The organism is Cupriavidus taiwanensis LMG 19424, from assembly GCF_000069785.1.
Taxonomy (GTDB): domain Bacteria; phylum Pseudomonadota; class Gammaproteobacteria; order Burkholderiales; family Burkholderiaceae; genus Cupriavidus; species Cupriavidus taiwanensis.
Genome location: NC_010530.1, coordinates 1539412 through 1653968, shown reverse-complemented (window position 1 = coordinate 1653968; position 114557 = coordinate 1539412). Strand labels below are relative to the sequence as shown.

98 protein-coding genes and 1 pseudogene (2 of these 99 only partly in view) are annotated in these 114557 nt (G+C 68.2%); 52 read left to right on the top strand and 47 right to left on the bottom strand.

The genetic code is table 11. The annotated features are described in order from the left end of the window. Together RALTA_RS23020 and RALTA_RS23015 are read right to left on the bottom strand one after the other, a co-directional pair. On the bottom strand, positions 1-909 hold the 5' portion of the coding sequence (locus RALTA_RS23020) for a tripartite tricarboxylate transporter substrate binding protein (protein WP_041232584.1). The gene continues 102 nt to the left of window position 1, outside the view; only the first 909 of its 1011 coding nucleotides appear in the window; it begins with the start codon at positions 907-909; its stop codon lies beyond the left edge, outside the window. 23 nt (positions 910-932) lie between these two features. Continuing rightward, entirely contained in the window at positions 933-2114 is a 1182-nt protein-coding gene (locus RALTA_RS23015) for a M20 aminoacylase family protein (RefSeq protein WP_041232795.1), read from the bottom strand. A gap of 157 nt (positions 2115-2271) precedes the next feature. Here RALTA_RS23015 and RALTA_RS23010 point away from each other — a divergent pair, with 157 nt between their 5' ends. The 3 genes from RALTA_RS23010 (at position 2272) to RALTA_RS23000 (ending at position 4877) form a co-directional block, all read left to right on the top strand. Then, positions 2272-3180: a LysR family transcriptional regulator gene (locus tag RALTA_RS23010; protein WP_012356344.1), complete on the top strand. Its 909-nt coding sequence runs from the start codon at positions 2272-2274 to the stop codon at positions 3178-3180. A 146-nt stretch (positions 3181-3326) separates the two neighbouring features. Continuing rightward, entirely contained in the window at positions 3327-3899 is a 573-nt protein-coding gene (locus tag RALTA_RS23005) for an AraC family transcriptional regulator (protein ID WP_242405271.1), read from the top strand. A gap of 75 nt (positions 3900-3974) precedes the next feature. Next, positions 3975-4877, top strand: coding sequence for a LysR family transcriptional regulator (locus RALTA_RS23000; RefSeq protein WP_012356342.1), 903 nt, complete (start codon positions 3975-3977; stop codon positions 4875-4877). Positions 4878-4904: 27 nt separating this feature from the next. On the opposite strand, the pseudogene RALTA_RS22995 reads toward RALTA_RS23000, so the two are convergent. The 3 genes and pseudogenes from RALTA_RS22995 to RALTA_RS22985 all read right to left on the bottom strand — a co-directional run bounded on the left by RALTA_RS22995 (position 4905) and on the right by RALTA_RS22985 (position 9074). Continuing rightward, positions 4905-6438: pseudogene (locus tag RALTA_RS22995) on the bottom strand (class I adenylate-forming enzyme family protein). 82 nt (positions 6439-6520) lie between these two features. Beyond that, positions 6521-7729 (bottom strand): acetyl-CoA C-acetyltransferase, encoded by a 1209-nt coding sequence (locus tag RALTA_RS22990; RefSeq protein WP_012356341.1) that lies wholly within the window; start codon positions 7727-7729, stop codon positions 6521-6523. A 40-nt stretch (positions 7730-7769) separates the two neighbouring features. Beyond that, positions 7770-9074, bottom strand: a complete 1305-nt coding sequence (locus tag RALTA_RS22985; protein ID WP_012356340.1) for an acetyl-CoA hydrolase/transferase family protein — start codon at positions 9072-9074, stop codon at positions 7770-7772. 325 nt (positions 9075-9399) lie between these two features. Between RALTA_RS22985 and RALTA_RS22980 the strand changes: the two genes are divergently transcribed. Then, complete coding sequence (locus RALTA_RS22980) at positions 9400-10566, top strand: acyl-CoA dehydrogenase family protein (protein WP_085960217.1); 1167 nt, start codon at positions 9400-9402, stop codon at positions 10564-10566. Positions 10567-10694: 128 nt separating this feature from the next. Here the strand turns inward: RALTA_RS22980 and RALTA_RS22975 are convergent, their stop codons facing one another. Continuing rightward, positions 10695-11897: a chromate transporter gene (locus RALTA_RS22975; RefSeq protein ID WP_012356338.1), complete on the bottom strand. Its 1203-nt coding sequence runs from the start codon at positions 11895-11897 to the stop codon at positions 10695-10697. Positions 11898-11936: 39 nt separating this feature from the next. Continuing rightward, positions 11937-12899: a chromate resistance protein ChrB domain-containing protein gene (locus tag RALTA_RS22970; protein WP_025584888.1), complete on the bottom strand. Its 963-nt coding sequence runs from the start codon at positions 12897-12899 to the stop codon at positions 11937-11939. A gap of 151 nt (positions 12900-13050) precedes the next feature. On the opposite strand from RALTA_RS22970, the gene RALTA_RS22965 reads away from it, so the two are divergent. The 3 genes from RALTA_RS22965 (at position 13051) to yedA (ending at position 15415) form a co-directional block, all read left to right on the top strand. Then, on the top strand, positions 13051-13935 hold the full coding sequence (locus RALTA_RS22965) for an SDR family NAD(P)-dependent oxidoreductase (protein WP_012356336.1): 885 nt from the start codon (positions 13051-13053) through the stop codon (positions 13933-13935). A 191-nt stretch (positions 13936-14126) separates the two neighbouring features. Further along, a complete protein-coding gene (locus RALTA_RS22960; RefSeq protein WP_012356335.1) occupies positions 14127-14312 on the top strand; it encodes a hypothetical protein in 186 nt (61 codons plus the stop codon). Positions 14313-14539: 227 nt separating this feature from the next. Next, positions 14540-15415 (top strand): drug/metabolite exporter YedA, encoded by an 876-nt coding sequence (gene yedA, locus RALTA_RS22955; protein WP_012356334.1) that lies wholly within the window; start codon positions 14540-14542, stop codon positions 15413-15415. 37 nt (positions 15416-15452) lie between these two features. On the opposite strand, the gene RALTA_RS22950 is transcribed toward yedA, so the two are convergent. From RALTA_RS22950 to RALTA_RS22940, 3 genes are all read right to left on the bottom strand, one after another. Beyond that, a complete protein-coding gene (locus RALTA_RS22950) occupies positions 15453-16145 on the bottom strand; it encodes a GntR family transcriptional regulator (protein WP_012356333.1) in 693 nt (230 codons plus the stop codon). A 128-nt stretch (positions 16146-16273) separates the two neighbouring features. Next, positions 16274-17887 carry a glucan biosynthesis protein gene (locus RALTA_RS22945; protein WP_025584892.1) on the bottom strand — a complete coding sequence of 538 codons (1614 nt, stop codon included), beginning with the start codon at positions 17885-17887 and terminating at the stop codon, positions 16274-16276. Between the two features lie 107 nt (positions 17888-17994). Then, on the bottom strand, positions 17995-18768 hold the full coding sequence (locus tag RALTA_RS22940) for a TerC family protein (protein WP_012356331.1): 774 nt from the start codon (positions 18766-18768) through the stop codon (positions 17995-17997). A gap of 187 nt (positions 18769-18955) precedes the next feature. Between RALTA_RS22940 and RALTA_RS22935 the strand changes: the two genes are divergently transcribed. The 12 genes from RALTA_RS22935 to RALTA_RS22880 all read left to right on the top strand — a co-directional run bounded on the left by RALTA_RS22935 (position 18956) and on the right by RALTA_RS22880 (position 34019). Next, on the top strand, positions 18956-19933 hold the full coding sequence (locus tag RALTA_RS22935; protein ID WP_012356330.1) for a 2-dehydropantoate 2-reductase: 978 nt from the start codon (positions 18956-18958) through the stop codon (positions 19931-19933). A 263-nt stretch (positions 19934-20196) separates the two neighbouring features. After that, positions 20197-20916 (top strand): GntR family transcriptional regulator, encoded by a 720-nt coding sequence (locus tag RALTA_RS22930; RefSeq protein WP_012356329.1) that lies wholly within the window; start codon positions 20197-20199, stop codon positions 20914-20916. Between the two features lie 314 nt (positions 20917-21230). Then, a complete protein-coding gene (gene frc, locus RALTA_RS22925; protein ID WP_012356328.1) occupies positions 21231-22463 on the top strand; it encodes a formyl-CoA transferase in 1233 nt (410 codons plus the stop codon). A gap of 149 nt (positions 22464-22612) precedes the next feature. After that, a complete protein-coding gene (locus RALTA_RS22920; protein ID WP_012356327.1) occupies positions 22613-23395 on the top strand; it encodes a fumarylacetoacetate hydrolase family protein in 783 nt (260 codons plus the stop codon). Between the two features lie 37 nt (positions 23396-23432). After that, positions 23433-24992, top strand: coding sequence for a Re/Si-specific NAD(P)(+) transhydrogenase subunit alpha (locus tag RALTA_RS22915; RefSeq protein ID WP_012356326.1), 1560 nt, complete (start codon positions 23433-23435; stop codon positions 24990-24992). A 16-nt stretch (positions 24993-25008) separates the two neighbouring features. Beyond that, positions 25009-26406 (top strand): Re/Si-specific NAD(P)(+) transhydrogenase subunit beta, encoded by a 1398-nt coding sequence (gene pntB, locus RALTA_RS22910; protein WP_012356325.1) that lies wholly within the window; start codon positions 25009-25011, stop codon positions 26404-26406. A 313-nt stretch (positions 26407-26719) separates the two neighbouring features. Beyond that, positions 26720-28060, top strand: a complete 1341-nt coding sequence (gene oxlT / locus RALTA_RS22905; protein WP_012356324.1) for an oxalate/formate MFS antiporter — start codon at positions 26720-26722, stop codon at positions 28058-28060. A gap of 524 nt (positions 28061-28584) precedes the next feature. After that, a complete protein-coding gene (gene oxc / locus RALTA_RS22900; protein WP_012356323.1) occupies positions 28585-30324 on the top strand; it encodes an oxalyl-CoA decarboxylase in 1740 nt (579 codons plus the stop codon). 40 nt (positions 30325-30364) lie between these two features. Then, complete coding sequence (frc, locus tag RALTA_RS22895; protein WP_012356322.1) at positions 30365-31615, top strand: formyl-CoA transferase; 1251 nt, start codon at positions 30365-30367, stop codon at positions 31613-31615. A gap of 157 nt (positions 31616-31772) precedes the next feature. Further along, the gene (locus tag RALTA_RS22890) at positions 31773-32210 is read left to right on the top strand and encodes a PAS domain-containing protein (protein WP_012356321.1); all 438 of its coding nucleotides are present in this window, start codon (positions 31773-31775) and stop codon (positions 32208-32210) included. Between the two features lie 269 nt (positions 32211-32479). Next, the gene (locus RALTA_RS22885; protein WP_147310681.1) at positions 32480-32692 is read left to right on the top strand and encodes a hypothetical protein; all 213 of its coding nucleotides are present in this window, start codon (positions 32480-32482) and stop codon (positions 32690-32692) included. 46 nt (positions 32693-32738) lie between these two features. Then, positions 32739-34019 (top strand): Nramp family divalent metal transporter, encoded by a 1281-nt coding sequence (locus tag RALTA_RS22880; protein ID WP_012356319.1) that lies wholly within the window; start codon positions 32739-32741, stop codon positions 34017-34019. A gap of 75 nt (positions 34020-34094) precedes the next feature. Here RALTA_RS22880 and RALTA_RS22875 read toward each other — a convergent pair whose 3' ends face one another. Both RALTA_RS22875 and RALTA_RS22870 read right to left on the bottom strand, forming a co-directional pair. Beyond that, positions 34095-34994, bottom strand: coding sequence for a manganese catalase family protein (locus RALTA_RS22875; protein ID WP_012356318.1), 900 nt, complete (start codon positions 34992-34994; stop codon positions 34095-34097). 289 nt (positions 34995-35283) lie between these two features. Further along, positions 35284-35898 carry a hypothetical protein gene (locus tag RALTA_RS22870; RefSeq protein ID WP_407637506.1) on the bottom strand — a complete coding sequence of 205 codons (615 nt, stop codon included), beginning with the start codon at positions 35896-35898 and terminating at the stop codon, positions 35284-35286. Here RALTA_RS22870 and RALTA_RS22865 point away from each other — a divergent pair. Both RALTA_RS22865 and RALTA_RS22860 read left to right on the top strand, forming a co-directional pair. Continuing rightward, entirely contained in the window at positions 35815-37095 is a 1281-nt protein-coding gene (locus RALTA_RS22865) for an SDR family oxidoreductase (RefSeq protein ID WP_407637505.1), read from the top strand. The genes RALTA_RS22870 and RALTA_RS22865 overlap by 84 nt on opposite strands. Then, complete coding sequence (locus RALTA_RS22860; protein ID WP_012356315.1) at positions 37077-37535, top strand: DUF2269 family protein; 459 nt, start codon at positions 37077-37079, stop codon at positions 37533-37535. The genes RALTA_RS22865 and RALTA_RS22860 overlap by 19 nt, the downstream gene beginning before the upstream one ends. Before the next feature lie 56 nt (positions 37536-37591). On the opposite strand, the gene RALTA_RS22855 is transcribed toward RALTA_RS22860, so the two are convergent. Together RALTA_RS22855 and RALTA_RS22850 are read right to left on the bottom strand one after the other, a co-directional pair. Further along, entirely contained in the window at positions 37592-37897 is a 306-nt protein-coding gene (locus tag RALTA_RS22855; protein ID WP_012356314.1) for an HAD family hydrolase, read from the bottom strand. A 104-nt stretch (positions 37898-38001) separates the two neighbouring features. Then, positions 38002-38955, bottom strand: a complete 954-nt coding sequence (locus RALTA_RS22850) for a LysR family transcriptional regulator (RefSeq protein WP_012356313.1) — start codon at positions 38953-38955, stop codon at positions 38002-38004. A 304-nt stretch (positions 38956-39259) separates the two neighbouring features. On the opposite strand from RALTA_RS22850, the gene RALTA_RS22845 reads away from it, so the two are divergent. The 5 genes from RALTA_RS22845 to fdhF all read left to right on the top strand — a co-directional run bounded on the left by RALTA_RS22845 (position 39260) and on the right by fdhF (position 47237). Next, a complete protein-coding gene (locus RALTA_RS22845; RefSeq protein WP_012356312.1) occupies positions 39260-40183 on the top strand; it encodes a LysR family transcriptional regulator in 924 nt (307 codons plus the stop codon). A 146-nt stretch (positions 40184-40329) separates the two neighbouring features. After that, on the top strand, positions 40330-40548 hold the full coding sequence (locus RALTA_RS22840; protein ID WP_012356311.1) for a hypothetical protein: 219 nt from the start codon (positions 40330-40332) through the stop codon (positions 40546-40548). A 628-nt stretch (positions 40549-41176) separates the two neighbouring features. Next, entirely contained in the window at positions 41177-42496 is a 1320-nt protein-coding gene (oxlT, locus tag RALTA_RS22835) for an oxalate/formate MFS antiporter (RefSeq protein WP_012356310.1), read from the top strand. 182 nt (positions 42497-42678) lie between these two features. Next, positions 42679-44388 (top strand): NADH-ubiquinone oxidoreductase-F iron-sulfur binding region domain-containing protein, encoded by a 1710-nt coding sequence (locus RALTA_RS22830; protein WP_012356309.1) that lies wholly within the window; start codon positions 42679-42681, stop codon positions 44386-44388. A 26-nt stretch (positions 44389-44414) separates the two neighbouring features. Beyond that, positions 44415-47237: a formate dehydrogenase subunit alpha gene (gene fdhF / locus RALTA_RS22825; RefSeq protein ID WP_012356308.1), complete on the top strand. Its 2823-nt coding sequence runs from the start codon at positions 44415-44417 to the stop codon at positions 47235-47237. Between the two features lie 50 nt (positions 47238-47287). Here fdhF and RALTA_RS22820 read toward each other — a convergent pair whose 3' ends face one another. The 5 genes from RALTA_RS22820 to RALTA_RS22800 form a co-directional block, all read right to left on the bottom strand. After that, on the bottom strand, positions 47288-49387 hold the full coding sequence (locus tag RALTA_RS22820; RefSeq protein ID WP_012356307.1) for a TonB-dependent siderophore receptor: 2100 nt from the start codon (positions 49385-49387) through the stop codon (positions 47288-47290). Positions 49388-49551: 164 nt separating this feature from the next. Then, the gene (locus RALTA_RS22815) at positions 49552-50598 is read right to left on the bottom strand and encodes an AI-2E family transporter (RefSeq protein ID WP_012356306.1); all 1047 of its coding nucleotides are present in this window, start codon (positions 50596-50598) and stop codon (positions 49552-49554) included. A 69-nt stretch (positions 50599-50667) separates the two neighbouring features. Then, positions 50668-50892 carry a DUF2188 domain-containing protein gene (locus tag RALTA_RS22810; protein WP_012356305.1) on the bottom strand — a complete coding sequence of 75 codons (225 nt, stop codon included), beginning with the start codon at positions 50890-50892 and terminating at the stop codon, positions 50668-50670. 177 nt (positions 50893-51069) lie between these two features. After that, entirely contained in the window at positions 51070-51363 is a 294-nt protein-coding gene (locus tag RALTA_RS22805) for a GYD domain-containing protein (RefSeq protein ID WP_012356304.1), read from the bottom strand. A 242-nt stretch (positions 51364-51605) separates the two neighbouring features. Continuing rightward, entirely contained in the window at positions 51606-52127 is a 522-nt protein-coding gene (locus RALTA_RS22800) for a MarR family winged helix-turn-helix transcriptional regulator (protein WP_012356303.1), read from the bottom strand. Between the two features lie 139 nt (positions 52128-52266). On the opposite strand from RALTA_RS22800, the gene badH reads away from it, so the two are divergent. The 4 genes from badH to aliA are packed head-to-tail and all read left to right on the top strand — an operon-like array spanning position 52267 to position 56724. After that, positions 52267-53034, top strand: a complete 768-nt coding sequence (badH, locus tag RALTA_RS22795; protein WP_041232580.1) for a 2-hydroxycyclohexanecarboxyl-CoA dehydrogenase — start codon at positions 52267-52269, stop codon at positions 53032-53034. 33 nt (positions 53035-53067) lie between these two features. Then, entirely contained in the window at positions 53068-53850 is a 783-nt protein-coding gene (badI, locus tag RALTA_RS22790) for a 2-ketocyclohexanecarboxyl-CoA hydrolase (RefSeq protein ID WP_012356301.1), read from the top strand. Positions 53851-53871: 21 nt separating this feature from the next. Further along, positions 53872-55023, top strand: coding sequence for a cyclohexanecarboxyl-CoA dehydrogenase (aliB, locus tag RALTA_RS22785; protein WP_012356300.1), 1152 nt, complete (start codon positions 53872-53874; stop codon positions 55021-55023). A gap of 51 nt (positions 55024-55074) precedes the next feature. Continuing rightward, on the top strand, positions 55075-56724 hold the full coding sequence (gene aliA, locus RALTA_RS22780; RefSeq protein WP_012356299.1) for a cyclohexanecarboxylate-CoA ligase: 1650 nt from the start codon (positions 55075-55077) through the stop codon (positions 56722-56724). 99 nt (positions 56725-56823) lie between these two features. Here the strand turns inward: aliA and RALTA_RS22775 are convergent, their stop codons facing one another. The 3 genes from RALTA_RS22775 to RALTA_RS22765 all read right to left on the bottom strand — a co-directional run bounded on the left by RALTA_RS22775 (position 56824) and on the right by RALTA_RS22765 (position 58967). Beyond that, positions 56824-57156 carry a DUF2917 domain-containing protein gene (locus RALTA_RS22775; RefSeq protein WP_012356298.1) on the bottom strand — a complete coding sequence of 111 codons (333 nt, stop codon included), beginning with the start codon at positions 57154-57156 and terminating at the stop codon, positions 56824-56826. A gap of 14 nt (positions 57157-57170) precedes the next feature. After that, entirely contained in the window at positions 57171-58187 is a 1017-nt protein-coding gene (locus tag RALTA_RS22770) for an alpha/beta fold hydrolase (protein WP_012356297.1), read from the bottom strand. A gap of 165 nt (positions 58188-58352) precedes the next feature. Then, complete coding sequence (locus RALTA_RS22765; RefSeq protein WP_041232579.1) at positions 58353-58967, bottom strand: TetR/AcrR family transcriptional regulator; 615 nt, start codon at positions 58965-58967, stop codon at positions 58353-58355. 338 nt (positions 58968-59305) lie between these two features. Here RALTA_RS22765 and RALTA_RS29205 point away from each other — a divergent pair, with 338 nt between their 5' ends. From RALTA_RS29205 to fahA, 3 genes are all read left to right on the top strand, one after another. Continuing rightward, the gene (locus tag RALTA_RS29205; RefSeq protein ID WP_025584926.1) at positions 59306-59689 is read left to right on the top strand and encodes a helix-turn-helix domain-containing protein; all 384 of its coding nucleotides are present in this window, start codon (positions 59306-59308) and stop codon (positions 59687-59689) included. Positions 59690-60118: 429 nt separating this feature from the next. After that, positions 60119-61438, top strand: a complete 1320-nt coding sequence (hmgA, locus tag RALTA_RS22750; RefSeq protein WP_025584928.1) for a homogentisate 1,2-dioxygenase — start codon at positions 60119-60121, stop codon at positions 61436-61438. A gap of 133 nt (positions 61439-61571) precedes the next feature. Further along, positions 61572-62834 carry a fumarylacetoacetase gene (gene fahA, locus RALTA_RS22745; protein WP_012356293.1) on the top strand — a complete coding sequence of 421 codons (1263 nt, stop codon included), beginning with the start codon at positions 61572-61574 and terminating at the stop codon, positions 62832-62834. 24 nt (positions 62835-62858) lie between these two features. On the opposite strand, the gene RALTA_RS22740 is transcribed toward fahA, so the two are convergent. The 9 genes from RALTA_RS22740 to RALTA_RS22700 form a co-directional block, all read right to left on the bottom strand. Beyond that, positions 62859-63338 carry a beta-hydroxyacyl-ACP dehydratase gene (locus tag RALTA_RS22740; RefSeq protein ID WP_012356292.1) on the bottom strand — a complete coding sequence of 160 codons (480 nt, stop codon included), beginning with the start codon at positions 63336-63338 and terminating at the stop codon, positions 62859-62861. Beyond that, entirely contained in the window at positions 63331-64143 is an 813-nt protein-coding gene (locus tag RALTA_RS22735) for a beta-ketoacyl synthase chain length factor (RefSeq protein WP_012356291.1), read from the bottom strand. Before RALTA_RS22735 ends, RALTA_RS22740 begins: the two co-directional genes overlap by 8 nt. A gap of 9 nt (positions 64144-64152) precedes the next feature. Then, on the bottom strand, positions 64153-65355 hold the full coding sequence (locus RALTA_RS22730; protein WP_012356290.1) for a beta-ketoacyl-[acyl-carrier-protein] synthase family protein: 1203 nt from the start codon (positions 65353-65355) through the stop codon (positions 64153-64155). Positions 65356-65420: 65 nt separating this feature from the next. Then, the gene (locus tag RALTA_RS22725; protein WP_041232578.1) at positions 65421-66269 is read right to left on the bottom strand and encodes a polysaccharide deacetylase family protein; all 849 of its coding nucleotides are present in this window, start codon (positions 66267-66269) and stop codon (positions 65421-65423) included. Then, positions 66266-68680 (bottom strand): MMPL family transporter, encoded by a 2415-nt coding sequence (locus RALTA_RS22720; protein WP_012356288.1) that lies wholly within the window; start codon positions 68678-68680, stop codon positions 66266-66268. Before RALTA_RS22720 ends, RALTA_RS22725 begins: the two co-directional genes overlap by 4 nt. Further along, entirely contained in the window at positions 68677-69303 is a 627-nt protein-coding gene (locus tag RALTA_RS22715) for a LolA-related protein (RefSeq protein WP_012356287.1), read from the bottom strand. Before RALTA_RS22715 ends, RALTA_RS22720 begins: the two co-directional genes overlap by 4 nt. Positions 69304-69320: 17 nt before the next feature. Continuing rightward, positions 69321-70295: an LpxL/LpxP family acyltransferase gene (locus RALTA_RS22710; RefSeq protein WP_012356286.1), complete on the bottom strand. Its 975-nt coding sequence runs from the start codon at positions 70293-70295 to the stop codon at positions 69321-69323. Next, a complete protein-coding gene (locus RALTA_RS22705; protein WP_012356285.1) occupies positions 70289-72010 on the bottom strand; it encodes an AMP-binding protein in 1722 nt (573 codons plus the stop codon). Before RALTA_RS22705 ends, RALTA_RS22710 begins: the two co-directional genes overlap by 7 nt. 50 nt (positions 72011-72060) lie before the next feature. Further along, positions 72061-72795, bottom strand: a complete 735-nt coding sequence (locus tag RALTA_RS22700) for a COG4648 family protein (protein WP_050976517.1) — start codon at positions 72793-72795, stop codon at positions 72061-72063. A gap of 265 nt (positions 72796-73060) precedes the next feature. On the opposite strand from RALTA_RS22700, the gene RALTA_RS22695 reads away from it, so the two are divergent. Together RALTA_RS22695 and RALTA_RS22690 are read left to right on the top strand one after the other, a co-directional pair. Further along, complete coding sequence (locus tag RALTA_RS22695; protein ID WP_012356283.1) at positions 73061-73321, top strand: phosphopantetheine-binding protein; 261 nt, start codon at positions 73061-73063, stop codon at positions 73319-73321. Between the two features lie 39 nt (positions 73322-73360). Further along, positions 73361-74194 carry a glycosyltransferase family 2 protein gene (locus RALTA_RS22690; protein ID WP_012356282.1) on the top strand — a complete coding sequence of 278 codons (834 nt, stop codon included), beginning with the start codon at positions 73361-73363 and terminating at the stop codon, positions 74192-74194. 65 nt (positions 74195-74259) lie between these two features. Here RALTA_RS22690 and RALTA_RS22685 read toward each other — a convergent pair whose 3' ends face one another. From RALTA_RS22685 to RALTA_RS22670, 4 genes are all read right to left on the bottom strand, one after another. Then, on the bottom strand, positions 74260-74436 hold the full coding sequence (locus RALTA_RS22685) for a glycine zipper 2TM domain-containing protein (protein WP_018008619.1): 177 nt from the start codon (positions 74434-74436) through the stop codon (positions 74260-74262). Between the two features lie 149 nt (positions 74437-74585). Further along, positions 74586-75557, bottom strand: coding sequence for an NAD(P)-dependent oxidoreductase (locus RALTA_RS22680; RefSeq protein ID WP_407637541.1), 972 nt, complete (start codon positions 75555-75557; stop codon positions 74586-74588). Positions 75558-75819: 262 nt separating this feature from the next. Then, the gene (locus RALTA_RS22675) at positions 75820-78057 is read right to left on the bottom strand and encodes a cation:proton antiporter (protein ID WP_012356278.1); all 2238 of its coding nucleotides are present in this window, start codon (positions 78055-78057) and stop codon (positions 75820-75822) included. Further along, complete coding sequence (locus RALTA_RS22670) at positions 78054-78992, bottom strand: LysR family transcriptional regulator (protein ID WP_012356277.1); 939 nt, start codon at positions 78990-78992, stop codon at positions 78054-78056. Before RALTA_RS22670 ends, RALTA_RS22675 begins: the two co-directional genes overlap by 4 nt. 130 nt (positions 78993-79122) lie before the next feature. On the opposite strand from RALTA_RS22670, the gene RALTA_RS22665 reads away from it, so the two are divergent. Next, positions 79123-80106, top strand: a complete 984-nt coding sequence (locus tag RALTA_RS22665) for a 3-hydroxyacyl-CoA dehydrogenase family protein (RefSeq protein WP_012356276.1) — start codon at positions 79123-79125, stop codon at positions 80104-80106. Then, positions 80103-80987 carry a BKACE family enzyme gene (locus tag RALTA_RS22660; protein ID WP_012356275.1) on the top strand — a complete coding sequence of 295 codons (885 nt, stop codon included), beginning with the start codon at positions 80103-80105 and terminating at the stop codon, positions 80985-80987. Before RALTA_RS22665 ends, RALTA_RS22660 begins: the two co-directional genes overlap by 4 nt. Before the next feature lie 24 nt (positions 80988-81011). On the opposite strand, the gene RALTA_RS22655 is transcribed toward RALTA_RS22660, so the two are convergent. Then, on the bottom strand, positions 81012-81287 hold the full coding sequence (locus tag RALTA_RS22655; RefSeq protein WP_012356274.1) for a hypothetical protein: 276 nt from the start codon (positions 81285-81287) through the stop codon (positions 81012-81014). Between the two features lie 251 nt (positions 81288-81538). Between RALTA_RS22655 and RALTA_RS22650 the strand changes: the two genes are divergently transcribed. After that, the gene (locus RALTA_RS22650; protein WP_025584949.1) at positions 81539-81841 is read left to right on the top strand and encodes an H-NS family nucleoid-associated regulatory protein; all 303 of its coding nucleotides are present in this window, start codon (positions 81539-81541) and stop codon (positions 81839-81841) included. A 21-nt stretch (positions 81842-81862) separates the two neighbouring features. On the opposite strand, the gene RALTA_RS22645 is transcribed toward RALTA_RS22650, so the two are convergent. After that, on the bottom strand, positions 81863-82282 hold the full coding sequence (locus RALTA_RS22645; RefSeq protein ID WP_012356272.1) for a hypothetical protein: 420 nt from the start codon (positions 82280-82282) through the stop codon (positions 81863-81865). A gap of 226 nt (positions 82283-82508) precedes the next feature. On the opposite strand from RALTA_RS22645, the gene RALTA_RS22640 reads away from it, so the two are divergent. From RALTA_RS22640 to RALTA_RS22625, 4 genes are all read left to right on the top strand, one after another. Beyond that, on the top strand, positions 82509-83198 hold the full coding sequence (locus RALTA_RS22640; RefSeq protein WP_012356271.1) for a heavy metal response regulator transcription factor: 690 nt from the start codon (positions 82509-82511) through the stop codon (positions 83196-83198). Further along, positions 83195-84652 (top strand): heavy metal sensor histidine kinase, encoded by a 1458-nt coding sequence (locus RALTA_RS22635; protein ID WP_012356270.1) that lies wholly within the window; start codon positions 83195-83197, stop codon positions 84650-84652. Before RALTA_RS22640 ends, RALTA_RS22635 begins: the two co-directional genes overlap by 4 nt. A gap of 118 nt (positions 84653-84770) precedes the next feature. Then, complete coding sequence (locus RALTA_RS22630; protein ID WP_025584954.1) at positions 84771-85181, top strand: VOC family protein; 411 nt, start codon at positions 84771-84773, stop codon at positions 85179-85181. Positions 85182-85530: 349 nt separating this feature from the next. Then, on the top strand, positions 85531-87636 hold the full coding sequence (locus tag RALTA_RS22625; RefSeq protein ID WP_242405270.1) for a heavy metal translocating P-type ATPase: 2106 nt from the start codon (positions 85531-85533) through the stop codon (positions 87634-87636). A 71-nt stretch (positions 87637-87707) separates the two neighbouring features. Here the strand turns inward: RALTA_RS22625 and RALTA_RS22620 are convergent, their stop codons facing one another. The 7 genes from RALTA_RS22620 to RALTA_RS22590 are packed head-to-tail and all read right to left on the bottom strand — an operon-like array spanning position 87708 to position 94909. Beyond that, on the bottom strand, positions 87708-88607 hold the full coding sequence (locus RALTA_RS22620; RefSeq protein WP_012356267.1) for a polysaccharide deacetylase family protein: 900 nt from the start codon (positions 88605-88607) through the stop codon (positions 87708-87710). A 13-nt stretch (positions 88608-88620) separates the two neighbouring features. Continuing rightward, positions 88621-89673: a bifunctional UDP-4-keto-pentose/UDP-xylose synthase gene (locus tag RALTA_RS22615; protein ID WP_012356266.1), complete on the bottom strand. Its 1053-nt coding sequence runs from the start codon at positions 89671-89673 to the stop codon at positions 88621-88623. Then, the gene (locus RALTA_RS22610; protein WP_012356265.1) at positions 89670-90608 is read right to left on the bottom strand and encodes a formyltransferase; all 939 of its coding nucleotides are present in this window, start codon (positions 90606-90608) and stop codon (positions 89670-89672) included. Before RALTA_RS22610 ends, RALTA_RS22615 begins: the two co-directional genes overlap by 4 nt. Then, on the bottom strand, positions 90608-91585 hold the full coding sequence (locus RALTA_RS22605) for a glycosyltransferase (protein ID WP_025586747.1): 978 nt from the start codon (positions 91583-91585) through the stop codon (positions 90608-90610). Before RALTA_RS22605 ends, RALTA_RS22610 begins: the two co-directional genes overlap by 1 nt. Continuing rightward, complete coding sequence (locus RALTA_RS22600) at positions 91564-92736, bottom strand: DegT/DnrJ/EryC1/StrS family aminotransferase (protein WP_041232576.1); 1173 nt, start codon at positions 92734-92736, stop codon at positions 91564-91566. The genes RALTA_RS22605 and RALTA_RS22600 overlap by 22 nt, the downstream gene beginning before the upstream one ends. Before the next feature lie 52 nt (positions 92737-92788). Then, the gene (locus tag RALTA_RS22595; protein WP_012356262.1) at positions 92789-93160 is read right to left on the bottom strand and encodes a DMT family transporter; all 372 of its coding nucleotides are present in this window, start codon (positions 93158-93160) and stop codon (positions 92789-92791) included. Positions 93161-93178: 18 nt separating this feature from the next. Continuing rightward, positions 93179-94909, bottom strand: a complete 1731-nt coding sequence (locus tag RALTA_RS22590) for a glycosyltransferase family 39 protein (RefSeq protein WP_041232575.1) — start codon at positions 94907-94909, stop codon at positions 93179-93181. A gap of 452 nt (positions 94910-95361) precedes the next feature. Between RALTA_RS22590 and RALTA_RS22585 the strand changes: the two genes are divergently transcribed. After that, positions 95362-96285, top strand: a complete 924-nt coding sequence (locus RALTA_RS22585) for a hypothetical protein (RefSeq protein WP_041232574.1) — start codon at positions 95362-95364, stop codon at positions 96283-96285. Between the two features lie 92 nt (positions 96286-96377). Here the strand turns inward: RALTA_RS22585 and RALTA_RS22580 are convergent, their stop codons facing one another. Both RALTA_RS22580 and RALTA_RS22575 read right to left on the bottom strand, forming a co-directional pair. Further along, complete coding sequence (locus tag RALTA_RS22580; protein ID WP_012356258.1) at positions 96378-96701, bottom strand: hypothetical protein; 324 nt, start codon at positions 96699-96701, stop codon at positions 96378-96380. A 185-nt stretch (positions 96702-96886) separates the two neighbouring features. Next, positions 96887-97825, bottom strand: coding sequence for an amino acid ABC transporter substrate-binding protein (locus RALTA_RS22575; RefSeq protein WP_041232573.1), 939 nt, complete (start codon positions 97823-97825; stop codon positions 96887-96889). Between the two features lie 362 nt (positions 97826-98187). Here RALTA_RS22575 and RALTA_RS22570 point away from each other — a divergent pair, with 362 nt between their 5' ends. The 5 genes from RALTA_RS22570 to RALTA_RS22550 all read left to right on the top strand — a co-directional run bounded on the left by RALTA_RS22570 (position 98188) and on the right by RALTA_RS22550 (position 108699). Next, positions 98188-100380, top strand: a complete 2193-nt coding sequence (locus RALTA_RS22570; protein WP_012356256.1) for a type I secretion system permease/ATPase — start codon at positions 98188-98190, stop codon at positions 100378-100380. Further along, positions 100364-101746: an HlyD family type I secretion periplasmic adaptor subunit gene (locus RALTA_RS22565; RefSeq protein ID WP_012356255.1), complete on the top strand. Its 1383-nt coding sequence runs from the start codon at positions 100364-100366 to the stop codon at positions 101744-101746. Before RALTA_RS22570 ends, RALTA_RS22565 begins: the two co-directional genes overlap by 17 nt. 90 nt (positions 101747-101836) lie before the next feature. Continuing rightward, entirely contained in the window at positions 101837-106783 is a 4947-nt protein-coding gene (locus RALTA_RS22560; RefSeq protein ID WP_012356254.1) for a beta strand repeat-containing protein, read from the top strand. 176 nt (positions 106784-106959) lie between these two features. Continuing rightward, complete coding sequence (locus RALTA_RS22555; RefSeq protein ID WP_012356253.1) at positions 106960-108306, top strand: TolC family outer membrane protein; 1347 nt, start codon at positions 106960-106962, stop codon at positions 108304-108306. Between the two features lie 105 nt (positions 108307-108411). Beyond that, the gene (locus tag RALTA_RS22550) at positions 108412-108699 is read left to right on the top strand and encodes a DUF2917 domain-containing protein (RefSeq protein WP_012356252.1); all 288 of its coding nucleotides are present in this window, start codon (positions 108412-108414) and stop codon (positions 108697-108699) included. Here RALTA_RS22550 and RALTA_RS22545 read toward each other — a convergent pair. Then, positions 108668-109600, bottom strand: a complete 933-nt coding sequence (locus RALTA_RS22545) for a LysR substrate-binding domain-containing protein (RefSeq protein ID WP_012356251.1) — start codon at positions 109598-109600, stop codon at positions 108668-108670. The two genes, RALTA_RS22550 and RALTA_RS22545, sit on opposite strands and share 32 nt — an antisense overlap. A gap of 171 nt (positions 109601-109771) precedes the next feature. Between RALTA_RS22545 and RALTA_RS22540 the strand changes: the two genes are divergently transcribed. From RALTA_RS22540 to RALTA_RS22525, 4 genes are all read left to right on the top strand, one after another. Further along, positions 109772-111055 carry an MFS transporter gene (locus RALTA_RS22540; protein ID WP_012356250.1) on the top strand — a complete coding sequence of 428 codons (1284 nt, stop codon included), beginning with the start codon at positions 109772-109774 and terminating at the stop codon, positions 111053-111055. Positions 111056-111364: 309 nt separating this feature from the next. Continuing rightward, on the top strand, positions 111365-112489 hold the full coding sequence (locus RALTA_RS22535; protein ID WP_012356249.1) for an acyltransferase family protein: 1125 nt from the start codon (positions 111365-111367) through the stop codon (positions 112487-112489). A 268-nt stretch (positions 112490-112757) separates the two neighbouring features. Next, positions 112758-113996, top strand: a complete 1239-nt coding sequence (locus tag RALTA_RS22530) for a GTP cyclohydrolase II (RefSeq protein WP_012356248.1) — start codon at positions 112758-112760, stop codon at positions 113994-113996. Then, on the top strand, positions 113993-114557 hold the start of the coding sequence (locus tag RALTA_RS22525; protein ID WP_025585127.1) for a URC4/urg3 family protein. Its footprint extends 734 nt past the window's final position; 565 of the gene's 1299 nt are visible here — the first part of the coding sequence; its start codon is at positions 113993-113995; the stop codon falls past the right edge of the window. The genes RALTA_RS22530 and RALTA_RS22525 overlap by 4 nt, the downstream gene beginning before the upstream one ends.

The following is a 114557-nucleotide window of genomic DNA, read 5'->3' as shown; positions in this document are numbered from 1 at the left end:
TTGCAGCACGGTGCGGCCCTCCGCCTCGAGCTTGGCTCGGATTTCCGGCTTGGCCAGCGCTTCGCCGATGGCCTTGCGCAGCACCGCCACGCGGTCCGCCGGCGTGCCCTGCCTGACAAAATAGCCGCCGCCGATGGTGTATTCGAAGTCCGGCACCAGCCGGCTTTGCGAAATCAGCGGGATCGACTTGAGCGCGGGCGGCAGGGTCCGCGAGAAGCTGGTCAGTATCTTCAGCCGGCCTTGCTGCTGCATGCTCTCGAAGCTGGACTGGTAGGGCAGGATGGCAAAGTCGACCTCGCCGCCGGCCAGGCCCTGCAGCGCGGGGGCGCCGCCCTTGTAGGGCACGTGCAGGAACGGCACGCCGAGGCGCGAGGCCAGCGCATCGCCCATCAGGTGATAGATCGAGTCGATGCCGACGGTGGCGTAGGTCAGCGACTTGCCCTTGCCCTGGCGCGCGAACTCGATGAACTTGTCCAGGCTGTCCACTGCGATGCCGTTGCGCACCATCAGCACGATATTGGCGTCGCTGATCGGCGCGGCCAGCAGGAAGTCCTGCGGCTTGTAGCGTGCCGCGGGATTCAGCAGCGGCGCCAGGAAGACCTCGTTGATCGAACCATGGAAGAAGGTGTAGCCGTCGGCTGGCGCGGCCAGCACCTTGTTGGCGCCGATCAGGCCGGTGCCGCCGCCGTAGTTCTCCACCACCACCTGCTGGCGCACGCTCTTGCTGATCGATTCGCCGAAGATGCGCGCCGACGCATCGCTGGCGCCGCCGGCGGGATAAGGTACCACCAGCGACAGCGCCTTGGCGGGAAAGGCATCCGCCGCGAACGCCGGCAGGCCGGACAGTACGGAAGCGCCGGCGGCAAGGCCGGCGTGTTGCAAGAAACGGCGGCGGTTCAGTGTAGCCATGGGGTTGTCTCCTCGGTTTTCTTTCAGGCCAGATAGCTTTGCGCCAGGTGCGCCCAGAATGCGGCGCCGACCGGCAGAGCCTTGTCGTTGAAGTCGTACAGCGGGTTGTGCACCATGCAGCCGCCGTCTTCGCCCAGGCCGTTGCCCAGGCGAATGTAGGCGCCGGGCCGGCGCTCGAGCATGTAGGCGAAGTCCTCGCTGCCCATCACCGGCGGGCGCTCCACCACGTTGTCCGCGCCCACCAGCCGGATCGCGGCCTGGCGCGCGAATTCGGTCTGTGCGGCGTGGTTGACCAGCACCGGGTACTTGCGCTCGTAGACCACCTCGGCTTGCAGGCGGAAGCTCTGCGCCTGCGCCGAGACAAAGGCCTGGATGCGCTCTTCCACCAGTGTGCGCACGCGCGGGTCCAGCGTGCGCACGCCGATCTTGATGGTGGCGGTGTCGGGCACCACGTTGTAGGTGCTGCCGGCCTGCAGCGCGCCCACGGTGATGACCGCCGACTTGAGCGCATCGATCTCGCGGCTGACGATGGATTGCAGCCCCAGCACCATGCTGGCCGCGCCCTGCATCACGTCGATGCCGTGATGCGGCATGGCGCCGTGGGCACCGCGCCCGCGCAGCGTGACCGTGGCGCGGTCGAACGAGGCCATGGCGGGGCCGGCGATGACGCCGATCTGCCCCACCGGCATTCCCGGCGAGTTGTGCAGGGCGTATACCTCGTCGCACGGGAAGCGCTCGAACAGCCCGTCTTCCAGCATGCGCAGCGCGCCGCCTTCGTTTTCCTCGGCCGGCTGGAAGATCAGGTTCAGCGTGCCGTTGAAGTCGCCCGACTCGGCCAGGTAGCGCGCGGCACAGAGCAGGATCGCGGTGTGGCCGTCATGGCCGCACGCGTGCATCTTGCCCGCGATGGTGCTGGCATAGTCCAGCCCGGTCTGTTCCTGGATCGGCAGTGCGTCCATGTCGGCGCGGATGCCCAGCGCCTTGCTGCCGTGGCCCTTGCGCAGCGTGCCGACCACGCCCGTGGTGCCCAGGCCGCGATGCACCGTGTAGCCCCATGCCGCCAGCTGCTCGGCGACGAGGTTGCTGGTCTGGCGTTCTTCGAAGGCCAGTTCCGGATGCGCGTGGATCCTGCGCCGGATCGCAACGAATTCCGGCGCGAGGGTCTGGATCGATGACTGCAGGTCGGCGGGCAGGGCGAGCGTCATGGTGGTATCGGGATCGTGGTGGTTCACCACATTCTCACCGCAGGGGCCCGTCGAAACCATGACAACGGTTGCGACAAATCGTTGTATAGAATGCAACGAAAGAAATCGCGTCGCAAAGGGACGACACCGTTGCACCGCCGCAGGAGGAGATCAGGATATGGAAGACGTACTGGACCGCAAGCGGGCGCTGTGCCTGCTGCAGATCATCGAAACCGGTTCGGTGCGCGGCGCCGCCGAAGTGCTGGAGCTGGACCCCTCGGTGGTCAGCCGCGCCGTGGCCAAGCTGGAGCAGGACACCGGCCTGACGCTGCTGGAGCGGCGCGGGCGCGGCGTGGTCGCCACCGACGCGGGACGGCTGCTGGCACTGTTCGCGCGGCGCCAGCAGGACCTGAACGACACCTTCCTGGCCGAGGTGAACAACCTGAAGAACGCCCAGCGCGGGCATGTCGAACTGTCCTTCGGCGAAGGCTTTGTCGACCTGGTGCTCGAGCCGGTGCTGCAGGGCTTCTTGCGCAAGCACCCCGACGTCACCTGCAGCATCCAGGTGGCGGGCACCGACGAGACCGTGCGCCTGCTGCTGGAAGACCTGGCCCATATCGGCTTCGTGTTCCAGCCGCCCGACGATGCGCGGCTGCACTCGCACTATTCGCGCTTGTCGCCGATCCGCGCGCACGTGCACAAGGACCATCCGCTGGCGCGGCGCCGCCGCGCGCTGACGCTGGCAGACCTGTCGCAGCACCAGGGCGCGTTCCTGGCCGGCTCGTTCGGCGTGCGCAAGCATGTGCAGGCAGCGGAGCTGGACGAGCACATCACGCTCAAGCCGATGCTGGTGACCAACTCCTTCAAGGTGCTTTGGGAGTACGCCGCGATGGGGCTGGGCTATATCCTGACGGCGCGCTCGGTGCCGCTGAAGGAGCCGCAGCTGCGGCAGCTGGTATCGCTGCCGCTGGCCAACCCGATCCTGAACAACAGCCGCATCCACATCCTGACGCGCACCGGCCGGCATCTGTCGCCGGTGGCGGACGGCCTGCTGCGGCACCTGGTCAAGGCGTTTCCGGCAGCCTGAGGCGGCAGCGCCGTGCGGCGCAAGCATGCGGCGGCGGCGAACGTAGCGTTCGGGAATGGCAGAGGCGGCCAGGCCGGATTGCGGCGATGATGCCGTCTGATCCTGTCGTCTTGCACGCCGCCATGCACGTCCATCTGCAGTCTTCCATGCACGCCAGCCTGCAGCAGCTGTTGCTGGCCTTTCCGCTGTCGGTCGGCGCCGGACGCGGCCGGGTGGTGGTCAGGCGGCGCGGCTACGAGCGGGTGCTGCTGCCCGGCCAGCAGGCCATCGTCGAGCCGTTCGAGGCGTTCGCGCTGCGCCTGGATGGCAGCAGTGCCCAGCCGGCGGGCTGCACGCTGGAGATGCTGGGACTGTCCCCGGCACAACCCTCGGAATGCCTGCATCACCGCATTGCCAAGCGGGTGTTCCTGCAGCCGCAGTACGCCTGGAACGCGGCCTTTATCGCGGAGCGGCTCGGCATGTCGGCTGCGCAGCTGCGCCGCGCGCTGTTCGCCCAGGGTACCGCGCTGACCGACCTGTGCCGCACGCAACGGCTGATGCGGCTGCTGTTTGACGTCATGGCGGGCGAAGCGGGCCTTGCGGATGCCAGGCGGCGGGTCGGGTGGCCTGCGAGCGGTGACCTGGACAGCGCATTCTATGATCGCTTCGGTGTCTCGCTGGAAGCCGCGCGCAGGCTGGCCGGCGTGCACGCCATGCCGCGGCAGCGCTCGGTCGCGTGAGCCGCGAATCCGGTTCGCGGGTGTACCGCGGCGCGGTTTGCGCGATAATCCGGCGTCACGCCCGGGAAGGATGTCATGCGCTTTGATCTGGTCGACCTGAAACTGTTCACGCATATCGCGGAGGCACAGAGCCTGACCGGCGGTGCGCAGCGGTCCCACCTGTCTCTGGCAGCGGCCAGCACGCGCATCAAGAACCTGGAGGAACACGTCGGTGTCAAGCTGCTGAGCCGCAGCAGCCAGGGCGTGAAGGTGACCGGGGCCGGCGAGACCCTGCTGGCCCACGCGCGCCGCGTGCTGCGCCAGCTCGAGCAGCTGAGCGGCGACCTGCAGGAATACGCGGCCGGCGTCAAAGGCCATGTGCGCGTGTTCGCCAATACCACCGCCATGAGCGAGTTCCTGCCGGCGGTGCTGCGCAGCTACCTGGTCAGCCATCCGGACGTGACCATCGACATGCATGAACGGCTCAGCCCTGACATCGTGCGCGCGGTGCAGGAGGGCATCGTCGATATCGGCATCATCGCCGGCAATGTGCGTACCGATGGGCTGGAGGTCATGCCATACCGGCGCGACCGGCTGGTGCTGGCCACCGCGCTGAGCCATCCGCTGGCCGAGCGCGCGCGCGTGGATTTCATCGATACGCTGGACTACGACTTCATCGGCCTGCCTGAAGACAGCGCCATCCACAACTTCCTCAAGCGGGCCGCGGCGGACCTGCAGCGCAGCCTGCGCTGGCGCGTGCAGGTCAGCAATTTCGAGACCGCCTGCCGCATGATCGAGGCCAACGTGGGCGTGGGCGTGCTGCCCGAGACCACCGCGCGCCGCCATGCGCGGTCCATGGCGCTGCGCATCGTCCAGCTCGACGACGAGTGGGCCGAGCGCCAGCTGCAGATCTGCGTGGCCGACCTCGATGCCTTGCCGCTGTTCGCGCGCAAGCTGGTAGACCTGCTGGTCGAAGACGGCCAGGGGCGCCAGGACTGAAACGGCCGCGCCGGCGGGCCGGCGCGGCTACGCCTGGCCCGCGAGCAGCTGCCGCAGCTGGTGCTTGAGCAGCTTGCCGCTGGCGGTGGTCGGCATGGCCGCCACGCGCACGATGCGCTCGGGGCGCTTGTAGGGCGACAGGCGCTCGACCAGGTAGTCCTGCAAGGCCGGCGCGTCGAAGCGTTCGCCTTCCCGGATTTCGACGAAGGCGATCACTTCCTCGTTGCCGTCCGCGGCGGGCTGGCCGATCACGGCCGAGACGCGCACCGACGGATGCGTATTGATGACCGATTCGACCTCGATCGGGTAGACGGTGAAGCCCGAGCGGATGATCAGGTCCTTGGTGCGGCCGACGATAAACAAGGCGCCGTCAGGGCCCAGCCGGCCGATATCGCCGGTGTTGAGCCAGCCGCCGGGGCGCAGCGCATCGGCGGTCAGTTCCGGCGCGCGGTAGTAGCCGCGCATCACGCCGGGCCCGCGGATCCAGAGTTCGCCGGGCTGCCCCGGCGGCACCGGCTTGCCGTCGGACCCGACCACCTGAAGGTCCGCCCCCGCGACGATCTCGCCCGCGGCGCAATCGGCGCGCGGCCGGTCCATGCGCGTCACGAACATCGAGCCCCGCGTACTCCGTCATGCCGTAGCCGTGGTGCAGCGGCTGGCCGAACGCCGCTTCGACATCGCGCTTGAGCGTGGCGTCGAGCGGCCCGCCGCCAGTGTAGAGATAGCGCAGGCGCGGCGACGGCTGCAACGCGGTGCCGGTTGCCCGCGCGTGGGCCAGGATGCGGCTGAACATGGCCGGCACGCCCTGCAGCAGCGTGATCGCGCCGTCGCGGATCGCCGCGGCCAGGTCCGCCGCGTTGAAGCGCGCGCACAGGTACAGGCTGGCGCCGGCGTGCAGGGTCGAAACCAGCAGCGTGCCGAGTCCGAACACATGCGACATCGGCATCACCGCGTAGGCGCAATCCTCCGGTTGCATGCGGCGCGAGGCCACGGTAACCCCGGCAAAGTGCAGCAGCCCGCGGTGCGTCACCATCACCCCCTTGGGCTGCGCGGTGGTGCCCGACGTGTAGATCAGCGCCGCCACCTCGCGCGCCAGCGCTTCGGGCTCGCGTCCGGCAGACGCGTCGATGGCGCCGGCCATCAGCGGGCCCAGGCCTGCCGGGGCGATTTCCCTGGCCCGGTAGCGCACGCCGTGGCGCAACGCATCCGGCGACGCGGCGTGGGTGAACAGCATCAGCCGCGGGCGGCAGTGGTCGCGCATCACCTCGATTTCACGTTCGGTCAGGCGCGCGTTGGCGACCACGGGCCATGCGCCCAGCTCCGACAAGGCGAACACCAGCGTGATCACCGCCAGGCAGTTCTCGGCCACCACCAGCACCCGGTCGCCGGTGCCTACGCCCTGCGACTGCAGGTAGCGCTGCGCATCCTCGATGCCGGCCCACAGCTGCGCATAGGTGGTGGTCCGGCCGTCTTCGAAGACGGCGGCATGGCCGGGCGCGTGCGCGGCCCAGTGGCGCGGGATATCGCTGATGCGGGTTAGGGAGTCTTGGTCCGGTGACATGGTGCAGGCATCCTTGTGCGGGGCGATCCGTCCGGCGGGCGCGCGGCAGCACCGGGGCGGGCCGCACGCCGTCGCGGCGGTCTCAGTAGCGCTCGAATACCGCGGCAATACCCTGGCCGCCGCCGATGCACATGGTTTCCAGGCCGTAGCGGCCACCGCGGCGCTGCAATTCATGCAGCAGCGTGGCGAGGATGCGCACGCCCGTGGCGCCGATCGGATGGCCCAGCGAGATGCCGGAGCCGTTCACGTTGAGCTTCTGCTCGATGGTGTCCTGGTCCTGCCAGTCCCAACCCTTGAGCACGGCCAGCACCTGGCAGGCAAAGGCCTCGTTCAGCTCGACCAGGTCCATCTGGTCCAGCGTCAGGTTCAGGCGCGCCAGCAGCTTCTTCACCGCAGGCACCGGGCCGATGCCCATGTGCGAGGGCTCGCAGCCGGCAGCCGCCCAGCCCACCAGCGAGGCCATCGGGGTCAGGCCGAGTTCGGCGAGCTTGTCCTCGGCGACGATCAGGCAGGCGGCTGAGGCATCGTTCTGCTGGCTCGCATTGCCCGCGGTGACGGTGCCGTTCGGCATCAGCACGCGCAGCTTGGCCAGGCTGTCGAGCGTGGTCTGCGGGCGGAAGCCTTCGTCACGCGTGAACGCCACCGGATCGCCCTTGCGCTGCGGCACCTGCACCGGCACGATCTCGGCGTCGAAGCGTCCGGCTTCCCACGCGGCCGCGGCGCGCTGATGGCTGCGCACGGCAAAGGCGTCGGCGGCCTCGCGGCTGATGCCGTAGTCGCGCGCCAGATTCTCGGCGGTCTCGATCATGCCGGAGATCTTGCCGAAGCGCTCCACCGGCTGAGAGCGTTCGCGGCCGCGGTCGAGGCGGTCGAAGAAACGCACGTTGCCGGAGCGCGCCCCCCAGCGCATATCGGTGGTGTAGTACTCGATATTGCTCATGCTTTCGACACCGCCCGCGATCACCACGTCGGCGGCGCCGCTCTGCACCATCATCGATGCGGTGACGATGGCCTGCAGGCCGCCGCCGCAGCGGCGATCCAGCTGCATGCCCGGCACTTCCACCGGCAGGCCGGCCTGCAGCGCGGCCCAGCGGCCCACGCACGGCACTTCGCTGTTGGCGTAGGACTGGGCAAAGACGACGTCGTCGATGCGCGCGGGATCGATGCCACTGCGCTCCACCACGGCACGCACGGCGGTCGCGGCCAGTTCTTCGACCGGAACCGGGCGCAGGCTGCCGCCGAAGGTGCCGACGGGGGTGCGAAGGGGGGTGACGATTGCAGCTCTGCGCATGGAAGTCTCCTTGGAATTCGGTATCGGGTGAACCATCAAGTTAGTCGGTGGGTGCCGTCCCGGGAAGGGCGACGAAGGCCGCGCCGCACTGGCGCAGCAGCGCATGGGCCTGGCGCTCCAGGCCGGCGCGGTGCTCTGGGGCAGCGATGTCCAGCATGCGGCGCACGCGCTGCGACAGGGTCTGGCCGCGCAGGTCGGCCACGCCATGCTCGGTGACGATCAGTCCGGCATCGGCGCGCGGGGTGCTGACCGGGCCGGACAATTGCGCGACGATGCGGCTTGCCCCTTTGGCGGTGGCGGGCAGCGCCACGATCGGCAGGCCGCCGCGGCTGCGGGCGGCGCCGCGCAGGAAATCCACTGCGCCGCCGACGGCGCCGACATAGACGCCTGCTGCCACTTCGGCGTTGACCTGTCCGGTCAGGTCGACCTCGATCGCCGAATTGATCGCGGTCAGCTTGTCCACGCTGGCGAGCACTTCGGGATGGTGGGTATAGGCGGTTTCGCGCAGCTGCAGCCGCGGATTGCGATGCGCCCAGCGCCGCAACCGCTCGCTGCCCATCAGGATGCCGCCAATGCCGATGCCCGTATCGATGCTCTTGCGTGCGTTGGTCAGCACGCCGGCCTCGGCCAGCGCGGCAATGCCATCGCCGACCGCGCCGCTGTGCAGCCCAAGGTCGCGGCGGTCATGCAGCGCCGCCACCACGGCCTCGGGCAGGTTGCCGATGCCCATCTGCAGGGTCGCGCCGTCTTCGATCCAGCCGGCGATATGGCGGGCGATGGCGAGTTCGGCCGGCCCGGGAGCGCTGCGCTCCAGGCTGATGGGCTGGCACTCGGCCTCGACCCGCAAATCGATCTGGTCGGCCGTGAGATAGCGGCTGCCGTGGGTCCACGGCACCTCGGGGTTCACTTCGGCAATGATCACGCGGGCCCGGTCGAGCGCGGCGGGCAGGTATTCATGCACCAGCCCCAGGCTGTGGCGGCCCTGCTCGTCAGCCGGCGATACCTGCACCAGCACCACGTCGGCGCGCAGCGTGCCGTGCCGGATCAGCCCCGGCAAGTGCGAATAATGGCTCGGCACGATGTCGAGCACGCCCGCGCTGGCCAGCCGGCGATGCGGCCCGCTGGCGGCATAGCCGAAGAAATCGATGACATCGGCGTGCTCGGGCTGCAGCGTGTCGGACTGTCCGATGCCGACAAAGACGCCGAAGCGCCCGCCGCGGGCGATGGCATGGCGGTGTGCCACCAGCGCGCGCGTCAGCGTCAGCGGCTCGGCGGTGGCTTGTCCCCACCACAGGTGGTCGCCGGGGTGGATCAGGGTTTGCAGTCGGGAGGCCAGGTCGTGCATGTCCACGGGAGAACGTTGGGTCGGCACACGGCCGGCAGTCGGCCGGCCCGCGCCGGATAGCCCGAAGCATGTCGTCAAAGCCGCGTTTGCGCTATTCGACAATGCCAATGGCCGGCTTTGGCGATTGCGAAAATGCCAACCGGGGCGCGGCAGTCCGGACTTAAGCCGCGTGGAAGGCGCGCTTTCGGAAAGGCTGATTGTCCCGCTGGCCGAACGCCGCGACCATTGCGGCTATCAGGCGACGCCCGGCCATCCGCCGCGGCCGCCACATACGGATCGCCACAGACCGATCGCCTCAGACCAAGACCGACCGCAAGGCAGCGCCATGATCGAACAGACCCTATCGAACAATTTCCACGAAATCCGCGATGCCATCCGTGCGCTGTGCGCGGAGTTCCCGGACGAGTACTTCCGCAAGGTGGACGAACAGCGCGCCTATCCCGAGGCTTTCGTCAATGCGCTGACCGCGGCGGGCTGGCTGGCGGCGCTGATTCCGCAGGAATACGGTGGCTCCGGCCTTGGGCTGACCGAGGCCTCGGTGATCATGGAAGAGATCAACCGCTGCGGCGGCAATTCCGGCGCCTGCCACGGCCAGATGTACAACATGGGCACGCTGCTGCGGCACGGCTCCACGGCGCAGAAGGAAAAATACCTGCCGAAGATCGCCTCGGGCGAATGGCGCCTGCAGTCGATGGGCGTGACCGAGCCCACCACCGGCACCGATACCACCAAGATCAAGACCTCGGCGGTGAAGAAGGACGGCCGCTACGTCGTCAATGGCCAGAAGGTGTGGATCAGCCGCGTGCAGCACAGCGACTTCATGATCCTGCTGGCGCGCACCACGCCGCTGGCCGACGTCAAGAAGAAGAGCGAGGGCATGTCGATCTTCATGGTCGACCTGCACGAGGCGCAGAAGAAGGGCCTGACCGTGCGCCCGATCCCGAACATGGTCAACCATGAGACCAACGAGCTGTTCTTCGAGGACCTGGAGATCCCCGAGGAAAACCTGATCGGCGAAGAGGGCAAGGGCTTCAAGTACATCCTCGATGGCCTGAATGCCGAACGCACGCTGATCGCGGCCGAGTGCATCGGTGACGGCTACTGGTTCATGGACCGGGTCACGAAGTACGTGAAGGAGCGTGAAGTCTTCGGCCGCCCCATCGGCCAGAACCAGGGCGTGCAGTTCCCGATCGCCGAGTCCTTTATCGAGCTGGAGGCGGCTAACCTGATGCGCTGGAAAGCGTGCGAACTGTTCGACAAGCACGAGTCCATGGGCGCGCAGGCCAACATGGCCAAGTACCTGGCCGCCAAGGCCAGCTGGGAGGCCGGCAACGCCTGCCTGCAGTTCCACGGCGGTTTCGGCTTTGCCTGCGAATACGATGTCGAGCGCAAGTTCCGCGAGACGCGCCTGTACCAGGTGGCGCCGATCTCGACCAACCTGATCTACTCCTTCGTCGCCGAACACGTGCTGGGCCTGCCGCGCTCGTTTTGAGCGGTATGGCGGCCTGGCGCAGGCGGACCTCGCGCCAGCGTGCCCGGCCCGCTTCGTGGCAAAGTGATTGCCCGGCTGCCGCATGGCGGACCTGACCGGGCTGATCCCGCCATCCCGGGCAGTCCTGCTCAGGAGCGCAGCACCGGATAAATCGCGAGGCCGATCAGCGCGGCGGCGGCGATGATGATGGGCTCCGGCAGTTTCCTGAACTTCAGCAGCAGCGCAATCGTGGCCAGCGCCAGCAGGGCGGTCGGCAGATCGACGATCGAGCGCTTGGCCAGCACGAAGACCGCCCCGGTGATGGCGCCGATCGCGGCGGCCGTGACGCCATCGACAAAGGCCAAGATGGCCGGCAGTTTTCCATACTTCTTGAAGTAGGGCGCTGGCAACACGGTAAACAGGTAGCAGGGCAGGAACGTTGCCAGGGCCGCCACGCAGGCGCCAGGCAGTCCCGCCACCAGGTAACCGATAAAGCCGACCGTGATGACCACGGGGCCGGGCGTGATCATGGCGACAGCGACGGCGTCAACAAACTGCTTTTCATTGAGCCACTGGTGCTCCGTCACCACGCCGCCATAGAGGAACGGGACGATCGCAAGGCCCGAGCCGAATACGAAGGCACCGGCCTTGGCGAAGAACACGCCGATCTGGGTCAGCAACGGCCAGTCCAGCGCGCTGAGGAAGCCGCTTGCCGCTGGTACCTGCGCCGCTGCAAGCGCATTGGCGCCGCTCTGCCGCAGCCACTTTGGCGGCGCGCGCCAGAACCACGCCAGCACGCCGGCCGCCAGGAACAGCCACGCGATTTCGGATTCGGTGACGATGGTCACCGCGGCCAGCACAAGGTAGATCGCCCACAGCAGCTTGTCCCTGCCGACGCTTTTCGTGGTCAGCTTATAGGCGCTGATGGCGATAATGCCGATCACGGCGGCGCCCACGCCATAGAACACCGCTTGCATCCAGGCCAGCCCGCCAAAGCGGACGTAGGCCCAGCCCAGCGCCAGCACCATCAGGAACGATGGCAGCACAAAGGCCATCCCGATCAGCGTGGCACCGACAACGCGGTAGTGCACGTAGCCTAGATAGATGGCCAGTTGCGCGGCCAGCGGTCCGGGCGCCAGCTGCGCCAGTGCGAGCCCTTCCTTGTAATCGCCATCGGCGATCCATCCGCGCCGCTCGACCAGGTCACGGTGCATATAACCGGCCAGCGCGACCGGCCCGCCGAAGCCGAGCGTGCCAAGCCGCAGGAAATACAGCACCAGCTGCCACAGCGTGTAGGCAGGCGGCTCCGGGCGTTCCACTAAAGCCATGTCGGTAGGTTGCATGCGGTGCATGACGGCAGGTTGAAAAGAGGTCGGGGTTCAGGCCTTGTCTCAGGCCTTTCTGTTGGCCGAGAAGTGCGCGTAAAGCGAATCCAGCACCGTGCCGGCTTCCGCCAGCACGGCATCATCGTCCTGCAGCCGCGCGCGTGCGCCAGAGAGCATGGCCTCGAAGCCGCTCGCTTCCGCCACCGGGGTTCCGCCCACGTCGAGCGCGTGCACCATGGCGCCGAGCCGGGCGAGCCCACGGTCGGCATCCAGGCCGAAGCTCGCCATCAGGACTTCAAAGGTGACGCGCTCGCCGACGTGCGTGAAGCGCGCCCCGTCGAAATCGAAGCCGAGCGCATCCTCGGGACAACTGGCCGGGCTGTCGAGCCACAGGAAACGCGCATGGGGATCGATGAAGCGCTGGATCAGCCAGGCGCTTGCCACCCGGTCCACCCAAAGATGGCGGCGCGTGGCCCAGAGCCGCCCTTGATACTGTGCCGGATCCCGGCGCGCAATGGCCTGCGCCAGCGCCTGGGGTTCGTCCGGAGACTGGATGATCTCGATGGCGCGGCTGAAGTCGTTCCATTGGGCTTCGGCACGGCTCGAGGCTTCGTCCGGGAAGAAGTCGATCGCGCGAATCGCCTCGTAGGCACGCCGATGGCGCCGATGCAGCCGGTTCAGGTCGGTACTGCCCTGGCCGGACAACGACTGGCGAGCGTCCGACATGGCCGCCTGCAGTTCGGCATAGTCCGCGCTGCGGTCAAACAACCGCCGCAAGGCGCTGTCTTCCGCCGCATCGGCCGCATGGACGTTCAGGAGCCATGCCTGGCCGCCTTCTTCCCTGGCCTCCAGGGCCAGGTCGCGCAACTGGCGGACCTGCAGGTCGCCCGCGGGCAGCAAATAGGCGCCGTCACGCAGCGCGGCGCAACCGATGGTCCGGACCGCGCGCCAGATCCGCATTCTGGCGGTGGCGCCGGACGTCGGCAGCGTGACGATCAGCAGGGCCCAGTGGTTGGCAAGCACAGTCATGCTGCGCATGGTAGGGCTGTGTAGCCTGCACTTCAATGATGTAGAGATCTCTACAGGGTGCCTGGCTGCCAAGTAACGCATGTGAAGTTCCATGGGCATTGCGGGTTTATCATCGACAGCGCCACTTTTGACGACTGACGCAGGAGGAGCCATGGACCGCCGCAAACTTATTTTGAACGGTGTGCAACTGGGTGCGGGGCTGGCCATGGCGCCGCTGCTGACCGTCGGTACCGCGATGGCGCAATCCCCCTCCAATTCGGCGAAAGCGTCCGGTAGTACGCCCGATCGACGAAGCCCCGGACGAAAATCCCGCATCTTTATCACTGGCTCGTCCGATGGTCTCGGCCATGCCGCGGCGCGGACGCTGCTTGGCGAGGGGCACGAGGTCGTCGTGCACGTTCGCTCCCAGGCGCGGCTGCCCGCCGTCAGGGCGCTGGTGGACCAGGGTGCCATCGCAACCATCGGCGACCTTTCCGACCTGGACCAGACACGGGATCTCGCGCGCCAGGTCAATGCCATTGGCACGATGGACGCGGTGATCCACAACGCGGGAATCTTGTCCGGGCCCGGGGTTCTGGTTGTCAACGTCGTCGCGCCGTACCTGCTCACGGCGCTGATCCGGCGCCCCAGGCGGTTGATCTACCTGAGCAGCAGCATGCACAAAGGTGGCCGGACGAGTCTTGACGGCATCGACTGGTCCGGGCGTACCGGGACAGCCGGCTATTCGGAAAGCAAGCTTTTCATCACGACCCTGGCGGCTGCCGTGGCGCGGCTGTGGCCCGACGTGTACAGCAACGCCGTCGATCCGGGCTGGGTTCCCACCAAGATGGGTGGCGCGAATGCGCCAGACGACCTTCGACTGGGACATCTGACCCAGGAGTGGCTGGCGACCAGCAACGATCCGCGGGCGCTGACCAGCGGAGGGTATTGGTATCACCAGCGGCTGCAGCCGCCGCATGCCGTCGTGCACGACACGCGATTTCAAGACCGGTTGCTGGCCGAGCTGGCCCGCGTGACAGGAACAAGACTGGTCTAGATGCCAGTTGGCCTGGAGAGCGGGCGTTCTGACCCCCGCATTGACCGACATACACCCCATGGAGAAGTCATTCATCCGGCACCGGCCGTGGCGTCGTCGCATACGTACTTTCACCTAATGCTGCAATGCGACAATTCTTTTGCTACAATCAGGGAAAACCCCATAAGGGTAATCCCGAAAGGAAGGACGCCATGAACACCCAATCCGATATCAAGCTGACCGATCAACTGGAACGCCAACTCATCGAGCGCGAGCTCGGTACGCAAAGCCTGGGCTTCGCCCATGACGTGAAGCGCGCCATCGCCGCCGTGCAGTCGGTGATCGAGCGCCTGCAAAGCCAGGCCCGCAAGGCCAAGGTGGTCTACGCCAACGGCTGAGCGCTGGCACCCGCAGTACGGTAGTTGCGGCCCCTCAGGGCTGCGTTGAAGAACCGGCCATACGTGCGCCCGCCCGGGCGAAACGCGGCCGGTTTTGTTTTGCCTGCGGCGCTGAAGTGCTTTGTGAGCAACCTTCACAAGGCTTGCCAGCGCTTTTCGTTTTGCCGCTTGGGCGGACACGACTATCTTTGAGGCCTTTCCAGAGCCGCATCCGCCCCGTCTGCCCCATGTCTCCGCTTGTGCTGCTGTGCCTGCTGATCACCTATGTGGTCTGGGGCACGACCTACCTGGCGATCCGCTTTACGCTGGAGAGCTTTCCGCCGCTGTTCATGATGGGCACGCGCTTTCTGTGCGCGGGCCTGCTGCTGGGCGCATGGCTGGCCTGGCGCGGCACGCCGATGCCGTCGGCGCGGCAATTGCGCCATTGCGCGGTGCCAGCGCTGTTCCTGCTGGTGGGCGGCATGGGGCTGACGGCTATTGCCGAGCAGACCATTTCCTCGGGTGCGACCACGGTGATGATCGGGTCGATGCCGATCTTCGCGCTGATCTGGGGCGCGTGCTTCGGCAACCGGCCGAAGTGGTTCGAGTATGTGGCGATCGCCATCGGCAGCGCCGGCATCCTGGTGCTGACCGCGGGTGAGGAATTCCAGGTCAGTGCGGGCGGGGTGGTGGCGCTGCTGCTGGCGGTGGCGAGCTGGTCCTTCGGCTCGCAGCTGGCGCGCCGGCTCGACCTGCCCCCGGGGGCGGCGGCGTTTGCCGCGGAGATGGTGATCGGCGGCGCGGTGCTGATGGCGCTGTCGCTGCTGCGGCAGGAGCCGTGGCCGTCTGCCGTCAGCGCCCAGGCCGGCTGGGCCTGGGTCTACCTGGTGGTGGCGGGGTCGCTGGTGGCGTTCTCCGCCTACATGTACCTGGTCTCGACGGTCAGCCAGACCCTGGCGGCGAGCTATGTCTACGTGAATCCGCCGGTGGCGCTGGCCATGGGCGCGTGGCTTGGCGGCGAACAGATCGCGCCGCAGACGCTGGGCGCGGTGGTGCTGATCCTGGCGGCGCTGACCGTGCTGAGCCTGGGCACGCTGCGCGCGGCCCGGGCCCAGGCGGCCTGAGCGCGCCAGGTCGCCGCGGCCGCTTCGGCTACCCCGCCTAGTGGCCCGACTGCTCCTGAATCCACAGCGACAGCCGGACCTTGTAGGCCTGCTGGATATGCCGGCGCGCGATCTGCTCGGCCAGCGTCGGATCGCGCTGTTCGAGCGCTTCCACCAGCGAAATATGCTCTTCGTAAGAGCTGCGCGCGCGCCCGGGAACCGCCAGCGTGGTGCGCCCTAGCAGCGCCATGGATTCGTGCAGAGAGCGCAGCGTCTTCAGCAGGTAGCGGTTGTGGGCGCAGCGGTGCAGGGTTTCATGGAACAGCCGGTTGTTCAGTGCAAGCCGGTCGGGATCGTCGGCGATGGCGAGGTCGCGCTCGACGATATCGCGCAGCAGCGAGATCTCGACGTCGGTGGCATGGCGCGCGGCCAGCGCGGCGGCGGTGCCTTCCAATACTTCGCGCATCACGTACAGCTCGCTGACCATGCTGGCGTCGAGCTGCGTCACCATCATGCCGCGGTTGGGCTCGTTGACGACCAGGCCTTCGGATTCCAGCCGGGACAGCGCTTCACGCACCGGCGTGCGCGACAACCCCAGCGTTTCGGCCAGTTCCACCTCGCGCAGCCGGGTGCCGGGGGAAAGCTGGCCGGCCTGGATGGCGGCGCGCAGCTGCTGGTAGGCGCGCTCCGAGCGCGGGAGCGATGCAGCCTGGCCGCTCTCGGCGGCGCCGGCGAACTCTTGAGAAATCATGTGAGGCTGGCGGATGCAGTGGAACTGTCGTAGCCAGCCATCATACCCGCTCGCGCTCGACTGACATCACGGCGTCGCAATATGGTGTAAAGGGCCGGGCCGGCGCCGGCCCAGCGCGACCTGGTGCCTCAGCCCGCCGCCGACTGGAACGGGTGGTACTGGTACAGCCAGGTCTCCGACAACGGCTTGCCGTTCAGGCGCAGGAACAGCCGCAGGTCGACTGGCTGCGTGCCCTCGGTGGTCAGGTCGAACTGGGCGCGCCAGTGCCCGGCCACGCCATTGGGCACGGCTTCAGTGAAGACGTAGGAAAAGGTGCCGCGCGAGGCGGTCAGCACGGCTTCGGGCTTGACGCCGAAGGGCAGTTTCTCCAGCGGCGCGCCCTTGAACTCGACCATGAACTTGCGCACGCCCCTGGGCCGCGGCTGCCCCGGCTGTCCGCCGTTACCCAGCCGCGTGGCCACGCAGCGTGCCAGCGGCGACGGGTAGGGCTCGTCGGCCGCCCAGTGCAGCCGGTAGCGCAGGCGGTACGTGTTGCCCGCCTTGGCCGGCGCCTTGGGCACCCACATGGCGACGATGTTGTCATGGATCTCGTCGTCGGTGCGCAGCTCCACCAGCTGCACGGATCCGGCGCCCCAGCCATCGCGCGGCTCCACCCACAGGCTGGGGCGGCGCTCGTAGTTGACGCCGTCCTGGTAGTGGTCGAACAGGCGGTCGCGCTGCAGCAGGCCAAAGCCCTTCGGGTTGTCGTCAGAGAAGGCCGACGCCGTGGTCTGCGGCGGGTTGTTCAGCGGGCGCCAGATATGCTCGCCGGCGCCGTTCCACAGCGCCAGGCCGTCGGAGTCGTGCACTTCGGGGCGCCAGTCGACCGCGGTGCCCTTGATGCTTTCGGAGAACCAGTACATCGAGGTCAGCGGCGCCAGCCCCAGCCGGGCCACGTCTTTGCGCAGGAACAGCACGCATTCGACATCCATGATCACGGCCTTGGCGCGTTGCATGACGAAGCGGTAGGCGCCGGAAATGCTGGGCCCGTCCAGCAGCGCGTAGACCGTGACGGTATCGCTGTTGCCCTCGGGGGTCTCGAACCAGAAGTGGGTGAAGGCCGGGAATTCCTCCTGCTTGCCGGCTTCCGCCACGTCGATGGCGATGCCGCGCGCCGACAGGCCGTACTGGTACAGCTCGCCGATGGCACGGAAATACGAGGCCCCGAGGAAGGCGACCCAGTCATTCTTGCGCCAGTCGCGGGTCTTCTGGTCGCCCAGGCGGCTTTCCTGGAAACGGAAGCCGGCAAAGCCGCTGCCCGGCGGCAGCTTGTGCGCGGGACTGTCGGCCGGCATGTCGAAGTAGGCATCGTCATAGACGATCTCGCGCGCCTTGCCGGTGCCACCCTTGGCGCGCTCGATCACATGCATGCGCACCGGGCTGCGGAAGTAGGTGCCGAGGTGGAAGAACGTGACCGGGAACTGGCCCGGGCCGTTGGCAAAGAGCGCGTCGTCGGTGCGGAAGCGGATCTTGCCATGGGCGTCGTAGTCGATGCGGGACAGCACATCCGCCGGCGGCGCGGGCGGCGGCGCGTACGGCTTGCCGGCCAGGGCGCGGGCGCGCTCGATCAAGGCGTCGAAGCCGAACGGCTGGGCCTCGCCTAGCTTGATCCGGCTGGCTGCCAGCACCGATGGGGTAATGCCGAGGGCGGCAAGCGCGGCGGAGGCGGTGGCGGAGACCAGCAGGGTTCGGCGATTCATCATGTGGTGAAAGCGTCCTTTTATTGTCCGGGATTGTGCAGAACTGTAAAAGACGCCGGCGCCGCGGAAAAGTTCGGACACCCTCTGTTACAGCGGGTGCCGCCGGCGCCTCACCGTACCTCGCGCACCTCGCTTCCCTCGCGCGCGGCGCGGCGCTGCCGGCGCCGTTGGCGCGCCAGCATGTTCAGGCCCTCGACCGCGGCCGAGAACGCCATCGCCGTATAGATATAGCCCTTGGGCACGTGCGTGCCGAGGCCTTCGGCGACCAGCGTCATGCCGATCATCATCAGGAAGGCCAGCGCCAGCATCACGATGGTCGGGTTGCGGTTGATGAAGTTGGCCAGCGGCGTCGCCGCGAACAGCATCGCCATCACCGCCGCGATCACGGCCACGAACATGATCTGCACGTGCTCGGTCATGCCGACCGCGGTGATGATGCTGTCGATCGAAAACACCAGGTCCAGCACCAGGATCTGGCCGATGGCGGCGGCAAAGCTGTGCACCGCCTGGGTGGTGCCGCCTTCCTCGCCTTCCTCGGCGGCGGTGACGTGGTGATGGATTTCGCGCGTGGCCTTCCACACCAGGAAGCCCCCGCCCGCGATCAGGATCAGGTCGCGCCACGACAGCCCATGGCCCAGCACGGTGAAGAGCGGCTGGGTCAGCGTGACGATGAAGGCGATGGTCGCCAGCAGGCCCAGGCGCAGCAGCAGCGCCAGGCTGATGCCGATCTTGCGGGCCTTCTCCCGCATCTCCGCGGGCAGCTTGTTGGTCAGGATCGAGATGAAGATCAGGTTGTCGATCCCCAGCACGATTTCCATGGCCACCAGCGTGGCCAGTGCCGCCCAGGCGGCGGGATCCTGCAGCAATGCCAACGTCGCTTCCATGGAGGCTCCGGAGTGTTGGGAGGGCGCATGCAGGTTGCATGTTAGCGCAGCGTCGCTTGCCCGCGCAGCATGACACGGAAAGATAAAGGCAGGTTCGACGGGGTTACGGGCAGGTTGCCATGTGCCGTCATGGAATATAGTATGTGATATATCAAAAGACCCAATCGAGCCATCAAGGAGGCAGCATATGAAAGTGTGTATCTACGGCGCCGGTGCCATCGGCGGCTATGTCGGGGCGCAAATGGCGCGCGCGGGAGCCGAGGTCAGCTTCGTCGCGCGCGGACCCCACCTCGCGGCGATGCAGGAGCACGGCGTCAAGCTGCTGATCGACGGCGAGGAGCGGGTCGCAAAGGTGCGCTGCACCAGCGATCCGCGAGAACTCGGGCACCAGGACTATGTGTTCATCACGCTCAAGGCGCATTCGGTGCCAGGCGTGGTGGACCAGATGCAGCCGCTGCTGGGGCCTGAGACCGCAATCGTGACCGGCGTCAACGGCATTCCTTACTGGTACTTCTACAAGCACGGCGGCGAACTGGCCGGCCGCACGCTGGAGAGCGTCGATCCGGGCGGGCGCCAGTGGCAACGCCTCGGGCCGGAGCGGGCGATTGGCTGCGTGGTCTATCCGGCCGCAGAGATTATCGCGCCGGGCGTGATCAAGCATGTCTACGGCAAGAAATTCCCGCTGGGCGAGCCGGATGGCAGCCGCTCCGCGCGCGTGACGCGGCTCAGTGAAATGATGATGGCCGCGGACCTCGACGCGCCCGTGCGCGACAACATCCGCGACGAGATCTGGCTGAAGCTGTGGGGCAACCTGTGCTTCAACCCGATCAGCGCGTTGACCCATGCCACGCTGGATGTCATTACCGCCGATCCGGCCACGCGCGCGTTGTCGCGCCAGATGATGGTGGAGGCGCAGGGCATCGCCGAGCGCTTCGGGGTGAAGTTCCGCGTCGACGTGGAGCGGCGCATCGACGGCGCCGGCGCCGTGGGCGCGCACAAGACCTCGATGCTGCAGGACCTGGAGGCGGGGCGGGCGATGGAAATCGATCCGCTGCTGACGGTGGTGCAGGAAATGGGGCGGCTGGTGGGAACGCCGACTCCGATGTGCGACGCCGTGCTGGGGCTGATCAAGCAGCGCGATGCGATGGCGAAGCTTGCCGCCTGAGCAGACGGGACGCCGCCCGGGTCGGGCGTCCGCTGCAAGCGAGCCGGGCAACGTGACGCATGCCCGGCTCGCAATGTCCTAAGACAGGTCGATTGTGATATACCATATACGACAGGCCGCGCACCGCTTCTGTGCCGATGCATGTGGACCGCGCATCGTTTGATGCGCTTTCTTAATGGATCGGACGTTTTTGCTAAGCTGTGCAGCAATGCGGCGGGCAGCCATTCCGGCGGCCCGGCCGCCGGTCTCACACGAGCACATCCATGTCTGCGCAAAGCCAATCCATCGTCCAGCCCAACGGGCTGTCCCTGTCGGTACAACCGATCAACGCCGGCGCCAGCCTGCGCGACCAGGCCTACGCCATGTTGCGGCAGGCCATTGCCGACGCCGACATCTACCAGTCGCGCGACGAGATCCGGCTGGACGAGCGCGTGCTGAGCGAGGCCATGGGCGTCAGCCGCACCCCGATCCGCGAGGCCATGACGCTGCTGGAGCAGGAGGGCTTCCTGCGCACGGTACCGCGACGTGGCATCTACATCATGCGCAAGACCAAGCGCGAGATCGTCGAGATGATCCAGATGTGGGCTGCGCTGGAAAGCATGGCGGCACGCCTGGCCACCGAGAACGCCACCGACGCCGAGATCGCGCAACTGCGCAGCATGTTCGACAGCTTTCGCGACTCCACGCCTGCCGAGCATATCGAAGAGTATTCCGACGCCAATATCGCGTTCCACCAGGCGATCGTGCAGCTGTCCAAGTCCCAGATCATCATGGACACGATCCGCAACATCTTCATCCACGTGCGCGCGATCCGGAAGATGACCATCTCGCAGAGCGACCGCGCGGCCCGGTCCATCGTGGATCACCTGCGCATCATCGAGGCGCTGGAGAGGCGGGACACCGAACTGGCGGAGCGGCTGGTGCGCCAGCATTCGCTGGACCTCGCGGACTACGTCGAGAAGCACTGCGATTTCCTGGACTGAACAGCCAGTATCCAGGTGCGTGAGACGGCGGACTTCGGTCCGCCGTTTTGTTTTTTTGGGCCGCATTTGCCGGCCCGGTGGCATTTCGCTAAATGGTGTGTGATATATCAATGTGAAAAGGCAGTTGGCCTTTATGCCATACGGATACTGAAAATCACGGGCTTTATGCGCAATTGCGATAGATGGCGAGGCTCTGTTGCGTCGCATCGTCGATATTTCACCGCATAGCGCCAAACTCCTCTTGCTCTCTTCTGATATATCACATACCGTATGTCATCAGAGACTACAAATAGCGGAAGAGGAGACCCTTCGCAATGGAAACCAAAGCCCTGCAAGGAGTGCGCATCCTGGACATGACCCACGTCCAGGCAGGCCCCTCGGCGACGCAGTTGATGGCGTGGCTGGGCGCGGACGTGATCAAGGTGGAGATGCCGGGACGCGGCGACATTACGCGCAGCCAGCTGCGCGACGTGCCGAACGCCGACAGCCTGTACTTCACCATGCTCAACTCGAACAAGCGCAGCCTGACGCTGAACATGAAGACGCCCGAAGGCAAGGCGCTGCTCGAGGACCTGATCCAGCGCAGCGACGTGCTGATCGAGAACTTCGGTCCCGGCGTGCTGGCGCGCGCAGGCTTCGACTGGGACCACATGCAGGACCTGAACCCGCGCCTGGTCTATGCCTCGATCAAGGGCTTCGGCCCGGGCCCGTACGCAGACTGCAAGGCCTACGAGAACGTGGCGCAGTGCATGGGCGGCTCGGCTTCGACCACCGGCGAGGCCGACGGCGTGCCCACGGTGACGGGCGCCCAGATCGGCGACTCGGGCACGGGCGTGCATGCCGTGGTCGGCATCCTGGCCGCGCTGCTGCATCGCGAGCACACCGGCCGCGGCCAGCGTGTGGAAGTGGCGATGCAGGACGCGGTGCTGAACCTGTGCCGGGTCAAGCTGCGCGACCAGCAGCGCCTGGCCAACGGTCCGCTGCGCGAATATCCCAACCAGGAATTCGGCGACCACGTGCCGCGCGCGGGCAACGCCTCGGGCGGCGGGCAGCCGGGCGCAGCGCTGCGCTGCGCGCCAGGCGGCCCTAACGACTATGTCTACGTCATCATCCAGCCGCAGGGCTGGGAACCGCTGATGCGCCTGTGCGGGCGCGAGGACCTGATCACCAACCCGGACTACGCCACGCCGGAAGCGCGGCTGAAGCACCTGGCCGACTGCTTCGCCGTGATCGAGAAATGGACGCGCGGCATCAGCAAGTTCGAGGTGATGGCCGCCCTCAACGAGGTCGATGTGCCGTGCGGCCCGATCCTGTCGATGAAGGACCTGATCGAGGACGAGTCGCTGTACCAGCGCGGCTACCTGGTCGAGCTGGAGCATCCGCAGCGCGGCAACTACGTGCAGCTGGGCTGCCCGATCACGCTGTCGGCCTCGCCGGTGCAGGTGGAACGCTCGCCGCTGCTGGGCGAGCACACCGAGGAGATCCTCGAGTGGCTCGGCCGCACCCCGGCGCAGATCGCCGCGATGAAGCTGGCCGGCGCGGTATGAGCGCATGAGCCCGGCCTGATGTCATTCCCGCGCGTGCGGGAATGACCAGCGGCGGCCGCGCGCCGTCATGCCTACCCTCTTTTCCGAAGATCCCTGAACCGACTATCGGCGCAGGCGGGGCCTCGCTTTGCCCGCGCAAGGAGCATGCTGTGCAAACCTGGATTCGTTTCCGCCGTGCCGACGGCAGCATCGGCCATGGCCGCCTCGATGAGGCCGACCCCAACCGCGTCGTCGAATATGACGGCGACGGCTTCGACAATCCCCGTCCGACCGGCGCCGTGCATGACCGCGCCGCACTGACCGTGATCGCGCCATGCGCGCCAGGCAAGGTGGTGGCGCTGTGGAACAACTTCCACGCGCTCGCGCGCAAGCTGGAGAAGCCGGTGCCGACGCACCCGCTGTTCCTGATCAAGCCAGCGTCGTCGCTGGCCGGACCCAATGATGCCGTGCAGCGACCCAAGAGCTATGACGGCAAGATCGTCTACGAGGGCGAGCTCGGCATCGTTATCGGCAAGAAGGCGCGCAACGTGACGGTGGCCGAGGCTGGCGCGCATATCTTCGGCTACACCATCGTCAACGACGTGACCGCGGCCGAACTGATCACGGCCGACCCCAATTTCCCGCAATGGACCCGCGCCAAGGGCTTCGACACCTTCGGCTGCATCGGCCCGGCCATCGTCACGGGCTTCGACTGGAAAGCCGCCAGCGTGGTCACGCGGCTGGACGGGGTGGAGCGGCAGAACTATCCGCTGTCGGACATGATCTTCTCGCCCGAGGAACAGGTCAGCCGCATCTCGCAGGACCTGACGCTGATGCCTGGTGACGTGATTGCCGTCGGCACCTCGCTGGGCGTGGGTTCGATGAAGGACGGCGCCGTGGTCGAGGTGTCGATCGCCGGCATCGGTTCGCTGGTCAACCACGTGCGCGGCTGAGCCGGCGCCCCATTCCTTTCCTGAAACGGTGAATGCCATGCCAATGACGATCGGAGTGCCGCGCGAGGTCCACCCTGGCGAGCGGCGCGTTGCCGCCACCCCCGACTCGGTCAGGGAACTGCTCAAGCTCGGCTACCAGGTGGTGGTGGAGACCGGCGCGGGCCAGGAGGCTTCGTTCTCGGATGACGACTACCGCGCCGCGGGCGCGGCCATCGTCGACGCGGCGAGCCTGTGGGCCTCGGTGGATGTGGTGGTCAAGGTGCGCCCGCCGCAGGTCCATCCCAGCCTGGGGGTGGAAGAGGCGGCGCTGCTGAAGAAGCACGCCACGCTGATCGGCTTTGTCTGGCCGGCTCAGCAGATGCCGATGCTGGAACGGCTGGCGCAGCGCGGTGCCACGGTGCTGGCGATGGACTGCGTGCCGCGCATCTCGCGCGCGCAGAAGCTGGATGCGCTCAGCTCGATGGCGAACATGGCCGGCTACCGCGCGGTGATCGAAGCCGCCCATGCCTTCGGCCGGCCCTTTGCCGGGCAGATCACCGCTGCCGGCAAGATTCCGCCGGCGCGGGTGCTGGTGATCGGCGCGGGCGTGGCGGGGCTGGCTGCGATCGGCGCGGCGCGCAGCCTGGGGGCGGTAGTGCGCGCTTTCGATACGCGGCCGGTGGTGCGCCAGCAGATCGAGAGCCTTGGCGCTGAATTCCTCACCGTCGAGATCGAAGAAGACGGCAGCGGCAGCGGCGGATACGCCAAGGAGATGAGCACCGCCTTCATCGAAGCGGAGATGCGCCTCTTTGCCGAGCAGGCGCGCGAGGTCGACATCATCATCACCACCGCGCTGATCCCGGGCAAGCCGGCACCCAGGCTGCTCGAGGCCGGCACCGTCGCGCTGATGCGCGCCGGCAGCGTGGTGGTGGACCTGGCCGCCGAGCAGGGCGGCAACTGCGTGCTGACCGTGCCCGGCGAAAGCGTGCGCCGCGACGGCGTCACCATCATCGGCTATACCGACCTGCCCAGCCGCATGGCGGCGCAGGCGAGCCAGCTCTATGGCACCAATATCCGCCACCTGCTGAGCGAGCTGACGCCCGGCAAGGACGGCCAGCTGGTGGTGGACATGGACGACGAGATGATTCGCGGCGCGACCGTGCTGCACCAGGGCGCGGTGACGTGGCCGCCGCCGCCGCTGACGGTGGCGGTACCGCAGCAGCAGGTGCCGGCGGAGGTCCCGGTGCCGTCCGAGGTCGAGCCGCCGCGCAGCCGCACCGGCACGACGGTGGTTGCCCTGGCACTGGCCGCCGCTGCGCTGCTGGGACTGGGGGCGGTCGCGCCACCCGACTTCATGGCGCATTTCACGGTGTTCGTGCTGGCGATCTTCGTCGGCTACCAGGTGGTGTGGAACGTCACCGCGGCGCTGCACACGCCGCTGATGAGCGTGACCAATGCCATCAGCGGGATCATCGTGGTGGGGGCGCTGGTGCAGCTGGGCAAGCCGTCGCTGCTGACGGCGGTGATCGCGGGCTGCGCGGTGCTGGTGGCCACCATCAATATCGCCGGGGGGTTCCTGGTGACGCAGCGCATGCTGAAGATGTTCCAGCGCGACTAAGGCCAGGGAGAGAACCATGCCATCCGGAATCAGCAATATCGCTTACCTCGCCGCCAGCGCGCTGTTCATCCTCAGCCTGAGCGGACTGAGCCATCCCGCCACCGCGCGGCGCGGCAACATGCTCGGCATCGCCGGCATGGTGATCGCGGTCCTGACCACGGTGCTGGCTGGCAGTCCCGACGGCATCGCCATCATCATCGTGGCGATGGTGGTGGGCGGCATCGCCGGGGCCATGCTGGCCAAACGCGTCGAGATGACGCAGATGCCGCAGCTGGTGGCGGTGCTGCACAGCTTCGTCGGCCTGGCCGCGGTGCTGGTCGGCTATGCCAACTACCTGGAGCCGACCACGCTTGGCGGCGTCGAGAAGGCGATCCATGAGGTCGAGACCTACCTCGGCATCCTGATCGGCGCGGTCACCTTCACCGGGTCGATCATCGCCTTCCTCAAGCTGCAGGGCACCATGGGCGGCAAGCCGATGCTGCTGCCGGGGCGGCATGTGCTCAACGCCGGCGCGCTGCTGGTGTGCGTGTGGCTGGGCTATGCCTTCCTCAGCGCGCCGGATCCGCAGCAGGGGCTGGTGCCGCTGGCCGCGATGACGGTGATCGCGCTGCTGGTCGGGGCGCACCTGGTGCTGGCCATCGGCGGCGCAGACATGCCGGTGGTGGTGTCGATGCTCAACAGCTACTCCGGCTGGGCGGCGGCGGCGACCGGCTTCATGCTCGGCAACGACCTGCTGATCATCACCGGCGCGCTGGTGGGGTCGAGCGGCGCCATCCTCAGCTACATCATGTGCAAGGCGATGAACCGCAAGTTCCTGTCGGTGATCCTGGGCGGCTTCGGCGCGGTGCAGGCGCAGGGCGCGGCGGCCGAGCAGGGCGAGGTGCTGCCGGTGTCGAGCGAGGAAGTCAGCAGCCTGCTGAAGGACGCGAACGAGGTCATCATCGTGCCGGGGTACGGCATGGCGGTGGCGCAGGCGCAGGGCACCATCAGCGAGATCGCGCGGCGCCTGCGGGCGCAGGGCGTCAACGTGCGCTTCGGCATCCACCCTGTGGCTGGCCGCCTGCCGGGCCACATGAACGTGCTGCTGGCCGAGGCGCGCGTGCCGTACGACATCGTGCTGGAAATGGAAGAGATCAACGACGACTTCGAGAAGGCCGACGTGGTGCTGGTGGTCGGCGCCAACGACATCGTCAACCCGGGGGCGCTGGAAGACCCCGCCAGCCCGATTGCCGGCATGCCGGTGCTGGAGGTGTGGAAGGCCAAGACCGTGGTGGTGTCCAAGCGCAGCATGGCGGCGGGCTACGCGGGCGTGGACAACCCGCTGTTCTACAAGGACAACACGCGCATGTGGTTTGGCGATGCCAAGGGCAGTGTCGACGCCTTGCTGCGGCAGCTGGAGGAAGCGCCGGCCTGAGTGCCTGTCCGAGCCGCGTATCGGTGCTCCCAGGCCACCGCGGTCCGCTTCGGGCGGACCGCGGTGGCTTGTTGCGTTCCGGCACCCTGGTTCGGCGCGCCGGCCCATTCATGCCAGTTCCGCTTTATATAAAGGCTTGTGAATAGAAACGATAAAAAACTTTAAGACTAGTCAAATTAAGCTTCAGGTAGCATCAATCCACGACTTCACGTGCCGCAATGCCAGGCGCCGGTCCAACTGCGAGCAGGGCAATCCACAAAGCCCTGATGCGCCCGCCAGGGCGCAATCAAGAACGTATCAGGAGACAACACAGATGGCGCATTGGGAAGCATCGGCCCCCGCCGGTCGCGATGACGTGGACGGCCGCGGGCTGCGGAACCGCTGGATCCAGCTGGCAATCGGTGTGGTGTGCATGGGGTTGGTGGCGAATTTGCAGTACGGCTGGACGCTGTTCGTCTCACCGATGGACGCCCGGCATCACTGGGGCGCGTCCGCGATCCAGGTGGCATTTTCGATTTTCATCGTGACCGAGACCTGGCTGGTGCCGCTGGAAGGCTGGCTGGTCGACAAGTTCGGGCCGCGCCCGGTGGTGGCGGGCGGGGCGATCTGCGCCGGGCTGGCGTGGGTGATGAACGCGTATGCGACCACGCTGCCGGAGCTGTATGTGGCCGCCGTGATCGCGGGCATTGGCGCGGGCGGCGTCTACGGAACCTGCGTCGGCAACGCGCTGAAGTGGTTCCCGGACAAGCGCGGCCTGGCGGCCGGCCTGACCGCGGCCGGCTTTGGGGCGGGGGCGGCGATTACCGTGATTCCGATCGCCAACATGATCCAGAGCGCGGGCTATGAAAAGGCTTTCCTGTTCTTCGGCATCCTGCAAGGAATCAGTATCTTCGTGCTGGCGCTGCTGCTGGTGAAGCCCACGCCGCCCAAGGGCGCGGTGGCGGCGAAGGCGGTGCTGACCAACCCGGTGGAATACACGCCGGGGCAGATGGTGAAGACACCGGTGTTCTGGCTGATCTACGCCAGCTTTGTCGCGGTGGCGGCGGGCGGCATCATGGCGACGGCGCAACTGGGGCCGATCGCCAAGGACTACGGCTTTGCCTCGATGCCCGTGACGCTGCTAGGGCTGACCTTGCCGCTGCTGACGATGACGCTGTCGATCGACAACCTGTGCAACGGCTTCACCCGGCCGCTGTGCGGATTTCTGTCGGACCGGTTCGGCCGCGAAAACACGATGTTCGTCATCTTCATCGGCGAGGGCCTGGCGCTGCTGGGGCTGATGCAGCTGGGGCACAACCCGTACTGGTTCATGTTCTTCGCTGCGTTGACGTTCCTGTTCTGGGGCGAGATTTTCTCGATCTTCCCGGCGCTGTGCGCCGACACCTTCGGCAGCAAGTTCGCCGCGGCCAACGCCGGCACGCTATACACCGCGAAGGGCACCGCGGCGATGCTGGTGCCGCTGGCGTCCGTCCTGTCGGCGCGGGGCGGCTGGGAAGCGGTATTCACGGTGGCGGCGGTGGTGACGATCGCGGCAGGCCTGTCTGCAAAGCTGGTGCTGGCCCCGATGCGCAAACGGTTCATCACGGGCCAATCGGCTGCAACCATGCCGGAGGAAGGCCTGATCGCGAACGCCTCGGCGAGGCGTGGGGAATAGGCAGGCATTGCCGTGCCCTGGTGACGCTTGAAGGTGACGTTGCCGGGGCCCGGGATTCAACCAGGCCGCAAACGTTGTTAGCTCGCTCGGGTTTATCCGGGCGTCAAAGTGCGCTAAAACGTTGTATGTAATATATCTGGCGTGGCGACTCGCTTGAAAACTGCGCTGGTCGGGGAGGTCTCGTCTGTGCGAATTGGGAATAAATCGCGCGGATGTTTGACTGATCGTGCAGGTTTGCCGGCAGATCGGCCCAGGTTTGCTGCGGTGCACTGACGAAAGTTTGCCGCGAAGCAGGAAAATAGCTTGCCGTTCTCTGATATATCACATACCGTATGTCATCAAGACCGGTCGAACCAGCCGGCAACTGACTGAAGCAGGGCACAGTCCCCGCGCACCACGTACACCAGTCCAAAAAGGAGACCAAGCATGTCGGAAGTCGTAGCGAAGCGGGCCCAGAGCACACCCGCGGCAGCCTGAGTCAGAAAAATTCCCACCCCAGTCAATTTGCATAGAAGGAAGCAACCATGGCAGAAGTCGGAAACGAGCTGCAGCGTCACGCCGCGGAAGCCCATCAGGCACAAACCGATGGGTTTCATCTGGTCATCGACGCGCTGAAGCTGAACGGCATCGAAAACATCTACGGCCTGCCCGGCATTCCGGTCACCGATCTGGCCCGTCTGGCGCAGGCCAACGGCATGCGTGTCATCAGCTTCCGCCACGAGCAGAATGCCGGCAACGCCGCGGCGATTGCGGGCTTTCTCACGCAGAAGCCGGGCGTCTGCCTGACCGTCTCTGCCCCCGGGTTCCTCAACGGGCTGACCGCGCTGGCGCATGCGACCACCAACTGCTTCCCGATGATCCTGATCAGCGGCTCGAGCGAGCGCGAGATCGTCGACCTGCAGCAGGGTGACTACGAAGAGATGGACCAGTTGGCCATCGCCCGTCCGCACGCCAAGGCGGCGTTCCGTGTGCTGCATGCCGAGGACATCGGCGTCGGCGTCGCGCGTGCGATTCGCGCCGCCGTGTCGGGCCGCCCGGGCGGTGTGTACCTCGACCTGCCGGCCAAGCTGCTGGGGCAGTCGCTGGAAGCGGAGAAGGGCAAGCAGTCGCTGATCAAGGTGGTGGACCCGGCCCCGCGCCAGCTGCCCGCACCGGACTCGGTCGACCGCGCCATCGCGCTGCTGAAGAGCGCCAGGCGCCCGCTGATCCTGCTGGGCAAGGGTGCCGCGTACGCCCGCGCCGATGCCGATATCCGCGCGCTGGTCGAGAAGACCGGCATTCCGTACCTGCCGATGTCGATGGCCAAGGGCCTGCTGCCCGATACGCATCCGCAATCGGCCTCGGCCGCGCGCTCGTATGTGCTGGCGGAAGCCGACGTGGTGATGCTGGTCGGCGCGCGCCTGAACTGGCTGCTGTCGCACGGCAAGGGCAAGACCTGGGGCGGCCCGAAGCAGTTCATCCAGATCGACATCGCGCCGACCGAGATGGACAGCAACGTCGCCATCGCCGCGCCAGTCGTCGGGGACATTGGCTCTTGCGTGTCGGCGATCCTCGGCAAGATCGGCAGCGACTTTGCGCGGCCGGACGCCGCGTGGCTGAACGCGGTGGCCGAGCGCAAGGACAAGAACCTGGCGAAGATGGCCGAGACCCTGGACAAGTCCAGGAACGCCGCGCCGATGAACTTCCACGGCGCGCTGAGCGTGCTCAAGGATGTGGTCAAGGCCAACCCGGGCATCTCGTTCGTCAACGAAGGCGCCAACACGCTGGACTATGCCCGTGCCGTGATCGACATGTATGAGCCGCGCAAGCGCCTGGACGTGGGTACCTGGGGCGTGATGGGCGTAGGCATGGGGTATGCGGTGGCCGCGGCGGTCGAGACCGGCAAGCCGGTGCTGGCGCTGTGCGGTGACAGTGCCTTCGGCTTCTCGGGCATGGAAGTCGAGACCATCTGCCGCTACAACCTGCCGGTCTGCATCGTCATCTTCAACAACAACGGCGTCTACAAGGGCATCGACGTGAACCCGACCGGCGGCAAGGACCCGGCGGTCACGACCTTCGTGCCGGGCGCGCGCTACGACAAGATGATGGAAGCCTTCGGCGGCGTCGGTGCCAACGTGACCACGCCGGCGGAACTCGAGGCCGCGGTGAACGAAGCGCTGCGCTCGGGCAAGCCGACGCTGGTCAACGCCGTCATCGATCCGGCGGCCGGCACCGAAAGCGGCCGCCTGACCAACCTGAATCCGCAAAGCTCGGCCAAGAAGTAACCCAACCGAATTTCACCCCCTAATCCAATAGGAGACGAACGTGAACCTCCCACTCAACGGCATCAAGATCATCGACTTCACGCACGTCCAGGCGGGTCCCGCCTGCACCCAGCTGCTGGCGTGGTTCGGCGCCGACGTGATCAAGGTCGAGCGTCCCGGTTCCGGCGACGTGACGCGCACCCAGCTGCGCGACATCCCGGATGTCGACGCGCTGTACTTCACCATGCTCAACAGCAACAAGCGCTCGCTCACGCTGGACACCAAGAAGCCGGAAGGCAAGAAGATCCTGGAGCAGCTGATCCGCGAGTCGGATGTGCTGGTCGAGAACTTCGGCCCGGGCGCGCTGGACCGCATGGGCTTCTCGTGGGAGCGCATCAACGAACTGAACCCGAAGATGATCGTGGCTTCGGTCAAGGGCTTCAGCGACGGCCACCACTATGAAGACCTGAAGGTCTACGAGAACGTGGCGCAATGCGCCGGCGGCGCGGCCTCGACCACCGGCTTCTGGGACGGCCCGCCGACGGTGTCCGCCGCGGCGCTGGGCGATTCCAACACCGGCATGCACCTGGCCATCGGCATCCTGACCGCGCTGATCGGCCGCGACAAGACCGGCAAGGGCCAGAAGGTGGCGGTGTCGATGCAGGATGCGGTGCTGAACCTGTGCCGCGTCAAGCTGCGCGACCAGCAGCGCCTGGATCGCCTGGGCTACCTGGAAGAGTATCCGCAGTACCCGCACGGCACCTTCAGCGACGTGGTGCCGCGCGGCGGCAATGCGGGCGGCGGCGGCCAGCCGGGCTGGGTGCTGAAGTGCAAGGGCTGGGAGACCGACCCCAACGCCTATATCTACTTCACCATCCAGGGCCATGCCTGGGAGCCGATCTGCAAGGCGCTGGGCAAGCCGGAATGGATCGACGATCCCAACTACGCCACCGCCAAGGCGCGCCAGCCGCACATCTTCGACATCTTCAACACCATCGAGGAATGGCTGGCCGACAAGACCAAGTACGAGGCGGTCGACATCCTGCGCAAGTTCGACATCCCTTGTGCGCCGGTGCTGTCGATGAAGGAAATCGCCGCCGATCCGTCGCTGCGTGCCAGCGGCAGCATCACCGAGGTGCCGCACAAGGAGCGCGGCAGCTACCTGACGGTGGGCAGCCCGATCAAGTTCTCCGACCTGAAGCCGGAGATCACCGGGTCGCCGCTGCTGGGCGAGCATAGCGAAGAGGTGCTGGCCGGCCTGGGCTATGGCGCGGACGACATCAAGCGCCTGCGCGAGTCCCAGGTGATCTGACGCCGCCCGCCGGCACCCGTGCCGGCGCCGACGCCGGGGCCGCGCGCACAGCGGGCTCCGGCGTTTTTGCTTGTGGCGCCGCGATGTGGCACGCTACCTTGATGGCACCGGCGGACCCCAGGCCGCTGCCGTTTGCAGATGACGAGAGGGAATCCCCATGACAGAGCAGATCGACTACGCGCAACTGGTGTCCGCCATCGGCGACGCCATCATCATCTCCGACGCCAAGGGCGCCATCACGCTGTGGAATCCCGCGGCCGAGCGCATGTTCGGCTTCACCCAGGCAGAGGCGATGGGCCAGTCGCTGGACCTGATCATCCCCGAGCGCCTGCGCGGGCGGCACTGGGAAGGCTATGACAAGACCATGGCCACCGGCATCACGCGCTACGGCCATGACCTGCTCAAGGTGCCGGCGGTCGGCAAGGACGGCAAGGCGATGTCGATCGCCTTCACCGTGTCGCTGCTCAAGGACGCCGCCGGCACCATCACCGGCATTGTGGCGGTGATCCGCGACGAGACCGCGCGCTTCCAGGAAGAGCGGGCGCTGAAGAAGCGGCTGGTGGAACTGGAGAGCCAGGTCAAAGAGCAGGCCTGAGGCGCATGCTGCCGGAGTGACCCCTGGACACCGCTGCGCGGTGCGCTTGCGCGGCCCGGCCTGCTGGTCAGCGGCGAGACGCCTTCGCCGCACAACAGGCGCGCGGAGGCCCCGGATACGGTCTTCGTCGGTGCGCTGGGCGCGGTAGGTTGCAACGATTTTCCGCACGCGCTGGCGCACGGCGCGCCGGCGCGTAAAGCTTGCAAGCCGGCATGGCTGGCGCAGCGCCGGAATTACCACGCAGGCACCGCGTGCGCCGCAGCGAGCGCATGGCCAGCTTTGCCGCGCAGGAACGATCCTTGCGCCGCGCCAAGTCTGCCGGCACCGCGGTGGTCCGGCCCATCGGGAGAATGGCGATGGATCGAGACGGCTGGTTCTGGCGGCGCTGGCGCTGTCATCCCGTGCGCATGACAGTGGGCCTGTTCATCGTTGCGGCGGGCGCCGCGTCCATGCTGGCGCGGCTGCTGCCGCCCCCGGTGTAGCGCCGCCAGCCGTGCGCTGATGCCTCCCGACTGACCCTGCCGACTGATGCCTCCCGAACTCGCCGCCGCGCCGCCGGCCTACGCGTGGCGCGACTTCGCGCGCTTTGCCGGACCCGGCTACCTGGTCGCGGTCGGCTATATGGATCCCGGCAACTGGGCCACCGATCTTGCCGGCGGCTCGGCCTATGGCTATCGCCTGCTGTGGGTGGTGGCGATGGCCAGCGCCATGGCCATGCTGCTGCAAGTCATGGCCAGCCGCCTCGGCCTGGTCAGCGGGCTGGACCTGGCGCAGGCGTGCCGGCGGCATGCGTCGCCGCTGTCGGCGTGGTCGCAATGGGTGCTGTGCGAAGTGGCGATCTGCGCCGCCGACCTGGCCGAGGTGATCGGCACCGCAATTGCGCTGAACCTGCTGTTCGGACTGCCGCTGCCCTGGGGCGTGGCGCTGACCGTGCTCGATGTGCTGCTGGTGCTGGTGCTGCAGCAGCGGGGCTATCGGCGGCTGGAGGTCTTCGTCATCAGCATGGTGGTGCTGGTGCTGGGCTGCTTCCTGCTGATGCTGGCGCTGGCGCAGCCCGCGTGGCCTGACCTGGCGGCCGGCCTGGTGCCGCGCATGGCCGTGCTCGGCGACGCCGGCGCGCTGTATATCGCCACCGGCATCATTGGCGCCACGGTGATGCCGCACAACCTGTACCTGCACTCCGCCGTGGTCAAGACGCGCCTGCCGCACGCGGACCGGCAGGGCACCGAACGCGCGCTGCGCTATATCGCCTTCGATACGGTCACGGCGCTGGCGGTTGCGTTCGTCATCAACAGTGCGATCCTGGTCACCGCCGCCGGCGTGTTCCATGCGGCCGGACGCACCGACGTCGCGGAAATCCAGGACGCGTATCGCCTGCTCAGTCCGCTCACTGGCGCCACCTGGGCCAGCGTGGTGTTCGGCGTCGCGCTGCTGGCGTCGGGGCAGTGCTCGGCCGTGACCGCCACGCTGGCCGGGCAGGTGGTGATGGAAGGGTTTATCCGCACGCGGCTGCCGCCGTGGGCACGCCGCCTGCTGACGCGCTGCGTGGCGATCGTCCCCGCGCTGGTGGTGGCCATTCTCTTTGCCGAGCGCGGCATGGCGCAACTGCTGCTGGTCAGCCAGGTGATCCTGAGCCTGCAGCTGCCGTTCGCGGCGATCCCGCTGCTGCGCTTTACCAGCGACCGCAGGCTGATGGGCCGCTACGCCAATTCGCGCACGGTGTTCGTGCTGGCCACGCTGGCCGTCGGCATCATCGTCGCCATGAACGTGGCGATGGTGGTGATGACGCTGACGGCGTGGCGACCGTAGTGCCCGTAGTGCACCTGCAGTGGGCCCTGTATCGGCCTGTATCGGGCCAGTATCGGGCCCGACCCGCCGCGCATGTCAGGGCTGAGGGTTCTGCTGCGGGTCGTCGGCTTCGGCCTCGCCTGATCCCAGTTCGGCGCCGGTCAGCGGATCGCTCTGCGGATCGGAGGCGGCGCGCATTGCGAACGCTTCCAGCGTGCCCTGCTGCTCGGCGGGCAGGTCGACCTGGGCGGTGCCGTCGCCGCCATCCACCGCGGGCGTCGGGCTTTCGACAAAGACGAAGCTGCGGTCCGCATTCCATGGCCCGCGCATCGCCTCGCCCTGCGACATCTTGAAGTAGACGTTGGCGAACTGCGGATCGCCCGGCGTCTTGCCCGGCGGGAAGCTGGGCGTGATCGAATACAGCGCCTTCTCGAACGACTTCTGGTGCGAGATCTCGCGCGTCATCAGGAAGCCAAGGGCCTCTTGCACGCTGGGGTCGTCGGTCACGTTCATCAACCGCTCGTAAATGATCTTGGCGCGCGCTTCGGCCGCGATGTTGGAGCGCAGGTCGGCCGTGGGCTCGCCGATCGTGTCGACATAGGCGGCCGTCCACGGCACGCCCGCGGAATTGACCAGCGCCGGTCCGCCGCCGAACAGCACCTGCGTCACGTGGCTGTCGTTGCCGGCGCCTTGCAGCGAGCGGTAAAGCTCGGCTTCCCGGTCCAGGCCCTCAGCCAGTTCACCCTTGGCGCCGCGGTTGAGCATGGCGATGATCGAGCCGATCACCTCCAGGTGGCTCAGTTCCTCCGTGGCGATATCGAGCAGCATGTCCTTGCGGCCGGGATCTTCCTCGGCCAGGGCCTGCGTGAAGTAGCGGCATGCCGCGGCCAGCTCGCCTTGCGGGCCGCCGAACTGCTCCAGCAGCAGATTCGCCAGGCCAGGGTCGGGACGCGATACGCGCACGGTGTATTGCAGTCGCTTGTTGTGCATGAACATGGTGGTCTCTCCGGTTGAGGTGGCGGGAGGCGTGCCGCCGCGGTTGAGGCAGGCGGTGTGGAGCAACGACGGCCCGGCCGGGCGCTCGCCGCCGCAACGATCATGCCCGGCAGCCGGAGATCCAGGGCACACGGTGGCGTGGAGCTTGCACGGCTGGTGCAGCGCGTTGGCGGGCGCAACGCGAAGGCCCGCCCGGGCGCGGCGGAAACGGTAAAAGCGGGAGAGCCGTGTGGAATTTACTGGCGCTGCGTGCAGCAGGACGGACAAGGACCGCGGGTGGGCGCCGGGCTCAGGCGCGTCTTCCGGCGTGCCGCAGCAGCATCGCGCCCAGCGGCAGCGCGAGTCCGAAGGCGACGTAGACCAGCGCCAGCATGCCGGGCGACAGCCGGCGCTCGAAGCCGGGGGTGAGGCGATGGGGTGTGCACTTCAGGTCGACGAAGCACGCAATGCCGGCAACCGCGAGGCCGCCTATCACGCTGGGGCGGGCAGCGCGATGGGCGCCGCCCACGGCCATCGCGCCTTCGTAGAACGCCGCCCAGAACACCGACATCGCATGATGGATGACATAGCCCAGCACCGTATGCCGCACCGACGGCCGGTTGGTGTGTATGGCCCGATCGCCCCAGATCCAGTGGCTGACCGCGTTCACGGGCGCGAAGGCGCTGCCGCAGTCGACGCTGCCGCCGCAGGCGAGCATGCCCGTGGACAACAGGCTGGCGCAGCTGCCCGAGACCGCGGCCCGGCGCAGCACCGTGGCCGCATCCAGCGCGTGCTCGTGCTCGGCGCCAGCGGCTTTATCGGCCGGCATGCCTGTGCCGCAATGCTGGATCGAGGATTCCATGTGATAGCGGGGGTGCGGCGCGTGCCTGCGCACGATGCACCCGAAGCGCCGCACGGCGGCCATGCCTGCACGGCAAGCGAATTTCGTGCCGTCGATTTCGCACGGATGACGGCGGCAGAAGACTGGGCGCCGTTGCTGGCCGATGTCGATGCGGTGGTCAACCTCGTCGGCATCTTCCGCGAAACCAACACGCAGCGCTTCGACGTCCTGCACCGCGCCGCGCCGCAGGCGCTGTTCGATGCCTGCCTGCGCCAGCGCGTGCGGCTGGTGGTGCAGATGTCGGCGCTGGGGGCCGACGAACACGCGCTCACCGAGTTCCATCGCAGCAAGCGCACGGCCGACCAGCACCTGCTCGGCCTCGGCATCGATGCCACGGTGCTGCAGCCGTCGCTGGTCTTCGGTGCCGACGGCACCAGTGCGCAGCTGTTCTGCGCGCTCGCGACGCTGCCCTGCCTGGCGCTGCCGGGCGGCGGTGGGCAGCCGGTGCAGCCGGTCCATGTCGACGATGTGGCGCAAGCCATCGTAGCCCTGCTGGCCGAATGGGGCGGCGCGGCGCCCTGGCACTCCGGCCGGCTGGCACTGGTGGGCCCGGCGCCGATGCCGCTGGCCGGGTACCTGCAGGCCTTGCGGCATGGCCTGGGCTTGCGCGGCAACGCGTGGCTGTTGCCGATGCCGCGCGTGCTGGCCCGCGCGATGATGCCGCTGGCCGAACGCGCCACCGGCGGCGTGCTGGGGCGCGATGCGCTGACCATGCTGGACCAGGGCAGCGTGGCCGATCCGGCGGGGCTTGAGCACGTGCTGGGGCGGCCGCCGCGGGCGGTGGCTGCGTTTATCCCACCCGGACTGCGCGGCGCGTTGCGCGCGCAGGCGCTGCAGCGCTGGATCCATCCGCTGTTGCGCTGGAGCCTGGCCTTCGTGTGGATCGTCACCGCGGCGGTTTCGCTGGGCCTGTACCCGGTGGCCGACAGCTATGCGCTGCTGGCGCGCGCGGGCGTGCCGCCGGCGCTGCAGCCGCTGGCGCTGTATGGCGCCGCGCTGCTTGACCTGGCCGTCGGTGTGCTGTGCGTGCTGCCGCGGCGCCCGCACTGGCTGTGGCTGGCGCAGATCGCGCTGATCCTGGGCTACACGGCGATCATCAGCGTGCGGCTGCCGGAATACTGGCTGCATCCGTATGGCCCACTCAGCAAGAACGTGCCGATGCTGGCCGTGCTGTGGTGGCTGCACCTGACCGAGGAGCGGGGATGGACTACGTCACGCTGAAATGGCTGCACATCATGTCGGCGACCTTCCTGTTCGGCACCGGCGTGGGCAGCGCCTTCTACCTGGTTGGCGCGACACTGACGCGCAATGTCCGCACCGTTGCCGCGACCGCGCGCATGGTGGTGATCGCCGACTGGATCTTCACCGCCTCCACCGCGATCCTGCAGCCGCTGACGGGCTATGCGCTGGTGAAGATGGCCGGGTTCTCGTGGTCGGTGCCGTGGCTGAAATGGTCGGTGGTACTTTACGCCATCGCCATAGCGTGCTGGCTGCCGGTGGTCTGGCTGCAGAAGCGCATGCGCGACGTGGCGCTCGGCTGTACCGGGCCCCAGCTGCCGCGCGCCTACTGGCGCCTGTTCTGGTGGTGGTTCGGCCTCGGCTTTCCGGCGCTGTTTTCGTTCCTGGCGATCTTCTACCTGATGGTGGCCAAGGTCAGCTGAACAAAAAACGGCGAGGCCGCTGCCGCGCACCTCGCCGTGAACCGATCGGGCCCCGCTCAGTTGAGGTGGCCGACCGCGCGCAGGTACTCGTTCTTCTTTTCGAAGATCAGCCCGCTCAGGAACGCGGCATCATAGGCGGCCAGCAGGTGAGGGTGGTGTTCCTCGATATAGCGGGCCACGCGTCCCTTTTCGCATTCGATGCCGCACAGCCATTCATACATGGCGGCGTCCCAGCGAAAGCGCAGCCCCAGTTCGATAAACGCCGCGTTATAGGCCGCGAGCTGGGTCTCGCGCGGGATCGGCTGGTTGTCGGCGCCAACGGTGATGGCGGCGTGGCGGCTTTCCTGCTGGGCTGGGTTCATGCTGGTCTCCTCGGATGCGCGCTGGCAGTTGGGTTGAGACAAGCATAGGGAGGGGGAACGATTTACGATAATTAAAGTTTCATAGCAAAACCATAAACGATCGTTTATGACGTCACGCGGGCCTCCTGGCGCATCATTCCGCCCACGCCCGTGATGGTCTGGATCAGGTCGGCGCCTTCTTCCATCAGGAACTGCTTGAACGCCAGCGCCACCGGCGGCAGCCGCTTGTTCTTGCGATGCACCACGTACCAGTTGAGCATCACGGGAAAGCCTTCGATATCGAGCACGGCGAGCTTGCCGGCCTGCAGCTCCAGGCCCACGGTATGGGCTGACAGGAAGGCGATGCCCATGTTGGCTATCACCGCTTGCTTGATGGTCTCGGTGCTCTTGATCTCCATCGCGATGCGCAGGTTCGACAGCCGCCCGGCAAAGCCCTCCTGCATCGAATTCCAGGTGTCCGAGCCCTTCTCGCGCGAGACGAAGGCTTCGTCGGCGAGCGCTGCCAGCGGGATATTGCGCTGGCCCACCAGCGGATGGCTGGGCGCGGCGACGATCACATAAGGATGGGGGGCAAAGGCCTCGTTGATGGTGTCCATGCCTTCGGGCGGGCGCACCATCACGGCAAGGTCGGTCAGGTTGCCGGCCAGCTGGTGCAGCAACTCCTCACGGTTGTGCACGGCCAGGTTCAGCGTCACGCCCTCGTGGCGTTCCATGAACTCGGCCAGCAGGCGCGGGAAGAAATAGTCGCCGGCGCTGATCACCGCGACATTGAGGCGGCCGCCGGAAATGCCCTTGAGCTGCGACATGGCATCTTCCGCCTCGCGGAACTGCTGGATGATGCTGCGGCTGTAATGCAGCATTTCATGGCCCGCCGGCGTCAGGTAGATCTTCTTGCCGAGCTGCTCGAACAGCGGCAGCCCGACGTGGTGCTCCAGCTGCCGCACCTGGGTCGACACTGCGGGCTGGGTCAGGTGCAGTTCCTCGGCGGCGCGGGAAAAGCTCATATGGCGCGCAACGGTCTCGAAGACCTTCAGTTGCCGCAGCGTGGCGTTCTTCATCCGGCTCCCGTCCTATAAACGATCCGCTATATAAACGATAAAAAACTTTATGCAGTGCTGATCTTAGATTCAAGTAGCATCAATCGCCAGATCGGCATATCCCGACCGCGTCCGGCACGCCGGCACCGCAGGCGCCAGCCGCCGGCCACCAGCATGGCCGATAACAACGATGGCTGCCGACAGCCACGACCAACACCAAGGAGACTACCGTGACCGGACCGAACGCAGCCGTGCGTCCCCCGCGGCGCCGTGCCATGCCCAGGATTCGCCTCAGCCACGCAGGGGCGGGGCAGGGGGGCAGGCCATGAATATCTCGCTCCCGCAACTGAAGGCCTTTGCCGCCGTGGCGCGGCACAAGAGCTTTACCCGCGCCGCGGTGGAACTGGGCCTGACGCAATCCGCGGTCAGCCGCAGCGTGCGCGAGCTGGAAGAAGAGATCGACCAGCGGCTGTTCGACCGCACCACGCGGCAGGTGGAACTGACCGACGCGGGCCAGCACTTGTCGCAGCGCATCTGCCACCTGATCGAAGAGGTGGAGCAGACCTTGCGCGACAGCCAGAGCGCCAGCCGGCCCTGCCAGGGCCTGGTACAGATTGCGTCGGATCCGGTGCTGAGCTCGATGTCGCTGCCGACCTGGCTTGCCGGCTGCCGGCAGGCGTGGCCGGCGATCGCCATTCACCTGAAGGACCGTTCTCAGGAATCGGTGTTGCAAAGTGTGCGTAGCGGCGAGGTCGATTTCGGCATTGCCACCGATCCGCGTGCCGGCGATGACCTGTACTGCGAGCCGTTGTGCGTCGATGCCTATCACGCCGTGCTGCCCGCCAAGCACCCGCTGGCGCAGCGCGACACAGTAGGGTGGGGCGATCTCTGCGACGCCAGCGTGCTGACGCTGGACCAGCAGTGCGGCGTGCAGCCCGCGGTGGAAAAGGCGCTCAGCAGCTATCACGTGCGCGCGGGCTCGCTGCAACTGCTTGGCCATTTCGCGGCGGTGTTCGGCATGGTGGCCCTGGGCCTGGGCATCGGCGTGCTGCCGTCGCGGGCGCAGGCCGGCGGCATGCACCCGGCCGCCGTGATGCGGCCGCTGCGGCCACAGGTAACGTCGACCGTGATGCTGGTGCGGCGCAAGAGCCGGTCGCTCAAGCCCAACGCCGCCGCGATCTGGGACGCCTTGCGCGGCCAGGAGTATCAGGAGCCGCCTGTCAGGGCGCGCGACGCCACGACGGTCTGACAAGCCGGCCCACTACGAGCCCGGAAAGGGGGCAGTGTTGGATTAGTGCAAAAGCTCTACTGATATATTACATACAGGATATTTACACATAGTGCGGCGCAGCATATAATGAAAACTCCTGATCACAACGCTACTGGAGTTTTCAAATGGAAGTCGCTCTTCTCGTCGCCCTTGGCCTGGCCCTGATTGCTGCCGGTGTGGGCGTGACCACGCTGCTGGCCACCCGCCTGCCCATGGATGTGCTGGTCACCGCGCAGGACCACGGCCGCTTCGCCGGCCTGGGTTCGAACCAGCACAGCGACGGCGTGGGCCGTGCCAGCGCATCGCGCATCGTTCCCGCCGCTGGTGAACTGGCCTATGCCTGAGCCCGCCAGGCAGCCGGCGCAGACGGCGCATTCGCGCTGAAGCGCTTCTGGCAAGGGCTGTAGCGGCCGGCATCCCTTGCGACCCTCACGGCGAACCCGGCCGCCCCCTCCTTATCCCCCCGGTTCGCACTCGCGAACGCCTCGCGCACCGCTGCGCCCCCCGGTGTCCGCCAGCCGGAGACCGCCTGGCCAACTCCAGGTGGATTCCCCAACATTCCATATTGATACGTACATCGCCAGACATCCATGTCTGCATCTAGGGACTTTCCCGAACTGATCGTTTTCCCGGTGTTTCGATGGCGCGATCCCCGGCATGCTTGCGGATGCCGGGCGTGACCCGATTGATCTTCGCGCGCAAGGCAACTGCTTGATTTCCAAGGACTCTTGATGCTGCCCGAACACCCATTGATGCGGCCTTCGCACCAGTCGCAGGCGCTCAGTGGGGACTACGGCTTCAGGTAACGCGGCGCGATGCTGCACAGCCGCGACGAATACGCTTGACTTACCTGATATATCACATACCGTATAGCACTAGGACGGCTAAGCTGTTCTTCGACCGAGAGTCACGCAGAGGCGTCTGAAGGCGCCCATCTTCCACCTTGGCGGTTCGCCGCTATAAGGAGACATCATGGAATTGCAGCAGAGGGAGTCCACGTCGCGCTTTGCGTCGCCGTGGGTGCAACTGGTATTCGGCGTGATCTGCATGGCGATGATCGCCAACATGCAATACGGCTGGACACTGTTCGTCAACCCGATCGACGACAAATACGGCTGGGGCCGCACGGCGATCCAGGTCGCCTTCACCATCTTCGTCGTTACCGAAACCTGGCTGGTGCCGATCGAGGGCTACCTGGTCGACAAGTACGGCCCGCGCCCGGTGGTGGTGGGCGGCGGCCTGCTGTGCGCCGTGGCCTGGGCGCTGAACTCGGTGGCCTCCTCGCTGCCCATGCTTTACGTCGCGGCAGCCATCGGCGGCCTGGGCGCGGGCGCGGTGTATGGCACCTGCGTCGGCAATGCGCTGAAGTGGTTCCCGAATCGCCGGGGGCTGGCGGCCGGGATTACCGCGGCCGGCTTCGGTGCCGGCTCGGCCCTCACCGTGGTGCCGATTGCCAACATGATCAAGACCTCGGGGTATGAGGCGGCATTCCTGTGGTTCGGCCTGGGCCAGGGGCTGGTGGTGTTCATCCTCGGCATGGCCCTGTACCCGCCGTCGGCCAAGATCCTGAGCGAGGTCAAGACCACGCTGAAGGCGGCCGCCACCTACAACGCGTCGCCGCGCGAGGTGCTGAAGTCACCGATCTTCTGGGTCATGTACGCGATGTTCGTGATGATGGCAGCCGGCGGCCTGATGGCAACCGCGCAGCTGGGTCCGATCGCCAAGGACTTCGGCCTGCACGAGGCGCCCATCTCGATCCTCGGCCTGACCCTGCCGGCGCTGACCTTCGCACTGACCATCGACCGCGTCCTCAACGGCCTGACGCGTCCGTTCTTCGGTTGGATCTCCGATCACATCGGCCGCGAACGCACCATGTTCTTCGCCTTCGGCGTCGAGGCGGTCGGCATCCTGCTGCTGTCGAAGTACGGTCACCATCCGGTAGCCTTCGTGATCCTGACCGGCGTGGTGTTCTTCGCCTGGGGCGAGATCTACAGCCTGTTCCCGGCCACCTGCGGCGACACCTTCGGGCCCAAGTTTGCCGCCACCAACGCCGGCCTGCTGTACACCGCCAAGGGCACGGCCGCCTTGCTGGTGCCGTTCTCCAGCGTGATCACCGCCGCGACCGGCAGCTGGCATGCCGTCTTCATGGTGGCCTCGGGCATGGCGGCATTGACTGCGATCATGGCGCTGTTCGTGCTCAAGCCGATGCGCGAAGCCCATGCCCGCAAGTATGTCCATGCCAATACCTCGGCACCGATGGGCTATCGTACGGTGCCGGAGGACCTGACCTGATGAAGAAAGCAGGACGGCACCCGCGCGGCGCCGGCGGTAACCGGGCGCGGCGGCTGCGATGCCTGCACGGCGGCCACGCCCGGTAGCACAATACGACAACAACAAGGCACGACAGGAGGGCGGCCCGCCGGGCGCCCTCCTGATCGCGCAGCGCAACCCCACAAACAACATCCAGGCACGCCATGAACCAGGTTGTCATTCCCCTCGAGGCCACGGGCCTCAGCCGGCAGCGCAAGCGCCGCCAGCCCAAGGGCCGGCAGGTCGACGCGGCCGCGCTGGCCGAAGTGCGCGTGGCGCTGGGCGACATGCCCCGCCGGCGCGACCTGCTGATCGAACACCTGCATTGCATCAACGACCGCTACGGCCAGCTCGCCATGCCGCACCTGGTCGCGCTGGCCAGCGAGCTGCGCCTGTCGATGACCGAGGTCTACGAGGTCGCCACGTTCTACCACCACTTCGACGTGGTGCGCGAGGATGCCGACGGCCAGATCGCGCCGCCGCCCGCGCTGACCGTGCGCGTATGCGAAGGCATTGCCTGCGAGCTGGCCGGTGCGCAGGCCCTGATCGACAAGCTGCCGGCACTGCTCGGCACCGAGGTGCGCGTGATCGCCGCCCCCTGCATCGGCCGCTGCGAGAAGGCGCCCGCCGCGCTGGTCGGGCAGAACCCGGTCGACAATGCAACCGCCGAGACGATCGGCACCGCCGTGGAGGCCAAAGCGGTCCGCCATGCGCCCGAACCCCATATCGACTACGACGCCTACCGGCGCGACGGCGGCTATGCCTTGCTGAAGGCCCTGGCCGGCGGCGGGCTGGAGCCGGACGCGGTGCTGGCCACGATGGAGGACTCCGGCCTGCGCGGGCTGGGCGGCGCGGGCTTCCCGACCGGGCGCAAATGGCGCATCGTGCGCGGCGAGGCCGCGCCGCGGCTGATGGCGGTCAATATCGACGAGGGCGAGCCCGGCACCTTCAAGGACCGCGTCTACCTGGAACGCGACCCGCACCGGTTCCTGGAAGGCATGCTGATCGCGGCGCGCGTGGTCGACGTGGCGGCGATCTACATCTACCTGCGCGACGAATATGCCGGCTGCCGCGCGCTGCTGGCCGAAGCCTTGCAGCAATTGCAGCAAGACCCGCCGGTGGCGCGGCTGCCCCGCATCGAACTGCGCCGCGGCGCGGGCGCGTATATCTGCGGCGAAGAATCGGCAATGATCGAATCGATCGAAGGCAAGCGCGGCATGCCTCGGCTGCGTCCGCCATACGTGGCGCAAGTGGGCCTGTTTGGCCGGCCCACGCTGGAGCACAACTTCGAAACCCTGTACTGGGTGCGCGACATCATCGAGAAGGGCGCCGAGTGGTTCGCCTCGCAAGGGCGCAACGGGCGCAAGGGCCTGCGCTCGTTCTCGGTCTCGGGCCGGGTCAGACGACCTGGCGTGCACCTGGCGCCGGCCGGGATCACGGTGCGCGAACTGATCGACGAATACTGCGGCGGCATGCTCGACGGCCATGCGTTCTACGGCTACCTGCCGGGCGGCGCGTCGGGCGGCATCCTGCCGGCGGCGATGGGCAATATCCCGCTCGACTTCGACACGCTGCAGCCCTACGGCTGCTTTATCGGCTCGGCCGCGATCGTGATCCTGTCCGACCACGACAGCGCCACGCAGGCGGCGCGCAACCTGATGCACTTCTTCAAGCACGAGTCGTGCGGACAATGCACGCCGTGCCGCACCGGCACGGCCAAGACGCTCGACCTGATCCGCCAGCCGAAGTGGGACCTGGCGGCGCTGGACGACCTGTCCGCGGTGATGCGCGATGCCTCGATCTGCGGCCTGGGACAGGCCGCGCCGAACCCGGTCGACTGCGTGATCAAGTACTTCCCGCACGAACTGGCCTGATGCTGGCCCGAGCCTGAGAGACAGACATGAATGCACTGACCCGCGCCGAACGCGCGCTAGTCGAATCCGCCGAGCCCGCCGTCACCTTCACCCTCAACGGCCGCGAAGTGAGCGCAGAGCCGGGCGAAAGCCTGCTGAAGGTGGCACAGCGCGAGGGCTTCGACGTGCCGCACCTGTGCTACAAGGACGGCCTCGAGCCCGCCGGCAATTGCCGCGCCTGCATGGTCGAAATCCAGGGCGAGCGCGTGCTGGCGCCGTCCTGCTGCCGCTATCCCGCCGCAGGCATGCAGGTGCAGACCGAATCGGAGCGCGCCCGCCGCGCCCAGCGCACCGTGCTGGAGTTGCTGCAGTCGGACATGCCGGAAGCGGAGTACACGCGCAACAACGAGCTTGACCAATGGGCCGCCAGGCTGGAAGTCGGCAAGCCCCGCTTCGCCCCGCGCGAGCGCGTCTCGGCAGACCTGTCGCACCCGGCCATCGCGGTCAACCTGGATGCCTGCATCCAGTGCACGCGCTGCCTGCGGGCCTGCCGCGACGAACAGGTCAACGACGTGATTGGCCTGGCGCTGCGTGGCGACGATGCGCGCATCGTGTTCGACATGGACGACCCGATGGGCGCCTCGACTTGCGTCGCCTGCGGCGAATGCGTGCAGGCCTGCCCGACCGGCGCGCTGATGCCCGCGCGCGATGCCGCGCTGGCGGTGCCGGACAAGCAGGTGGAATCGGTGTGTCCGTACTGCGGCGTCGGCTGCCAGCTGACCTACAACGTCAAGGACAACCGCATCCTGTTCGTCGAAGGGCGCGATGGCCCGGCCAACCACCGGCGCCTGTGTGTGAAAGGCCGCTACGGCTTCGACTACGTCCAGCATCCGCAGCGGCTGACGGTGCCGCTGGTGCGCCGCGACGGCGTGCCGAAGCAGGGCGATTTCGTCATGGATCCCGACCATGTGATGGAGGTGTTCCGCGAAGCCAGCTGGGAAGAGGCGCTGGCGCTGGCCGGCGGCAAGCTCGCGCAGATCCGCGACACCCATGGCAAGCGCGCGCTGGCCGGGTTTGGCTCGGCCAAGGGCAGCAATGAAGAGGCCTACCTGTTCCAGAAGCTGGTGCGCACCGGCTTCGGCAGCAACAACGTCGACCACTGCACGCGGCTGTGCCATGCCTCGTCGGTGGCGGCGCTGCTGGAAGGGATCGGCTCGGGCGCGGTGTCCAATCCGGTGATGGATGTCGACAAGGCCGAAGTGGTGATCGTGATCGGCGCCAACCCGACGGTGAACCATCCGGTGGCGGCCAGCTGGATCAAGAACGCCGTAAAGAACGGCACCAAGCTGATCGTGGCCGATCCGCGCCGCTCGGACTTGGCGCGCTTTGCCTGGCGCTTCCTGCAGTTCAAGCCCGATGCCGACGTGGCGCTGCTCAACGCGATGATGCATGTCATCGTCAACGAAGGGCTGGTCGACCAGGACTTCATCGACAGCCGCACCATCGGCTTCGACGAACTGCAGCGCAACGTGGCCGCGTACAGCCCCGAGCTGATGGCGCCGATCTGCGGCATCGACGCCGAGACCATCCGCGAGGTCGCGCGCGTCTATGCCGCCTCGAAGGCTTCGATGATCCTTTGGGGCATGGGGGTTTCGCAGCACGTGCACGGCACCGACAATGCACGCTGCCTGATCGCGCTGGCGCTGATGACCGGGCAGATCGGCCGCCCCGGCACCGGCCTGCATCCGCTGCGCGGCCAGAACAACGTGCAGGGCGCTTCCGACGCGGGGCTGATCCCGATGATGTACCCGGACTACCGGCGCGTCGACGATCCGCTGGCGATCGCCAGCTTCGAGGCGCTGTGGGGCATGCCGCTGGACCGCCAGCCGGGCCTGACCGTGGTCGAGGTGATGCAGGCGATCGAGCGCGGCGAGGTGCGCGGCATGTACATCATGGGCGAGAACCCGGCGATGTCCGACCCCGACGCCGAGCATGCGCGCGAGGCGCTGGCGTCGCTCGACCACCTGGTGGTGCAGGACATCTTCCTGACCGAGACGGCGTACCTGGCGGACGTAGTGCTGCCAGCCTCGGCCTTCCCCGAAAAGACCGGCACCTTCACCAACACCGACCGCACCGTGCAGCTCGGCCGGCAGGCGCTGAATCCGCCGGGGCAGGCGCGGCAGGACCTGTGGATCATCCAGCAGATGGCGGCGCAGCTCGGGCTGGACTGGCACTACGACAGCGTCGAGGACGTGTTCAACGAGATGCGGCAGGCGATGCCGAGCATCGGCGGCGTGACCTGGGAGCGGCTGGAACGCGAACACGCGGTGACGTATCCGTGCAAGGAAGAGGGCGATCCGGGCGAGCCGGTGATCTTCACCGACAGCTTCCCGACCGCGACGGGCCGGGGACGCTTCGTGCCCGCCGATATCATTCCGGCGGCGGAGCGGCCCGACGCCGACTACCCGATGGTGCTGATTACCGGGCGCCAGCTCGAGCACTGGCATACCGGCAGCATGACGCGCCGCGCCGGCGTGCTGGACGCGATCGAACCCGATCCGGTGGCGCTGGTGCATCCGCTGGACCTCGACGCGCTCGGCGGCACGCCCGGCGGCGTGGTCACGCTGTCGTCGCGGCGCGGCGAGGTCACGCTTTATGCGCGCGCCGATGCCGGCACGCCGCGCGGCGCCGTGTTCGTGCCGTTCTGCTACTACGAGGCGGCGATCAACAAGCTGACCAACGCGGCGCTGGACCCGTTCGGCAAGATTCCCGAGTTCAAGTATTGCGCGATCAGGATGACGGTGGGCGGCGAGGTGCCGGTGCAGTCCAGCTATGGCGGCGGGCAGATCCTTGAGCCCGCTTCAGCCTAGCCGCAAGGACCGGTGGTGTTTCGCATCGCAGGCGGGACACCACCTGAGCCTCAATAATTCATCGTCACGTTAAGCATGGCGACGCGCGGATTGCCGACTGGCAGCACGTTGTTGTTCAGGCCGCCTGCGTAGTACATCTTGTCGAACACGTTCTTGACGTTGAATGCCGCACGCCAGTGCGAGGCCACGTAGCCGACGGCAAGATCGGCGACGGCATAGCCCGGCACGGTGTAGTTGAAGCTGTAGCCGCGCTTGGCGCTCTCGCCCCGCACGCCGGCGCCGACGTACCAGCCGGCCAGCGCGCCACGCAGGCGATACTGGCTCCAGACCGAAAAGCTGTGCCGCGGGACGCTGTTCAGCGGCTTGCCGACGTTGGCGGCGGTGGTGTCCTCGGTGACTTCGCTGGCGATATAGGCATAGGCCGCCGACACGCTCAGGCCATTGCCGAGATCCTGCGTCAGCTCAAGTTCCAGCCCGCGCGAGCGCTGTTCGCCGACGGCCACGCTGAAACCGGTATTGACCGGATCGCTGCTGAGCACATTGGCGCGCGTCAGGTCGAACGCGGCCAGCGTCAGCAGGCCGGTCTTGCCCGGCATGTCGAACTTGACGCCTACCTCGTACTGGCGGCCCTTCTCGGGCTTGAAGGTCGCGCCGCTGGCATCGGTGCCGGCATTCGGCAGGAACGACGTGGCGAAGCTTGCGTACGGCCGCGCCCAGTGCGTCAGGTCGTACATCACGCCCGCGCTGCCGGTGACGGCGTTGCTGTCATTGTCGGTACGCGACGACGCCAGCCGGTCCGTTGTGCCCGTCCGCGCGGATTCGTAGCGCACGCCGCCGGTCACGGTCCAGCGCTCCCCCACGCGGACCTGGTCGCGCAGGTAAAGCCCCAGCGCATCCAGGGTATCGGTCGCATCCAGGCTATAGGCGGACGGGCAGTTGATGCTGGCGCCGTAGACCGGGTTGTAGACGTTCAGCGCCGCGACGCGGCAGGTCTTCTGCAGGCGGTCTTCCTTGGTGTGTCGGTAGTCGACGCCGAAGGTCACGCTGTGGGCATGCCCGGTGAACGCAAAGGTACGCTGCACGTTGGTGTCGACGCCGAACGAATCGCCGGAAAAGCTCTGCTGCGTGCCGCTGCGGTTCATCGACTGGCTGTTGAGGGCCATGGTGCCGGCCGATACCAGCGTGCCGGTCAGCGACGAGGTCTGGTAGCGCAGGTTCTGGTTCAGGGTCCAGCCGGAGTCGAAGCGATGCGTCAGCGCGTAGCCGATGCGGTTCTGCTCGCCGTCATAGGACGGCGCATTGGGTTCGCCGATAAAGCGGTTGGCCGGCACCACGCCATTGCGGTTCGGCACCAGCGTGCCGTTCACGGGCAGGCCCTGCTGGCGCACGTAGTTGCGCTGGTTGTGGCTGGCCAGGATGGTGAAGTCGGTGCGCGCGCCAAGGTCCAGCGTCAGCGACGGCGCGAGCCAGCGGTTGCGATACCAGACAAAGTCGGTCGGATCGTCGCTGTTCATCACCAGCCCGTTCAGGCGGAACGCCGCCTTGCTGTCCCTGGCCAGCGGCGCGCCCACGTCGACCGTCATCTGCCGGAAGCCGTAGTTGCCGACGGTGAGGCCCAGTTCGCCGAACAGTTCCGCGCGCGGGCGCTTGCTGACCATGTTGACCAGGCCGCCGGGCTGTACCGCGCCGAACAGGATCGAGGCCGGCCCCTTGAGGACTTCCACGCGCTCCACGCCGAACAACTGCTGCGCCACGCGGTTGTTGCTGTCGACCAGCAGCCCGTCGGCAAAGATCGATTCCGAGGCGCGCTGGCCGCGGATGATGAAGTCGTCCCAGCCGCGCCGGCCGAAGGTATTGGTGACCACGCCGGCGGAATTCTGCAGCGCGTCGCTGAGGTTTTGTGCCTGCTGGCTGTCGAGCAGGTCGCGCGTGATCACGGTGATCGATTGCGCGGCGTCGGCCGCCGATTCCCCCGACTTGGTCACGCCAGCGGCGCGCCGCGTGGCGAAACCGATGTCGGCCTGTCCGTCACCGGCGGCACTCACCGTCACGGATGGCAGCGTGGCAACGTCTTCGGCGGCGTGGGAGGCAACGGCTGGCAGCAGCAGGGAACTAGCGGCTGCAGGGATGGCAAGACGGCGGAAAAGCATGACGGCCCGGTGCGAAAGCAAAGAAAGGCCGAATAATAAATGAGAATAATTCTTGTTCCTAGGATTTTATCGACGCAGGCACGGTTGCTTCGTCAACATGCGGAATACCGGCGAAATGGCGAAATGGCAAAATGCCGAATCGCGAAATGGCAGCGCGGCCGCGCTCACATGGTGTCGTCGCGATCCTCGATCACCGACATATGCCAGCAGGACATAAACAGCGCGGCAATCAGCGGACCTATCACGAAGCCGTTGATGCCGAACACGGACATGCCGCCCAGGGTGGAGATCAGCACGACCCAGTCCGGCAGCTTGGTGTCCTTGCCGACGAGAATCGGGCGCAGCACGTTGTCGACCGCGCCAATCACCAGGGTACCGATGGCGATCAGCGCGATACCCTTCCAGGCCGGGCCGGCCAGCAGGAAATAAATCGCGGCAGGGCCCCAGACCAGCGCGGCGCCAACCGCCGGCAGCAGCGACAGGAACGCCATCAGCGTGCCCCACAGCAGCGCGCCATTGATGCCCAGCAGCAGGAACGCCAGGCCGCCCAGTATCCCCTGCACCGCCGCCACCACCACGTTGCCCTTGACCGTGGCGCGGACCACGGTGGTGAAGCGGCCGACCAGCCGGCGCGTGTGCGCGTCGCTCAGCGGCATGGCCTCGCGGAAGCGATGGGAAATCATCGCGCCGTCGCGCAGCAGGAAAAACACCAGGTACAGCATGACGCCGAGGCCGACGGCGAACTGCAGCGTGTTCTGGCCGATGGCTACGGCCTGGGCCGCCATGAACTGGCTGATGCGGGCAGCACCTTCGGTCAGCTTTGCCTGCAACCCGGCTACGTCGGCGAGTCCCATCTCATTCAGCCAGGCTTCGACCGAAGCCGGCAGGGCCTGCACGGCGGTCTGGAAGTATTGCCCGAAGTCCCATTTGCCGGTCCGGATCTGCTGGTAGGCAAAGGCCGCTTCCTGCGCGAGCGTGGCAATCATCAGGAACACCGGAATAATGGCCATCAGCACGCAGACCAGCAGCGTAGCCAGCGCGGCGAGATTTTCGCGGTTGCCGAATCGCACCGTCAGCTTGCGGTGCATGGGGTGAAACAGGATGGCCAGGATGGTGCCCCACAGGATCGCGCTGTAGAAGGGCAGCAGTATCCAGATAAACGCAATGGTGACGGCGACCAGAAGGATGTAAAAACCTTTCAAATTGCGCATCGGGTAGTCCGCGAATAGAGTCGTCCAGGCACGATGCCGATGATGCCCTGCACGAGGTTTTCCCTTCCATTACCCGTCGGCGTCAGCGGGAGCGTTGCCGAAGGCGTTGCGCTCCATGATCTGGTGATCTTTTCCATGGATCAGCAGCTCGACCTTTGCACGCCTGGCTTTTTCCATGCCGGTAGCGATCGCATGATCCAGCGACGTGAATCGCTGCTGGTTGCCGGAGCGGCCTTCCGCTTCGACGGCCCAGCCGTTATGGGTCGGCACGACATGGATATTCTTGCCAGGCATGGCGCTCTCCGGAAGTTGGCAGTAAGAGTGTCAGCGCTGTGCCGTTGCCGAGGTATCGGACGCCGTCTGACAAGGCCGTCGGATATCCGGAAAGAAGGCACAGCCATCCGGCGGCGGCAACGCCCGCCAGGCGCCATGGCGGGCGTTCTTCATGACAAGGACAGAGTGCCGCGCCGCTCAGCGCATCTTGTCGATAATCCCTTGCATCTCGTCGACGTTGAAGGCGCGCAGCGTTTGCGTGCGCACGTTGCCCAGCGCGCCGACCGCGAGGCCGAATGCGGTCATGCTGGCGTCATCCTGCGCCTCGACGGTCAGCACGATGTCGTATTTGCCCAGGGTCCAGTAGATGTCTTTCATCTGCACCCCAAAGCGCGCCCCCATCTCGCGCACCGCGGCGGCGCGCTTGGTGGTGTCCTTGACGGCGCGGATGCCCTGGTCGGTGAAACTGGCTAGCACGATATAGCGGGTCATGGCGGGATCTCCGGTAAAGGATCGATCGAACGCCGTCCCGGCTGCGCGCACGCGACCGGTCGCAGCAAGCCGGGGCAGTGGTTCAGGGCGTCCCGGCGCAGCGCCTGGGGCCCCCTGAGCAACCCCACACCGACGCATATCGCGCGCCAGCCGGCGTGGCGCGCCGCGCTGCGGCAGGTGCCGCGGTGCATGCCATCGCGCCGCAGCGCGCTGTGTATCAGTTCTGATACAGCAGGCTCGCCTCAGTCCTGTGCCGGCCCGCTGTCGCTGCCTTCCGGCGTATCGAGCGCGCGCATGTTGTCCAGCAATTTCAGCAGGTAATGCAGCGTGTGCGTCAGGTCGTTGGTGGAGAACCCGTCCAGCGCCTGCTCGTAGTACTGCCGGATCTTCGGCTGCGCCTGGTGCAGCCATACCTCGCGGCCCGGCTCGCTCATCCGCACCAGCCGCGAGCGGCGATCGCGCCCGTCTGGCGCCAGCGTGACGTGGCCGTCCCGTTCCATCCGGCTGACCAGCCCGGACAGGTTCTGGCGGCTCACCATCAGGTAGCGTGCCAGGTCGCCGACGCTCATGCCATCAGCGGCTTGTGGCCGCGACAGCGCACCCAGCACGGCCCATTGCTGTGTCGTCAGGCCTTCCGCTTCGACGGCGCGCGAGCCCGTTTTATGCAACATATTTGCGCATTGGTACAGGCGGAAGAACAGCCGGTTGGCCAGTTCCATGCGCGCAGTGGTAGGGAGTTCGTCTCCGTTTTCCGGGTTAACCATAGTCATTTCCAAAGGATAGCGGCCTTGCGCGCGCTGTCTGTCGCGCCTAGTATACGTCAATATATTGACGTAAATAAAGGTGCATGTGGCGGCGACACCGCCGGCACGATAGCACCGGAACCCTGAAAGGAGAACGGCTGTGCAAGGACTCGAAGGCAAGGCGGTCATCGTGACCGGCGGTGGTGGCGGTATCGGCGGCGCAACCTGTTTGCGCTTTGCGCGTGCGGGCGCGGCGGTGGGCGTGCTCGATTTGAATCCGGAGGCGGGCGAGCGCGTGGCGGCGCAGATCCGCGATGCCGGCGGCCGCGCGTTGGCGGTGCGCTGCGACATCACCGATCGCTCCAGCGTCGATGCGGCAGTCGCGGCGGTGGAGCAGGGACTGGGCCCTGTCGACGTGCTCGTCAACAACGCCGGCTGGGACGTGTTCCGTCCGTTCGTCAAGACCGAGCCGGCGCAGTGGGAGCGGCTGATCGCCATCAACCTGACCGGCGCACTGCATATGCACCACGCGGTGCTGCCCGGCATGGTGGCGCGCAAGCGCGGGCGCATCGTCAATATCGCTTCGGATGCCGCCCGCGTGGGGTCTTCCGGCGAAGCGGTGTATGCCGCGTGCAAGGGCGGGCTGGTGTCGTTCTCCAAGACCATCGCGCGCGAGCATGCGCGCCACGGCATCACCGTGAACGTGGTGTGCCCGGGGCCGACCGAGACCGCGCTGTTCGAAGACTACAAGCAGGGCGCGGGCAACCCCGAGAAGCTGGTGGAAGCCTTCACCCGCTCGATCCCGCTGGGCCGCATCGGCCAGCCCGACGACCTGCCCGGCGCGGTGCTGTTCTTCGCCGGCGACGATGCGGCCTTCATCACCGGCCAGGTATTGAGCGTGTCGGGCGGCCTGACCATGAACGGCTGAGCGCAAGCCATCCAACTGACAACGGAGACGACCATGCAATACGAAGATATCCGCTATGAGGTGCGCAACGGCGCGGCCTGGATCATCATCAACCGCCCGGAAAAGATGAACGCCTTCCGCGGCCGCACCTGCGACGAACTGATCCACGCCATCAACCGCGCAGGCTATGACCGCGAGATCGGCGCCATCGTGCTGGCCGGCGCCGGCGAGAAGGCCTTCTGCACCGGCGGCGACCAGTCCGCGCACGAAGGCCAGTACGACGGCCGCGGCACCATCGGGCTGCCGATGGAAGAACTGCACAACGCCATCCGCGACGTGCCCAAGCCGGTGATCGCGCGCGTGCAGGGCTATGCCATCGGCGGCGGCAACGTGCTGTGCACGATCTGCGATTTCACCATCGCTTCGGACAAGGCCGTGTTCGGCCAGGTCGGCCCGCGGGTCGGCTCGGTGGATCCCGGCTATGGCACTGCGTTCCTGGCTCGCGTGGTCGGCGAGAAGAAGGCGCGCGAAATCTGGTACCTGTGCCGCCGCTATCCCGCCGCCGAGGCGCTGGCGATGGGGCTGGTCAACGCCGTGGTGCCGCACGAGCAGCTCGACGCCGAAGTGCAGAAGTGGTGCGACGAGATCCTGGACAAGAGCCCGACCGCGATCGCCATTGCCAAGCGCTCGTTCAACATGGACACCGCACACCAGGGCGGCATCGCCGGCATGGGCATGTATGCGCTCAAGCTCTACTACGACACGGAGGAATCGCGCGAGGGCGTGCGTGCCTTCCAGGAAAAGCGCAAGCCGGACTTCCGCAAGTACGCGAAGTGAAAGGAGCCAGCGGAGACAGCCATGAATCCCTACCTTGACGAAGACCTGTCGGCGCTGGCCGAACATGCCCGTCGCTTTGCCGACGCCCGTGTCGCATCCGGCTACCTGGAGCGAGACCGTACCCGCGTGCTCGACCGCGCGCTGATGCGCGAGATGGGCGAGATGGGCTTTATTGCGCCCGAGTTGCCGGAACACTACGGCGGGCAGGGCATGGGCTCGCTCGCGGCAGGCGTGATCCACGAAGCGGTGGCGCGCGCCGACCTGAGCCTGTCGTACATCAACCTGCTGGCCTCGCTGAACGGGCAGATCCTGGCGCACCACGCGCGGCCGGAGATCGCCGGCCCGTGGCTGCAGCGCCTGACGCGCGGCGAAGCGCTGCTGGCGATCGCGCTGACCGAGCCGCGCGGCGGCTCGGACGCGGCCAGCCTGCGCCTGCGCATGGAGCGCGATGGCGACCACTATGTGCTCAACGGCGAGAAGACTTCGATCTCCGCCGCAGACCAGGCCGATGCCGCGGTGGTGTTCGCGCGCAGCGGTTCGGTCGAGGCGGGCGCGCGCGGCGTGTCGGCGCTGCTGGTGCCGATGGACCTGCCCGGCATTACGCGCAACCGCTTCGACTGCCATGGCCAGCGCGCCATCGGGCGCGGCTCGATCTTCTTCGAGAACGTGCGCGTGCCGGCCAGCCATCTGCTCGGCAAGGAGGGCGAAGGCTTCGTGCAGGTGATGCAGGGTTTCGATTTCTCGCGCGCGCTGATCGGCCTGCAGGTGCTGGCCGTGGCACAGGCGGCGCTGGACGAGACCTGGGAGTACGTGGCCGGGCGCCAGGCCTTCGGCAAGCCGCTGTCGGCGTTCCAGGGCGTGTCGCACCCGCTGGCCGACTTCGAGACCCAGGTGCAGGGCGCGCGCCTGCTGTGCCTGCAGACGCTGTGGCTGAAGGACCGCGGCCTGCCGCATACCGCCGAAGCCGCGATGTGCAAGTGGTGGGCGCCCAAGCTGGCGTACGACGTGGTGCACCAGTGCCTGCTGTCGTTCGGCCACGGCGGCTATGACCGCGGCGTGATGGAGCAGCGCCTGCGCGACGTGCTCGGCTTCCAGATCGGCGACGGCACCGCGCAGATCATGAAGACCATCATCGCGCGCACCCGCGCGGGGCGCGAAGCGGTACCGGCCTGACGCGCGCGCCCGACGCACCGACTGGCAGCACACAACAACGAGGAGACCGCCATGGATTTCGACGCCGTATTGATCGCGCCGCGCCGTGCCGCCAGCATTGCCGCCGGGCACTGGCAGGACCGTACCATCCACGACTATCTTGCCGCCTGCGTGCGTGACCGGCCCGACGCGCCCGCGCTGACAGCGCTCAGCATCGACCGTCAGCACGTGACGCGCTTCACCCGGCGGGAACTCGCGCGCATGGCCGACCGCGTGGCGGTGGGTCTTTCCCGCCTCGGCATCGCGGCCGGCGACGTGGTCTCATGCCAGCTGCCCAACGGCTGGCACCTGAGCGTGCTGTACCTGGCCTGCGCGCGCCTGGGCGCGGTGCTCAACCCGGTGATGCCGATCTTCCGCGAGCGCGAGCTGTCGTTCATGCTGGCGCACGCGCAAAGCAAGGTGGTGGTGGTGCCGAAGCTGTTCCGCGGCTTCGACCATGCGCAGATGCTGCGGGGTTTGCGCGATGCGTTGCCCGCGCTGCGTCATGTCGTCGTGGTCGATGGCGATGGCGACGACAGCTTCGAGGCGCTGCTGAGCGGCCCGCACTGGGAAGACGGCGCCGATGCCGCTGCCATCCTGCAGCGCAGCCGCACCGGTCCGGACGACGTCACGCAGCTGATCTACACCTCCGGCACCACAGGCGAGCCCAAGGGCGTGATGCATACCGCGAACACGCTGTTCTCCAACATCGTTGCCTATGCCGGCCGGCTGCATCTCGGCGGCGACGACGTGGTGCTGATGGCATCGCCGATGGCACACCAGACCGGCTTCATGTACGGCCTGATGATGCCGGTGATGCTGGGCGCGCATGCGGTGCTGCAGGACATCTGGGACCCGGTCCGCGCCGCCGCGCTGATCCGCGACGAGGGTGTGACCTTTACCATGGGTTCCACGCCATTCCTGACCGACCTGGCGCGCGTGGTGGCCGACTCCGGTGTGCCGGTGCCGAGCCTGCGGATCTTCCTGTGCGCGGGCGCACCGATTCCGGGCGCGCTGGTCGAGCAGGCACGGCAGGCGCTGGGCGCGAAGATCGTATCCGCGTGGGGCATGACCGAGAACGGCGCGGTCACCACGACGCTGCCGGAAGACAGCGACGAACGCGCGTCGACCACCGACGGTTGCCCGCTGCCCGGCGTGGCGATCCGGGTGGTCGATGGCACCGACACGGACGTGCCCGTCGGCGAAACCGGCCGGCTGCTGGTGCGCGCCTGCTCCAACTTCGGCGGCTACCTGAAGCGCCCGCAGCTGAACGGCACCGATGCCGACGGCTGGTTCGACACCGGCGACCTGGCCCGGCTGGACGCGGACGGTTACCTTCGCATCGCCGGCCGCAGCAAGGACGTGATCATCCGCGGCGGCGAGAACATTCCCGTGCTGGAGATCGAGACCCTGCTGTACCGGCATCCCGCGGTGGCGCAGGTGGCGATCGTGGCCTATCCCGATGCGCGCCTCGGCGAGCGTGCGTGCGCCTTCGTGGTGCCGCGGGCGGGGCAGTCCATCGACCTGGACGGCATGGTCGACTGGCTCAAACAGCAGAAGATGGCGCTGCAATACATTCCCGAGAAACTGGTGGTGCGGGATGCGCTGCCAGCCACGCCCGCCGGCAAGATCCAGAAGTTCCGGCTGCGCGAGATGCTGGTGGGCGATGCGGGCTTTATCTAAATTGCGCAATTAACCGCCATGACCCGAACGCGCCCGCCAACGCGCGGGCGCGGCAAGCCACCAAGGGTGGTGGCGGAAAGTAGTGGTGGGCGGGGTGCGTCAACGGCCTGCACCGGGATAGCCGTGTCTGCGCGGGGCCAGCCAGCGCCACAGCCGGTGCCGCCATGCGCCGCGGGCGTGATGGGCGACGGACTTGCGGCGGGTCACGTGCAGCGAGGCGGCGGTGATCGCATACAACTCGACATGGCCGGCGTCGGACAAGGTGAAGCATTCGCTTGCCGTCAGCGCCGTGTCCTTGGGATCGCCATCGCGGATCAGCCACAGTTCGCCAGCGGTGCAGCGCACCGCAACCTGTTCGCCAGGCCCGGCGACCAGCCGCAGCGAGCTGCGGGCGGGCAGGGTGGCGGTCATGTCGTTACTGACCAGGTACATGATGGTCTCCCGGTTCAGGCCACGGCCAGGCCGCCGGATACCGGCACCTGGCGCGGCCCGGATGGCGGCCGTACGAAATCGGCGAGGCGCTGGATCACCGCAGGATCGCGCAGGATGCGGCGATGGCCGAGGCCGGTGGTGGTCTCCAGCCGTGCACCCGGCCAGGCGCCGGCGATGGCCGCGCCATCTTCCCAGCGCACTTCCTTGTCGTCGCGGTCATGGATTACCAGCGTCGGCGGCACCGGGCGGACGCGGCCCAGGTCCGGCACATTGAAGGCGGACCATGGCATGCCCAGCCAGCGCTCGCTGTGGCGCTGCATGCGGCCCAGCACGGCTGGCGTCACGCCAAGTTGCCATGCCAGCGCCGCGCATGCCGCGCCCATGTCGGCGGGCGCGCCCAGCAGCACCGCGGCGCTTGCGGGCAGGCCCTCGCGCAATGCGAGGGCTACCGCCGCGCCGCCCAGGGAATGTCCCACCACGGCATGGACCGGGCCGGCATGCCACGCTGCCGCCAGCAAGGCGCGCGACATTTCCAGCACGGAGGTCTGCGCGGCGCCGCGCGCGCCGGCATCGGAGGCGCCGTGGGAAAGCGCATCGAACGCGACGACACGCATGCCGGCTGCCAGCAGGCCATCGATCACTGCATGCCACTGGCCCGCATGGCCGCCCCACCCGTGGGCGAGCAGCACCACCGGGCCGGCATGGCCCCAGCGGTAGACCCGCACGCGCCGGCTGGGGCCATGGCCGGTGACCAGGGCCCAGTCGGCCCGCGCCCGGTCGAGCGCGTGCCGTGCCGCGGACGTGGCGGCGGCGCGCGGCGGGCTGAACCAGATGCGCTCGAGCCGGCGTGCCGTCGCTGCGGGCATCACCATGCTGCCGGCTTGCCAGCGCAGGCGCTGCAAGCCCATCAGCACGCGCCGGAAGGCGCCGTCGGTGCCGGCGGATGGCGACGCATCGGTGGTGCGCGATGCCGTCACCGCGGCGGCGGGAGAAGGGGAAACCGGGGTAGGAGAAGAGACTGCTTGCGTCACGACCTGCACCTCCAATGGATTCTGGATTGCGCGGCGTCATCGGAACCGGGCGGGCCGGAGGCGTCTCGCGCTTCTTAACGACCGACCAGTCGTGCTTTTTTCAGTACAAAAAAAGCCCGCCGGAGCGGTTTGCTGCCCGCCGGCGGGGTAGCGCCGGCGCCGATGTCATGACCCGGCAGGGTGGGTCGCACCTGCGGTGGCACGCGCGACCAATGCCGCAAAGGCGTGCCGTGCCATCGCTTCCGCGTCCTGCCGTCCCAGCAGCTTGAACGACTGCTGGAACGCCATGCCGATGCCGGAGAGCTCGAAGGCAAACTGGCGCGGGTCGACATGCGGCCCGAACTGGCCTTCTTCGATGGCATCGCCGACAACGCGCGCAATGGTGCTGTGCCAGTCCTTCAGCGACTGCACCACGAGGTCGCGAATCGAACCCGGCCGGTCGCGGTATTCCTGCCCCAGCGCCGTAAACAGGCATCGCCCCTGCGTCACCGTGCCGCCCAGCCATTCCAGGTAGCCTTCGAACAAGGCTTGCAAGCGCGGCAGGCCGCGCGGCTGGCGCATCGCCGGCCGGACCACGATGTCGCCGAAACGCTCCACCGCCAGGTCCAGCACCGCCTGCTGCAGCACCTCCTTCGACTTGAAGTGCGCATACAGGCCGCTCTTGGACATATTGGTGTCGGCCGCCAGCGTCGCCAGCGACAACTGCTCGAAGCCGACCTTGGCCGCGGCGTCCAGGGCCTGTTCGATGATGGCTTTGCGGGTGAGGTGTCCTTTCTGCATGGAGCGAAGAATAGCACGACCGGTCGGTTTGTCAACGAAACCGGATGCATGGTAGTTGCCCCGACTTGCGTTGTTGTGTTCGCGAGGCCATAACGTCATACAGCTCTGCATGTGACGTCAACGCAAATTGAGGGGGCCCGTTACTGACAAGGCGGCGCGAAGGCGTTGTGCATTGCCCGCCGCCTGGAGGCACGCCTGCCGGCACACGCCGGCGCAAGATGACGGGCCAGCAAGAAATCTGCACAAAGTGTTCCTGCGGTTACATACGGAACGCTTTGCGTGCTCTATACTCGAATGCACGTCCGCGCACTTTTTTTCACTGGTGACTGGAGACCGACATGAACAGTACAGCCGTGCCGAGAGGCGCTAGCGAACCGTTCCGGCAATTGCGGGCGCTGCGCCGCGCGCGCAAGCTCAAGCAGGAGGACGTTGCCCGCAAGGCGGGCATTTCACGGGAAGCCTACCTCAGGGCGGAATCAGGCCAGGCCGACCCCCGCATGTCGACCTTCCTGGCGGCCTGCGAGGCGCTGGGCCTGGAAGTCGTGCTGGCGCCGCAGCACCTCGCCGCCGACGTCAACGCTTTCATAGCCAGCCGCAACGGCGGCGTGACCGCTGCCTCGATGGCCGGCCAGCCCGCGGGCAGCGCGCCGGCACCAGCCTCGACACCGGCATCCGGCGGCGGTTTCGGCCCGGGTACCGGCGAGGGCCACAAACCGGTCTGATGCGCCTTCTGCCTGGCCAGCCCAATGCTTTGCGGGCTGGTTCGTGGTAGCGGGCCTCCAGGCCACCCTAAGCAAGCGGCGCGTGCCTCCCGGCGCGCGCCGAGCCACTTTTGTCCCTTGACCCGGTCCCGGTCCTGGCCATGGACTGCCACGACGCCGCAGGCCTGACTGCCTGAGCCGGCGCTTACTGCTTTTCTGTGTTTCTGCCGCGCCTGGTGCATCCGTCAGCGGCATCCTGCCCATTTCCCGATTCGCCACCTACAACTGCAAGAGCCGCAAGTGCGCCGCGTGCTACCCGCGCGCATCCGCGGTTTGACACGCCACGCCCCGATGATTACGATATGGTAAATTCATTCAACAATACGTAATTCACGCGCCGTGCGGCCAGCGCTGCGCTGGTGGACCCACCCGGAGACGCAAGACAACACCATGGACCTCACGCATACCCAGCTTGCCGAGCACGGCTATATGTCCGGCTTCGCCAACGAATTCGCCACCGAGGCACTGCCCGGCGCGCTGCCGGTGGGTCAGAACTCGCCCCAGCGCGCGCCCTATGGCCTGTATGCCGAGCAGTTGTCGGGCACGGCGTTCACGGCGCCGCGCGCGCACAACCGCCGCTCGTGGCTGTACCGGATCCGCCCGGCGGCAATGCACAAGCCGTTCACGCTGATCGAACAGTCGCGTTTCCTGAGCCGCTTCGACCAGGTGCCGCCGTCGCCGAACCAGATGCGCTGGAGCCCGCCGGCGATGCCATCCGTGCCGACCGACTTTGTCGACGGCATCGTCACCATGGCCGGCAATGGCGGCCCGGAGGCGATGACCGGCTGCGGCATCCACCTGTACCTGGCCAACCGGTCGATGCAGGACCGCTTTTTCTACAACGCCGACGGCGAGATGCTGATCGTGCCGCAGCAGGGCCGGTTGCTGATGGTGACCGAGCTGGGCCGCCTGGCTGTCGAGCCGCACGAGATCGTGGTGATCCCGCGCGGCGTGCGCTTCCGCGTGGAGTTGCCCGATGGCGAGGCGCGCGGCTATATCTGCGAGAACTACGGCGCGCTGTTCCGGCTGCCGGACCTGGGCGTGATCGGCTCGAACGGGCTGGCCAACCCGCGTGATTTCCTGACCCCGGTGGCAAGCTACGAAGACCGCGAAGGTGCATTCGAACTGGTCGCCAAGTTCCAGGGCAACTTGTGGCGCGCCGACATCGGCCACTCGCCGCTCGACGTGGTGGCCTGGCATGGCAACTACGCGCCGTACAAGTACGACCTGCGCCGCTTCAACACCATCGGCTCGATCAGCTACGACCATCCTGACCCGTCGATCTTCCTGGTGCTGCAGTCGCCGTCGGATACGCCGGGCGTCGACACCATCGACTTCGTTATCTTCGGGCCGCGCTGGCTGGCCATGCAGGACTCGTTCCGCCCGCCCTGGTTCCACCGCAATATCGCCAGCGAGTTCATGGGCCTGATCTCGGGCGTCTATGACGCCAAGGCCGAAGGCTTCGCGCCCGGCGGCGCCAGCCTGCACAACTGCATGAGCGGCCACGGCCCGGATGCGGAGACCTTCGAGAAGGCCAGCGTCGCCGACACCTCGACGCCGCACCATATCGAAAACACCATGGCGTTCATGTTCGAAACGCCGGGCGTGATCCGGCCAACGCCGTACGCCGCGCAGTCGGCGTCGCTGCAGCAGGAGTACTACACCTGCTGGCAGGGACTGAAGAAGCATTTCAACCCGAACACCCGCTAATCGCGGGCGCCTGGCCCGCCCGGTTTCTCCGCTCTCCCGCTCGCGGGAGAGTGGCCGGGGGAGGGCAGCCGCTCAGCAAGCATGACGCGTCATCGCACGCGACCAGTGCCACCAAAATTTCCGGAGTATCCCGATGACCGCCCCCCAAGCCAGCTGGATCGACAGCGCCAACGACGGCAACACCCATTTTTCGTTGCAAAACCTGCCCTACGGCGTGTTTTCCACTCAAGGCCAGACGCCCCGTGTCGGTGTCGCCATCGGCGACCAGATCGTGGATCTCGCCGCGCTCGACCAGGCTGGCCTGCTGCCTGAAGCGGCCAGGGGCACCTTCGCCGCGGCCAGCCTGAACCGCTTTATCGCGCTGGGCCAGCCAGTCTGGAGCGAAACGCGCCGGCGCCTGACGGCACTGCTGTCGGGTGCGGACGCCGCGTTGCGCGACAATGCCGCCTTGCGCGACCGGGCGCTGGTGCCGATGTCGGCCGCGACCCTGCACCTGCCGGTCGAGATCCCGGGCTACACCGATTTCTATTCGTCGAAGGAGCACGCCACCAACGTCGGCCGCATGTTCCGCGATCCGGACAATGCGCTGCTGCCGAACTGGCTGGAAATCCCCATCGGCTACAACGGCCGCGCCAGCTCGGTGGTGGTGAGCGGCACGCCGCTGCATCGCCCCAACGGCCAGATCAAGCTGCCGAACGAGGCGCGCCCGGTCTTCAGCGCCTGCCGCAAGCTGGATTTCGAGCTGGAGATGGGCTTTATCGTCGGCAAGCCCTCGGCCCTGGGCGAGCCCGTCAGCACCGCCGACGCGCCGGCGCATATGTTCGGCATGGTGCTGCTCAATGACTGGAGCGCGCGCGATATCCAGCAATGGGAATACGTGCCGCTGGGGCCGTTCAACAGCAAGGGCTTCGGTACCTCGATCTCGCCGTGGGTGGTCACCATGGAAGCGCTGGAGCCGTTCCGCCGCGACAATCCCGCGCAATCGCCCGAGCCGCTGCCTTACCTGCAGCAACAGGGCCAGAACGCCTATGACATCGCGCTGGAAGTCGCGCTGCAGCCCGAAGGCGCAGCCGCCCCCAGCACCATCTGCCGCACCAACTTCAAGGCGATGTACTGGACCATGGCACAGCAGCTGGCGCACCACACGGTGTCGGGCTGCAACGTGCGCGTGGGTGACCTGATGGGCTCGGGCACGATCAGCGGCACCACGCCGGACTCTTACGGCAGCCTGCTCGAACTCACCCGCAACGGCGCCGAGCCGCTGACCCTGGCCGATGGCAGCCAGCGTAGCTTCCTGCAGGATGGCGATGCGGTAATCATGACCGGTTACTGCCAGGGCGATGGCTATCGCGTCGGCTTCGGTACGGTGTCGGGCAAGATCCTGCCGGCGCGTTGAAGCCAGGGCGCTGGCCGGGGCGCTTCAGCCGGCGTCATCCCCAAGCGCGGCGGCATCGAGGATGACCGCCGCGCGGCCCGACAGCAGCGTACGCCCGGCGGCGCTGACAACAAAAGCGTAGAGCACGGTGGCGCCTTCCCCGCTGAGGCGCTCGGCCGCGACCTCCAGCGGCGCCGCGATATCGTCGAGCCGCTCTGCCTGCACCACCAGCTTGCGCACGCTGGCAAGGTAGCCCGTGCGCGGGCGCTGCGGCGCGCCGCATTCCGGCTCGGCCTCGGCCAGCAGGGCGCCATGCACGGCCATGGCCTGCGCGGCATATTCGATACCGCACACCGCTGCCAGCCGGCCCTGCGCGCGCAAGGGGTTATCCGCGTGCGTATGGCTGGTTGCCGTGCAGCGCACCGATGCCGCATCCCATGCCACCACCGCGTCGAGCAGGCACATGCTGCCTTGATGCGGAATGCGCGCCGCGATCCAGGCGCGGTCCCTGATCTGTTCAGGCATGCGCGTGGCTGCCCAGGCTGGCCACGTCGGCTTCGATCCTCAGCGTGTCCAGATAATCCAGTACCACCGTGCCGGTCTCGCCGCGGGCGATGGCCGCCAGCAGCGGCAGCACGCGCGCGGCCGGGGCCGACTTGCGCAGCGCTTCCAGCGCGGCGTCTGGCATCGTGCTGGCTGGCGCCTGCGTCAGCGTCACGGCGATGCGCGCCAGCGCGCGCGCGCTCGGTTGCGGCGTCAGCAGCAGGGCCACGCCAAACGGATCGGGAATCGGCCGACAACTATGCAGCGGCTCCGGATAGCCGGTGTCATAGGCGATCAGCAGGCAGGGCTCGTCGTCGGCGGCCACCTGCAGCGTGCCTTCCAGCAGCCCCGCGCCAAAGCTGCCGTCCATCGCGCACAGCACGTTCGAGGCGCGCATCGCGCCGGCGGCGATCGACCAGTAGCCGGCGGTCGCGTTGTGCACCGAGTTGTGGAAGCGCGTGGGCGACATCAGCGGCTCGGGCTGCGCCATCGCTTCGCAGATGGCATGGAAGTTATGGCCATCGCTGCTGGATGAGGTAAAGATCGTCGGCAGCGTCGCGGCATCGCGGCCACTCGCTGCCACCGCCTGCTGGCCCACGCCCAGCGCCAGCCGGACGGTCGGGCCGGTGCGGCGTCGCTCGGCCGGCGGCAGGCCGGCGGGCAGCGGCAGCTCGGTGGCCGCGTGCGCGTGGGGCGTGCGCCCCGCGAGCACGGCGCTGGCTTGCTGCCAGCCGGTCAGGCCAGGGCCGAGCAGGCCGATGCTTTCGATATAAACGGGCTGCGACATGGCGCTGGCTCAGTGAGCAACCGCGTCCGCACGGGCGAACAGCAGGCTGCAGTTGGATCCGCCGAAGCCGAACGCATTGCTCATGGCGTAGCGCAAGGGCGTGTCCCGGTTGGCGAGCTGGTAGTTCACGTCGAGCGCGGGGTCGACCTGCGCGGTGTTGATGCCGGCCGGCACCAGGCCATGGCGCAGCGCCAGCGCGCAGATCACCGCCTCGAGCGCGCCGGCCGCGCCGAGCGCATGGCCGGTGGCGCCCTTGGTCGAGCTGCACGGCGTGCCGGGCAGCACCGCCGCCATGGCCAGGGCTTCGGCAGCGTCGTTGCTGCGCGTGGCGGTGCCGTGCAGGTTGACGTAGCCGACCTGCGCCGGCGCGATGCCAGCGCCGGCCAGTGCCTGCGCCATCGCCATGCGCGCCCCCAGCCCTTGCGGGTGCGGCGTCGACATATGGTGCGCGTCGCTCGATTCGCCGATGCCCGCGAGCAGGATGGCATCGTCCGCCACCGGGCCGGTCACGCGTTCGAGCAGGCCGAACGCCGCGCCTTCGCCGATCGAGATGCCGTTGCGCGCCACGTCGTAGGGCCGGCACGGCTGCCGCGACAACAACTCCAGCGCATTGAAGCCGTACAGCGTGGTGTGGCACAGCGAATCCACGCCACCCACCACGGCCGCGTCGATCAGCCCGGCCTCCAGCATGCGCCGGGCCGAGCTGAACACCTTGGCCCCCGACGAACACGCCGACGATACCGCCGCGGCCGGCCCTGACAGGCCCAGCTGCTGCCGCAGGAACGCCGGCAGCGAATAGGGGTTGTGCGTGCCGCCATAGTGGAAGTCCGGCGGCAGCGCGCCGCTGGCCGGATCGCGCTGGCGATAGCCCAGTTCCGTCTGCAGCACGCCCGCGGTGCTGGTGCCGAGAAAGACACCGATGCGGTGGGCGCCGTAGCGCGCCGCCGCCTCGCGTACCCGTGCGGCAAAGCCGTCCTGCTCCAGGGCCAGCTGCGCCAGCCGGTTGTTGCGGCAGTCGAACTCTGACAGCCCGGCTGGCAGCGTGACGGCGTCGAGGCCGTCAACTTCGCCGACGAAGGTATCGAGGGCGACATCGCCGAACTGGCACGGCGCCAGGCCGCCGCGCTGCGCGCGCAGCGCGGCCAGCGTGGCGTCGATGCCGGCGCCGAGGCAGCTGGTGGCGGTGAAATGCGAGAACAGGAGCGGGGACACAGCTTCGGTGAGGCGAATGGAAGGATTCTCGGAAGGCAGCGCCAATTGTAACAAGCGGCGCCGGCTCAGGCCGGCGGCACCGCTGCGCGCAGCGTCACGCAGCGCAGGCCGGCGCGGTCGATGGCGGCGAGCAGGCCCGGCAGCACGGTGGTGCAATGGGGCTGGCCGGCAGGGTCCAGGCCGGGGTTGCCGTCATGCAGCAGCAGGATGTCGCGCGCGGCCAGCGTGCCGTACAGGCGCCGCGCCACGCGCGCGGCGTTGTTGCCGTTCAGGGTATCGAAGCCGCGCCGGGTCCAGGCCGCCAGTTGCAGCCCGAGGCGGCACAGGACCGGCTCCAGGAAGGGGTTGCGCAGCCCCGCCGGAGCGCGGAAGAAGCGCGGCGCCTCGCCGGTGATCTCCGCCAGCACCTGCTGCGCGGCGGCGATGTCGCGCTGCATGCGGCCGGGCCCGAACGTGGAGAAGTGCAGCCGGTGGTACATGCTGTGGTTTTCCACGGCGTGGCCGCGGCGCACGATCTCGCGCACCAGTTCGGGATGCGCCGCGGCGCGCTCGCCGATGCAGAAAAACGTCGCGCTGGCGCCGTGCTGGTCGAGCAGGTCGAGCACCTGCGGCGTCAGGTCCGGGTTGGGGCCATCGTCGAAGGTCAGCGCCACGCAGCCCTCGGCGGATGGCGGCAGGCGCAGCAGGTTGGGGCCGAGCCAGGTGCTGCGCGGCCACAGGCCGGCCGCGCACATCGCGACATGGGATGCGCCGATGCCGGCCAGGCCCCAGCCCAGGCCTTGCGGATAAGCGAGCATCGCGCCGACGGCGCCCACATGCACCGCGGCGGCGCCATAGAGCAGCGGGGTGGGCCGCCATGGGCGGCTGGGAGGGCGCCCGGGCACGGCAACGCCCGGTGCGAATAGCGGCTTCATGTTGCACTCCCGGCCTTCGCCGCTGCCGCGGGCGAGGCCGCGGGCGCGAGGATGGCCGAAAACCACAGCGCCAGCACGGCGCCGGGGCCGACTGTCAGGCCGAATGCCTTCAGCAGCGGCAGGCTCGACAGCGCCAGCAGGCCGAACGCGGCCACCGTGGTCAGGTTGGCCAGCAGCAGCGACACCAGCGTATGCGGTGAAGCGCCGGCCGCCTGGCCGTCCGCTGCCGGGCCATTAAAGAATAGTGCGTAGTTGGAGCCGACCGCTGCCAGCAGCAGCAGGCCCACCAGGTGCAGCAGCGTCAGCGGCTGTCCCAGCGCCGCCAGCCCGCCCAGCACCACCACCGCGGCGGCGGCCAGCGGCAGCACCGTCGCCACCACCCGCCGCGGCGAGCGCAAAGCCACGGCCAGCAGGGCGATGATGGCCAGCAGTCCGGCCAGCGACAGCAGCAAGGCCTCGCGCAGGTAGCCGGCATAGAGCCGGTCCGATTCGCCCTTCAGATCCACGAACAGGGTCTCGGGCACGCCGGCGCGCTGGATCGCGGCACGCACCGCGGCGCTGTCGACGCCGTCGGCCGCGCCGGCATGGTTTTGCGCATGCACCGGCGCGCGCAGTGGCAGCGTGGCGCTCCAGCGCCCGGTGCGCTGCACCAGCAGGGCGTCGACCGCCAGTGCCATCGACGTGCCGCGCAGGCTCTCGCGCTGCAGCAGGGGCCCGGTGCGGGCCGCTTCGGCCTGTGCCAGGAAGGGGGCGAACACCGATGCGCGCACCGGCTGCGTGGCGATGGCGGCATGCAGGCGCTGTGCCAGCACGTCGGGCGGCGGCAGGCTGGCCTGGCGTTCGCGCTGGGTGGCCGCGCTGGGCAGATAGCGGGCCGGACTCTCGTAGCCGCCGATAAAGTTTTGCGCCACCAGCGGTTCCAGTTCATGCGCCACGCGTTCCGCGCCCTGCAGCACGGATTCCTGGTCCGGCCCCGACACCACCACCAGGTAGCGCACGTCCGGGGCGCCCAGGTTTTCGCGCAGCGAGGTATCCAACGCCTGGTCGCTCGCCGATACCGGGCTCAGCGCCTGCAGTTCCCGGCCCCACAGCGTGCCGCGGTGCTGGGCCAGCACCACGCAGGCGCCCGCCACCAGCAGCACGACTAGCCAGCGCAGACGGGGCGCCCGCAGCGTCAGCCATTGCAGCTTGCGGCCGAGCGGCGCGACGTCGCGCAGATGCAGCGTGGCCGGGACCAGCTGCGGCAGCACGAAGCGCGTGACCAGCGCGGCGGTGGCGAGTCCCGCGATCGAATAGAGGCCCAGCTGCGCCAGTCCCGGAAAGCCCGACAGCAGCAGCGACGCAAAGCCGCAGACCGAAGTCAGCACCCCCAGGCGCACCGTCGGCCAGAAGCCGCCCAGCCAGGCGCGTTCGTCGCGCTGGCCGTTGCGCGTGTATTGCGCGGACTGCACGAACAGGTAAATCGAATAGTCCACCGCCTCGCCGATCAGCGTGGTGCCGAAGCCCAGCGTCAGGCCATGCACCGCACCGCCAAAACCCAGGCTGACCGCGGCGATGCCCGCCAGCGCGCCGCTGAGCACCGGGACCAGCCCAAGCACCAGCAGCGGTACCGAGCGGTACACCGCCAGCAGCAGCGTGACGATGATGGCCAGCCCGATGGTCGAGAGCCGCTCGACATCGTGCCGGATGGTGTCGCGCGCCTTGACCGAGAACACGCCGGGTCCCGTCATCACCAGCTGGTAGGGGCCGCCCGCGTTGGCGGTGGCAAAGGCTTGCTGCACGGCGGCCATCGCCTCTGCCTGCGCATCGGTATCCGAGCCGGCGCTGGCGGTCTGCGCCAGCAGCAGCGCGCGCTTGCCGTCGCGCGATGCCCACGCGCCCGCATGCATCGGCACGCGCTGGCCGGCATCGAGCTGCGCCAGCATCGCCGCGACCTCGCCGGTGGGATCGCGCGGCAGCAATGACTTGGTGAAGAGCCCGGCGGAAGAGGCCAGCAGCGCGAACGAATCATTCACCGCCCGCGCTAGCCCGTGTTCGGTGAAACGCTCCGGCGTGACCTCGGGGCTGAGCAGGTAGCGGTGCGCGAACACGTATTCGCGGTCCGCCGCCTGGTTGACCGGCTCGCCGTTCTGCACCGAGGCGAAGCGGCGGTCGCCGCGCAGTTGCGCCGCCATCGCGCGCGAGACCCGGGCGCGGCCCTCGGCATCGCCGCCCTCGATGCCGACCAGGATCAGGCGCGATACCAGCCCGTCGCGCAGCTGGTCCACCAGCAACTGCTGCTCGGCGCTGGGCAATCGCGGCAGGAAGGCCGACAGGTCGGCGGTGAAGGTGGTGCGGCTGACGACCGCGGCGCAAGCCAGCAGCGCCATCACCCACAGCGCCAGCGCCAGGCGGCGCGGTGCCGCGCTCATCGGTTCGCGGCCGGCCGGATCTTCATCACCGAACGGTCACCGTCGGCCTGCCGGATCTCGACCTGGTCCAGCACATCCTGCCTGCCTTCGATACGCACCTGGCTGACGGCCGCGGCCATGCGCGAATCCGCCGGCGTCAGCGTCAGCGTCCAGCGGCTGGCACGGCCTTCCACGCCCAGCTTGTAGTAGCGCTCCAGCGCATCGCGGTTGCCGGCCAGCGTGGCGCGGATGCTCTCGATAAAGGCCGCGATCTCCGGGTAGTTTTGCAGCGGCATGGTGTAGCGCTTGCCGTCGCGCTCGACGGTCAGCATGTCGCCGTCCAGCACCAGGTTTTCCGCCTTGGGAGAGAGGGTGCGCTTTTCGAGGTGGTCGGGCGCGGTGAAGCGCAGTTCGCCCGAGGACTGCACCGGCTTGTCGAGCAGTGCCAGGTACTTGGTCTCGGTAAACAGCACGCGCCCGGACTTGCGCTGGGCCAGCGTGGACATCAGCTGGTCGACGCCGAACGCGGCGTTGGCGGCCGGCGCAGCGGGTGCGGCCTTGGCCGTCAGCGGCGCCAGCGCAAGCAGGGCGCTCGCCAGCAGGGTCGACGACAGATAGCGGAAAGGGCGCGCAAAGAAAAACATCAGTGGCGGCTCACGGGTTAGGGCTCGTTGCCAGGCGGCGGCTGCTCGGACAGCGGCGGGCCGGCGTGCCAGAAGTCATAGAAGTTGAACCAGTTGTACGGGGCGCTGCGGCTGAACCGCTCCAGCAGCCGCACGTAGTCCGCCAGCGCAGCCTGCACCGCGGTTTCGCGCTGGCCGCGCGCGGTGTCGGTGAAGTCCGCCAGCGGCACGAAATGGACGTCGTAGCGGTTGCCGCCGCGGTACAGGCCGGTGATAAAGAACACCGGCCGCCGCAGCATGGCCGCCATGCGCAGCGGGCCGGTGGGGAAGCCCGTCGGCGCGCCGAGGAAATCGCACTGCTGCACCGGGTCGGTGGCGCGCTGCGACAGCGTGCGGTCGGCCAGCATGCCGATCATGTAGCCGCGGTCCAGGTAGTCGCGCACGCGCAGCATGGTGTCGAAGCGGCCCAGCGCGATCACGTCCTGGCGCATCGCCGGATTGATCGACTGCAGCACGTCGTTGAGCTTGTGCGCGTTTTCTTCGTACATGGTGATCGCCACCTCCATCTCGGGGTGGCGCCGGCCGAGCGCGCGCACCACCTCGAAACTGCCCAGGTGCGCGCCCAGCAGGATGGCGCCGCGGCCGCGCGCCATCGCGGCTTCGAGCTGCTGCTCGCCATGCAGGCGGATGTCGAACAGGTCGAAGCGGCCGTTGAGCAGGTAGATGCGGTCGTGGATGGTCGAGGCGAAGGTAAACACATGGCGGTAGCCGTCGCTCCAGCCGGCCTGGCGTCCCAGCACGCGGTCCAGGTACGCGCGCGACGCATGGCGTGCCGCCGGCGCGAACAGCATGAAGTAGGCGGCAATGGCCCGCAGCACCACGCGCCCGGCGGGCCGGCCCAGCGCCAGCGAGATCCACGTCATGACGCGCAGCAGCGTGATGCTGCCGCGCTCTTCGCGGCTGGACCATTCCGCATCCAGCGGCGCCTGGCGCCGCCACAGCCAGCTCAGCATGGCAACGCTCCGGCTTGCGGCACGTTGGCGCGTACCTGCAGCGTGCCGCTGGCGACATCGCGCCCGGCGCTGCGCAGCGTGAAGCGGATGGTCTCGCCGCCATCGCCTGCCGCCTCGGACTGGTGCAGCACCTCGACACGTTCGCCCGGGCGCACCGGGCTCAGGAACTTCAGCATGCTTGCCTGCGCGACGGCAAGCGGGCGGCCCCGCGCGGCCCCAAGCGCCAGCACCGCATGGTCCAGCAGCACCACGCCCGGCACGATCGGGCGGCCCGGGAAGTGACCGGCCATGGCAGGGTGGCCAGTGTCGATGACAAAGTCCGGCGCAGGCGCGGGATGGCGCGGCCGCGGGGCGGACAGCCTTGCCACCAGCGCGGCGAGCGCTTCGCGCGGCAGCTTGCCCGCGGCATTGCGCGGCAGGTGGTCGGCAAAGTACAGCGGGCGCGGCATGAAGGCCGGGTCGATCCGCTCGCGCAGCGCCTGCTGCAAGCGGGCCGGCGTCAGGCCCGGGGCGACCACCACGGCCACCAGGCGCACCACGTGCCCATGCGCGTCGCCTTCATGCGCGTCATCCGGCATGAAGAACGCGCCGTCGCGCACACCGTCTATCGCGGTGAGCTGGTGATTCAGGTAGCCCAGCGAAGTCCGCTTGCCGGCGATGTTGAGCAGGTCGGCCTTGCGCCCATGGAGCAGGAAGCGCTGCGCGTCGAGCGGCGCGATCGCGTCGCCCAGCGGCACCGGCTGCTCGATATGGCCGCCTTCTGCCCAGGTTTCGGTATCGTCGCCGGCGGCGTTGGGGCGGGCCTGCAGCCGTACCCCTGGCACCAGGGTCCAGGCGTCTTCCCGGGCGGTGCGGCGGGTGGCCAGTTGTCCGGTCTCGGTGCTGCCGTAGATCTCGCACAGCGGCGCGGCGAACAGTGCCTCGGCATCGGCGGCCAGCTCGCGGCCCAGCGGCGCGGTGGCGCACAGCACCAGGTCGGCCGCAGGCATGGCCAGGCCGGACTGCACCAGCGTGCGCAGGTGCACCGGCGAGCTGACCAGCGCGCGCGGCGCCGGCACCGCCGCCAGTGCGGCACTGACATCGGCCGGATAGAACGCCGGCGCGGCCACCAGCGCCGCGCGTCCCTGCAGCGCCAGCATGACGGTGGCTTCGAGGCCGAACATGTGCTGCGGTGGCACCGTGCCGGCCAGCGTCCACGTCCTGCCGTCGAGCAGGCCGAGCCGTTGCGCCGCGGCGCGTGCGCAGCCGGCCATGGCGCCCCAGGTCTTGCGGTGCGGCACCGGCGTGCCGGTGGATCCGGACGTAAACACGTAGGCCATGACCTGCGCCGCCGGAATCCGCGGGATCTCGACCGGGCCGGGCGCCGCTGTGGCCGCCGGGACATCCTGGTACTGCATCGCCGGCATGTCGAAGGCCGCATCGGGCTGGTCGTGCAGGCAGAAGGCGTCGGGCGCGAAGGCAAGCAGCTGGCGCACCGTCTCGGGCGTGTGCGAAGGCGGCAACAGCGTCGGCTTGCCCGCCAGCAGCGCCGCGCACAGCCCGACGGTGAAGCGGTAGCGGTCGGCGCAGGCGTTGAATACATGGCCGCCAGCCGGCAGCGCGGCCGCGAGGCGGGTTGCATCGGCCAAGAATTGCCGCACGGTGACAGGCCGTCCGTGCGCCCAGGCGATGAGATCGTCGGGCGTGGCGTGGGCGACGAGGGGAAGCGTGGACATGGACGGAACCTGTGCGCGGGTCGCGGTGCCGGGGAGAGGATGCCGGCGCCTCAGCGCGGCAGCCCGGGCCGGGCCGCACGGTCCGTCATGAGCGCGCGATAGCCATGCACCGCGTCGAGCAGGCCGCCGTGGCGCATGGCCGGAAAGGCGATGCGGCGGTACACGGCCTCGCCCGCGAACATCAGCGCGATCAGCAGCGGCGTGGCGAGGTTGGCGAAACTGGACCACGCCGCCACCGGCGCGAGCACGAACAGCAGGGTCGAGACGCCCGCCATGGCGGCGAAGAACAGGGTCCAGGCCTGGGTCACGCGCACGGTATAGCGCGCATGCGCCGCCGACAGCGTGCCATGGATGACCGTGGCGATCTGCGTGCAGAGCGGGGTCCGGCCGCGGCGCAGGCTGAGCGCGAACATCGCGCCCAGCGCGGCATTGGCGCCCACATGCTGCAGGTAGTAGGTCCAGCCGAAATGACTGGCCAGCGGTGCGCGCCAGAACCACAGCGCGGCGCATGCGGCCAGCAGCGCCAGCAGCGCCGGGACGCGACCCGCCAGGCGGCGGCAGGCGACGAAGCCGATCAGCAGGAACGGCGCCGCGCCAAGCGCCAGCGCGGTCACCTCGGCCCCCGGGTGATGGGCCGCGCGATGCAGCGCCGATTCGTAGACCACGAAACCCGCCACCGCGCCGATCCAGGCATGGCGCCGCCACGACGGGACTGCGGCGTCCGGCGCGGTCAAAGCCCCTGGGGCGGGCGGAGAAAAGCGGTCAACGGGCTGGCTCGAAGGCATCGGTGGGAGTTGGTGTGTTGCGTAAGTCGCTTAGCGCGGGCCGCGCCGGATAATGGCCCGGCGGCACGCGAAGCGAACGCTTTATACCCCAAAAGACCCTCAGGGCGCGATGATGATTCCCGAATAGGTGATTGATGTTGTTACTAAACTTCTCTCGACTGGCCCGGGAATGCCCCGTTTGATAGCATTCGGGTGCCCGACGTCCGCACCGGGATTTGAACTGCCCGGCACGGCCGGCGCAGCGGCGTTTCAGCCATTTTGCAACATGACCGAACTCGAAACCGAACTTGCCCGCCTGATCCTCGACGAACTCGACATCGCCGAACTGCGGCTGGAGGACATCGACGCCGCCACGCCGCTCTATGGGGAAGGCTTCGGGCTCGATTCCATCGACATCCTCGAGATCGCCCTGCTGGTATCGCGCAAGTACGGCGTCGAGCTGCGCTCGGACAACCCGGACAACAAGACCATCTTCACTTCACTGGGCAGCCTGGCCGCCTACCTGGCGGAACATCGCACGCGCTAGCCCGGTCACCATTTCCTTCAGCACGGACAGGACCACGACATGCCGCAGCAAGCCACGCCCGCGCCGGCGCTGGTGGCAGGCGGCGCCGAGCCTTCGGCCACCCACCTGGTGCTGATCCCCAGCTATAACCCCGGCGTGCGCCTGCACGAGGTGCTGCGCGGCGCGCGCGCGGCCTGGACTCCGGTATGGGTGGTGGTCGACGGCAGCACCGATGGCAGCACCGAGTGGCTGCAGGCGCAGGCCGCCGCCGATCCCGGGCTGCAGGTGCTGGTGCTGCCGAGCAACCAGGGCAAGGGCGCCGCGGTGCTGCATGGCATCGAGCGGGCCGAGGCGGCGGGTTACACCCATGTGCTGGTGATGGATTCCGACGGCCAGCATCCTGCGCAACTCATTCCGGACTTCATGGCGGTGTCGCGGCGCAATCCCAACGCGATGGTGCTGGGCCGCCCGCGCTTCGACGCCAGTGCCCCGCGCGAACGGGTCTACTGGCGGCGCATGTCGAATTTGTGGGTGGACGTGGAGACGCTGTGGGCCGGCATCGGCGATTCGCTGTTTGGCTTCCGCGTCTACCCGATCGCGCCGCTGCGTGCGGTGATGCAGGACAGCCGCTGGATGCGGCGCTTCGATTTCGATCCGGAGGTGGCCGTGCGGCTGTGCTGGCGCGGCGTGCGTCCGCTCAACCTGGACGCCCCGGTGCGCTACTTCGACCGGCGCGAGGGTGGGGTCTCGCACTTCCGCTACCTGCGCGACAACCTGCTGCTGACCGGCATGCACCTGCGCCTGCTGGCCGGCTTCGTGGTGCGCTTGCCGGCGCTGCTGTGGCGGCGCTTGCGCCGGTCTTCGGGCGGGCCCGCGTCAGGCCACACCACTTAGCTCGCAAGCAAAAGCATCCAGGCCGCACGCAGCGGCCTGGATGCTTTCTGGCGCCGTACCGGCTGTCACTTGCCCAGCTCGTGGCCGATCACGCCACCCACCACGGCGCCGCCGACGGTGCCGGCGGTGCTGCCGTCGGTCAGTTCATGCCCGGCGACACCGCCGGCTACCGCGCCCGCCGCCGTACAGCCGGCCAGCGCCATGCTTGCGCCTACCAGAAGCGCGCCTGCGAGTTTCCACATGATGGTCTCCGTTGCCGGGCCGGCCGCGCGACACCAGCGGCGCGGCCCTCATGCGTCCACTTTACGCTTGTGGCGCGGCGCGGCCCTTCCGTACGGCGCCGATTGCCCTGTAGGAATCGGACGACGGCGGGGTGGCGTGCGCGTGGCCCTCACGCCTTATCGCTGTGCTGGCGCAGCCGCTTGATCAGCGATGAGGTGTCGGCGCGGCCACAGCCCATCTGCTGCAGGTCGGCGTAGAACTGGTCCACCAGCGCGGTGACCGGCACGCTGGCGCCGTTGCGGCGGGCTTCGTCCAGGCACAGGCCAAGGTCCTTGCGCATCCAGTCCACCGCGAAGCCAAAGTCGAACTTGTTGTCGATCATGGTGGGGCCGCGATTCTCCAGCTGCCAGGAACCGGCCGCGCCCTTGCTGATGACGTCCAGCACCAGGCGCATGTCCAGGCCCGCGCGCTCGCCGAAGGCAATGGCCTCGGACAGGCCCTGGATCAGGCCGGCGATGCTGATCTGGTTGACCATCTTGGCCAGCTGCCCGGCACCGGATTCGCCGATGCGGGTCACGGCGCGCGCGTAGGCGGCGATGACCGGCTCGGCCCGCGCAAAGGCCTCGGCGTCGCCGCCGCACATGATGGTCAGGATGCCTTTTTCCGCGCCCACTTCGCCGCCCGAGACCGGGCCGTCGACAAAGTGCAGGCCGCGTTCGCCGGCCGCCGTGTAGAGCTCGCGCGCGACGTTGGCGCTGGCGGTAGTGTGGTCGACAAAGATGCAACCGCTGGGCGCGCCGAAGAAGGCGCCGTCGCGCCCGGTCAGCACCGCGCGCAGGTCGTCGTCGTTGCCGACGCAGGAGCAGGCCACCTGCGCATCGCGCACGGCCTGCGCGGGGGTGGCGGCGGATTTGCCGCCGAACCGGTCCACCCAGGCCTGGGCCCTGGCGGCGGTGCGGTTATAGACGGTGACCTCGTGGCCCCTGGCAACCAGGTGCCCGGCCATATGGAAACCCATGACGCCCAGTCCGAGGAATGCGACACGCATGCTGCTGCTCCGTTGCTTGTTTGATGTTCGGGATCGGTGAGGCGCGGCGGCGCCGGTCCCGCGAGTATACGAGGCGGCTGGCGACCCGGACAGATACAGAGGCGCGCGCCGCCGGGCATGACAGCGGGCCGGAGGCGCCGGCGGCAAAGGACCTGACAAGTCACGCAAATTCTCAGGCCAGGTCACAAGCGGGTCAGAACCCGCCTACGCCAGCATCCGTCCTTGTCCTATCCCTCGCGCCGCGCACGCTGCCTACATTGAACACAGGTTGCACCTCCGAAGGAGCCGACTCATGTCATTCGCGCTATACATCATCGGCCTGCTGGTTCTGGTGGGCGGCATTGCCTGGGGCCTGTCAACGGCCGGGCTGGCGCCGGTCTATATCGGCATTGCCTGCCTGATTGTGCTCGGCATCGGCATCATGGCCGCCGTTTCGCGTACCCGCACCAAGGATCCCTCCTGACGGCCGCGGGCCCGGCGCCGCGCCGGGCCCGCCCGCGTAGTCCGTCACGCCGCGCAAGGGCGGGCGCTGAAGATTGGCATGCCACGCCTGCTGGATCACCTGGGCGATCTGGTTGAACGCTTGCTTGGAAATCACCGCCTCTTCGCGCATCGCTTCCAGCGACAGCCTGCCCTTTCGCAGCGCGAACAGCATCAGCAGGCGCCGCTCCAGCGCCACGGTATAGGCGCCGAACTTGCCGCGCATGTCGGCCAGGCCTTCGGCGGCGGCGCGCGAGCGGTCTTCCAGCACGCCGTCGAGCACCGTCGCCATGCGCGCGCCGAACACCGGCGTCAGCATCGAGCGGTTGTAGCGGCGCAGCCGGTCCAGCACGGTCTGGCGGCAGATCAGCAATTCAAAGCGGTCGGCCAGCGCGCGCGCCAGCGGCCGGTCGAAGCCCAGCCGGCGATGCAGGAACAGCGCCACCTTGAAGCCCAGGTGATAGTCCAGGATATGCCGCGCGGCGCGGTTGTAGCCGATGCGCCCGTGTTCGCGCGCCGCGTCGATCATCTGCGCGGTGTTGCGCATCATCGCGTCGAGGTTGGCCACCGAGATCACGCCGTCGCCGTATTCGGGAATCAGCTCGCGCTCGCGCGTGGCCAGCGTGACCAGGCCGATGCTCAGGCGGTCGCGCTCGGACAGGGCCGTGTCGAAGTCGAATTCCGCCGAGCCCAGCTCGATGCCGTGCCGGTACTTCTGCGCCGCCTCGCGCGCGATCGCGGGTGGCAGGTCGAACGATTCGGCCACGCGCGCCAGCATCGCTTCGACTTCTTCGGTGGACAGGCGGATTGCCTGCAGCTGCAGCGCCCGCTCCTGCGGCGAAAGCTGGTCCAGGCCCAGCCGGTGGATCAGGCCCCGCAGCGTGGTGCCGTTGAGCAGCAGGCTGACCAGCACGAACCCGGTGGCCAGGATGGCGACGAAATGCCGCGTTTCATAGGGCAGGTCGCTGTTCTCGGCGATGCCCAGCGCCAGTACCAGCGTGACCGCGCCGCGCAGCCCGCCCCAGGCGATGGCCAGCTTGAAGGCGCCATCGATCGGCGCGCTCAGCCGCAGCCACGACAGCAGTGGCAGCAGCCCGAACAGCGTCACCAGGCGCGCCGCCAGCGCCGCGAGCACCAGCGCCAGCAACAGCCAGCCATGATGGCCGGTGACGCCCGCCAGCATCGAAGGCACGCGTACGGCGGCCAGCAGGAACACCACGGCGCCGGCAATCCCGGCGAACTGCTCCCACATCATGCGCAGGTGCCGCCAGTTGGGCGGCGCCAGCCGCGTGGGACCGAGCGCGCTGACCATCAGCCCGGCGCAGACCACCGCGACCACGCCCGATACGCCCAGCAATTGCTCGGCCAGCAGATAGAGCGGGTAGGGCAGCGCCAGGGTCAGCGCGCTTTCCGCCATGGCCAGCCCGGCCAGCCGGGGCAGCAGGTCGGACACCAGCCGGCCGGCCAGCGCGCCGCACAACACCCCGCCGGCAAAGGCCCACGCCAGTTCGCGCAGGCCCGCCGCCAGCGTTGCCTGCGCGCCATGACCCGTCAGCATGGCCACCAGCACGCCGACGATGGCGATCGCGGCGGCGTCGTTGAGCAGGCTTTCGCCTTCCACCAGCCGGATCAGCCGCGCCGGCGCGCCCACGTCGCGGAAGATCGCGATCACCGCGGCCGGATCGGTGGTGGCCACCACCGCCCCCAGCAGCAGGCACACCGCCAGCGGCATGCCGCTGGCCGCCGCGGTGGCCACGCCGATGACACCGGTGGCCACTACCACCGCTATCACCGCCAGCAGCAGGATCGGCGCCGCGTCGGGCAACATGCCGCGCACGTCGGCGGTCAGTGCGGCGTGGAACAGCAGCGGCGGCAGGAAAATCCACAGGTAGGCCTCGGGCGGCAAGGCCGGGTCGATCAGCGGATGCAGGAAGTGGCGGGCGAAGTCCGGGTGGGCGGCGTCGATGGCGACATAGCCGGCGCCGATGGCGATGCCGATGGCCGACAGCAGCGTGGATTCCGGCAGCACCAGCCGCGCCGCGGCCACCTGCACCACGGCGACGATGGCCAGCAGCACGCCGGCCAGGATCAGGATATCGACGATGATGCTCATGCGCCGGCCTCCGTGTCGGCCGCGGCGGGCAGTGGCGGGCTTGCCAGGCGCGCGCGCACGGCCGCCGCCAGCTCTGCCGCGGCCGGCGACAGGCTGCGGTTGCGCGCGGTAACCAGGCCGATCGAGCGCTCGGTGACCGGCGCGGTCAGCAGCCGTTCGACAATCCCGGGCTGGCGCACGGTGCCCGCGGCGATCTCCGGCAGCGCGGCCACGCCAAAGCCGCATTCGACCATGGCCGCGATGGTGGCCAGGCGTTCGGCCTCGAACACCGGCTGGAAGCGGATGCGGTTCTGCAGGAAGGCCCATTCCGCGTACTGGCGCACGCTGCTGGGATGGGTCATCGACACATGCGGCGCGTCGGCGGTATCCGCCCAGCGCAGCGGTCCGGGGCTGCGTGCCAGCGGGTGCGCCGACGGGATCAGCAGCACGAAGCGGTCCGACAGCAGCGGCTCATAGTGCAGGTCCGCCTGCTGCGGATCGGCGGCGGTCAGCGCGAAATCGACATCGCCGGCGCGGACCAGGTCGAAGGCCGGGCCGGACAGGGTGTCGAACACCTTCAGCGCCACTTCGGGGCGGGCCTGGTGGTAGGCCATTAGCACGCGCGGCAGCACCCGCGCCGCCAGCGAGGGCAGCGCGGCCACCGCCACCTGGCCGCGCTCGGCGCTGGCGATGCCGGTCACGGCGTCGATGGCGCCGCGGAACGCCGCCTGCAGCAGCGCGGCCTGCTGCATGAAGACCTGGCCCGCCGCGGTCAGGCGCACGGTGCGGGTGGTGCGGTCGAACAGGCGCACGCCTAGCGCTTCCTCGATGCGCAGGATTTGCGTGGACAGGGCGGATTGCGACAGGTGAAGCTGGCTGGCGGCCTGGCGGAAGTTCAGCGTGCGGCCCAGCACCAGCGTGGTCTCGATGTCGCGCATCGACAGGTTGATGTGCATGGCGGCGGTCCGGCACGCATGCGTGGCCGGACGGAAAGCGATTGATCTGGTTTGCAGATCATTTTATCCAGAAAATCGACTTCTTCTATCAAAGCGGGATCTCTACACTGGCGGGATGCCAGGACCAATCATGCCGAACCCCAGCCCCGCACCCCTGCCCACGCCATCGATACTGAGCCGGCCCGGCGCCGCCCATGCCGTAGTGGTGGGTGGCGGCACCATGGGCGCCGATGTCGCCGTGGTGCTGACCCGCGCGCTGTGCCGCACCACCATCGTCGAACCCGATGCCGGACGTGCCGGCGCGCTGCCCGCGCGGGTGCGCGCCAACCTCGCCGCGATCGGCCGCGAAGCGGGTGCGGAACGCCTCGCGGTGGCGGCGACGCTCGACGCCGTCGACTGGGCATCGGTCGACCTGGTGATCGAATGCATTCCCGAGGACCTGGCGCTGAAGCAGGTGCTGTTTGCCGAGCTGGTGGCGCGTGCGCGCCCGCATACGCTGCTGGCCAGCAACAGCTCCAGTTTCCCGATCAGCGCGATCGGCGCTGGCCTGGACACGCGTGCGCGCATGCTTGGCCTGCATTTCTTCATGCCGGCGCACCTGGTGCCGCTGGTGGAGGTGGTGATGGGCGATGCCAGCGACGAAAGTTGCGCGGACGCGCTGGCGGCCTTTATGCGCCGCTGCGGCATGGTGCCAGTGAAGGTACGCAAGGACCTGCCCGGCTTCCTCGCCAACCGGCTGCAGCATGCGCTGTCGCGCGAGGCCTTCAGCCTGATCGACCGTGGCATTGCCTCGCCCGAGGACGTCGATGCGGCCGTGCGCTTCGGCTTCGGCTTCCGCTTCCTGGCCGCAGGGCCGGTGCTGCAGCGCGACCACGCCGGCATCGACGTGCATGCGGCCGCCGGCGCCACCATGTACCCGACCTTCTGCAACGACGACCATCCCGCGCGCTGCCTGTCCGAGCGCGCCGCCGACGGCCGGCACGGCATGAAGCGCGGCGAGGGCTTCTATGCGTGGACGCCTGACACCATCGCCGCCGAGCGCGCGCGCTATGACCACCTGCTGCGCGCCGGCCTGGCGCTGATCGCGCCCGAACTGCCCGAGATCCAGCCATGACCCACACTCCATCCCAGGCCGCCCAGCCTGCCGCCCAGCGCGCCGCGCTGGCCGAATCGCCGCTGATCGTCACCGTGGCGCCCAACGGTGCCTACAAGCGCGCCAGCGACCATCCCGCGGTACCGCTGACCGCGGCGGCGCTGGCGGCGGAAGCGCGTGCCTGCCTCGATGCCGGCGCCGCCATGATGCACATGCACGTGCGCGACGCCGAGGGCCGCCATTCGCTCGATGTGCAGACCTACCGCGACGCGCTGGCGGCGGTCAGGCAGGCGGTCGGTGACGCGCTGCTGGTGCAGGTGACCAGCGAGGCCGCCGGCGTGTACCAGGCTGCCGAGCAGATGGCGATGGTGCGCGCATTGCGTCCCGAGGCGGTCTCGGTGGGCCTGCGCGAAGTGGCGGTGCCTGAGATCGCGGACAGCGAACTGGCGGCTTTCTTCGCCTGGCTGGCGCGCGAGCGCGTGATGACGCAGGTGATCTTGTATGACGCAGCCGACGTCCGGCGCTGGCAGCGCATGCGCGAGCGCGGCATGGTGCCGCCGGGCGCGTGGTCGGTGCTGTATGTGCTGGGACGCTATTCGGCGGGACAGGTGTCGTCGCCGCACGACCTGCTGCCATTCCTGCAGGCCGCGGCCGAGGGCGGCGAGGCGCTGCCGTGGGCCATCTGCGCGTTCGGGCGCGAGGAGAATGCCTGCGTGACGGCGGCCGCCGCGTTTGGCGGCCATGTGCGGGTGGGATTCGAGAACAACCTGCTGTTGCGCGACGGCAGCCTTGCGCCCGGCAACCATGCGCTGGTGGCGCAGGCGGTGCAGGGCGGGCTGACGCTGGGCCGGCCAATCGCGGATGCGGCCGATGCCCGCCGGATCTACGGCGAGTTGCGCTGAGGCGCGCGCGCGGGCAAGGCGCCGTCAGGCGCCGTCGGTGAAGCTGTCGCGCGGGGCGTTCGGGTTGTGGGCACCGTCGGCAAACGGGTTGCGCGCGCCGGTCGCGGTGTGTTCGCCGTCGGTAAAGCTGCTGCGGGTGCCGGTGGCGGTGTGGGCTCCGTCGGTGAACGGGCTGCGCGTGCTGGTGACGCTGCGCGCGCCGTCGCTGAACGGATCGGCGCTGCGTGGCGCGGCTTGCGCGGCGCCGGCAACGCCGGCAATAAGGGCGGTGGCGACAAAGACTTGCCTGAGTGCATGCATGGATCGCTTCTCCGTAAGGTTGCCGGCCCGGAATGGGCGGCGGTGTGGCTAGTCTAGGTGGCGGCTACCCACACGAGCATGACCGCAACATGACATTGCCGTCATCCGGCGCGCCGTAAGCGGCACCGCATCCACGCCGCAGGAGCTGTCGCCGGGCAAAGGCTGTAGAATCATGGCTGTCCGACCGGCCTGTGGTTCCATCGCCGGTTTTTCATTGCCCGCGGAATTGCAGCGGGCCTCTCACAAAAGTCATGTCCGAGTCTGATTCAGCCAAACTCGCTGCGGTGGCGTGGATCCGCGAGCAAATGGACCGTCATGCCCTGAGCCTCGACGATCTCGTCGAGGCCGGATGCTTCGACAACGTTCCGGAGGCGTCGGCAGGCGCCGGCGAGGCGGCGCCGTCGCCGGCCACGGCCGCGCCGAAGGCCGCGGGCGCGCGTCCGCTGTACCGCAATGCCCTTGGCCAGAGCTGGGACGGGCAGGGCGAGTATCCTGACTGGCTGCAGCGGGCGGTCAACGCCGGGCAGTCGATCGAATTCTTCCGCGTCGATTAAGTGTTTTGCCGGGCCCCGCGCTCAGCAGTGCGGGGGCACCAGTCGCAGGACGGGCAGCATGGGCAGGATGCCTGTGAATGCCGCCGACGTGGCCATGGGCGCCACATGCGCGCGGTGCACGAAGACCTCGGCGGGCAGTTCGCGCAGCATTTCCGCAGCCGCGGCAGTCTGCAAAGCGGTATCCGGGGCGATCTCCTCGGGAGCATCGGGCTCGCCCAGCTGCAACGGCGCGCCGCTGCCGGCCGGCTCGGCCATCACGCGGACCGCGCCGCCGCAACCCGCGCCGGCGCCGCCGTCGAGCGACGCTTCCGCTGCCAGCTTGGCCGCGACATGCCGGTCCGGCAGCGACAGGCCGGCCGCCTGCACCACGCCGGACACCCTGGCGTCCGCCGCCGTGGCGCCCGCGGCAGGCAGCGCGAGCAGGGCAAGAGACAGCAGCAAGGAGCTAGGCAGGCATTTCATCGCAGGGAAACCGGCAGAATGGAGGAAGATGCGCGGGCCAGTCGCGCAAGGGCGGTGAGCGCGCATTCTACCGGTGTTTTGCGCGGCCATGCCGTGGCATTGCGTTGGCATGGCGATGACATTTCTGCAATCTTTACCCATTTGCCGCCATCCTCGGCTAGCGTTACGCCATGGCGGCACTGGGCCGCCGGAAAGTGACTGAATCATGCGTATCCTGATTGTCGAGGACGAACCCAAGGCAGGCGACTACCTGCACAAGGGCCTGACCGAATCCGGCTTCGTGGTGGACCTGGCGCGCGACGGCGCGGACGGCCTGGCCCACGCGCGCGAGCATCCTTATGACCTGATCGTGCTGGACGTGATGCTGCCCGGGCTGGACGGCTGGGAGGTGCTGCGCGAGCTGCGCCGCGAGCGCGACACGCCGGTGCTGTTCCTGACCGCGCGCGACGAGCTGTCGGACCGCCTCAAGGGCCTTGAGCTCGGCGCGGACGACTACATGGTCAAGCCCTTTGCCTTTGCCGAGCTGGTGCTGCGCATCCGCACCATCCTGCGCCGCGGCCCGCTGCGCGAGAGCGAGTTCATCGAAGTGGCCGACCTGCAGATCGACGCCATCCGCCGCCGCGTGGTGCGCGCCGGCCAGAAGATCGACCTGACCTCCAAGGAGTTTGCGCTGCTGTACCTGCTGGCGCGCCGGCGCGGCGAGGTGCTGTCGCGCTCGCTGATCGCTTCGCAGGTGTGGGATGTCAATTTCGACAGCAACACCAATGTGGTCGACGTGTCGATCCGGCGCCTGCGCGCCAAGGTCGACGACCCGTTCCCGCGCAAGCTGATCCATACGCGCCGCGGCATGGGCTATGTGCTGGACGACGGCGATGACCGGGTGCAAGACGCATGATGCGGCTGCCGTCTTCGCTCACCACGCGGCTGGCGCTGGCATACGGCCTGGCCACGGCGGCAATCCTCGCCAGCGTGGCGGCGTACCTGTCGAGCGCGCTGTCGGCCCAGCTGGAAGGACGCGATGAAAGCGAACTGGTGGGCGAGGTGCTGCTGGTGCGCCACCTGCTGCGCGAGGTGCGCAGCGAAGCCGAGATCCGCGCCGATACCCACCGCTTTGCCGATATCGCGATGGGCCACGAAGGCCTGATCCTGGTGGTGCGCACGCGCCAGGGCGAGCCGCTGGTCACGCTGAACCCGCGCAACGAGACCCTGCCGCCGCTGCGCGTGCTGCCCGCCACCACGCAACCCGACAAGGCCATGCTGCAGACCTGGCGGCCGAAGAACGGCGTGCCGTCGCGCGGCATTGCCGCGCTGGGCCAGCTGGGCGATTCGGACAAGGCCGTGGAAATCGTGGTGCTGCGCGATGCCGGCTATCGCGTCGCGCTGATCCGCGAATATCGCCACCAGCTGCTGTGGGCCACGCTGTGCGGCGCGGCGGTGGCGGCCGGGCTGGGCTTTGCGCTGGCGCGGCGCGCGCTGCGGCCGCTGCGGCGCATGGCCGCCGACGCCGCCGCGGTGACCACCAGCCGCCTGGCCACGCGGCTCGACGTGGGCAGCGCGCCGGCGGAGTTGCGCGAGCTGGCGGCGGCGCTCAACGACATGCTGGCGCGGCTGCAGGACAGCTTTTCGCGGCTGTCCGAGTTTTCGGCCGACCTCGCCCATGACTTCCGCACGCCGATCAGCAACCTGATCGGCCAGACCCAGGTCACGCTGGCGCAAAGCCGCAAGACGGCCGAGTATGAAGCGCTGCTCGAGTCCAACCTGGAGGAATACGAGCGCCTGGCGCGGATGATCGAGAACATGCTGTTCCTGGCGCGCGCCGACCATGCACAGGTGGCGCTGGACGTGCGCACGCTGGACGCGCGCGAAGAGCTCGACAAGATGGCCGAGTACTTCGAAGCCGTGGCGGCGGACCGCGAGGTGGTGCTGTCGGTCACCGGCTCCGCCCCCGTACAGGCCGACCAGACGCTGCTGCGGCGCGCGGTGACCAACCTGCTGGACAATGCCCTGCGCCATGCTCCGGCGGGCAGCACGGTGCGGGTCGATGTCGCCCGCGCGCCCACCGCCACGGGCACCGGCACCGGCACCAGCATCCGCGTCAGCAACCCGGGCCCGGCGATTCCGCCGGAGACGCTGCCGCATATCTTCGGCCGCTTTTACCGCGCCGATCCGTCGCGGCGCAACTCGGCGGCGTCGACGGGGCTGGGGCTGGCCATCGTCGATACCATCATGCGGCTGCATGGCGGCAGCGTGACGGTGCGCAGCGTCGACGGACTGACCGTGTTCACGCTGCAGTTCCCGGCCGAGCCGGTGCCGATGCCTGCGGCTGCCGCCCCTGCCGCCGTCGCCTGAACCCGCACTTGCACTGGCCCGGCGCGCGCGCATAATGGCGCGCGTGCCGGCCGCGCTCGACCCGCAGCGCCCGGCCGGTCTCATGTCATGCAAACCGATGGACAACCAGGAGAGCAACATGCAGGTGCAACCCTATCTGGATTTCGGCGGCCGTTTCGACGAAGCCGTGGCCTTTTACGGCAAGGTGCTGGGGGCGCAGGTCACGTTTGCGATGCGCTACAAGGAGGCGCCGCAGGAGCAGGGCATGGCGGTGCCCGAGGACTGGAAAGACAAGGTGATGCACGCCAACCTGCAGATCGGCGAGAACCAGGTGATGGCTTCCGATGGCCGTCCGGGCGAACGCCCTGCGTTCAGTGGCTTCAGCCTGTCGGTGGGCGGAGTCGGCCGTGACGAAGGCCAGCGTATCTTCGAAGGGCTGAGCGAAGGCGGACAGGTGGTGGTGCCATACCAGAAGACCTTCTGGGCCGAAGGCTTCGGCATGCTGGTGGACCGTTTCGGCATGTCGTGGATGGTCAACTGCGAGCACTAGCGGCTCGCCGCGGCATGGCCGGCATCGCGACCGCCATGCCGCTTGACTCTGTAGCCACTACAGGGTCTTCAATGTCATCAGGTCAAACCAGCGGCAACAACAAGACATGGCTCGCACGTCACCTGAAGACGCTCTTCCTCACGATCACGCCACCCGGCACGACGGGCCACATGGCGCCTGTCATGGGCATGATCACGCCCATGCCCATGCCCATGCCCATGCTCATGCTCCTGACCCGGCGCCTGCCGCGTGCTGCGGCGGCGGCTGCGCGTCCACCGTCGCGCTGACGGAGCGGGCACGGGTCGAGGTTCCTGCCGGCGCCAGCACCGCGGCCTGGCGCATCGACGCCATGGACTGCCCGACCGAGGAAACGCTGATCCGCAACAAGCTGGGCGGCATGGCCGGCATCGCCGCGCTCGAATTCAACCTGATCCAGCGCGTGCTGACGGTGCACCATACGCTGCCGTCGGCGGAGCCGGTGGCCAGGGCCATCGAAAGCCTGGGCATGCGGCCGGTGCCGCTTGGCGCCGAAGCGGCGCAGCAAGTGCTGCCCGAAACCGCCGGACGCAAGCCGTGGTGGCCGCTGGCGATGGCCGGTGTCGCCGCGCTGGGGGCCGAGGCGACGGAATGGCTGGGCCTGGGTTTGCCGTGGCTGCCGGCGGTGCTGGCACTTGCCGCGGTCGCGCTGGGCGGGCTGATCACCTACCGCAAGGGCTGGATCGCGCTGCGCAACGCCAACCTGAACATCAACGCGCTGATGAGCATCGCCGTCACCGGCGCGCTGCTGCTGCGCCAGTGGCCGGAAGCGGCGATGGTCATGGTGCTGTTCGCGCTGGCCGAGCGCATCGAGGCGACGTCGCTGGACCGGGCCCGCAATGCCATCCGCGGCCTGATGGCGATGGCGCCGGAACAAGCCACGGTGCGCCGCGCCGATGGCAGATGGGAGACCGTGCCGGCCGCCGGCGTGGCCGTCGGCACGCTGGTGCGCCTGCGCCCGGGCGAGCGCGTGGCCCTTGACGGCAAGGTCGTGCGCGGCCAGTCGGCGCTGGACCAGGCGCCCATCACCGGCGAAAGCGTGCCGGTCGACAAGGCCGAAGGGGATGCGCTATACGCGGGCTCGATCAACCAGTCCGGCGAGCTGGAGTACACCGTGACCGCGCCGGCCAGCGATTCGACGCTGGCGCGCATCATCCACGCGGTGGAAGCCGCGCAGGGCAGCCGCGCGCCCACGCAGCGCTTTGTCGACCAGTTCGCGCGCATCTACACGCCCACGGTGTTCGCGATCGCGCTGGCGGTGGCAGTGGTGCCCCCGCTGGTGGCCGGCGGCGGCTGGGTGGACTGGATCTACAAGGCGCTGGTGCTGCTGGTGATCGCGTGCCCGTGCGCGCTGGTGATTTCCACCCCGGTCACCATCGTCAGCGGGCTGGCCGCGGCCGCGCGGCGCGGCATCCTGGTCAAGGGCGGGGTCTACCTGGAGCAGGGCCGCGAACTGGCCTGGGTGGCGCTGGACAAGACCGGCACCATCACGCACGGCAAGCCCGCGCAGACCGACCATGCGCTGCTTGCCGACGATGTCCCGCACGCGCGCGCCATTGCCGCCAGCCTGGCGGCGCGCTCCGACCACCCGGTTTCGCGCGCGGTGGCCGCGGCGGCGCGGGCCGACGGGATCGACACGCTGCCGGTGGAGGCGTTCGAGGCGCTGGCGGGGCGCGGCACGCGCGGCACGGTGCAGGGCGTGGAATACCGGCTTGGCAACCACCGGCTGGTGCATGAGATGGGCGCGTGCTCGCCGGCGCTGGAAGCGCGGCTGGAAGCGCTGGAGCGCGAGGGCAAGACTGTGGTGCTGCTGGCGCGGGTCAATGACCAGGGCGCGGCCACGGCGCTGGCGCTGTTCGCGGTGGCCGACACCGTGCGCGACACCAGCCGCCAGGCGATTGCCGAACTGCATGCGCTGGGCGTCAAGACGCTGATGCTGTCCGGCGATAACCCGCACACCGCGCAGGCGATCGCGGCGCAGGTCGGCATCGACGAAGCGCGCGGCAATCAGCTGCCGCAGGACAAGGCCGATGCCATTGCCGCGCTGGCCGGCGCGGCCCACGCCCGCGGCGGCCGCATCGGCATGGTCGGCGACGGCATCAACGACGCCCCGGCGCTGGCGCGTGCCGATGTCGGCTTCGCCATGGGCGCCGCAGGCACCGACACCGCCATCGAGACCGCCGACGTGGCGCTGATGGACGACGACCTGCGCAAGATCCCGGCGTTCGTGCGGCTGTCGCGCCGCACCGCCACCATCCTCAGGCAGAACATCGCGCTGGCGCTGGGCATCAAGGCGGTGTTCCTGGTGCTGACGGTGCTGGGGATGGGCACGATGTGGATGGCAGTGTTCGCCGACATGGGGGCGAGCCTGCTGGTGGTGTTCAACGGGCTGCGGGTGGGGGCGCGGCGCGGGGGGTGATCCTTGCTGACGGTTTGCTTCCCTCCCGCAAGCGAGAGAAGGAGTACCCCATAGCTTGGTGCGACCGCTCGTCAGCCGGGTGACGGCTGCACGATCAACTCCCCGCTGCGCCCCGGAATCTCCCCCCACGTCACCGGCAGGCGCGGCAGTGTCGCGCAGTCCAGCCCGCGATACCACGTGCCCATCGACACCAGCTCGTGCCCCTGCGCACGCCAGCCCGCCAGCAGCCGTTCGAACACGGGCGCCAGCTTGCCGCCTTCCAGTTCGGCATGCAGCGTGAACACATGGTCGCGCGTGCCTTCGGTCAGCTTCAGCAGCGCCGTGTGGACGATGTCCTCGGTCAGGCCGTCGGTGCCGATCAGCTCATCCAGCGTCGGCAGCGTGGTCGGCATCTGCACGTGCCGGCACGGCACGCCGCCGATGGTGGGGACATAGGGCCCGTTGCCGCGGCCGTCGGACGCGTACGCCATGCCCCAGATATCGATCTGGCGGAACGCGGCCTCGTTCATCTGCCAGCCGGCTGCGCCGTGCGTGGCCGGGGGCTCGCCGAAGATCTCGCGAAAGCGCGCGAAGGCGCGCTGCATCTGGTCGCGGGTCCAGGCGGCATCGCGCCCGCGCACATTGTCCTGCCAGTAGACGTGGTCCCAGGTGTGGATGCCGCATTCATGGCCGGCGCTGCGCGCCGCGCGCATCTCGGCGGCACCCTTGCGGCCGATGTCCGGGCCGGGCAGCAGCACGCCGTACATCAGCGTGCGCAAGCCGTAGTTCGACACCACCGAGGTGCGCGACACCTTCTGCAGGAAGCCGCGGCGGAACACGCGCCGCAGCGCCCAGCCGGTATGGTCCGGGCCCAGGCTGAACAGGAAGGTGGCCTGTGCCTGCGCGGCCGCCAGCATCGACAGCAACCGGGGCACGCCTTCGCGGGTGCCGCGCAGCGTGTCGACGTCTACCTTCAGGGCAATGCGTGCCATGTCCGTTGCGCGCTCAGTTGCCGGAACCGACCAGGGTACGGGCCTCGACCACCTTGCTCCGGTACGCCTCGAAGATGCGGCGCAGCGCCGCTTCCATGCCGATCTCCGGGCGCCAGCCCAGTTCCTCGATGGTGTTGTCGATCTTCGGCACGCGGTGCTGCACGTCCTGGTAGCCCTTGCCGTAGAAGTCGCCCGACGAGGTCTCGACGATTTTGGTGAGGCGCGCCTGCTGCGCGTACTCCGGGTAGTCGGCGGCCATCTTCAGCATCATCTCGGCCAGCTCGCGCACCGAGTGGATATTGCCGGGGTTGCCGATGTTGTAGATCTTGCCGCTGGCCACGCCGCCCGGGTTCTCGATGATGCGCATCAGCGCGCTGATGCCGTCGGCGATGTCGGCGAAGGCGCGTTGCTGCGCGCCGCCGTCGACCAGTTTGATCGGTTCGCCGCGCACGATGTGGCCGAGGAACTGCGTCACCACGCGCGACGAGCCTTCCTTCGATTCGAAGATCGAGTCCAGCCCCGCGCCGATCCAGTTGAAGGGGCGGAACAGCGTGTAGTTCAGGCCCTGTTCCATGCCGTAGGCGTGGATCACGCGGTCCATCAGCTGCTTGGAGCAGGCATAGATCCAGCGCGGCTTGTTGATCGGGCCGTAGACCAGCGGCGAGGCGTCGGGGTCGAACTCCTCGTCGCTGCACATGCCGTAGACCTCGGAGGTCGACGGGAACACCAGGTGCTTGCCGTACTTGACCGCGGCGCGCACGATCGGCAGGTTGGCTTCGAAGTCGAGCTCGAACACGCGCAGCGGCTGGCGCACGTAGGTGGCCGGGGTGGCGATGGCCACCAGCGGCAGCACCACGTCGCACTTGCGGATGTTGTACTCGATCCACTCCTTGTTGATGGTGATGTCGCCCTCGAAGAAGTGCATGCGCGGATGCTCGACGAGATCGCCGAGGCGGTCCGTGTTCATGTCCATGCCGTAGACTTCCCACGACGTGGTTTCCAGGATGCGGCGCGTCAGGTGGTGGCCGATGAAGCCGTTGACGCCAAGAATCAGGACCTTTTTCATCGGTTTTCCTCGTTGGACTGTTCGGTATGGAGATGTCCGGCAAGCGCCTGCGGCGTGACGGCCGTGCCATCCTGTGCCAGCAGTTGCGTGACGATGATGAGACCGCCGTCGCCGCACACGCCGACCACCTGGCCGTCGCGCACCTGCAGGCCGGCTGGCGTGCCGGCGGGCATCGGCGCCGCACCCGGCAGCGGTCGGCGCGCCTGCGCCACGATGAAGCGCTGTCCGGCAAGTTCCGTGAAAGCGCCGGGATAGGGCGGCGCGACCGCGCGGATCAGGTTGTAGACCTCGGCGGCGGGGCGGTTCCAGTCGATGCGGCCGTCCTCGGGCTTGCGCCCCGAGTAGTAGCTGCCTTCGGCCAGCCGGTTCGGACGGCGCGGCGTCTGTCCCGCCATCATCGCGGGCAGGGCGCGCCACAGCGTCTGCTCGGCCGCCACGGTGACCTTCTCGAACACCTCCCCGGCGGTATCGTCAGGCAGGATCGGCACGGCGGTCTGGTCGACGATATCGCCCGCGTCGGGCCTGGCTTCCATCACGTGCAGCGTGGCGCCGGTCTCGGTCTCGCCGTGCAGCACCGCCCAGTTGACCGGCACGCGGCCGCGGTATTTCGGCAGCAGCGAGCCATGCATGTTGAACGCGCCCCCCGGTGCCAGCGCCAGCACGCCGGCGGGGATCATGGCGCGATAGTAGAACGAGAAGATGACATCCGGGCGTGCGTCGCGCACCGCCTGTTCGACAGAGGGATCGGCCGGGTCCTCGCCAAAGATGAAGGGGACGCCCAGTTCGGTGGCGGTGTCGGCCACGCGGCGGAACCAGATGTTCTCGTCGGGCCGGTCGCGGTGCGTGATCACCAGCGCCACGTCCACGCCGCGCGCATGCAGCACGCGCAGGCAGCGGTCGCCGACATTGTGGTAGGCAAAGACTACGGCGCGCATCATGACTCCACGCCGGTGCGGACCGGGTCGGCTTCCAGCACGGCCTTGATGCGGTAGCGCGGGCGGTCGCGCACTTCCTGGTAGATGCGGCCGACGTATTCGCCCAGCAGGCCCACGCCGAACAGCAGGATGCCGATCAGGAAGAAATTCATGGCGAACAGCGTGAACACCCCCTGCACTTCGGAGCCCAGCACGAAGCGCCGCACCAGCAGCACCACGAACAGCACCCCGGACAGCAGCGAGAGCACGGTGCCGATGGCCGAGAACCACTGCAAAGGCACGATCGAGAAGCCGGTGACCAGGTCGAAGTTCAGGCGGATCAGCTGGTACACCGAGTACTTCGATTCGCCCGCGTGGCGCTGCTCGTGGCCGACCTCGATCTCGACCGGGTTCGAGGCAAAGGTGTACGCCAGCGCCGGAATGAAGGTGTTGACCTCGCGGCACGCGTTGATGGTGTCGATCACGTTGCGGTCATAGGCGCGCAGCATGCAGCCCTGGTCCGTCATGCGGATCTTGGTGATGCGCTCGCGCAGCCCGTTCATCGCGCGCGAGGCATAACGGCGGAACGCCGTGTCGTTGCGCTGGCGGCGGATGGTGCCGACATAGTCGTGGCCGGCGCGCATGGTCTCGACCAGCCGCGGGATTTCCTCGGGCGGGTTTTGCAGGTCGGCGTCCAGCGTGATCACGATCTTGCCGCGGGTGTGCTCGAAGCCCGCCAGGATCGCCATGTGCTGGCCGAAGTTGCCGTTGAACAGCACCACCCGGGTCACGTCCGGGCGCTTGTGGAATTGCGCCGCCAGCAGCTGCGCCGAGCGGTCGACGCTGCCGTCGTTGATGAAGATGACCTCGTACGATTCACCGAGGCCATCCAGCGCCGGATAGAGGCGGTCGAACAGGGCTTGCAGCCCGTCTTCTTCGTTGTAGACCGGAATGACGACCGAGACCTCGACCGGGCTCATTGGGAAAGACGTTTGCATGTTTCGCTGAGGATTGCGCAGACCCGCTCTACGTCGGAGGCTTGCATCGCCGGGAACAGCGGCAGCGTGACGATGCCGCGCCCGATGCGCTCGGCGTGCGGCAGCATGCCTTCGCGCCAGCCGAGTGAGCGGTAGTAAGTGAAAAGATGGACCGGCGGGTAGTGCACGCCGGTGCCGATGCCGCGCTCGCGCATGGCTTCCATAAGCTTCTGCCGCGCCTGCGCCGGCCCGCCCTGCATGCGCTCGGTCGGCAGCACCACCTGGAACATGTGCCAGTTGGTAGTGGCCGCCTGCGGGTCCAGCGCTTGCGGCAGCTCGATGCCCATGGCCTGCAGGCCGCTGTCGGCGGCGCAGCGGAAATAGGTGTCGGCCAGTTCGGCGCGGCGGGCGGTGATGGCGTCGAGGCGCTCCAGCTGTGCCAGGCCGACCGCGGCGTTGACGTCGGTCAGGTTGAACTTGCCCCCCGGCTCTTCGACATCCATGCCGTCCATGCCGGTGCGGATCACGCCCTGCAGCCGCAGGCGCTCGGCGCGCGCGGCTTCCTCGGGCGTGTTCATTACCAGGCAGCCGCCTTCGATGGTGGTGATGTTCTTGTTTGCCTGGAAGCTGAAGCTGACCAGGTCGCCGAAGGCGCCGATGCGCTGGCCGCGCCAGCGCGAGTCGATCGCCTGGGCCGCGTCTTCGATCACGCGCAGCCCATGCCGGGTGGCGATGGCATAGAGGCGCTCCATGTCGACCGGCAGGCCCGACAGGTAGACCGGCATGATGGCGCGCGTGCGCGGCGTGATGGCGGCCTCGACCGCGTCGAGATCCAGGTTGCGCGTGCGCGGGTCGATGTCGACGAACACCGGCTTCGCGCCCACGGCCACCACCACGTTGGCGGTGGCGACCCACGTGATCGGCGTGGTGATGACCTCATCGCCGGGACCGATGCCGGCGATGCGCAGCGCGATCTCCATGGTGGCCGAGCCGTTGGCGAAGGTGCGCACCGGGCGCCCGCCGAACAGGTCCGACAGCGCGGCCTCGAAGGCCTGCATCTTCGGTCCGGATGTGATCCAGCCGGAGGCCAGCACCTTGCCGACCTCGGCAATGGTGGCGGCGTCGATATCGGGCCGGACAAAGGGCAGGAAGGGGGCAGCGGATGCAGTCATGGCGAGCAAGGGAGGCGGCAGCGGTCAGGCCTGGCGAAGGCGTGGACAGCCATCAGGAGCGGGCGATCAGGAAAACGCCCGCCAGTATCAGGAGGATGCCTGCCACGCGCAAGGGGCCGATGATCTCGCCGAACAGCCACCAGGCCGCCAGCGCGTTCACGACATAGCCCAGCGACAGCATCGGATAGGCGATCGACACATCCACACGCGACAGGCCCACGATCCATACGCCCACGCTGACCACGTACAGCGTGAGCCCGGCAAGCACCGGCCATTGCGTCAGCACGCGCAGCGCAGTGACCAGCAGCGTGCCCCGATCCAGCGTGATGGCGCCGACGGCGTTGACGCCGGCCTTGAGCAACAGCTGCGCCGCCGCATTGAGCAGCACGCCGGTCAGGATGAAAGCAAAAGTGGAAAGCGTCATGGCAAGGCGGTTGGCGGATTACTGTGCTTGCGTCTGTACCGGCTGTTCGGGCAGGGCGAAATTGGCGACCGCCACGCGCCGGCGGTCGCCGGCGATCTTGTGCATCGGCACGCCGCGCGCGGCCAGCGCGGCGTAGGTCTGGGGCGCCATGATCGCCACCGCGCGCTGGCCGTCCTGCCAGCGCGCGATGAACTGGTCGACGGTCGGGATCCACTTGTGCGGTTCCTGGTTGACGCCGAATTCGAGCTCGTCCGGATGCTCGACCAGGATCGTCGTGCGGCGCAGGTAAAACGGCAACGTGTGGTCCAGCAGCCGCACGCTGTACAGCGGCATGTCGGGCTTCAGCACGGCACGGATCGCCGGCGCCAGGTCCGCGCCGGAACTCGGCCGGCCCATGGCTTCGTGGGCCCGCAGCCCGACCGTGGCGCAGAGGAACATCGCCAGCGCATAGGCGACCACGCTGGGGAACACGCCGCGCGTGCGCAGCAGCCGGCGCGCCAGCAGCGCGCCGCCCAGCATCACGGCAAAGGCGATGGCGAGCCATTCGGCGAATTCACGATACACCGCATTGGGCGTGCCCGGCTTCTCCATCATGCCGACGAACGGGCTGGCGATCAGCCCGATCACGCCGAGCGCGATCATGGCATTGACCTGCCAGCGCCACGCGCGTTCCGTGGTGGTGTCCAGCGCCACCCCGGCGAGCAGCGCCAGCGCCGGGAAAACCGGCACGATGTAGCCCGGCAGCTTGGAGCCGGACAGGCTGAAGAAGATAAAGATCGCCACCGCCCACAGCCCGGCCAGCAATGCGGGCTGGAACGGCCGCGGCGCGTTGCCGCGCGCCACGCCGGCGCGCTCGCGCACCGCCTGCCACATCTGCGGAGCCAGGCCCAGCCATGGCAGGAAGCCGCCCAGCAGCAGGGGCACGAAGAACCAGATCGAGCCCTCGCGATGGTGCACGTTGGAGGTGTAGCGCTGCCAGTGCTCGTGGATGAAGAAGAAACGCAGGAACTCGGGATTGCGCTCGGAAATCAGCCAGAACCACGGCACCGTGACGGCCAGCAGCACCGCGATGCCGGCCAGCAAATGCAGGCGGCGCCACAGCTTCCAGTCGCGCGTTGCCAGTGTATAGACCACCAGCACCAGCCCCGGCAAGGCCAGCCCCACCAGCCCCTTGACCAGCACCGCCACGCCCATGGCCGCCCAGCAGGCCAGCATCCAGTTGCGCCGCGCGGCCGGCGTGGCGCCGGGATGCTGGGCCAGCAGCATGCAGGCGAGCACGCACGCCATGGCCCCGGAAAGCGTCATGTCCAGCGAATTGAAGTGCCCGGCGGCATTCCACATCGGCGCCGACACCAGCACCAGCCCGGTCAGCGCCGCCACGCGGCAGCCGTACCAGCGGGCCGCGGCCAGCATCGAAGCGCCGATGCCGAGTATGCCGGACAACGCCACGCACAGGCGCGCCTGCCAGTCGCCGACGTCAAACAGCGTGTACGCCAGCGCCGTCACCCACATGTGGAAGGGCGGCTTCTCGAAATACTTGAGTTCGTGGTAGCGAATCGTGACCCAGTCGCCGGTGGCGACCATCTCGCGGGCAATCTCGGCGTAGCGGCCTTCATCGGAGCGAAGCAGGTGGCGCATGTCCAGGGTACCGAACCAGACCAGCAGGATCAGCAGGCTGACCAGCATGACGGTGCTTGCGGCGGCTCCGACGGACGGCGCGGCAACCCGCGGGGTCGATGAACTACGCATGGATCTCCTGGAAAAGCGCGGGGGCAAGGTCCCGGACGCGGCGCGGTGAAGGCGAAGCCATCACAACGCAGAGCCAGGCCTGGCGGTGGACATGGGCCTCGGACGTCGGCGCCGACGCACTGCAGGTAAACCATGACCGCCAGGCGCCTGGGACGCCACAACCGCTGGAAAACGCGAGGCGCGCAATGGTAGCACGGCGGCCAGGTCACTCCGGCCCGACGCCAGAAGTGTCCGACGCGCCAGGTCCGCGACAGACGTAATGTATGGCACATTTCCAGCCAGGTGAACACTTGATGGCGTCTGGCACCGCCGTCGGCATGTCCGTCCGACCGCCGCAGGCGTGAAATGGCCGTTACACACGCAACAAAAACGCGATAATTGCGATGTCAGTCAGCCACCGGCGCAGCCGGCACTGATTCCGGGGGAAGCGGGACCATCAGACGGGGATCGATGTGAAGACAAAGGGTCAGCAGAGCCGGCGGGCCGGCCTGGTCGCAAGCACGGCAGTGACGGCCGCGCTGGCCGCGGCGCTATCGGCGCTTTCCGCGCTACAGCCGGCCAGCGCGCAGGGCATGGCGGTATTGCCGGGCACCGGCGGGGTCGCCCAGGCCGCGGCGAGCCAGGCGCAGGCCGCCGCCGCGGCGGTGCTGTGCAATGCGCCGTGGTTCCGCTCAGGGTCGCATGTGCAGATGGAAGGCGACGGCGTGATGCCGATGTCGATCCGCATGACCTTGCGCGATGTCGTGCGCAGCCCGACCGGGTGCCGTGCCCAGCTCGAGGTCAATTCCAAGTCGGCGCTGTCCGCGCTGATGGGGCCGCCCGTGATCACCAACCAGGTCCACGAGGTGGTGATCGAGCGCAGTGCGCCCGAGGCGCAGACCAGCATCGAGAGCCAGCATGCCATCATCAACGCGCGCGCCCGCTATGCCCGCATGTATGGCGAGGCGGCTTTCCACGGCAAGGGGGTGTTCAACTACGCCGGCCTGGACCTGCGCGAAGGCACCACGCTGGAGGGGGAAGTGTTCCGCTCCAGCGTCTCGCTGAAGGTCTTTCCGCTGGGATCCGATGAGGCTGTCAGCACCATGGACGCGCAGCGCGCGACCATCCATATCGGGTCGCGCCACGTAGGCAAGCTGCAAATGGTCGATACGCTGATGGGGCGCAAGGAATGCCAGCCGATTTCCTACGACAAGCGCACCTCGCTGGGGCCGCTGCTGATCGGCGGCGAACTGGTGCAGGTCGAACCGACCGTGATGCACGTCACTGACTGGTACTGCCCGGCCGAGGCCTTCGTACTGCGCACCGAGGTGCGCCAGGACGACAAGGTACAGCGCGTCGACGTCACCGCGCTGGAGCGCGATACGCAGGCGCCATAGTCGGCGCCATCGCCGGGGCCATGACCGCCTCGACCGCGAGCACACAAAAAAACCCGCCGAGGCGGGTTTTTCTGTCCGGCGGCAGACGTGGTTCAGCTGGCAGCCGGTGCGGAAGCGGCTTTCTTCTTGCTGTTCTTGTTGCTCTTCTTCTTGGTGGCCTGCTTGGCGGGCTTCTTCTCGGCCCCCGGCGCGGAAGCGTCGGTCAGGTCGGTGCGGGTGCTCTTGTTCGCGCCCTGGCTGTACGGATCGAACTTGTCGCCGGACTTGGCGCCCTGGCTGTACGGGTCGAACTTCTCGCCGGACTTGGCACCCTGGGAATACGGATCGAACTGCTTCTTGCCGCCGGTTTGTGCCTGCACGGCCAGCGATGCGGCGCCAAGGCAGAGTGCGATCGCGGTCGCGACGAACTTGTTCATGGTTTCTCCTGAGATATGCCGCCGTCGGGCGGTCGAGTCGTTGGCCTGCCCTGTACAGGGCAGGCCCGGGCCAGTGTCGCCAACATCGTTCATGACTGTCAACTTGGGGCTTGCCCGGCGCGGTCCCTCATGGAAACCCTGAATTGCGGCGCGAGCGCGGTTGCGCTCCACGCCGCCGGTACGCTTTATTCGGTGACCGCGTCGGACGGATGCTTCCAGGCCGCGCGGACCTCGCCCGAAGGCGCCAGGGCCAGGTTGATGCCGCGGCTGCCGATGGGCTGCTGGAACCAGCGCTGCTGCAGCGCCACGACCTCGGGGCCGGCAAAGGTGGTGGCCAGGGTCTGGTCGACCAGGCGCTTCCATTCCGGATCGGCCTTGGACAGCATCAGTGCGTTCTGCTCGACGGAAAGGGCCGGTCCGACGATGACATATTGCGAGGGATCCTTGGCACGCGCGCGCAGGCCGGCCAGCAGCACGTCATCCATCACGAAGGCCTGGGCGCGGCCCGATTCCAGCAGCAGGAACGATTCGCCGTGGTCCTTGGCGTAGACATCGTGGTAGCCGTACTGACCCTTGAAGCGGCGCACGTGGCGGTCGCCGGTCGAGCCTGCGCTGGTGACCACCGTCTTGCCGCGCAGGTCGCCAAAGGAGCGGATGCCCGAGTCGGCCCGCACCAGCATGCGCACCGTCGACACATAGTGCGAGACGCTGAACGCGACCTGCTTCTGGCGCTCGAGCGAGTTGGTGTTGGGCGCGCAATCCAGGTCGACCAGCCCGTTCACCACGGCCGGGATGCGGTTCTGCGGCGTCAGCGGCATCCAGCGCACCTTCAGGTCCTTCAGGCCCAGCTTCTGGCGCGCCGCCTCCGCTGCGCGCAGGCACAGGTCGACGGCATACCCGGCCGGCTGGCCCTTGTCGTCGGCAAACGAGAACGGCAGCGCGGATTCGCGGTAGCCCAGCACGATGGTGCCGGCGTCGCGGATCTTGTCGAGCACCGGGCTTTGGGCGCGGGCTTGCGCCGGCGCCAGCATGGCGGCAGAGCCGGCGGCGAGAAGGAGTGCCGCGAACGAGCGGCGGGCGCGCGAAAGTCGGGCGGGCAGGGCAGGCAAGGCGAAGGCGGTCATGCGGGAGGAAACTGGAAAGCAGCCGGCAATCCGGCGAAGACGCTAGGGTATACCCCAGTCCGCGTCGGGCGAAGGATATTGTCGTCATAAGCAAATTCCGAGGATCGGCGCCGCGCCCCGCCGCATCGGTTGCATGGGTGAAACGCCAAACGGATGAGACCCGCGGCGGTGCTGGTGCGCCGGTTGCGCCATTCGGACGATGGGCGCCGGCGCGCGCCTCGCCTACGCTTGCAAAAAACGACAGGGCAACGGGACGGGGGGCACGATGGCAGCAAGCAATCGCAGGCGCACGACGATGGCGGCACGGGCCATCGCCCGGCAGCTGGCTGGCCCACCGTCGCGCTGACACCCGGACCTGTGCCATGCACGCAGCCGCCACGCATGCGCGCGAGATCCGGCATGCCGCCCCGGGTCCCTGCGACGACGCGCGTCCCGCCGATGCGCTGCTGGACTGCCTGCTCTGGCTGGCCCGGCACTTCCACCAGCCGGCCTCGGCCGAGGCCCTGCTGGCCGGGCTGCCGCTGGAGGGCCATCGCCTCACCCCCGCGTTGTGCGCGCGTGCCGCGGCGCGCGCGGGCCTTTCGGCGCGGCTGGTGCGACGCAAGCCCGACGAGATCTCTGACCGCGTGCTGCCCGCGATGCTGCTGCTGGACCAGGGCGAGGCCTGCATCCTGGTGCGCCGCGCCGATGAGGGCATGCTGGTGGTGGTGCTGCCCGAGTTCGGAGACGGCGAACAGGCCGTGCGGGCCGAAGACCTGCTGGCGCGCTACACCGGACACGCCATCTTTGCACGGCCCGCGTACCGTGCGGATGCCGCCCGGGCTGGCCCCGACGCTGTGCCCGATCACGCGCCGCAGGCATGGTTCTGGGGCGTGATCCGGCAGTGCTGGCCGGTCTATGGCGAGGTGTTGGTGGCTTCCCTGCTGCTGAGCCTGTTTGCGCTGGTGATGCCGCTCTTCACCATGAACGTCTATGACCGCGTGGTGCCGAACCATGCGCTGGAGACCTTGTGGGCCCTTGCCGTGGGCGTCGGCCTGGTGCTGCTGTTCGAGTTCGCCATGCGCATGCTGCGCGGCTACTTTGTCGACCTGGCCGGCAAGCGCATCGACGTGACGGTCTCTGCCACGGTGTTCGAGAAAGTGCTGGGCATCGAGATGAAGTCACGGCCCGCCTCGGTCGGCAGCCTCAGCAGCCAGCTGCAGGAATTCGAATCGGTGCGCGATTTCCTGACCTCAGCCACCATCACCACGCTGATCGACCTGCCGTTTGCCGCGGTCTTCATCGCCGCGATGTTCTGGGTGGGTGGCCCGCTCGCGTGGGTGCCGCTGCTGACGGTGCCGCTGGTGCTTGGCCTCAGCCTGGCGCTGCAGGGGCCGCTGTCGCGCGCAGTGCGGGCCAGCAGTGCCTGCGCGGCACAGCGGCAAGCGGCGCTGGTGGAGACGCTGGTAGGGCTGGAGACCATCAAGACCACCGGCGCGGAAGGGGTCGCGCAGCGGCAATGGGAGCAGGTGGTCGGGCAGATGGCCAGGCTGGCGCTGCGCTCACGCTGGTTGTCGGCGTGCGTCATCAACGCGGCGCTGTTCGCGCAGCAGGCCGCCACGCTGGCGGTGGTCGTGATTGGCGTCTATCTGATTGCCGACGACCGCCTCACCATGGGCGGCCTGATCGCCTGCACCATCCTGGCCGGGCGTGCGCTGGCGCCGCTGTCGCAGATGGCCGGATTGACCACGCGCTATCACCAGGCGCGCACCGCGCTGGCCGGCATCGAGCGGACCATGGCGCTGCCGGTCGAGCGCCCGCCCGGCAAGCATTTCCTGCACCGCCCGCCGTTGCGCGGCGAGATCGAATTCCGCGCGGTCAGCTTCCGCTATCCCGGCCGCGACAGCGCCGCGCTCGACGGTGTGTCGTTCCGCATTGCCAGCGGCGAGCGGGTCGGGCTGATCGGCCGCATCGGCTCGGGCAAGACCACCATCGAAAAGCTGATCCTGGGCCTGTATCCGCCCGATGCCGGCTCGGTGCTGGTCGACGGCGCCGAGGTGCGCCAGCTCGACCCGGCGGCGCTGCGGCGCGGTATCGGCCATGTGCCGCAGGATGTGATGCTGTTCAGCGGCACCGTGCGCGACAACATCGTGATCGGCGCGCCCTGGGCCGACGATGCCGCCGTGCTGCGCGCCGCGCGCCTGGGCGGCGTCAGCGATTTCATCGAGCGCCTGCCCGAGGGCTATGATCTGCGCCTGGGCGAGCGCGGCGAGGGGCTTTCGGGTGGACAGCGGCAGGCTATCGCGATCGCGCGCGCGGAGCTGTTGCAGCCGCCGGTGCTGCTGCTCGACGAGCCCAGCAGTGCCATGGACAACCGCAGCGAAGAGCAGTTCAAGGCGCGGCTCGCCGCGGCGCTGGGCGAGCGCACGCTGCTGCTGGTGACCCACCGCGGCTCGCTGCTGAGCCTGGTCGATCGCCTGATCGTGATGGACCAGGGCCGCATCGTCGCGGACGGGCCCAAGGCAGAGGTGCTGAACGCGCTAGCGGGGAGGAAGCTCCATGTCGCCTCGGCCTGAGATCCGCACCCTTGCGCGCCGCGTGGCCGCCGCGCTGCGGCCGCACGCCGACGACACCGCATTCATGGATGCGCGCGACGCGGCGGCGCTGTCGCGGCCACGCTGGTTCGCGCACTGGATTCTGTGGTGCGCCGTGGTCTTCGTCATCGTGGCGCTGGGTTGGGCGGCGCTGGCACGGGTCGATGAGGTGACGGTGGGCGAGGGCAAGGTGATTCCGTCCAGCCAGGTACAGGTGGTGCAGAACCTGGAAGGCGGGATCGTGGCACAGATCCTGGTGCGGCCCGGGCAGGTCGTCAGCAAGGACCAGCCGCTGATGCGCATCGACGATACGCGCTTTACCGCCTCATACCAGGAAGGCCGTACCAAGGACGATGCGCTGGTGGCACGCATTGCGCGCCTGAGCGCCGAAGCCGCCGGCACCGACTTCGTCGCCAGTGCGGAAGGCGACGGCGATGCGCGCCGTTTCGTAGCCGAGGAACGCTCGCTGTTTGTCTCGCGCAAGCATGCGCTGGACGCGAACCTGGCCGTGCTGCGCCAGCAGTCGGAGCAGCGCCGGCAGGAGCTGGCCGAAAAGCGTTCGCGCGAGCAGCAACTGCGGCAGAGCCATCGCCTGGTGGCGCAAGAGCTGGCGATGATGCGGCCGATGGTGGCGCAGGGCGTGGTCTCCGATGTCGATGTGCTGCGGTTGGAGCGGCAGACCAATGACCTCAGAGGCGAGCTCGACGCGTCGCGGCTGGCGATGCCACGCCTCGAAGCGGCCTATCGCGAGAGCCAGCAGAAGCTCGACGAGGCGAGTGCCCATTTCCGCGCCGAGGCCATGCGCGAACTCAACCAGGCCAAGGCCGAGCAGGCAGCGCTGAGCGCCACCAACACCGCCTTGCAGGACCGGGTCGATCGCACCGTGGTGCGCGCGCCGCTGGCCGGCATTGTCAAGCAACTCAAGGTCAACACCGTGGGTGGCGTGGTCCAGCCCGGCATGGACCTGGTGGAAATCGTGCCGCTGGAAGACACGCTGCTGGTCGAGGCGCGCGTGCGTCCGGCCGACATCGCCTTCCTGCGGCCAGGGCAGCCCGCCGTGGTCAAGCTGTCCGCCTACGACTTCTCCGTCTATGGCGGCTTTGCCGGCACCGTAGAACACATCAGCGCCGATACGCTCACGCCGGAGCGACCCGGCGAGCGGCCCGAGAGCTACTACCTGGTCCGGGTGCGCACGCGCGACAACCGGCCAGCCGGAAGCGCCGTGCAGGTGCCGATCCTGCCCGGCATGGTCGCCACGGTGGACGTGCTGACGGGCCAGAAGACGGTGCTCCATTACCTGCTCAAGCCCATCATCAAGACCCGGGACATGGCGTTCCGTGAACGGTAGGACAAGGCGCGCCGGCACGCTGGCGTTTTGCAACGATAACAAGCAAGGCGTGGCCGCGAGGCCAGCATTCAGGACGGAGAGAGAACGAACATGGCAACCGTGACTGGCACCAATGGCAGCGACAGCCTCATCGGCACCGCAAGCAGCGACACCATCCTGAGCGGCAACGGCAACGACTATGTCAGCGCCGGCGATGGCAGCGACTATGTCGACGCCGGCAATGGCGACGATATCGTCGAGGGCGGCGATGGCAATGACACGCTGCTGGGGGCCAACGGCAAGGACCGGGTGTTCGGCGGGCGCGGCAACGACAGCCTGTCCGGCGGCAACGGCACTGACGCGGTCTATGGCGGCAGCGGCGACGATGTGATCGGCAGCGCCGACGGAGCGTCGGCGCTTTACAACGGCGACAACGGCGGCGATACGCTCTACGGCGACGGCTACGACAGCTATGCCGACTATCTGCTCGGACGCGGCCATGAGTCGGCCCGACCCGGCAATGACCGAATCCATGGCGGCAACGGCGATGACCTGATCTACGGCGACAACGGCGACGACGCTGCCGTCGGCGGCGACGACATCATCGCCGGCGGCAATGGCAGGGATACGGTCTACGGCGAAGGCGGCAACGACACCATCGCCGGCGGGGGCGGTGGCGACACACTGCGGGGCGGCAGCGGCCGCGACACCTTCGTCTACAACGCTGTCGCCGATTCCACCGCGGCCGGCATGGACGTCATCACCGACTTCCAGCGCGGCACGGACCGCCTGGACCTGCGCCCGGTGCTGGGCGACACCGGCTTCCAGTGGGGCGGCCTGACGCCGACCGCCCATGGTGCCTGGTACCAGCAATCGGGCGGCAACACCTATGTCTACGTCGATGTCGACGGCAACCCGGCCACGGCCGAAATGGTGATTCGCCTCGACGGCATGCACGATCTGACCAAATCTGATTTTGCCGGCTACGACAACCATGCGCCTACCGCCGCGGCCGATACCAACGCCATCGGCGAAGACAATCATCCGAACCCGATTACCGGCAACGTGCTGGGCAATGACAGCGACGTCGATGCCGGCAATGTACTGGCCGTAGCCAGTCCCGGCACCTATGTCGGCCAGTACGGCACGCTGCAGATCAACGCCGACGGCAGCTACAGCTACACCCTGGACAACGGCAATCCGCTGGTCCAGTCGCTGCGCCTCGGCGACCATGTCGATGAGTCGTTCGGCTATAGCGTGACGGATGGCCAGGCCTCGGCGGCATCGACGCTGAGCATCCGGATCAACGGGGCCAACGACGCCGCGACCATCACCGCATCGGCGAACGAAGACACGGCCGTGACGGAAGCCGGCGGCGTGGCGAACACCACGACAGGCGATGCCTCGGCCAGCGGCACGCTGACTGTGGCGGATGTCGACAGCGGCGAGGCTCACTTCGCGACTGTGCCGCCGGACAGCCTGGTCGGGCAATACGGCACGTTCACGTTCAACACCGCCACGGGCGCCTGGACTTATACGCTGGATAACAGCAAGGCCGATGCGCTGATCGCCGGCCAACAGGCCAGCGATACGCTGACCGTGTGGTCGTCCGACCAGACCGCGAACCAGACCATCACGGTCAATATCACCGGCACCAACGATGCCGCGACCATCACCGCATCGACGAACGAAGATACGGCGGTGACAGAAGCCGGCGGCGTGGCAAACGCCACCTCAGGCGACACGTCGGCTAGCGGCACGCTGACTGTGGCTGATGTCGACAGCGGCGAGGCTCACTTCGAGACTGTGCCGCCGGACAGCCTGGTCGGGCAATACGGCACGTTCACGTTCAACACCACCACGGGCGCCTGGACTTATACGCTGGATAACAGCAAGGCCGATGCGCTGATTGCCGGGCAGAAGGTCAGCGATGCGCTGACCGTGTCATCGGCCGACCAGACGGCGAACCAGACCATCACGGTCAATATCACCGGCACCAACGACGCCGCGACCATCACCGCATCGACGAACGAAGATACGGCCGTGACGGAAGCCGGCGGCGTGGCGAACGCCACGACGGGCGATGCCTCGGCCAGCGGCACGCTGACTGTCGCTGATGTCGACAGCGGTGAGGCTCACTTCGCGACAGTGCCGCCGGACGGCCTGGTCGGGCAATACGGCACCTTCACGTTCAACAGCACCACGGGCGCCTGGACCTATACGCTGGATAACAGCAAGGCCGATGCGCTGACCGCCGGGCAGAAGGTCAGCGATGCGCTGACGGTGTCATCGGCCGACCAGACCGCGAGCCAGACCATCACGGTCAATATCACCGGCACCAATGATGCCGCGGCCATCACTGCTTCGGCGAGCGAAGACACGGCCGTGACGGAAGCCGGCGGCGTGGCGAACGCCACGACAGGCGATGCCTCGGCCAGCGGCACGCTGACGGTGAGCGATGTCGACACGGGCGAAGCCCATTTTGCTGCAGTGCCGCCGGACAGCCTGGTCGGGCAATACGGCACGTTCACGTTCAACACCACCACGGGCGCCTGGACTTATACGCTGGATAACAGCAAGGCCGATGCGCTGATCGCCGGCCAACAGGTCAGCGATACGCTGACCGTGTGGTCGTCCGACCAGACGGCGAACCAGACCATCACGGTCAATATCACCGGCACCAACGACGCCGCGGCCATCACCGCATCGACGAACGAAGATACGGCGGTGACAGAAGCCGGCGGCGTGGCAAACGCCACCTCAGGCGACACGTCGGCCAGCGGCACGCTGACTGTGGCGGATGTCGACAGCGGCGAGGCTCACTTCGCGACAGTGCCGCCGGACAGCCTGGTTGGGCAATACGGCACCTTCACCTTCAACAGCACCACCGGCGCCTGGACTTATACGCTGGATAACAGCAAGGCCGATGCGCTGACTGCCGGGCAGAAGGTCAGCGATGCGCTGACCGTGTCATCGGCCGACCAGACGGCGAACCAGACCATCACGGTCAATATCACCGGCACCAACGATGCGGCGACCATCACCGCATCGACGAACGAAGACACGGCCGTGACAGAAGCCGGCGGCGTGGCGAACGCCACGACAGGCGATGCCTCGGCCAGTGGCATGCTGACTGTGGCGGATGTCGACAGCGGCGAGGCTCACTTCGCGACAGTGCCGCCGGACAGCCTGGTCGGGCAATACGGTACGTTCACGTTCAACAGCACCACCGGCGCCTGGACTTATACGCTGGACAACAGCAAGGCCGATGCGCTGACTGCCGGGCAGAAGGTCAGCGATGCGTTGACAGTGTCCTCGGCCGACCAGACCGCGAGCCAGACGATCACGGTCAATATCACTGGCACCAACGATGCGGTCGTCAACACCGTTCCGGCCGCACAGTCAGTCAACGAAGACGCGCCGCTGGTGTTCAGCACTGCCACCGGCAATGCGCTCGGCTTCTTCGATGTGGACGGCAGCAGCCACACGGTGACGCTGACGGCGAGCGGGGGCACGATTACGCTGAACGGCACGGCCGGGCTGCAGTTCCTTGCCGGCGATGGCAGCGCAGACGGCACCATGACCTTCACTGGCAGTGACGCGGCCATTCGCGCCGCGCTGGACGGCCTGCAGTTTGCCGGCGACAAGGACTATGCCGGCGCCGCGTCGCTGCAGATGCAAACCAGCGACGGGGCCACGGCCGACATCGATGCCGTGGCGATCGCCATCGAGCCGGTCAACGATGCGCCGGTGGCTGCCGCGGACGTGGTCTATGTGTCGAACAACACCGGCAGCATCCTGATACCGGTCAGTGCCCTGCTCGCCAATGACGGCGATGTCGATGGCCTGGCACTGGCGATCACCGGCCTGAGCGGCGCCACGGGCGCGGTCAGTAACCTGAAGTTCGCGCCCGGCACCAATAACAGCTACATCATGTTCGACTCCGACAACTCGACGTCGGGCAGCTTTAGCTATACCGTTTCCGATGGCGCGGGCGGCAGCAGCACGGCGACGGTGACGGTCAAGGTCTCGTCGACGAATGGCGGCGCCACGGTGACGCTGGGAAGCCAGCCCTACCAGGCTTCCTATCTCGACGGTGGCAGCAATACCGATGAGCTGAACGGAGCTGCGGCCAGCGATTTCTTCATCGGTGGCGCAGCGAGTGACACATTGCGCGGCGGCGCGGGCGATGATGTGCTGCGAGGCGGCGCCGGCGATGATACGCTCGATGGCGGCGCCGGCATCGACATGCTGGACCTGTCCGATGCCGGCAGCGGGTTGGCATTTACGCTGGCGCAGGGCAGCGGCACGCTGGTCAACCTGTCCGGCGTTGGACTTGGCAGCGATAACTACAGCAACATGGAAGGCGTGATCGGGTCGCGGTTCAACGATTCGCTGACCGGCAGCGGCGCCAATGACATCCTGCGCGGCGGCATGGGCAACGACACCCTCGATGGCGGCGCGGGCATCGACCTGCTGGATTTCTCCGATGCCACTGGGGCGATCAATTTCACGCTGGTACAGAGCGGCAGCGCGACTACCGTCAACCTGGGCAGCGTGAACCTCGGCACAGACAACTATCGTGGCATGGAGGGCGTGATCGGGTCGGCCTTCAACGATACGCTCGCCGGCTCGGCCGGCAACGATGTGCTGCGTGGCGGCGCCGGCGACGACGTCATGAGCGGCGGCGCCGGCAATGACCTGCTGGTCGGCGGCGCCGGCGCCGACACGCTCGCCGGCGGAAGCGGCAGCGACACCTTCCGCATTCTGCGCGCCGATGCCGCCTCGGTCGACACGATCACGGACTTTGATCTCGCGCCCGCCGCTGCCGGAGGCGATGTGCTGGACCTTGCCGACCTGCTCGCGGGCGTCAGCGTGACCAGCGCCAATGCGGCGCAGTTCGTGCGGCTGGCGGAAGTCGATGGCAATACCGTGGTCAGCCTGGACCGGGATGGCAGTGGCGCCGCCACCGGGTTCCAGGATGTCGCTGTGCTGCAGGGCGTGGTGGGGCTGGACCTGAATACGCTACTGAGCAACGGCAATATCCATACGGCTTGAGGCCAGCCACACGGCAGAGCAGAACGGGCAAGGCGGGAACGGGGAGGAGACCGCGACAAGCGGCGATGCAGGGCGGCAGCACCGCTGCCGGCAGTATCAAAACCATAATAAGCGGGTAGGGCACCGCGTTCGGACGCGTTCAGCGCGCGAGCGCGGTGTACCCGGCAGGGGGAAGCATGAAGACGAGATGGTGCCGGCTGGCACCCGTGCTGCCATGGATAGCGCTCGCGCTCGCGCTGCCGCGGCAGGCGGGCGGCCAGGCGCTGCCCCAGGCGGTCGACCTGGCCGTGCACAGCAATCCAGAAGTGCTGGCCGCGGGCAGCCGCCGCCTGGCTGCCGACGAGGGGCTGAAGCAGGCGCGTGCCGGCTACCTGCCGCGGATCGATATCGGCGGCGCCACCGGTCGCGTGCGGCTGGACAGCGAAAGCAGCCGCGTGGGCGGGCTGTCGGACTCGTCGTATGGCCGCCATGCCGCCGACGTCACCATCACGCAGATGCTGTTCGACGGTTTCGGCGTGAGCAGCGACGTCGAGCGCCAGGGCGCCCGGATCGAAGGCGCGGCCTACCGGGTCGGCGTCACCGCCGAGGACATCGCGCTACGCACCGTTGGCGTCTACGTCGAGGTGCTGCGCCGGCAGGAGACGGTGGCGATCGGCATCGCCAACCTCGAGGCGCACCAGCATATCCATGACCAGATCCGGCTTGGCGCCGACAACGGCGTGCTGCGCCGCGCCGACCTCTACCAGGCCGAGAGCCGGCTGGCGCTGGCCCAGGCCAGCCTGCGGGCGGAGCAGGGCGCGCTGCAGGATGCCGAGGCGGCGTTCGTGCGCGTGGTCGGCACGGCACCGCAGCGCCTGTCGCGGCCGGAATCGCTGGCCGCCGTCCTGCCCGCGACCGAGCGCGAGGCGCAGCAAGTGGCCAGTGCCAGCCACCCTGCGCTGGCCGCAGGCCAGGCCGATATCGCCGAAGCCGAGGCCGCACGCGCGCTGGCGCGCTCGGCGTTGTGGCCAAGGCTGGAACTCGAAGTGGGCGGGGCACGCGACCGCGACCGTGTGCTGGGTACCACCGACGAGCGCCGGGTGATGCTGCGCGTGCGCTATAACGTGTTCCGCGGCAATGCCGACAAGGCCCGCATCAGCGAGGCTGGGTTCCAGATCCAGGAAGCGGAGCAGAACCTGGAGCGGCTGCGGCGGCAGGTGCGGGAAAGCGTGTCGCTGGCGTATAACGCCAACCGTACCGCGCAGGACCGCCTGGCCAGCCTGCAGCAATACGTGCAGGCAAGCGATGCCACGCGGGTCAGCTACGGCAGGCAGTTCCGCATCGGGCAACGCAGCCTGCTGGACCTGCTCAATGCCGAGAACGAGTACTTCAGCGCCCGCACCGCCTATGTGACGGGCCAGTACACCGAACTTGCCAGCCAGTACCGCATCCTGGCGGGCATGGGGCTGTTGCTGGCGACACTCAACGTCGCGCCCCCCGGCGAGGCGCTGGCCCAGGGCGCGACGCGCGCGGGGCAGCGCTAGACATGCGGGCCTCGCATGCCGCTGGCGGATGGCTGGCCGACGCATTGCTCATGGCAGCGTGCGACGCCGCTTCGCACAATGAAAAGGCCCTAACCGGAGCCTTTCATGTCACGCACTTTTTCCCTGGAAGCGGAATGCCTCGGCCTGCAACTGCGCGCCGGCACGGAACTGGTCTGCCGCGGCGGCAACCTGTGGCTGACCTTCGAGGTGCCGGGACGGCCGTCGCCCGATGTGTTGCTGGCGCCGGGCGAGCGCCATCGGCTGCAAGCCGACGCCGAGGTGTTCATCGCGGCGCTGCACGGCGCGGGCCCGGCGCTGTGCGGGATCGAAACGCCACCGCGCCGCGCCCGCCAGCTGCGGTTCAGGTGGCTGCGGGGTGCACGGGCGTCTTGACCGTGCGCGCGGCTTCCTGGCAGATCCACTGCGCCACGCGCCTGACGTCGGCGCGCGGCTGCGCGGCGGCCTGGATCAGCCAGTAGGCGTTCGGGCTCGGCGGCGCTTGCCGCGCAGTGGGCACCAGCGCCAGCTGGCCGCCGTCGACCAGCGGTCGCACCAGTTCGAGCCGCCCCAGCGCGACGCCCTGGCCTGCCAGCGCCGCCTGGATGACCTGGTCATACTGGTTGAAGCGAAGCATGCCGCGCTGGCTGGCCTGGCGCAGGTCGCGCGGGGCCAGCCAGCTGCGCCATTGCAGCCACGGGCGCGGATCGTCGAATTCCAGCAGCGGCAGCTGCAGCAGCGCATCGCCGTGCGGCCCGAGCTCCGCCAGCAGCGACGGATGCGCGATCGGCCCGATGTGCTCGCCGAACAGGCGCACGGCGTCGGGTGGCGCCGCGGCATCGCGGCAATAGCGCACCGCGAGGTCGATGCCTTCTTCACGCAGGTCGCTGATACGGTTGCTGGCTGACAGGCGGACATCCAGGTGCGGGTGGGCTTTCTGCAGGCTGCCCAGCCGCGGCAGCAGCCACAGGCCGGTCACGCCGATGCTGGCGGTGACGGTGACCGGCTGCCGGCCCTCGCTGCGGCGCACCTCGGCCACCACGTCCTGCAACTGCTGCAGCGCGCTGTCGGCGCTGCGAAACAAGCGCTCGCCCTCGGCGGTGAAGGCGACGCCGCGATGCTTGCGCACGAACAGCTGCACCTTCAACTGCGCCTCCAGCGCATGGACCTGGCGGCTTACCGCCGACTGGGTCAGGCACAGGTCGTCCGCCGCCTGCGTAATGCTCATGCGCCGGCCGACGGCGACGAAGCCCTTGAGCAGGTCGAGCGAGACCAGGCGAACCAGCGGGGTGGACATGCAATGAGCTCCAGGAAGATGCGCGCACCTCATTACAGCACGAACCGCGATGTTCATGGCATGCGTGGTGTGCATGGCAGAACGACCGAAAGATCGGTTGAAGCAAGGCCTGGCGCCGCGTGCAATAGAACCATCGCGCCTGCGGGCGCCATTGTTCGACAAGAGGCCGTCATGACCATCCACCTGCAGAGTTCGTCCGCTACCGGCAACCCGGCCGGGTTGCCCACGCCCTGGTGGCGGGAACTGTGGGTGCTGGTGCTTGCCGGTGGCGTGCTGATGGGGATGGCGCTGGGTGCGCGCCATGTGCAAGGCCTGTTCATGCTGCCCATCATTGCCGAGCGCGGCTGGAACCGCGAGACCTTCGCGTTTGCCATGGCGGTGCAGAACCTGGCGTGGGGGCTGGCGCAGCCATTCACCGGCATGCTGGCCGACCGCTACGGCTCGTGGAAGGTGATGGCGGGCGGGCTGGCGCTGTATGCCGCGGGGCTTTATGGAATGACGCAGGCGCATACGTCGACGGCGCTGGTGTGGTCGGCGGGCCTGTGCATCGGCGTGGCCTTGTCCGGCACCACCTTCGGCGTGGTCTACGGCGCGCTCAGCCGGATGACCGGCGCCGCGCAGCGCAGCCGCGCGCTGGGGCTGGCAGGCGCGGTCGGCGGCATCGCCCAGTTTGCCCTGGTGCCGGGCGTCCAGGCGCTGCTTGCCGGGGCCGGGTGGGCGGGCGCACTGCTGTTGCTTGCCGTGGCGCTGGCAGTGCTGGTGCCCCTGGCCCTGCCATTCCAGGACCGCGGCGCGGCGGCAGCGCCGGGCCCCCACGCGCCGGAGGGGGACGGGGGCCAGCCGTTGCGCGCCGCCGTGCGCGAGGCCTTCGGCCATGCGGGATTCTGGCTGCTCAACCTGGGTTTTCTTGCGTGCGGCTTCCAGCTTGCCTTTATCGCCAGCCATTTGCCGGCCTACCTGCTGGACCGCGGCATGCATCCGGCCGACGGCATGGCGGCACTGGCCATCATCGCGCTGGCCAATGTGGCAGGCGTCTATGTGTGCGGGCTGCTCGGCGGGCGTCACAGCAAGAAGTACCTGCTCGCCGGCATCTACCTCGCGCGCACCGCGGCGATGGCGCTGTTCCTGCTGCTGCCCCTGAGCCCGGCGACGCTGTACGCCTTCAGTGCGGCGATGGGGTTCCTGTGGCTGGGCACGGTGCCGCTCACCAACGGCATCCTGGCCCAGGTGTTCGGCGTGCGCTATCTCGCCACGCTGTTCGGCTTCGTGTTCCTGGGCCATCAGCTTGGCGCTTTCCTGGGCGTGTGGCTGGGCGGGCTGGTGTTCGAGCTGACCCGTTCGTACGACGCGGTCTGGTACGGCGCCATGGCGCTGGGTATCGTTGCCGCGGCGCTGCATTCGCCGATCGACGATCGCCAGGTCGTCCGCGCCGGTCTGGCGCCGGCACGGCCATGAGGCGGCCTGGGGTATCCGCGCTTGCCGCCTGGCTCGCGGTACTCGGCCTCTCCGCCGTGTGCGCAGCGGCGTTGGCCGGATGGCTGGACCCGGCGCATGCCCAGGCGTGGATGGCGCTGATGGCGTTGTGCCGGTAATCAGACCAGCGCCGACCAGCGGCCGGCCGCCCCCGCGCGGCGGCTGTCGAAGTGGCAACAAGCGCGGCCAGTGTGTAACCAATCCGCATAATGTATGCGTTGCGCCACATTGAGTGCTCAAGCTGCGGGTAGAATCGCGCTCTTCCGCGCCTTTTGCATTCTCCCTATAACAATGAGCCCCCGTCCGTCGCGCCTGCCGTGCATCGACGCCCTGAAAGCCGTCAGTTCGCAGCTGATCGTCCTGCACCATCTTGCCTTCTATGGACCGATGTCCGACGCCGCGTACCAGCTGGCGCCTGGGCTGGTGGACTGGCTGTACGACTACGCCCGCATCGCGGTGCAGGTGTTCCTGGTGATCAGCGGCTTCCTGGCGGCGCGCAGCCTGGCGCCGGACGGACGGCTGGAGACCCGCCAGCACCCGCTGTCCATGCTGTGGCGCCGCTACCAGAAACTGGTGGTGCCGTTTGCCGCGGCGATCCTGCTGAGCATGGCCGGCGCCGCCGTGGCGCGGCACTGGATGACGCATGACTCGATCCCGGCATCGCCCACCCTGGGCCAGTTCCTCGCGCACCTGACGCTGCTCCATGACATCCTCGACGTCGATGCCTTGTCGGCGGGCGTCTGGTACGTGGCGATCGACCTGCAATTGTTCGCGTTGCTGCTGGGCACGCTGTGGGCCGCGCGCACCGTGTCCGGGGGCAGGGCGCCGGCCGGCGTGGCGGTCAGCGTCGGCCTGGTGGCGCTCGCCGCCGTGGCATCGCTGTTCTGGTTCAACCGCGACGCCGCATGGGATATCTGGGCGGTGTATTTCTTCGGTGCTTATGGCATGGGTACGCTGGCGTACTGGGCGTCGGCGCCTGGCCGCCCACTGCTGCCGCTGGGGCTGATCGCCGCGGTGGCGCTGGCTGCGCTGATGCTGGACTTCAGGCTGCGCATAGCGGTGGCGCTGGGCACCGCGCTGCTGCTGGCGCTGGCGCGCCGTGGCGAATGGCTCGAGCGCTGGCCGCGCGCGCGCGTCGTGGGCTATTTCGGACGGATTTCCTATTCCGTGTTCCTCGTCCATTTCCCGGTGTGCCTGATGGTCAATGCGCTGGTGTCGCATTTCGCCCCGGCGCGGCCGGTGCTGAACGCCCTTGGCATGGCGGCGGCATGGGCCCTCAGCAATGTGGCGGGAGCCCTGTTCTACCGCTTCGTGGAAAGCGCGCAGCCGCTTGCGGCACTGCGCGCGTTGCTGGCCGGGCGGCGGGACGCCGCGGGCGACTCGGGCCCGGGGTCGGCCAGCCGTCCGACCATGTAACCCTTGCAAGCATCGCCGCGCGCCAGTGCCCGGATCGTCCGCCGGGTGTCATGGCAGCGCGCAGCATCCGTGTGGTGCATGCGTGCCGCCGCCGCGGTGCCGCCCGCACGACGGGCGTGCATGGCGCTGCAGCGGGCTTGCGTTGGGCGCCACACACAGGGGCGCAACACTGGCGCAAACGGGCATTGGGCGATGGCACAAAGGTTGCCTAGTATGGAATCGTAAACCTGACCGATTGGTCAGGATTCCATCGGGAACCGAGGGTGTCATGTCCGACCATATCGTCCTGACTTCGCACGCGCGCCGCGACAAGCCGGCCGAGCCGATCCACTGGGGTGCCTCCACAGCGTCAGAGCGCGGACCGGTGATTGCCAGCCTGGGCAATCCGGCGCAGCGCAATGTGATCGGCACCCATGCCGGCGCCTACGCGATCTACCGGGCACTGGCAATTGCCTCCGGCACGCTGCAGCGCGACCACCGTCCCGACCTGACCGATACCGCCCCCGCCGAAGCCATCGGCCCGCATCCGCAATGGGCAGATCCGGAAAAGATCGTCTCGCTCGACCCGTGGGGTCACCTGGTTTCGACGGTCTTTGCCGACCGCATCGCCGCCGGCGTCGATATCCGCCCGACCATCGCGGTGACGCGCGCGCACATCAACATGCCGGAACTGGTCTCGGCCATCGCGGCGGGCCGGCTCAGGCCCGACGGCAACCTGTTGCATGCCAATGGCGACGTGCGCGTGACCAAGGCGGCGGTCGACCCCGTGTGGTACCTGCCCGGCATGGCGGCCCGGTTCGGCATCAAGGAAAGCGTGCTGCGCCGCAGCCTGTTCGAGCAGACCGGGGGCATGTTCCCGGAACTGGTGACGCGGCCGGACCTGAAAGTATTCTTGCCGCCGATCGGCGGCATGACGCTGTATTTCTTCGGCGATGTCAGCCAGCTGGGCAAGCCCGAAACCCGCGTTGCCTGCCGCGTGCACGATGAATGCAACGGATCGGACGTGTTCGGGTCAGACATCTGTACCTGCCGGCCGTATCTGGCACACGGCATCGAGGTGTGCATCGAGATGGCGCAGCAGGGCGGTGTCGGGCTGGTGGTCTACAACCGCAAGGAAGGCCGCGCGCTGGGCGAGGTGACCAAGTTCCTGGTCTACAACGCCCGCAAGCGCCAGGCTGGCGGCGACCGCGCCGAGACGTATTTTGCCCGTACCGAATGCGTGGCGGGCGTGCAGGACATGCGTTTCCAGGAGCTGATGCCGGATGTGTTCCATTGGCTGGGCATCCGCCGCATCGACCGCTGGGCGTCGATGAGCAACATGAAGCATGGCGCGCTGGTGGCGCAGGGCATCGAGGTGGTCGAGCAGGTGGCGATCCCCGAGGCGCTGATCCCCGCCGACGCCCGTGTCGAGATCGACGCCAAGGTGGCCGCCGGCTACTTTACGCACTACACGCCGCCGGATGCGAACGAACTAGCCCTGGCAAAGGGCAGGGGGTTGAACGAATGACGATGTATCCCGAGGACGGCAGTGCCGGCAACGCGCGTCAGGGCGACGGCTGGCTGAGCCCGGTGCCCGAAGGGCATCCCGCTTCGGCGCTGCTGTGCGCCGAGGCGGTGCGTACCCATTGCGCGGCGGTCACCGAACACGTGGCCAGCGGCGCCTCCGAACTCTTCACCTGGCATCCCGACCGCGTGCATGCGATCGCCGATTACGTCGCCAGCACCATCCGGCAGCGCTACCCGGACCTGCAGGTGCCTTATCACAGCCGCTGGCGCCACTTCGAGGGCGGCGGCGCCGACCAGCGCACGGACCGCTGGCAGGTGCTGTGCGAGCGCGCCGCGCTGAGCGGGCCCGAACACCGCGAGGCGCGCGCCCGCATCGGCATCGACCTGGTGATTCCCAGCGTGCTGCTGGATGCCGGCGCCGGCCCGGAGTGGCGCTACCGCGACCCGGCCAGCGACCAGGTGCTGACGCGCTCGGAAGGACTTGGCGTGGCGAGCTTCGACCTGTTCGCGCGCGGCGGCTTTTCCGCGGCGCCGGGCGACCCGCTGCGCGCGGATGCCGAGC

Coding starts and splice junctions, on each gene's coding strand:
- RALTA_RS23015 (WP_041232795.1), bottom strand. CDS start 2,114: ATGACGCTCGCCCTGCCCGCCGACCTGCAGTCATCGATCCAGACCCTC.
- RALTA_RS23010 (WP_012356344.1), top strand. CDS start 2,272: ATGGAAGACGTACTGGACCGCAAGCGGGCGCTGTGCCTGCTGCAGATC.
- RALTA_RS23005 (WP_242405271.1), top strand. CDS start 3,327: ATGCACGCCAGCCTGCAGCAGCTGTTGCTGGCCTTTCCGCTGTCGGTC.
- RALTA_RS23000 (WP_012356342.1), top strand. CDS start 3,975: ATGCGCTTTGATCTGGTCGACCTGAAACTGTTCACGCATATCGCGGAG.
- RALTA_RS22990 (WP_012356341.1), bottom strand. CDS start 7,729: ATGCGCAGAGCTGCAATCGTCACCCCCCTTCGCACCCCCGTCGGCACC.
- RALTA_RS22985 (WP_012356340.1), bottom strand. CDS start 9,074: ATGCACGACCTGGCCTCCCGACTGCAAACCCTGATCCACCCCGGCGAC.
- RALTA_RS22980 (WP_085960217.1), top strand. CDS start 9,400: ATGATCGAACAGACCCTATCGAACAATTTCCACGAAATCCGCGATGCC.
- RALTA_RS22975 (WP_012356338.1), bottom strand. CDS start 11,897: ATGCACCGCATGCAACCTACCGACATGGCTTTAGTGGAACGCCCGGAG.
- RALTA_RS22970 (WP_025584888.1), bottom strand. CDS start 12,899: ATGACTGTGCTTGCCAACCACTGGGCCCTGCTGATCGTCACGCTGCCG.
- RALTA_RS22965 (WP_012356336.1), top strand. CDS start 13,051: ATGGACCGCCGCAAACTTATTTTGAACGGTGTGCAACTGGGTGCGGGG.
- RALTA_RS22960 (WP_012356335.1), top strand. CDS start 14,127: ATGAACACCCAATCCGATATCAAGCTGACCGATCAACTGGAACGCCAA.
- yedA (WP_012356334.1), top strand. CDS start 14,540: ATGTCTCCGCTTGTGCTGCTGTGCCTGCTGATCACCTATGTGGTCTGG.
- RALTA_RS22950 (WP_012356333.1), bottom strand. CDS start 16,145: ATGATTTCTCAAGAGTTCGCCGGCGCCGCCGAGAGCGGCCAGGCTGCA.
- RALTA_RS22945 (WP_025584892.1), bottom strand. CDS start 17,887: ATGATGAATCGCCGAACCCTGCTGGTCTCCGCCACCGCCTCCGCCGCG.
- RALTA_RS22940 (WP_012356331.1), bottom strand. CDS start 18,768: ATGGAAGCGACGTTGGCATTGCTGCAGGATCCCGCCGCCTGGGCGGCA.
- RALTA_RS22935 (WP_012356330.1), top strand. CDS start 18,956: ATGAAAGTGTGTATCTACGGCGCCGGTGCCATCGGCGGCTATGTCGGG.
- RALTA_RS22930 (WP_012356329.1), top strand. CDS start 20,197: ATGTCTGCGCAAAGCCAATCCATCGTCCAGCCCAACGGGCTGTCCCTG.
- frc (WP_012356328.1), top strand. CDS start 21,231: ATGGAAACCAAAGCCCTGCAAGGAGTGCGCATCCTGGACATGACCCAC.
- RALTA_RS22915 (WP_012356326.1), top strand. CDS start 23,433: ATGCCAATGACGATCGGAGTGCCGCGCGAGGTCCACCCTGGCGAGCGG.
- pntB (WP_012356325.1), top strand. CDS start 25,009: ATGCCATCCGGAATCAGCAATATCGCTTACCTCGCCGCCAGCGCGCTG.
- oxlT (WP_012356324.1), top strand. CDS start 26,720: ATGGCGCATTGGGAAGCATCGGCCCCCGCCGGTCGCGATGACGTGGAC.
- oxc (WP_012356323.1), top strand. CDS start 28,585: ATGGCAGAAGTCGGAAACGAGCTGCAGCGTCACGCCGCGGAAGCCCAT.
- RALTA_RS22890 (WP_012356321.1), top strand. CDS start 31,773: ATGACAGAGCAGATCGACTACGCGCAACTGGTGTCCGCCATCGGCGAC.
- RALTA_RS22885 (WP_147310681.1), top strand. CDS start 32,480: ATGGCCAGCTTTGCCGCGCAGGAACGATCCTTGCGCCGCGCCAAGTCT.
- RALTA_RS22880 (WP_012356319.1), top strand. CDS start 32,739: ATGCCTCCCGAACTCGCCGCCGCGCCGCCGGCCTACGCGTGGCGCGAC.
- RALTA_RS22875 (WP_012356318.1), bottom strand. CDS start 34,994: ATGTTCATGCACAACAAGCGACTGCAATACACCGTGCGCGTATCGCGT.
- RALTA_RS22865 (WP_407637505.1), top strand. CDS start 35,815: ATGCTGGATCGAGGATTCCATGTGATAGCGGGGGTGCGGCGCGTGCCT.
- RALTA_RS22870 (WP_407637506.1), bottom strand. CDS start 35,898: ATGGCCGCCGTGCGGCGCTTCGGGTGCATCGTGCGCAGGCACGCGCCG.
- RALTA_RS22860 (WP_012356315.1), top strand. CDS start 37,077: ATGGACTACGTCACGCTGAAATGGCTGCACATCATGTCGGCGACCTTC.
- RALTA_RS22855 (WP_012356314.1), bottom strand. CDS start 37,897: ATGAACCCAGCCCAGCAGGAAAGCCGCCACGCCGCCATCACCGTTGGC.
- RALTA_RS22850 (WP_012356313.1), bottom strand. CDS start 38,955: ATGAAGAACGCCACGCTGCGGCAACTGAAGGTCTTCGAGACCGTTGCG.
- RALTA_RS22845 (WP_012356312.1), top strand. CDS start 39,260: ATGAATATCTCGCTCCCGCAACTGAAGGCCTTTGCCGCCGTGGCGCGG.
- RALTA_RS22840 (WP_012356311.1), top strand. CDS start 40,330: ATGGAAGTCGCTCTTCTCGTCGCCCTTGGCCTGGCCCTGATTGCTGCC.
- oxlT (WP_012356310.1), top strand. CDS start 41,177: ATGGAATTGCAGCAGAGGGAGTCCACGTCGCGCTTTGCGTCGCCGTGG.
- RALTA_RS22830 (WP_012356309.1), top strand. CDS start 42,679: ATGAACCAGGTTGTCATTCCCCTCGAGGCCACGGGCCTCAGCCGGCAG.
- fdhF (WP_012356308.1), top strand. CDS start 44,415: ATGAATGCACTGACCCGCGCCGAACGCGCGCTAGTCGAATCCGCCGAG.
- RALTA_RS22820 (WP_012356307.1), bottom strand. CDS start 49,387: ATGCTTTTCCGCCGTCTTGCCATCCCTGCAGCCGCTAGTTCCCTGCTG.
- RALTA_RS22815 (WP_012356306.1), bottom strand. CDS start 50,598: ATGCGCAATTTGAAAGGTTTTTACATCCTTCTGGTCGCCGTCACCATT.
- RALTA_RS22810 (WP_012356305.1), bottom strand. CDS start 50,892: ATGCCTGGCAAGAATATCCATGTCGTGCCGACCCATAACGGCTGGGCC.
- RALTA_RS22805 (WP_012356304.1), bottom strand. CDS start 51,363: ATGACCCGCTATATCGTGCTAGCCAGTTTCACCGACCAGGGCATCCGC.
- RALTA_RS22800 (WP_012356303.1), bottom strand. CDS start 52,127: ATGGTTAACCCGGAAAACGGAGACGAACTCCCTACCACTGCGCGCATG.
- badI (WP_012356301.1), top strand. CDS start 53,068: ATGCAATACGAAGATATCCGCTATGAGGTGCGCAACGGCGCGGCCTGG.
- aliB (WP_012356300.1), top strand. CDS start 53,872: ATGAATCCCTACCTTGACGAAGACCTGTCGGCGCTGGCCGAACATGCC.
- aliA (WP_012356299.1), top strand. CDS start 55,075: ATGGATTTCGACGCCGTATTGATCGCGCCGCGCCGTGCCGCCAGCATT.
- RALTA_RS22775 (WP_012356298.1), bottom strand. CDS start 57,156: ATGTACCTGGTCAGTAACGACATGACCGCCACCCTGCCCGCCCGCAGC.
- RALTA_RS22765 (WP_041232579.1), bottom strand. CDS start 58,967: ATGCAGAAAGGACACCTCACCCGCAAAGCCATCATCGAACAGGCCCTG.
- RALTA_RS29205 (WP_025584926.1), top strand. CDS start 59,306: ATGAACAGTACAGCCGTGCCGAGAGGCGCTAGCGAACCGTTCCGGCAA.
- hmgA (WP_025584928.1), top strand. CDS start 60,119: ATGGACCTCACGCATACCCAGCTTGCCGAGCACGGCTATATGTCCGGC.
- fahA (WP_012356293.1), top strand. CDS start 61,572: ATGACCGCCCCCCAAGCCAGCTGGATCGACAGCGCCAACGACGGCAAC.
- RALTA_RS22740 (WP_012356292.1), bottom strand. CDS start 63,338: ATGCCTGAACAGATCAGGGACCGCGCCTGGATCGCGGCGCGCATTCCG.
- RALTA_RS22735 (WP_012356291.1), bottom strand. CDS start 64,143: ATGTCGCAGCCCGTTTATATCGAAAGCATCGGCCTGCTCGGCCCTGGC.
- RALTA_RS22725 (WP_041232578.1), bottom strand. CDS start 66,269: ATGAAGCCGCTATTCGCACCGGGCGTTGCCGTGCCCGGGCGCCCTCCC.
- RALTA_RS22720 (WP_012356288.1), bottom strand. CDS start 68,680: ATGAGCGCGGCACCGCGCCGCCTGGCGCTGGCGCTGTGGGTGATGGCG.
- RALTA_RS22715 (WP_012356287.1), bottom strand. CDS start 69,303: ATGTTTTTCTTTGCGCGCCCTTTCCGCTATCTGTCGTCGACCCTGCTG.
- RALTA_RS22710 (WP_012356286.1), bottom strand. CDS start 70,295: ATGCTGAGCTGGCTGTGGCGGCGCCAGGCGCCGCTGGATGCGGAATGG.
- RALTA_RS22705 (WP_012356285.1), bottom strand. CDS start 72,010: ATGTCCACGCTTCCCCTCGTCGCCCACGCCACGCCCGACGATCTCATC.
- RALTA_RS22700 (WP_050976517.1), bottom strand. CDS start 72,795: ATGCCTTCGAGCCAGCCCGTTGACCGCTTTTCTCCGCCCGCCCCAGGG.
- RALTA_RS22695 (WP_012356283.1), top strand. CDS start 73,061: ATGACCGAACTCGAAACCGAACTTGCCCGCCTGATCCTCGACGAACTC.
- RALTA_RS22690 (WP_012356282.1), top strand. CDS start 73,361: ATGCCGCAGCAAGCCACGCCCGCGCCGGCGCTGGTGGCAGGCGGCGCC.
- RALTA_RS22685 (WP_018008619.1), bottom strand. CDS start 74,436: ATGTGGAAACTCGCAGGCGCGCTTCTGGTAGGCGCAAGCATGGCGCTG.
- RALTA_RS22675 (WP_012356278.1), bottom strand. CDS start 78,057: ATGAGCATCATCGTCGATATCCTGATCCTGGCCGGCGTGCTGCTGGCC.
- RALTA_RS22670 (WP_012356277.1), bottom strand. CDS start 78,992: ATGCACATCAACCTGTCGATGCGCGACATCGAGACCACGCTGGTGCTG.
- RALTA_RS22665 (WP_012356276.1), top strand. CDS start 79,123: ATGCCGAACCCCAGCCCCGCACCCCTGCCCACGCCATCGATACTGAGC.
- RALTA_RS22660 (WP_012356275.1), top strand. CDS start 80,103: ATGACCCACACTCCATCCCAGGCCGCCCAGCCTGCCGCCCAGCGCGCC.
- RALTA_RS22655 (WP_012356274.1), bottom strand. CDS start 81,287: ATGCATGCACTCAGGCAAGTCTTTGTCGCCACCGCCCTTATTGCCGGC.
- RALTA_RS22650 (WP_025584949.1), top strand. CDS start 81,539: ATGTCCGAGTCTGATTCAGCCAAACTCGCTGCGGTGGCGTGGATCCGC.
- RALTA_RS22640 (WP_012356271.1), top strand. CDS start 82,509: ATGCGTATCCTGATTGTCGAGGACGAACCCAAGGCAGGCGACTACCTG.
- RALTA_RS22635 (WP_012356270.1), top strand. CDS start 83,195: ATGATGCGGCTGCCGTCTTCGCTCACCACGCGGCTGGCGCTGGCATAC.
- RALTA_RS22630 (WP_025584954.1), top strand. CDS start 84,771: ATGCAGGTGCAACCCTATCTGGATTTCGGCGGCCGTTTCGACGAAGCC.
- RALTA_RS22625 (WP_242405270.1), top strand. CDS start 85,531: ATGGACTGCCCGACCGAGGAAACGCTGATCCGCAACAAGCTGGGCGGC.
- RALTA_RS22620 (WP_012356267.1), bottom strand. CDS start 88,607: ATGGCACGCATTGCCCTGAAGGTAGACGTCGACACGCTGCGCGGCACC.
- RALTA_RS22615 (WP_012356266.1), bottom strand. CDS start 89,673: ATGAAAAAGGTCCTGATTCTTGGCGTCAACGGCTTCATCGGCCACCAC.
- RALTA_RS22610 (WP_012356265.1), bottom strand. CDS start 90,608: ATGCGCGCCGTAGTCTTTGCCTACCACAATGTCGGCGACCGCTGCCTG.
- RALTA_RS22605 (WP_025586747.1), bottom strand. CDS start 91,585: ATGCAAACGTCTTTCCCAATGAGCCCGGTCGAGGTCTCGGTCGTCATT.
- RALTA_RS22600 (WP_041232576.1), bottom strand. CDS start 92,736: ATGACTGCATCCGCTGCCCCCTTCCTGCCCTTTGTCCGGCCCGATATC.
- RALTA_RS22595 (WP_012356262.1), bottom strand. CDS start 93,160: ATGACGCTTTCCACTTTTGCTTTCATCCTGACCGGCGTGCTGCTCAAT.
- RALTA_RS22590 (WP_041232575.1), bottom strand. CDS start 94,909: ATGCGTAGTTCATCGACCCCGCGGGTTGCCGCGCCGTCCGTCGGAGCC.
- RALTA_RS22580 (WP_012356258.1), bottom strand. CDS start 96,701: ATGAACAAGTTCGTCGCGACCGCGATCGCACTCTGCCTTGGCGCCGCA.
- RALTA_RS22575 (WP_041232573.1), bottom strand. CDS start 97,825: ATGACCGCCTTCGCCTTGCCTGCCCTGCCCGCCCGACTTTCGCGCGCC.
- RALTA_RS22570 (WP_012356256.1), top strand. CDS start 98,188: ATGCACGCAGCCGCCACGCATGCGCGCGAGATCCGGCATGCCGCCCCG.
- RALTA_RS22565 (WP_012356255.1), top strand. CDS start 100,364: ATGTCGCCTCGGCCTGAGATCCGCACCCTTGCGCGCCGCGTGGCCGCC.
- RALTA_RS22560 (WP_012356254.1), top strand. CDS start 101,837: ATGGCAACCGTGACTGGCACCAATGGCAGCGACAGCCTCATCGGCACC.
- RALTA_RS22555 (WP_012356253.1), top strand. CDS start 106,960: ATGAAGACGAGATGGTGCCGGCTGGCACCCGTGCTGCCATGGATAGCG.
- RALTA_RS22550 (WP_012356252.1), top strand. CDS start 108,412: ATGTCACGCACTTTTTCCCTGGAAGCGGAATGCCTCGGCCTGCAACTG.
- RALTA_RS22545 (WP_012356251.1), bottom strand. CDS start 109,600: ATGTCCACCCCGCTGGTTCGCCTGGTCTCGCTCGACCTGCTCAAGGGC.
- RALTA_RS22540 (WP_012356250.1), top strand. CDS start 109,772: ATGACCATCCACCTGCAGAGTTCGTCCGCTACCGGCAACCCGGCCGGG.
- RALTA_RS22535 (WP_012356249.1), top strand. CDS start 111,365: ATGAGCCCCCGTCCGTCGCGCCTGCCGTGCATCGACGCCCTGAAAGCC.
- RALTA_RS22530 (WP_012356248.1), top strand. CDS start 112,758: ATGTCCGACCATATCGTCCTGACTTCGCACGCGCGCCGCGACAAGCCG.